Origin of the sequence: Bacillus sp. RK1064, assembly GCF_051488405.1 — a bacterium.
Taxonomy (GTDB): domain Bacteria; phylum Bacillota; class Bacilli; order Bacillales; family Bacillaceae; genus Bacillus.
The window spans coordinates 748621-863963 of sequence record NZ_JBPSCZ010000001.1 but is presented as its reverse complement, the minus strand read 5'-3'; the positions used below and the strand labels follow the sequence as shown (position 1 = coordinate 863963).

The window sequence follows — 115343 nt, the reverse complement described above, 5'->3', positions numbered from 1 at the left end:
GATATGCGATTGGATGATCATATCGCCTTATCAAAAGCGATCACATATGCAAAAAAACACGAGTACAAATTATTGGCTCTTTATCATCTAGATCCATTTTTTACTGAAATGGAACTGGATATAAACAACGAACATTTCTTTCAAAACTTGGCGCATTTCGTCAAGGAAGCGAGAGAATCTCAAATTTATGTTCACCTTCTCCATGATGATGTCCTGCGCGCCTTTCAGCAGGTCATGGATGTGTATGACATCAAAGCCGTCTTTTTTAATGAAGATGAAGTGGGTATCGGCCAAAGGCGTGACCAGCAAGTAACCGATTTTTTAGAAAAGAAGGCCATTCATGTGTCAACGTGGCAAGATACACATCTTCACGGGGCACGAGATATTTTAAAAGCAGATGGCTCACATTATCAAGTGTTTACCCCATACTATCAATCATGGCGGAAGCAAGAGAAGCAGCCTGTGATAAAAGTTGACAAATCATTTTTCAGCAGCGAGCATACGATTTGTGATGAGTCACTTTCGCAAAAAGGAAATGACAAACTGTGTGACATGATAAAGGGCTGCTCAAGGAAGTTTGAACAAATCGGCTCTGACAAAGCGATGAACACGCTGCATCACTTTATCCAAAAAAGATTAACGCGTTACCATGAGAAACGAGATATTCCGTCTCTTTTTGGAACGAGCAAGCTGTCGCGTTTCTTAAAAACAGGCACTATTTCCATCTGAACGATTTTTCATGCGATGTATGAAGAAGCGCTATTTGAAGACGAGGGCAGAGAGACCTTTATCAAAGAGCTGGCATGGCGCGATTTTTACCATATGATTTATGCGCATTATCCAGAGATGAAAGAAAAAGAAATCAATTCGGCGTTTCAAGGAATGAAATGGAATGAAGATGAGGCGCTGTTTGAAGCTTGGTGTAAAGGGGAAACAGGCTTTCCGCTCGTTGATGCAGGGATGAGACAGTTAAATGAGGAGGGCTGGATGCATAATCGCTTGCGAATGGTCACAGCCTCATTTTTAACAAAGGATTATTTGATTGATTGGAGAAAGGGCGAAGCGTATTTTGCAAAAAAACTTGTGGATTATGATGAGGCGTCAAATATCGGAGGATTTCAGTGGGCTGCCTCTGTCGGGACAGATGCCGTGCCGTACTTCCGTATTTTTAACCCAACGACCCAGTCGAAGCGATTTGATCCGAGCGGGGAATATATTAGAAGATATGTACCAGAGCTAGAGCATGTCGATGAAAAGTGGATACATGAACCAATTAAAATGCCATTAGATGAACAACTGAAATCGGAATGTGTGCTAGGTGATACATACCCGCTGCCGACAGTTGATCATCAGGAAAGACGCAAAAAAGCCATTTCGCTATTTGAAGAAGCAAAACAACAATAAAACAAATCCCCCATTCCGCATGAAAGGGGGATACAAATTCTTATTTGAATGGTTCTTTGCTTTCATATTTAAACCGGGCAATGAGTAAGCAGAAGTAACAAAGTATCCCAAACAAACCGGAAATAAAGAATGAATGAGCCAGCGCGTAACCAAGTGCAAGCTGAGAATAAACAGACATCACACCTGAAATGGCTTGAAGTGTAATCAGAATGGCTGAAATAATCCATCCATAATACAGCTGCTTCTGTTCTTTATAATATTTCATGGCATGGAACATCGCAACAAATATCCAGACGAATAAAAGAAGTGCTGCTGCTCGGTGAGACATTTGCACCCACTGATTAAAGTACGCTGGAAGTGCACCGTCTTTTGAACAAAACGGGAAGACAGAACAAGCAAGGCTTGACTTTGTATGCCTCACATAAGCACCCGTATACACCACGATATACGTATAGGTGATCAAACCATAAATATGGAACTGCATTTTTTTGCCGATATGAAGCGGCTTCACAAGCTTTGTTTCAGATCTGGTTGCTTCAAATACAAGAAGCGCAAGCAGTAACACTGAAGCAAAAGAAATGAGTGAAATACCGAAGTGCAGTGCCATCACAAGGGCGTTAGAACCAAATACGACGGCAAGAGCCCCTAACAGCGCTTGCAGCAGTAAGAATATAATCGACATGATGACCAAAAATTTGGTTTCACGGAATACTGGACTAATCTTTTTCCAGCATAAGACCGCCAGTGCCAGAACAAGAATGGTGGAAACCCCTGTTGACATGCGGTGACTCCATTCGATAATGGAAGCAGGGTTCATTTCAGGGAAGAAACGTCCGTGGCAAAGGGGCCACTGCCGGCCGCAGCCAAGACCCGAGCCGGTTTTCGTCACAAGCGCACCGCCAATCAAAACGATCAGCATCACAAACGTTGTGATCACGCTCAATAACCTTAAAGCAAATTTCATCAAATTATTTCACCTTCTCTAAAAAACTTCTGATCTAAATGAAAAACCTCATATGCTCTCAAGTTTAAGCCAAATGCGTGTTCTGTTGCAATTCATAATGACCAAAGTTCACAAAAAAATGATATGTTAGTTCACAAAGTTTACAGATTTAGAGTGCTTGATCTTTCTTTGACAGTCTGATAGAAATAGAGGAGAGAATATTTCATTTTGCACCGCCTTCTGAAACACACATAAATCCTTATAAATTCACGAAAAGTTCACAAATAACTTCAAGATTGTCGTTTATTATTTAATAGGATGTTTTTTTACAGCTGTTTATCTTGTATGATAGAGTTGTAACGAATTTACGTTTCATTTGTTCGTTTGAAGGTTTGGGCAAGGGAGGTTATACACATTGGCAAATTCCAAAACAGCCGCGGAAGCAGCTATTCATGGACAAATAGAAGAAACAACAGCTTGGAAAGATTTTCTTGCTCTGATTAAAATGGGCATCGTTAATTCCAACTTCATTACAACATTTACTGGAATGTGGCTTGCTTTTTATTTTACAGGTATGAGTTTCCTTGGGAATCTTGATATTGTGCTGTTAACAATGATTGGTTCTTCTCTTATTATTGCCGGTTCATGCGCCATTAATAATGCGTTTGACCGTGATATTGATATATTAATGGAAAGAACAAAAACAAGACCGACGGTTACAGGTAAGATTCAGCCGGGGCAAGCGTATGCATTTGGTATTTTGCTTGTTGTACTTGGACTCATCATGCTTCTGATGACAACCATAACATCAGCAGTGATTGGATTTATCGGAGTCTTTACTTATGCAGTTCTTTACACCATGTGGTCTAAACGTCATTACACCATCAATACCGTTATTGGAAGTGTATCTGGTGCGGTGCCGCCATTAATCGGCTGGACAGCTGTCACAGGTACAATTGACACAACGGCTTGGGTTTTGTTTATGATTATGTTCATTTGGCAAATCCCTCACTTCCTGTCACTTGCGATTAAGAAAACGGAAGATTACCGTAAGGCAGGTATTCCAATGCTGCCAGTCGTTTATGGCTTTGAAGTCACGAAACGCCAAATTATCATTTGGACAGCATGTCTTCTTCCACTTCCATTTTTCTTAGGTGGATTAGGATGGCCGATTGTCGCACTTGGCACATTGCTGAATATTGGATGGCTCGTCATTGGCCTTATGGGCTTTAAAATGAAAGACGTCATGAAGTGGTCAACGCTCATGTTCGTTTATTCATTAAACTACTTAACCATCTTTTTCGTCGCGATGATTATCATTACACTATTCTAGAGTAAAATACACTTTGATCACATCAAAACAATGGCTATATCTTATAACACAACATTTTCTAACAACTATGAAAGCCGCCTGATATTCAGTTCTATTTAGGCGGCTTTCTGTTTATACATAGATGGTATTTTGAGTAAAAACATCATTTTTTTATGAAAAGAGGAAATGTAAGTGCTTTTATAAGAGGCGGGGGTTATGAATGGGTGAAAAGTGATTTTATAAATAAGAGGTAAAAAGCGAAAGGCAAAGGAGATCAAGCAAAAGGGGTTGGGACAAATTATGATAAGAAAATGGCGTGTTTATTCACTGTTTCTCTTACTGACGCTCGTTTTGGCGGGCTGTGGTGAACCATACTTATCAACACTCAAACCAGTTGGGGAAGTAGCAGATAAACAGTTTTTCCTAACGGTACTGAGTACACTCATTATGGTTCTTGTCGTCATTGTTGTATCGATCATTTTCTTTTACGTCATCATTAAATTCAAACGTTCTAAAGTGGGAGAAGATACGATTCCAAAGCAGGTGGAAGGGAACCGTAACCTAGAAATTACGTGGACAGCGATTCCGATTCTTCTCCTCATTATTCTCGTTGTGCCTGTTGTGGCATACACGCTTGAGCTTGGGGATACAAGCGCTATGGATAAGAAAAAACGAGATCCTGAAAAGACACTTGTTGTCAATGTAAGAGCCAGTTTATATTGGTGGGAATTCGAATACCCTGATTATGGGATTGTCACAAGTCAGGAATTGATTGTACCGACAGATCAAAAGGTGTACTTTAAGCTGAAAGCATCCGATGTGAAACACTCTTTCTGGGTTCCATCGGCTGGCGGTAAAATTGATACAAACACAGAAAATGAAAACAAGTTTTATTTAACCTTTGATTCAAAACGAACGAAAGATGCAGGAGAATATTTCTACGGGAAATGTGCAGAGCTTTGCGGTCCCTCGCATGCTTTAATGGACTTTAAAGTTAAAACGCTTTCTCAAGATGAGTTTTTAGGATGGACGAAAAAAATGGCTGATTACAAGAAGCCTACATCCACAAAAGATCTCGCTCTTGAAGGTGAAAAATTATTTAAAGAGAAAAACTGCTTGAGCTGTCATGCAGTAGAGCCTGGTGACGAACGGCCGGAAGCAGCAAGGACGGCACCAAACCTTGCGACCTTCGGAGACCGAACGAAAGTAGCTGGAATCAAAGATATGAACAAAGAAAATGTGAAAGCATGGCTGAAAGATCCAGAGAGCTTTAAACCAGGGAATAAAATGACAGGGACGTACCCTAAATTAAATGACTCAGAAGCAGATGCACTTTATGAGTATTTAAAAGGACTTAAAATCGAGTAATTTCTAATGCGAATGTGCAAGAGGGTATGTGATCGATGTGAAGTTTTTGTTAAGAGCTCCCGAATATGTCTCTACAACCGAGAGTAGCCATCTGTCAGACACAGTCTGTGTAAAGTTAAGATAGACATCTATATGAAAAGGGGCAAATGGGAGATAAGAGGGGGATTTCATGGTGAGTACAATAGCTAAAAAGCGGGGGTTTGGCGCTGTCTTATGGGATTACTTGACGACGGTTGACCACAAAAAAATTGCCGTACTATATTTAGTGGCAGGGGGATTTTTCTTTTTAATTGGCGGCCTGGAAGCGATGATTATCCGTATTCAGCTAGCCATCCCTGAAAATGATTTTGTAAGTGCAGGGTTTTACAATGAAGTCATGACGATGCATGGAACAACGATGATTTTCCTTGCAGCAATGCCGCTTTTATTTGCATTAATGAATGCGGTTGTACCCATTCAAATTGGTGCACGTGACGTAGCGTTTCCGTTTGTGAATTCACTTGGTTTTTGGCTGTTCTTTTTCGGAGGAATTTTCTTAAACCTTGGATGGTTTATGGGTGGATCACCTGATGCAGGCTGGACTGCATACGCCTCGCTCACGCTTAATTCAGAAGGGCACGGCATGGATTTCTATATTTTAGGTTTGCAGATAGCGGGTATTGGTACGCTGATTGCCGGGATCAACTTTCTTGCAACGATTATTAATATGAGAACGCCTGGTATGACGTATATGAGAATGCCGCTCTTTACATGGACGACATTTGTCGCCTCAGCACTGATTTTATTCGCATTCCCGCCACTTACAGCAGGGCTTGCGATGCTGATGCTTGATAGAATGTTTGATACGAGCTTTTTCAATCCAGAGCTCGGCGGAAATACAATCATCTGGGAGCATTTGTTCTGGATTTTCGGACACCCAGAAGTATATATCTTAATCCTGCCAGCATTCGGAATATTCTCTGAAATCATTCCAGTGTTTGCAAGAAAAAGGTTGTTTGGCTATTCGTCCATGGTGTTCGCTACTGTATTGATTGGTTTCCTTGGATTCATGGTATGGGCGCATCACATGTTCACAACAGGACTTGGTCCGATTGCCAATGCGATCTTTGCTGTAGCCACAATGGCGATTGCGGTACCTACAGGAATTAAAGTATTCAACTGGCTGCTCACCATATGGGGCGGTAATGTGAAGTTTACAACGCCGATGCTGTATTCCGTTGCCTTTATACCGTCGTTTTTACTTGGCGGGGTAACCGGAGTCATGCTTGCAGCAGCTGCAGCAGATTATCAGTTCCATGATACGTACTTTGTCGTGGCGCATTTCCACTACGTCATTATTGGCGGGGTCGTATTCGGTATTTTAGCTGGTGTGCATTACTGGTGGCCGAAGATGTTTGGAAAAATACTGAATGAGAAGCTTGGGAAAATTGGCTTTGTGCTGTTTTTCATCGGTTTCCATTTAACCTTCTTTATCCAGCATTTTCTCGGGCTTTGGGGCATGCCGCGCCGAGTCTTTACATTCCTGCCAGGTCAGGGGCTAGACCTTGGGAACTTGATCAGTACGATTGGGGCACTGTTTATGTTTGTAGCTGTTGTCATCATGCTGATTAACATCATCTGGACTACAGCAAAAGGAGAGCGTGTATCGAGCGATCCTTGGGGAGACGGAAGAACGCTTGAATGGGCAGTGTCTTCACCTCCGCCAGAATACAACTTTAAACAGCTTCCGCTTGTCAGAGGACTAGATCCTTTATGGATTGAAAAAATGGATGGTAAAACAGGAATGACAGCATCTGAACCGCTTGATGATATTCACATGCCGAATAATTCCATCTTACCTGTCATTATCTCATTCGGTCTATTTGTTTCAGCGTTTGGCTTCATGTATCGTCAAGAGCACAGCTGGGGACTTCCAGTGATTTTCATTGGTCTTGGCATTACATTTGCTACCATGCTGGTTCGCTCTCTTAAAGATGATCATGGGTACCATATTCACAAAGAAGATTTGACCGATGACGATGATAAAGGGGTGAAAGCATAATGGAACCACAAAAAATGACAGCAGAAACCTTTCCGGCTTCTCCTGAGAAAGCCACGTTAGAAGGAAAGAATAAGTTCGTCGGGTTCTGGTTGTTTCTTGGGGGAGAAACCGTTCTGTTTGCATCGCTCTTTGCCACGTATTTGGCGCTGAAAAACTCTAATGCAGGCGGAGCAAAAACAACTGATATGTTTGATCTCACACTTGTCTTTATTGCCACGATGCTTCTGCTGACGAGCAGTTTAACGAGTGTGTATGCAATGTATCATATGAAAAACTTTGCCTTTAAAAAGATGCAGCTTTGGCTTGGCGTGACTGTGCTATTAGGTGCTTCATTTCTAGGGGTTGAAATTTATGAGTTCTATCATTATGTGCATGCGTATGAATTTACAATTACCAGCTCAGCTCTTGGTTCTTCCTTCTATACACTTGTCGGAACTCACGGGGCTCACGTCGCCTTCGGACTTTGCTGGATTACCGCTCTTATGATTCGAAATATGAGACGCGGACTCGATTTATACAATGCGCCGAAATATTATGTGGCAAGTCTGTATTGGCACTTCATTGATGTTGTGTGGGTCTTCATCTTTACCGTTGTATATTTAATGGGAATGGTGGGATAAGAATGGGAAATAAAAACACAAATCAGTCTAAAGTCGATCTTGTATACCGTAAAAAGAAAAATGCCGAAGAAATGAAGCATCAGCTCATTTCTTTCGGCTTGATGATTGGATTAACCTTTGTTGCCTTTTTAACAATCGCTTCTGAAGACGTTGGGAACTGGTTCGCAGTACCATTTATTTTATTGCTTGCAGTTATTCAGGTGGCTTTTCAGCTTTATTATTTTATGCACATGAACCAAAAAGGGCATGAAACACCCGCATTGTTTCTTTACTCAGGTGTGTTTGTCGCGTTTATTACCGTATTAGCCTTTTTGACCATTATTTGGTGGTAAGCCCGCTTTGCCCTTGAAGGAGGCGCAGCAATGGAGAACTTAGAAATATTCGGATTTCGGGCATTATGGAGCCCTTACTATTTGACTAGTATTGTCATAGCAGCTGCTCTTTATCTGCTTCTTGTGACAAAGGGAAAGCACCGTGCGACGGTGAAAGAGAAAACGTTGTTTCTGACGGGGCTTGTCCTGTTATACGCCGTGAAAGGGAGCCCAATTGATTTAATGGGGCATATTATGTTTAGTGCACATATGGCGCAAATGGCGGTGCTCTATTTAGTCATTCCGCCTCTCCTTATTACAGGATTACCTGCGGCCATTTGGGAGCGGATCATACAAACACCAGGCATTCAGCAAATTTTTCGTTTGTTTTCCAAGCCTTTAATTGCATTGCTTGGATTTAACGGCTTGTTTTCGATGTATCACATTCCGCTTGTGTTTGATTTTGTGAAAACAGATCCGTTTTATCATGCGTTGATGACGGTGGTCATTTTTATCGCTGCCTTTTTCATGTGGTGGCCGCTCGTTCATAAAGTCCAAAGTCAGCCGCAGATTACAGGCATTTTAAAGCTTGGTTATATCATGGCAGACGGAATATTGATGACTCCTGCGTGTGCTCTCATCATGTTTAGTGAGGCACCGATCTATGCAACCTATTCTGATGCTGGCGCTTGGATACAGGCACTGCACTTATGCGTGCCAAGTGATATGCTGGCAGGCCTTGCGCTCACAGGTCCTGAAATGTTCCATACCTTGCCGCTGCTAGAGGACCAGCAGCTAGGCGCGATTTTGATGAAAATTATTCAGGAGATTGTGTACGGCTCGATCCTTGCTGTTGTGTTCTTTGACTGGGCAAGAAAAGAAAGAGCGAAAGATGCCGTACCAGATGCGCTGATTCCGAAATATGAATGAAAAAAGCACAGCCGTATGGCTGTGCTCAGATTGTTGACAAAGGGCTAAAATGATCTTGATTTAGCCCTTTGTCTTCTTTTCATTTTCAGCGTGATAGAAAACCTTTGAAGTCTAGGAAGGACGAGCACTGGCGCGGAGCGAATTTGACATTCGTGAGCACCAGCGCACAGGACTGACAAAGAATGCAAGGGTTTGTCTACACGCTGAAGCACAGCCATATGGCTGTGCTTTCGTTTATGCTTCAGCAGTCATTGCTTCTAGTTTATCTTTCAGCTGTTCAAGCGTTTTCTTGCTTGATTGGATGAGAGATTTAGGGAAATCTTCGCCTTCGCCGTATTCAACACCGTGCGGATAATAATGTTTTCCAAGTAAAGGTGTTAGAAGCTGTATGTGTGCTCTTTTGGAACCAACATCTCCTTCGGTGGCGTAGCCGGAAATCCGTAAATAAAAGGTTCCCTCTACCATGTTATACTTTCTGTCGTACGTCACACGCTCATAATCCCATTGATCGGCTCGTACAAATCCTTCACTTTCCATGATGAAATCTAATTTATTTAAGTCAGCTGCCACCTTTTCAATCCCCGTACCTTCAAACTTCACCCAAAATCCCTCCTTATAAAAATTCCCTTTACTGACAATCATAGTATGAAAGCGTTAAACTTTCAACTGTGAAAGGTATGTTCTTTTATAACCTGGTTACAGTAATAAAGAAAATAACAGATGGAGGAATCGATGTGAAAACGAAAAAAATCAAAGATATTATGACAAAAAAAGTAGTGACATGCCAGCAAGACGACAATACGTATGAAGCGGCAGTCAAAATGAGAGACGCGGACATTGGGGCCATTCCGGTGGTTGACGGAGATCAGCTCGTTGGCATAGTGACAGACCGTGACCTTGTACTCAGAGGCATTGCAGAAAAAAAGCCAAACTCACAGGAAGTGGGCTCGCTGATGACGAAGGAAGTACTGACAGCTGAAGAAGATGCAACGCTTGAAGAAATTGTCCGGCTGATGTCAGAGCACCAGCTCCGCCGCATTCCTGTTGTGAAAAATGGCGCATTAACAGGGATTGTCGCTCTTGGAGATTTATCAGTCGAAGATTTATCAAATGATCGCGCGGGAGATGCACTGACAGAAATCTCTCAACAGGATCAAGATCACGGGCAAGGATTTCTTCATTAAGAGGGGCATATTTTAAATTCGTGTTAAATAGGCTGTATTGTCGTTGATAAATGAAGCGAGTTTTGTTTAAATGACAGTAGAAGGTACTTTTTGTACCTTGCCAATTTAACGGAGGTGTTTATTTGAAAACTGTGCTCAAAACACTCCTCATCCTCCTGATTATATCTGGAACGTACGTTCTGTTTATTCAATATGGATCTTCACCAGAAAAAGAAAACAGCAATGAACCGAAGGTGTCTAATGAAGAAACATCTAGCGATAAGCCGATCAACATCCCGAAAAAGGGGCTCATGTCCTTTATGGGGAAATCTTCAAACGAAGTGCTTAAACAGCTGGGAGAACCAGATCGCATTGATCCTTCCGCATATGATTATGACTGGTGGATATACAACCAATCGAAGAAGCACTATATTCAAGTAGGGGTAAAGGATAGTAAAGTGGTGACCCTGTTTGCAACAGGAGACGGGCTCAATGTCGAACCGTTTAAAATCGGTCAAGCCACAAGTGAAGTATTTAAAAAAACACAAATTGCACCTTACATTCATGTAGAGGATGAACAAAATTCATACCGCTTTGAATTCTCAGAGGATGATATGAATACAAGACCCACTGTGAAAGTGGGAGATGATGTGTATGTTCAGCTTTACATGGATAAGTTTGAAAGCACTCTTTCAAGTATCAGGGCGTTTAACGCAGATACATTTGTGAAACAAAAGCCATATGAGGTCGTCTATCGTGGTCAATTGATAGAACCTGAGGCAATATCAGGTGAAAAATGGAAAGAGATCGAAGCTTCCAGTCAAAAACAAATTTTTGATATGACCAATATTATCCGTCATAAGTACAAACTGCCGACCTTAAGGTGGGATGATGAAACCTCTGAAGTGGCATTCATGCATAGTGAGGACATGAAAGGGAATCATTATTTCTCCCATGAATCTAAAAAATACGGTACGCTGAAAGACCGGTTAGAAAGAGGAGAGGTGGCATTTCAGCTCGCAGGTGAAAACATTGCCTATAATTATGTAGATGGACCTGCAGCGGTAGAAGGCTGGCTCAATAGTGAAGGTCACAGGAAGGCGTTATTAAATAAAGATTACACACACCTTGGCGTAGGTGTGAAAGAAAAATACTACACTCAAAACTTCATCAAGAAAACATCTTAAACGAAAGCAGCTGCACAATCGCAGCTGTTTTTTTGATTGAAAAAGAGGCTCACCAAAATAGCTGCTGGTGTATATAGTATAGTAGGCATTTGTATGGGGGGTGAGGATTTGACAAACAAACAAAAACAAACATCCATTGATGAATTTAAACAATTCGTCAGACGCCATCCGAAGTTAATTCAAGAAGTGCAAACGCAAGAAAAAAGCTGGCAAAGTGTATACGAAAATTGGATCATGTTTGGTGAAGAAGACGAGATGTGGTCTCCTTACCGGCAAACGCAATCTGAAGGCGGTAAAGAAGAAAAAGCCTCTAAGCCAAGTGAATTGGGAAAAGCAGATTTTATGTCTAAAATGGTTTCTGCTGTGAAAAAAATGGACGCTGATCAAATGAATGAACAAATCAACAAAATGAGCCAGTCTATTTCCTCTTTACAAAGCTTACTCGGACAATTTTCATCAAATGGCTCAAAGAAAGGTTCATCTGGAGGCAGTCAGCACCCATTCTCCTTCAGGAAAGATTAATTGAAAGGGGATGCTTTTGGTGCGGAAAGAAGTACAGGAGTTTGTCATGGCCGAAGAGGATCGAATCAAATTCATCAGACAGCGTCCTCTCTGGTACAGACAGCTGACTCGACATCCTGAAAAGCTATCGTCCTTTGAATTAGATAAAATGAATTTTTACGAAAAAACCATTCCTCATCGTGTGAGTCAGTTGAGCAACAGTGTCCAAATGGCTGAAATGATGATTCAAATGTTCCAAGCAATGCGCAATCAAAATGGAGCCGGGTGAGGCTTTTTTGAGTTGATTAAGATGTCTATTTCCTGAGCATCCTATAAAAGTAGATGAAAGGAGAATCAGAAGATGAAATGGATGCTGTCAATATGCGCATTGCTTTTTCTTGTCACCGGGTGTCAAAGTCAACATGGAGAGAAGCAAGTCACGAAGCAAGATCCAGCTGTACCAGTGATGCAGCAAGCCGAAAGCGAAATGAAGCAGCAAGGCTTTTTAAAATACAAAGTGCAGGGGTCTTCTGTCTATATAGAAAGTACACTACAAGATTTTCATCTTGAACCTTCGCGTCTAAAAAAGAATGAGAAGACGGGATATTTTACAGTGTATGTAGACGGAAAACGTGCAGGCAATGAGTATACTGCTGCATTTGTGGTCAAGCATCTTTCAAAAGGAAAGCATAAAATGACCGTTGTGCTCAATTCCCGTCATCCAGAATATAAGCAGAAAAGAGAAACATGGGATGTATTTGTCACGTAAAAGCATTTTCTGATCCATAGGTTTCGTGGTAAACTATGAATTGGAGGTGCAACATTTATGTATGCGACAATCGAATCTGTGGAGCTCCAAGAGGAAGCGAATCAATTGGCTGCCATGATTCTTCAGTCGGAGGAGGCTGAACATTACCGCAACTGCTTTAAGCGTCTCCAGCAAGACGAAGAAGCCCAACAAATTATTGCCCATTTTACAAAAGTAAAAGAGCAATATGAGGATGTGCAGCGGTTCGGCAAATACCATCCGGACTATAGAACGATCTCAAAGGAAATGCGTGAGGTCAAAAGAAAGTTAGATCTTCACGATACAGTGGTTGATTTCAAAAAAGCAGAAACAGCGATTCAATCCATCTTAGATGAGATTAGTATTGAAATCGGTCAAGCTGTATCAGCATATATCAAAGTTCCAACAGGGAACCCATATTTTGATGGTCTATCATCATGCGGCGGTGGCTGTGGATCAGGTGGCAGCTGTGGCTGTAAAGTATCTTGACGAGACTTGAATGTCTCGTCTTTTACATAATGACTGAAAAGAATTGAAAAAGCGGCAGGTGAAAAGATGGAAACCAAACGTCAAGGGATGGTCGTTTGGCTGCATTCGTTAAAGCAGTCAAAGGCGCTAAGAAAATTTGGAAATGTTCACTATATTTCAAGGAAAATGAAGTATGCAGTGATCTATTGTGATATGAATGATCTCGAGCGTCATATGGCTAAGCTCAGCTCATTGCCATTTGTGAAGCGTGTTGAGCCTTCATATAAACCTTTTATTAAATTAGAGTACGAATCCAAATTGGACAAAGCAAAAGAGTATGATTATAAAGTGGGCTTTTAAAGACACAAAAAAATCCCCGCGGCATCACCCGCGGGGTCCTTCTATTCTTAATGATTCATTAAGGAGAAGGCAAAGGGAGAGGAGAAACCGGAGGAAGAACTTATGGGGAAACGTAAGTCTTCTCCGCGGTTGGCAACAGCACCACATCAGATGCTGTTATAAATAGTATGACCCCGCTTTCCTTGATCTATACATAGAAAATGAATGAAAATCCTTGCATTGTCCCCTGCGGAGTGTTGTGGTAAGATAATGTTGAATTTTTTGTCATAAACAATAACCAATAGAAGCAAGCAGAAAAAGTGGTGGGAAAATGAGAGTCATCTCTGGAACGAGAAAAGGCCGCACACTTAAAGCGGTACCAGGTCAATCAACAAGACCGACGACAGATAAAGTAAAAGAATCGATATTTAATATGATCGGCCCGTATTTTGATGGCGGATGGGCCCTTGATTTATTTGCGGGAAGCGGTGGTTTAGGAATTGAAGCGCTTTCCAGAGGATTCGATCATTGCATTTTCGTTGATCGAGATATGAAGGCAATTCAGACGATTAAAGGAAACCTCAATCAATTGTCGCTGCTCGATCAAAGTGAAGTGTTTCGAAACGAGGCAAAGCGTGCACTCACAGCCGTTGTGAAACGAGAGGAATCCTTTCAAGCGATCTTTCTTGATCCGCCTTATAAAGATCAACAGCTGAAAGCACTTCTTGAAATGATTGACGAGCATGCCTTATTAACAGATGACGGCGTGATCGTGTGTGAGCATGATAAGGACGTCACACTGCCAGAGGAAGCTGGACAGCTTTACATATCAAGACAGGAACTGTACGGGTTGACTGGTATTACGATCTATAGAAAGCGGGGAAATTAAAGTATGGGAAACATAGCCGTTTGTCCGGGCAGCTTTGATCCAGTCACATTGGGCCATTTGGATATCATCAAAAGAGGTGCAAAGATCTTTGATGAAGTGTATGTATGTGTACTAAATAACTCATCCAAACAACCGTTATTTACCGTTGAAGAACGGTGTGAGCTCATTCGCCAGGCGACGAAGGATCTGCCAAATATCAAAGTTGAATCTTTTCACGGTCTGCTTATTGATTATGCGAAACAAAAAGAAGCCAAAGTCATTTTACGCGGATTAAGAGCTGTGACGGACTTTGAATATGAAATGCAAGGCACATCAATGAATAAAGTGTTAAACGATGAAATTGAAACGTTTTTCATGATGACCAACAATCAATATTCCTTCTTAAGTTCCAGCATTGTCAAAGAAGTAGCGAAATATCATGGATCAGTCAAAGATCTTGTCCCAAAAGAGGTAGAAGCAGCGCTGAAAGAAAAATTTAAAGGATGAGTGCACCGTGCACTCATCCTTTTTTAAATTTCTGATAGTATAGCGCGATATACAAGATCAAGCTGCATAGCGTGATCAATGGGCCAGCTGTCACAAGCTGATTCCAAAGCACACTGCTGTACACGACGACCTGCTGGCTTGCTTCAAAGGCACCTGCTGGGAGAGCCATGTCAGATCGAGAGACATAAAGAGGCTTGAACAATAAAAAGGCAAAAACAGCTGCATAAATTCCGTGAAGCAAACGAGCGAAGAAAAACGGTTTAAAGCGTATATCTGTTGCCGCCAGAATGCCGGCGACCTGAGCTTGAACAGAAAACCCGCTGAATCCTAATATAAAGCTGACGACAATCGTTTTAGCAAGAAGGGTGACTTCCTGTGACCCTGTCAGCTGACTTCCTAATGTGATTTCAAATAAACCGGCAATCATCGCAAGATCTAATTCTGGCGGAAGATGCATCGTTTGCAGCATATATCCGATCCCTATGGATAAGAGGTCCGTCACATGAACAACTGACAGCATTTTACTAAATACAGAAAATAAGATAATAAAGCCGCCAATCATAAAGAGAGTTTGGACTGATGACATCACCGCATCACTTAAAATTTGGCCGAGCGGTCTTTTCTCTGCGAGTCTTGCTGTATGAAGAGCGCTGAATGCCTCTTGAAACGGTGGGAATAAAAATCGCTTACGGCTTCTCAGATGTGCATCATGCCGTGCTTTATATCCCCGCATCGTCACACCAACAGCGAGATTCCCTAAATAATGTGCGCATGCCAAAACAATCCCTAAAGCCGGGTGATGAAAAAAACCAACAGCCACCGCACCGAAAATAAACAATGGATTCGATGAATTTGTAAAAGAAACGAGGCGCTCTGCTTCGATTTGTGTCAGTTGTCCTTCCTGCCTGAGTCTTGTGGTTAATTTCGCACCAGAAGGGAAGCCTGATGCCATTCCCATTGCTAGGACAAATCCGCCTACACCAGGCACTCGAAAGATGGGGCGCATAAATGGCTCTAATAATACCCCGACAAATCTGACAATCCCGAAACTAATTAATAGCTCGGACAAAATAAAAAAAGGAAGCAATGATGGAAATACAACCTCCCACCACATTGCAAGTCCATTTTTAGACGCTTGCAAAGAGGCTTGTGGATGTGTAATCACAGTGGCTGTTAAAAAGATAAAAAAAGCAGCGATGAACAGAGTGTTCCATTTTTTCATGGAGATTTCGCCCCTTGCTGTTATGATCTATTGGCGAGCTCGTGATCAAAAAAGAAAGACACTAGCCGAGCCTGTCTTCTATTACTATACGAGCAGAAGGGGCATGTTTAGACCAATAGATTCGTATATATGCATAGAAAAGAGGAGGGTGGATTTTCATGAGGCGACCAGTCATTGGACTTGCGTTAGGCTCCGGGGGTGCGAGGGGAATGGCACATATCGGAGTTTTATCTAGTCTTGAGAAACAAGGAATTCAGGTAGATATGATCGCTGGCAGCAGTATTGGCGCACTTGTTGGGAGCTTTTATGCGGCAGGACAAGACGTAGAAAAAATGAAAAAACTTGCACTTGTCTTCAGAAGAAAGTATTATGCTGACTATACACTGCCAAAAATCGGTCTTTTAAAAGGGAATCGAATGTTGCAGCTGATTCACACGTTTACATATGGGAAGAAATTTGAAGAATTAAGAATGCCCCTTGCGGTGGTTGCCTGTGACCTCGAGACAGGGGAGAAGGTCGTGTTTAAAAAAGGGTCTGTTTCACAAGCAGTCAGAGCAAGCATCAGCATTCCGGGCGTGTTTGTTCCTCATGAAATGGGCGGCAGACAGCTAGTCGATGGAGCGGTTGTTGACCGCATTCCTGTGTCTGTTTTAAAAGAAATGGGCGCAGACCTCATTATCGCCTCTGATGTATCAAGGGTGAAAAAAACAGAAAAGGCGACGAGATTATCGGATGTGATTATGCAAAGTTTGGACATCCTTCAAAATGAATTGGTCCGTCATCAAACCATTCACGCTGATGTCATGATCCGGCCGAGGCTTGAAACATTTAGCTCGAGTGCATTTACACAGGTGCAGGAGATGATTGAAGCAGGTGAGCTCGCCGCAGATCAACTAACAGGTAAAATGAAAGATGTCATTGATAAATGGGAGTGTTAATCGAATGAAAAAATTGAATATTCGCTGGCTCAGCTTTTTTGTCGTTATCCTTGTATTATTTGGCTTAACCTTTGTCAAACTGCCATATTACGTGACAAAGCCGGGTGATGCAACCGAGATTGCTCCCCACATTCAAGTAGACGGCGGATATGGCGAGAAGGGCAGCTTCTCACTTATGACGATAAAAGTAGGTCCAGCCAATCCGTATACGTATTTGCTTGCGAAAATGAATAAATATGACGAGATCGTCCCGGAAGAAAATATTAAAGCGGACGGGGAGTCGGATGAAGATTATATGAAAAGACAGCTTCAGCTGATGAAAAGCTCTCAAGAAAATGCCATGATTGCAGCGTATACAAAAGCAGGCAAAAAAGTAGATTATACGTTTAACGGGGTATATGCAAGCTACGTGATGAAAGGAATGCCTGCTTACGGCAAAATTGAAGTGGGCGACCGAATCAAAAGCGTTGATGGCAAGACCTATGATTCTGCTGATAAAATGGTTTCGTATATCAGCAGCAAAAAAGCAGGTACATCTGTCCGTTTTGTCCTTGAACGAAATGGCAAAGACATCACGGAGAAAGTGACGTTAAAACCATTTAAAGAAGAGCCGAATCGAGTTGGAATCGGTGTATCATTATTTACAGATCGAAATGTGAAAGTCTCGCCTTCCATTAAGGTGGATATTGAAAATATCGGCGGCCCATCAGCAGGTCTCATGATGTCACTTGAAATTTATAACCAGCTGACAAAAGAAGACGAAACACATGGCTATGCGATTGCGGGAACGGGGACGATTGACGCCGATGGAACGGTCGGTCCAATTGGCGGAATCGATCAAAAGGTCGTGGCGGCAGATAAAGCCGGAAAAGATATATTCTTTGCACCAAACGATAAAGGTGATTCAAATTCAGACTACCGAAATGCTGTCAAAACAGCGAAAGATATTAAAAGTGATATGAAAATTGTGCCTGTAGATACGATGCAAGATGCCCTGAACTATTTAAACAAATTAAAAGAGAAAGCATCTTAATCAAAGAAGAGCAGCCTTCATCAAGGCTGCTCTTCTTGTTAAGACTGGAAGAGACCAGTCTCTTCATCATATCGGATCGGTGCGGTTTTAAACTCCGCTTCCGTTAAGTCCGTTTGCATTGGCTCACTAACGGGCAGACTGAAGACGCGGGACGCGCGAATATCAAGATCAAGTGCGGGATGTGAAAAGGCAGACAGCTTGCTTATGAGCGGCACGTCCAATTCTTTTTTCACAAGAGATAAGTATTGCTGCCCTTTCTTTGACATACCAAGTAAACGAATGTAAGGCGCTTCTCTCTCTTTCAGTAGCTCATGCATGGCACTCTTTTTCACCCTCATTAAGAGATGTGTATTCATCCGCTGCAGCCTTGTCCACGTATATCGTTTTGTTTTCACAAGAGATAGATATTCCTCATAGGAGGACGCATGTGAAATCGCCTTTTGCATGCGGTGTTCGATGCCTTCTTCGATTTCATAGATGCCTTCTAGTTCTGCTGTATCCATTGTGTGAAAGACTTGTTTTAAGAAGCTAAAGTAGGCTTCTTGCGTATGTAAAAGACCATAAGAAGAATGATAGTCATGTAATTGCTTGAGCGTAGCTTCTGGGAGATATGGGGCGACTGTTTCAAATGTGCCGTGATCTTTTAAGGCTTTTCGTATACTTGTTGCGCTTGCGATTTTCTGATTTTTAGGAAGTTCTTCATCATGATAACCAGATGAAATCCTTTGAGAGGTAAAGGGCTGCATGTGAGGGGATCTCTCCAAGATGGCTTTGACATAATGGAAACCTAAAATGTTATTTGGCTTGGACAGATCCAGTAAGTGCTTAGGATCAATCACCTCTTGAAACGCAGCTGCTGCAGCTGCTGGATAACTAAGGCCTTCTTTCACCTTTTCTTTTGTGAAAAGGTCAATTTCTCCTTTTTTCTCATGCCAAGCATGAGCCGTTCGCTCAAATGCTTTAATGTCACCATCCTCGCTGCCGAAAAAAAGGGAGCGGCATTTTAAAGCATCTAGAATCGCCACAGCACCGTTTGCAAAGGTTTCTGCCTTTTGCACTGCGTATATGTATGGAAGCTCACACACAATGTCTACACCGTTTTGCAGCGCCATTTTTGTCCGCGCCCATTTTGAGACGATGGCAGGCTCACCGCGCTGGAGGAAGGAACCGCTCATGACGGCAATGGCAACATCTGAGGAGGTATGTGTTTTCGCCTGACGAACATGATAGGCATGTCCATAATGAAATGGATTATACTCGACAACGACTCCTGTTGCTTTCAATAGATGTTCCGCCTTTCTTGCTATGGTTAAATGGTCTATGCTACAGTAGCATAAGGGAAAAATGAAGCCCATTTTTTTCAGTGTAGGCATTCCGCGAACTGATGTCAAACAACCCTCTGACATCACAAAGGACTGTAAAGAAAAAATATTGACAAATAACATGATGAAAGCTATAATCATGTTTGTTGCTCTTAGAGGTGATACAATTGAAATGGACAGTTTATCAGTTACATCAAAAAGCTAAAAACAGCTTCGATTTTCATGAGACGGTTGACTTAAATGAACTTACTAGCCTTCATTCAGATATACGTCGCATTTCACCGGTAGAGGTGAAAGGGACTGGAGTGATCGAATCAAAGCAAGTCGCATTTGATTTAACCATCACAGGTGAAATGACATTGCCTTGTTCAAGAACGCTTGTTGATGTAAATTATCCATTTGCGATTTCAACGAAAGAACTATTTGTACTTCATAAGACAGACGATATAGAAGATGAAGACGTTTCTATTGTAGAAGACGACATCATCGACTTAACGCCTATAGTCAAGGAAGAAATTCTTCTTGAAGTGCCGATGCAAATCTTTTGCGACCAAACGGATGTAAAAGGTGCTGCACCACAAGAAGGGAATGACTGGGCGGTCATTTCGGAAGATGCACATCAAAACCGAATTGATCCGCGTCTGGAAGGCTTGAAGAAGCTCTTAGAAGAAAATAATGAATCTTAACTCTTTAAGGAGGTGGGAATAATGGCTGTACCTTTTAGAAGAACTTCTAAAATGAAAAAAAGATTGCGTCGTACGCATTTCAAACTACAAGTACCTGGTATGGTAGCTTGCCCAGAATGCGGTGAAATGAAAATTTCTCATCGTGTCTGCAAATCTTGCGGAACATACAAAGGCAAAGACGTAAAAAGCAACTAATGCTTGATAAAAAAACGTGAGGGAATCTTCCCTTGCGTTTTTTTATTTGTCTATTTTTTAGGTTTCTCTCCTGCAAATAGTCTATCTACTCTAGTAGGCGCATATGATGTGGTATTCAGATTCAGGGGGGATGATCAATTGACGATTACAAGGCAGGACGCATGGACACAAGATGAAGATTTACTTTTAGCAGAAGTCGTCTTAAGGCACATTCGAGATGGAGGAACGCAGCTTTCCGCATTTGAGGAAGTCGGGAAAGCATTGTCAAGAACAGCTGCAGCATGTGGTTTCAGGTGGAACTCATACGTTAGAAAACAATATCAGGCAGGCATAGAGCTGGCGAAAAAACAGCGGAAAGAACTGCGTAAAAAAATCGGTATTCATTCCTCTGGTTTACCACAGCATGCGTTAACCATAGAAGAGAAGACATCTTCAATTCAGGCTGAATTGACCCTTCGAGAAGTGATTCAGTTTTTAGAGCAGCTTGAAAAAGAACCTGATGGACCTGCTCATTTACGCGAGAAACTGGCAGATGCACAGCATCAATTGAAGTCACTTACAGAAGAAAATGAACACTTGAAGCGGCAATTAAAAATGACAGAAGAAGATTACCGGGCACTCATTGGTATTGTTGAAAGAGTCAAACAGAATATCAGCTTAAAAGAATATGCTAAATAAAGAGACGCCCCTCACAGAGAAAGGAGGGGCGTTTTGTGATCAGTCTTTAAGCGGATTCACCTGTATTTTTTTGAATATGAGCGGGCTCCCAGATGAGTGGATTTTCACCCTTATCGCGCTCCATATCATATTTTACTGCTTCAAAGCCCATTTTATCCCAAAAACCGGCTGATTTGACGCGCGGATTGGTCCGAATTGGCAACCCGAACGATTTGGCGAATTCAACAAGTGCTTCGCCGTACCCTTTGCGCTGATACCCAGGAAGCACTTCCAGCTTCCACAGCTCTAAATAATCATGGTTGTGGTTAAAATACGTTGTCGTTGAGCCGTCCACTTGATAAAGGCTCATACGTGCCACTAGCTTATCTCCAAAATAAATCCCGTAAAATGGAGAGTTGCTGTCATTTTCAATCATATTGCTTTCAAGGTCTTCAAGCATGGATAGCTCTTGTATGCCGTATTCCTTAAATTGTTTAAATTCCTCTAAAGTTTTGTAATTAATTAGAAGTCGTTTTACTTGTGCCATATGATCTTCCCCCTTACACACATAATGTCGACAGTGATGTCATTGAAGGCGTTTTCATCCCACCCGCCTCGAAAAGTTTTTACACTTATTATTATAGTTTTTAAATTAAAAAAATTCAATCATAGCGCGCCATCTGCTTTTTGCATCACGACATGAACCTGTTACAATAATTGATATAATGAAGTAAACAGAAAAAGGGAAGTGCGGCAGTTGAAGATTGGAATCATTGGCGGCGGTGCGATTGGTCTGCTTTGTGCTAGTTATTTATCACAGCATCATGACATCACGGTCATTACAAGAAGAAAAGAGCAGGCAGAAGAGATTCGAGCATCAGGCATTCAGCGAACAGTAAAAGGAGAAACATGTCAGGCGGCTGTTCATGCACAGACAGGAATAACAGGAGTATTTGATTTGCTCATCGTGACGGTGAAATATCATCATTTGCAAGATGTGCTCGATGAACTAACGACATTACCTCGTCAGCGTATCTTATTTTTACAGAACGGAATGGCTCACTTATTAGATTTGGAGAATTGGAAAACGGCACATTCATTATATATAGGTGTGGTAGAGCACGGGGCTATGAAGATGTCAGATCATGCAGTGGACCATACAGGTATCGGTGTTATCAAGTGGGGGGCATTTCAGCATGAGGAAGCAGCTGATATAAAAAATGCATTGAACGAGACATCATCTCATTTTCAAATGAACTATACGGATGAATGGAAAAAGATGCTGGAAGAAAAACTGCTTGTCAATGTCTGTATTAACCCGCTGACAGCTTTGCTGCATGTGAGAAACGGGGAATTGATCGCAAACCCCTCATATGAATACATGATGAAATGTGCATTTGAAGAAGCGGTATCCATCTTGGGCTTGTCTGAAAAAGAGCGGCTCTGGCCTTATGTCATCTCTATTTGTGAGAAAACGGCTGCTAATCAGTCGTCTATGCTTCAAGATATAGTGAAAGGCCGCCAAACCGAAAGAAAAGCCATCGTTGGCTATCTTTTAAAAAAGGCTCAAGCTCAAGAGATTCTGGCGCCACATCTCACTTTCTTTTATCGAAGCTTGGAAGTATTGGAAAAAAAGCAAACAAAATCTTTTGAGTGAGATCATTTACATGCTATACTTTTTTCGGGAAACTAACTATTTATTGAAGAAAGGAAGTTCTAAACATGCAATTGACTGAACTTTCCATCCGAAGTCAGAATTTATTCATACGTGATTATATAGAAGAAAAAAAAGAGATGACGACTTTTTTTGATTATGATATACATTCTGAGCACACATGGAAAAAGAGATACGACGATCTCATGGAAATGAGCTTCCCGCGCGAGGCTTTAGCGGATTATATGAGCGCATACCATGCAAAGTTTGAATCGGAAGCGATGCGTCAGAACATTGAAAAGATCCGTGATGAACGGAGTGTCATGGTGGTTGGAGGACAGCAGGCTGGTCTATTAACAGGACCGCTTTATACCATACATAAAATCATATCCATCATTCAGTTTGCAAAAGAAAAAGAAACAGAGCTTGGGGTCCCTGTGATTCCGGTCTTTTGGGTAGCCGGTGAGGATCATGACGTAGATGAAATTAATTTTGTATACACGTCTGGCGAAAAAGGACCAGTGAAACAAAAGCTGCCATTACATAACGTCAAAAAAGCGGCTGCGAAAAGAATCCCGCTTGATCAAGAAAAAACCGAGAAATGGCTCCGTGATGTGTTTTCAACATATGAAGAATCTGCGTATACCAATGACTTGCTTGATCAGCTTCTTCGATGTTTACGCAAATCACAAACCTTTACTGATTTCTTTGAATGGATTGTAAGTGACCTCTTTGAAGAAGATGGGCTGCTTTTATTTAATTCAGGCGACTTAGGTGTCAAACCGCTTGAGCGTGCGTTATTCAAGCACATTGTCGAGACAAATGATGCAGTCACTGCTCGCTTAAAAGACACGCAGGCCGCCATGAAACGAGCAGGATATCAGCCGATCATTGAAGCTGGTGACAGTCAGGCAAACCTATTTTACGAATATGATGAGGAACGTTTCCTAATTGAGAAAGAGAACGGCCGGTTTTCTATATCAGAAGTGGGGCTTACATGGACAAAGGAAGAGCTTCTGCAGGAAGTTGAGGAGCACCCAGAACGGTTTAGCAACAATGTGGTGACGCGTCCCTTGATGCAGGAAACCCTTCTACCAACACTTGCTTTTATGGCAGGACACGGTGAGGTTAACTATTGGGGAGAACTGAAAGGAATCTTTGAGCATTTTAAATTGAAGATGGCGCCTGTTCTTCCGAGACTGCATGTGACCATTCTTGAAAGGCACATCAACAAGAAACTGCCGGTTAGAGAACTGTCGGTAGAAGAAGTGCTGACAAGCGGAGTGAATGAAAAGAAAGAAGCGCACTTTCAGCAAAGTCTTCCAGACAGCTTTGTTCAAGCAGTTCAACAGGCCAAACGTGAATTAGAGAATGCTCATGGCGTGATGAGACAAGAAGCACTGGAGATTGAACCAAACTTCGAGCAGCTGCTAGATAAAAATGCCAAATTTATCGAAGACCAGCTTCAATTTGTTTATCAAAAGGTGGCGCAGCGTGTGGAAGAGAAGGAAGGATATATCCTTCGGGACTTTGAACGGATTGAAAATAGTTTAAAACCACTGGACGCCCCGCAAGAAAGAATTTGGAATATCATGTATTTTTTAAACAAATATGGACCAGAATTCTTCAAAACGTTCAAAAATCTGCCATTTTCATTTCAAAACAAGCAACAAATTGTCAAACTTTGAAATAAAGTTTTAATGAACCCTGACTAGTTCAGGGTTTTTTTTTATGTAGAAACAGTGTAGAATAAGTTTTGTGGAGAGAAGTGGTGGATAGTGGAGAGTAAGGGTGAGAAAGTGGGGCTCTGATTATCATGTTCATGGGTGAATACCAGCATACGATTGATACAAAAGGGCGCATGATCATCCCTGCTAAATTTAGAGACGGTCTCGGAGAACAGTTTGTGCTGACGAGAGGGCTTGATCAATGTTTATTTGGCTACCCTATGAGTGAGTGGAAACTAATCGAAGAGAAACTCAAAGCACTACCGCTAACGAAAAAAGATGCACGTGCGTTTACCCGGTTCTTCTTCTCTGGCGCAGTCGAATGCGATCTGGACAAGCAGGGGCGTATAAACATCGCATCAAACCTACTCCAATATGCAAAACTCGAAAAAGAATGTGTGGTCATCGGCGTTTCAAATCGAATTGAGTTGTGGAGTAAGTCGATCTGGGAACAATATACAGAAGAGCAAGAAGATTCTTTTGCTGAAATTGCTGAAAACATGATTGGATTTGATATATAATAATCCCTTGTGCAGCAAGCTTTCTACACATTCATTTCTATTTGAAAAAGGTGGGACCATAACATCATGTTTCAACATGAGACAGTATTATTAAAAGAAACAGTTGACGGTTTAAACGTAAAAGAAGACGGTACATATGTGGACTGCACGCTGGGCGGAGCAGGTCATAGCTCATATTTACTATCTCAATTATCAGAAAAAGGAACATTGATTGGATTTGACCAAGACGATGCTGCACTGGATCATGCACGAGAGAAGCTCGCGGATGCTAAAGCGAACATTCTTTTCATAAAAAGCAACTTCCGATATTTAAAAGAACGTCTGAATGAACAAGGTATTACAAGCGTAGACGGTGTGATTTTTGACCTTGGGGTTTCATCTCCTCAGCTCGACACACCAGAGAGAGGCTTTAGTTATCACCATGATGCACCTCTTGACATGCGAATGGATCAATCAGCCGCATTGTCGGCAAAAAAAGTGGTGAATGAATGGCCATTTGAAGATCTAGTTCGGATTTTCTACAAATATGGGGAAGAAAAATTCAGCAAGCAAATCGCACGCAAAATTGAAGAAGCAAGAAAAAAAGCGCCAATTGAAACAACGGGTGAGCTTGTCGACATTATCAAAGAAGGAATTCCGGCACCTGCAAGACGAACTGGCGGACATCCAGCGAAAAGAGTGTTTCAAGCGATCCGAATTGCCGTAAATGATGAATTGAAAGTATTTGAAGAAGCACTAGAACAAGCAATAGAGTTACTCAATCCGAAGGGGAGAATTTCTGTCATTACATTCCATTCACTTGAAGACCGGATTTGTAAAAGTACATTTAGAGAAATGTCTTCTCTTCCAGAACTTCCGCACGGACTACCAGTGATTCCAGAAGGACTTGAACCAAAGCTGAAGCTGATCACGAGAAAACCGATCGTTGCATCAGAACAAGAGCTGGAACATAACAACCGTGCCCGTTCAGCGAAGCTCCGAATTGCAGAAAAAAAGTAAAACGACACCATAGATGATGATAAAAAGGAGGTTTCTTATGAGTAATTTGGCTTATCAAAGAGAAGTGAAGCAACATCAAACAGAGCAGCAAGGCCAATCGGTTGTCATTAAAAGAAGAGGTTCTATCACACTTGGTGAAAAAATCTTACTTGTCATGTTTGTCATGGCTCTTATGTGCAGCTCCATTCTCATCATTTCTAAAGCCTTTGCTGTCTATCACGCCAATATTGAAGTGCAGAAATTAGAACAGCAAGTATCTTTAGAATCGAAGAAGATCACTGAGCTTCAAAAGGAAAAAGACTTGCTGAGTGAACCAGAAAGAATCATCGAAGCCGCGAAAAAAGCAGGCTTGAGCATATCGAAAGATGTTAAGAAGGTCGATTAACATGGCGATGCCTAAAAAGAATAAAATGATGAACAGAGGCGCGGCAATTGCAAGTATTTGCTTCGCCCTGTTTTTCTTTATCATCCTATCACGTTTTATCTATATTCAGATTACAGGAACGGTTGATGGACAAGTGTTAGCCGCCAAGGCTAATGAACAATATCAATCGAAGAAAACACTTGAAGCCAAAAGAGGGTCTATTTTAGACCGGAATGGAAATGTGATTGCTGAGGATACATCTGTGTATAAGCTCATTGCGGTCATGAGCAAGAAAATGACAGTGGACCCTAAGCACCCAATGCATGTCGTCGATAATGAAAAGACGGCAAAAGAGCTCTCAAAAGTTATCGATATGAGTGAAAGCGAAATTTTAAAGCGTCTCAATACAAAAGATGCATTCCAAGTTGAGTTTGGTAAAGCGGGGAAAGATATTAGTTTTTCAACGAAGGAAAAAATTGAAAAGCTAAAGCTTCCAGGGGTCGCATTTGAAAAAGACACGAAGCGATATTATCCAAACGGCATGTTTGCTTCTAACCTGATCGGTTATGCCAGATTAGATGAGGCGACAAAGGACATGTCAGGTGCAATGGGACTTGAGAAGGCACTGAACAAATATTTAAAAGAAAAAGACGGCTATGTGACATATAACAGTGACAGAAGCGGATGGGCCTTGCCGAATAGTAAAGAAGACATTGTCGCCCCGAAAGACGGGAAAAATGTCACGCTGACCATCGATCAAAAAATTCAAGCGTTTCTTGAAGAAAGTATGACGCAGGTTGCCAAAAAGTATAAGCCGAAGAAAATCATTGCCACAGTCGTTGATCCGAAAACTGGAAAGGTTCTCGCGATGGGGCAGCGGCCAAGCTTTAATTTAAATGAACTAAACATTACGAATTATAACAATGATGTCATTTCATATGCGTTTGAACCAGGTTCGACGATGAAGATCTTTACCCTCGCTGCGGCGATCCAAGAAGGGGTCTATCAAGGCAGTGACAAATATCAATCTGGTACTTATAAAGTAGGCGGCGGCCTTGTGAGAGACCACAACAACGGAAATGGCTGGGGGAAAATTGACTTTCATCAAGGGGTTCTCCGCTCATCAAACGTGGCCTTTGCAAAGCTGGCGAAAGAAAAACTAGGCTTCACACGATACGAACAATATTTGCAGAAGTTCCATTTCTATGACAAAACGGGGATTGACTTGCCGAACGAAGCGTCTAGCAAAATCAATTATAGATACGAATATGACAAAGCATCGACGGCTTATGGTCAAGCGTCAGCCATCACACCGATTCAACAAATCGAAGCAGCCACAGCGATAGCAAACGGCGGAACAATGATGAAGCCATATGTCATTGACCATATTACAGACCCGAATACAAACAAAACGATTTTGCAGCACGAACCAACAGCAGCAGGAAAACCGATTTCATCTGATACAGCGAAGCAAGTTCGCGACATTTTAGGTGAGGTTGTTTCCTCAAAAATTGGAACAGGTCAGCCTTACCAAATCAAAGGATTCGACGTTGCTGGAAAAACAGGAACGGGGCAAATTGGGGGTGCCGGCGGTTACCTCCAAGGAAGAAACGATTACGTCTTTTCATTTATGGGAATGGCGCCAAAAGATGATCCGAAGCTGCTTGTTTATGTAGCTGTACAGCAGCCGCAGCTGTCTGAAACAGAAACAGGGTCTGCCCCGGTTTCTCAAATCTTTAACCCTGTGATGAAAAATAGTCTGCTATATTTAAATATTGCACCAACAAAAACAGACGATAAAAAATCAGGCGAACAAAAAGTGAAACAAGAAACGATGCCTTCATTCCTTGATTTAGAAGTGAAGCAGGCAGAAACAGAAGCCAAAAATAAACACTTAGCGCCTGTTGTCATCGGCGACGGCCTGTCTATTAAACGCCAGTGGCCGAGTGCGGGCTCTGAATTCTCTGAAAGCCAGAAAGTCTTCTTGAAAACAGCAGGGAAAACCATTAAGATGCCTGACATGACAGGCTGGTCCAGAAGGGAAGTCCTTCAATATGCTTCGATTTCCGGTGTGCATATAGAAACAAATGGACAAGGATATGCTGTAAAACAAAGTGTCAAAAGTGGAGCGGAGATTTCAGACAAAGTCGTCACTGTGACATTTAAAAGCCCAAATTAACTTTAAACCTAGCAAACCGCTTGCTAGGTTTTTTCTTTTGCTCCAGCAGAATATCACGTAGCGTTCTACAAAAGGACGGGCCTGCATATGATGAAAACAAGCCATATGTAAGGAGTGAACCGGGCGTGCGAGTGTCAAGTGTAACAGTGAGAAAACGATTGCTTTTCGTGCTGCTGTTTGGGGTGATCATTTTTTTCATCATAGATACTAGATTAGGATATGTACAGTTTATAATGGGCGAGAAGCTGACAAGCTTAGCAAAAGATTCATGGAGCCGAAACCTTCCATTCGAACCGGAAAGGGGAGATATTTTGGACCGGAATGGGGTAGAGCTTGCGACGAACAAAAGTGCCCCATCTATATTGGTCGTCCCTCGGCAAATTAAAGATCCCGCAGAAACAAGCAAGAAACTGGCAGCAGTACTGAATATGTCTGAAGAGAAAGCGTACAAGCATGTCACGAAGAAAACATCAATTGAACGAATTTCTCCTGAGGGCAGAAAGGTATCTCATGAAAAAGCAAAAGAAGTAAGAGAGCTTGATTTAGAAGGTGTGTATGTAGCAGAAGACAGCATCAGACATTATCCGTTTGGCAGCTTTCTTTCACATGTACTGGGCTTTGCTGGAATCGATAATCAAGGCTTACTTGGACTTGAAGCCTACTATGACGATGACCTAAAAGGCGAAAAAGGCTCTGTAAAGTTTTATTCCGATGCAAAAGGGCAGAAAATGCCAGATGAAGCAGACGATTATACACCGCCTAAAGATGGTCTTGATATGAAATTAACAGTCGATTCAAAAGTACAAACCATCATAGAACGAGAATTAGACAACGCGCAGGCAAAGTATAATCCAGATGGTATGATTGCGATTGCGATGAATCCGAAAAATGGTGAAGTGCTGGGAATGTCAAGCAGACCAGATTTTGATCCAGCTGACTATCAATCAGTTGACCCAAAAGTGTTTAACCGAAATCTTCCGGTGTGGAGCACATATGAGCCGGGTTCGACGTTTAAAATTATTACACTTGCAGCAGCATTAGAAGAAAAGAAAGTAAATTTAAAGCGCGATTCATTTTTTGACAGCGGATCTGTGACAGTTGATGGTGCAAGACTCAGGTGCTGGAAAAAAGGCGGGCACGGATCACAGTCATTCTTGGAAGTGGTTCAAAATTCCTGTAACCCCGGCTTTGTAGAGCTAGGAGACCGTCTTGGGAAAGATAAATTATTTTCCTATATTAAAAATTTCGGATTTGGCCAAAAAACAGGAATCGACCTTCAAGGGGAAGGGCGGGGGATTTTGTTCCCGCTTGATCGTGTAGGTCCTGTAGAGCAGGCGACAACGGCCTTTGGGCAAGGTGTATCTGTTACGCCGATTCAGCAAGTAGCTGCAGTAGCAGCTGCGGTAAATGGCGGGACACTTTACACGCCTTATATTGCAAAAGAATGGATAGATCCAATCACAAAAGAGGTCGTGAAAAAGCAATCACCGATTGCCAAAAAGAAAGTGATTTCAGCAGAGACATCTAAAGAAATCAGGTATGCACTTGAAAGTGTAGTCGCCCAAGGAACTGGCCGAAATGCATTTGTTGAAGGGTATCGGGTCGGCGGAAAAACAGGAACAGCACAGAAGGTAAAGGACGGAAAGTATATGGAGAATAACCATATTGTGTCGTTTATCGGATTTGCGCCTGCAGATGACCCAAGTATTGTAGTCTATGTGGCTGTGGATAACCCAAAAGGCACCATTCAATTTGGCGGTACCGTGGCCGCACCAATTGTTGGTCATATTATGCGGGACAGCCTGCCAGAGATGGGTGTGAAAAAAAGAAAAGGGCAAATTGAAAAGAAGTACCAGTGGCTGGACACAAAAACCATTGAAGTACCGAATCTTGTAGGAGGATCTGTTTCAGATCTTGAATCCCTCTTGATCAACCTAAAGATCGATGCCTCAGGAACTGGCAGTAAAGTAGTGAAGCAATCACCTGCTGCTGGGACAAAGATCAAAGAAGGCTCCACGATCAGATTATACTTAAACGATGAATAATAAAGAATGAACAGAGGGTAGCCGCACTCATTCGGCTGCCTCTTTTTGTTGAAAGAGAAGGACAGTTTGAAAAAAAGAGTCCAAAGTGTGTTTTTTCCAACAGAAACTTAAGGAATACGCTGGATGTATCCTTTTTTTTACGATAAAATATAGACTGTGTGTTTTTTTCACAAGACATGCACGTGAACGAATTTGAGAGGTTTGATATGAAAATGAAATTACAAGAACTGCTTACATACTTTAAAAGTGAAAACAACGAATTGATAAACGAAAATCCTGATATCACTTCCATTGAAATGGATTCAAGAGAGGTGAAAAAGGGAAGCCTTTTTGTCTGTATAAAAGGCTATACAGTAGATGGACACGATTATGCTGAAAAAGCGGTGAAAAGCGGGGCTGCAGCAATTGTAGCGGAACACCCTCTTAACATAACAGATGTACCAGTCATTATTGTGAAACACTCTCAAAGAGCACTTGCAAGAATAGCTGATGCGTTTTACGAACAGCCCACTCATAAGCTGAATCTCATCGGGATCACAGGCACAAACGGAAAAACCTCAACAACACACATGATCGAACAAATGATGAGAAAAGCCGAAAAGAAAACAGGCTTAATCGGTACGATGTATATGAAGGTGAATGATGACATTCTCAACGTGAAAAACACCACACCTGAAAGTGTCACACTTCAGAAAACGTTTAAACAGATGCTTGATCAAGATGTAGATACAGCCATTATGGAAGTATCATCACATGCACTCCATCTTGGCAGGGTGCATGGATGTGATTATGATATTGCTGTTTTCACAAACCTTACGCAGGATCATCTTGACTACCACAACACAATGGAAGAATATAAACATGCGAAAAGCTTGCTATTTTCTCAGCTCGGAAGCGCCTTTCATCATAATAAACCCAAGCATGCGATTTTAAATGCAGATGATGAGGCTTCGAGTTATTTTGAAAAAGTCACAGCTGCTGAAGTCATGACGTATGCCTTAGAGCAAAAAGCAGATGTCATGGCAAAGAATATTCAAATTATGCCAAAGGGAACTCAATTTGATTTGGTCACTCCAATCGGCACCAAGAATGTGACGGTTGCCCTCGTCGGAAAGTTCAATGTGTATAATATCCTGGCAGCTGTATCAGTCGGGATCGTATCTGGCTTAACGTTTGAGTCGATCGTTAGTGCGATTGAAGAGCTGGAGGGAGTCAAAGGCAGATTTGAACTTGTAAACTGCGATCAAGATTTCCCTGTCATCGTCGATTACGCGCATACACCTGACAGTTTAGAAAATGTCCTCACAACGTGTAGAGAATTAACAGAGGGCAAAATTTTCTGTGTGATTGGCTGCGGCGGCGACCGTGATAAAACAAAGCGCCCTCAAATGGCCCAAATCGCTGTGAAATATGCAGATGAACCTGTATTTACATCAGACAACCCAAGAAGCGAAGATCCTTCAGCCATTTTAAAAGATATGGAAAATGGGGTGCCAGACGCATATTATCATAGCTTTGTGAATCGGAAACAAGCCATCTTCTTTGCCATTGCCAATGCGAAAAAAGGCGATACAGTCTTAATAGCGGGTAAAGGCCATGAGACATATCAAATCATTGGCGATCAAGTCTATGACTTTGATGATGCAAAGGTTGCTGTTGACGCTATTTTAGATCTAAACAAATCTTAAAATGATGAAAAGAGTGTAATGAAATGAAGCATTTTGTACAAAAACAACATACGAAGAACGCGAATGAATACCATAATAATGAATGCAATTTTCTGATGGAAAACGGCTTTGGAAATTCGGAAGGAGTAAAGAACGATGCTTGAACAGGTGATATTGTTTACAATCATAATGGGATTTTTAATCAGTGTTCTTTTATCCCCGATTTTTATACCGTTTTTAAGAAGACTTAAATTTGGTCAAAGTATTAGAGAAGAAGGCCCGCAGTCTCACCAAAAGAAATCTGGTACTCCGACAATGGGCGGAATTATGATTATCTTTTCTATCACCATTACTACGATTGTGATGATCAACAAATTCTCTGAGATTAGTCCAGAAATGTTTTTACTGTTATTTGTCACACTTGGTTACGGCCTATTAGGATTTTTAGATGATTATATTAAAGTAGCGATGAAACGAAATCTTGGATTAACATCGAAACAGAAATTAATCGGTCAAATTGTGATCGCAGTGATCTTTTATGCAGTTTTCCATTATTATCAGTTTGCAACGACGATTCGCATTCCAGGAACAGACGTCAGCTTTGATTTAGGATGGGCTTACTTTATCCTTGTCGTTTTCATGCTTGTCGGAGGTTCTAATGCCGTGAACTTAACGGATGGACTGGATGGTCTCTTATCTGGAACCGCTGCTATTGCTTTCGGAGCTTTTGCCATACTGGCTTGGAATCAATCCCAGTATGATGTAGCGATCTTTTCAGTAGCTGTTGCAGGAGCCGTCCTTGGTTTCCTTGTGTTTAACGCACATCCTGCAAAAGTATTTATGGGTGATACAGGTTCTCTAGCATTAGGCGGAGCCATTGTAGCAATTGCGATTTTAACGAAGCTTGAAATTTTACTTGTCATTATTGGTGGAGTATTTGTTGTTGAGACGCTATCCGTTATTCTTCAAGTGATCTCCTTTAAAACAACCGGCAAAAGAATCTTTAAGATGAGTCCGCTTCACCACCACTATGAGTTAGTTGGCTGGTCAGAGTGGAGAGTAGTTGTCACCTTCTGGACAGCTGGTTTATTACTTGCTGTTTTAGGAATTTACATCGAGGTGTGGTTATAATTGAATAAGATGCAAATGTTAAAAAACGAACATGTACTAGTATTAGGTCTTGCAAAAAGCGGATATGCGGCAGCTTCAATTCTTCATGAACATGGAGTAAATGTGACGGTAAATGATCAAAAACCGTTTGAAGAAAACGAACCTGCTCAGCTACTTTCTGGAAAGGGGATTGATGTCGTTTGTGGCAGTCATCCTCTTCGTATATTCGAAGATAAAGAAATTACGATTTTAATTAAAAATCCAGGAATTCCATATGAAAATGTGATGGTTCAAGAAGCGCTTCGCCGCCAAATTCCAGTTTGGACGGAAATAGAATTAGCGTATCATTTAACCTCATCCCCTTTTATTGGGATTACTGGATCGAATGGAAAAACCACTACCACGACTTTGATTTATGAAATGCTGAAAAAAGACAGCCAAAAAACATTAGTGGCGGGTAATATTGGAACAGTTGCCAGCGAAGTCGCTGCAAATGCAGCTGGCGATGAGTGGATCGTAACGGAACTCTCTTCTTTTCAGTTAATGGGAACAGTTGAGTTTAGACCTAAAATCAGTTTAATATTAAATATTTTTGATGCACATTTAGACTATCACCACACTCGTGATGAGTATGAAAAAGCAAAGCAAAAAGTATTCGCACATCAACATGAAGATGATATCGCTGTAATTAACCTAGATGATCCATCGGTCGTAAAACTGGCAGAAGGTTCAAAAGCAAAAAAAGTGTTTTTCTCAGTGAAAGAGCCAGTAGAACATGGTGCGTTTATTCAACATGGTGCAATTTACTACATGAATGAACATATCATTGATGTAAAGGATGTTGTCCTTCCTGGTGAGCATAACCAAGAAAACATTCTGGCAGCTATTTGTGTTGTGAAAAATGCAGGCTGCTCAAATGAAGCAATCGTACATGTTCTCACGACATTTAGTGGAGTGAAACATCGTCTGCAGTTTGTAGATACAATTCAAAGTCGGAAATTTTATAACGATAGTAAAGCAACCAATATTTTGGCAACAAGTAAAGCATTGTCAGCCTTCGAACAACCGACCATTTTATTAGCAGGTGGACTTGATCGCGGCAATGAATTTGATGAATTGAAACCTTTCATGAAAAATGTAAAAGGAATTATCACATTTGGTGAGACTGCACCTAAGTTTGTGAAGCTTGGTGAAGAGCTTGGAATACATCATGTAAAACATGTCGATAATGTTGAACAAGCAGTACCTGCGGCGTTTAACATATCTGAAGAAGAAGATGTGATTTTATTATCTCCGGCCTGTGCAAGCTGGGATCAACATAAAACATTTGAAGAACGTGGAGACATGTTTGTAAACGCCGTGCATATGCTTAAATAAGGGCTTGTCTCTCATATGACTGACAGCCCAAATGAAATTATGCTTGGGGTGTCGATCTCTTGACGAATAAGAAAACTTCTCCGGATTTTTTGCTTGTTGTCATTACGTTACTTTTATTGACGATTGGGTTAATTATGGTGTACAGCGCTAGTGCTGTGTGGGCATCGTATAAATTTGATGATTCGTTTTATTTTGCAAAAAGACAGCTTTTGTTTGCCGGAATCGGAGTTATCGCAATGTTTTTCATTATGCGAGTCGATTATTGGACGTGGCGGACTTGGTCAAAGATATTGATTGCTGTTTGTTTTCTCCTTTTGCTGCTTGTACTCATTCCTGGTATCGGTATGGAGAGAAATGGATCAAGAAGCTGGATCGGTGTCGGTGCGTTTAGTATTCAGCCCTCTGAATTTATGAAGCTTGCGATGATTGCGTTTCTTGCAAAATTCTTATCTGAAAAACAAAAAAATATCACATCCTTTCGCAAAGGTTTTGCCCCAGCTTTAGGCATTGTATTTTCTGCATTTGCCATCATTATGCTTCAGCCGGATCTGGGAACAGGAACGGTGATGGTTGGAACCTGTATTATTATGATATTTGTTTCAGGTGCGAGAATTGCTCACTTTATATTTCTCGGTCTTATAGGACTCAGCGGGTTTGCTGCACTTGTCTTATCAGCACCCTACCGAATAAAACGAATTACATCGTACTTAAATCCTTGGGAAGATCCGCTAGGCAGTGGGTTTCAAATTATTCAATCCTTATACGCTGTTGGTCCAGGTGGTCTGTTCGGAATGGGACTTGGTCAAAGTAGACAAAAATTCTTCTATTTACCTGAGCCCCAAACGGACTTCATCTTTGCGATATTGTCTGAAGAGCTTGGCTTTATAGGGGGATCACTCATTTTACTCCTCTTTAGTGTTCTATTATGGAGAGGCATACGAATAGCACTTGGAGCCCCAGATTTATATGGAAGTTTCCTGGCAGTTGGTATTATTTCAATGGTTGCCATTCAAGTAATGATTAACATCGCAGTTGTCACTGGACTTATTCCTGTGACAGGTATCACGCTCCCATTCCTTAGTTATGGCGGCTCATCACTGACATTAATGCTGATGGCGATTGGCGTACTTTTGAATGTAAGCAGGTACGCAAGATATTAACGTGCTGAAGCTCATGAAACCATGTTGACGTTTATTTTGCAAAAGTACAAAAAAATGATTTGAAGAGTGAAAATGACAGTTTTTGTTTCGAAAACGTGTTTTTTGACTCTTCTTTACAGGTTTTAACGGAGCCCTGTTGTTTAAAACAGGGTTTATACTTTGTTCAGAGCAGAAAAAAATTGAGGGGAAATGGTATAATGCGTATAGTAATCAGTGGAGGCGGAACAGGCGGACATATTTATCCGGCCTTAGCCTTTATTAAAGAAGTGAAAAGACTGCATCCTGATGTGGAATTTTTATATATCGGTACTGAAAATGGACTTGAAAAGAAAATTGTAGAAAGAGAAAATATCCCTTTCAAGGCGATAGAAATTTCAGGTTTTAAACGAAAGCTTTCCTTTGATAACGTCAAAACGGTGATGAGATTTTTGAAAGGCGTTCAAAAAAGCAAATCTTACTTAAAAGAATTCAAACCTGATGCGGTCATTGGAACAGGCGGTTATGTGTGTGGGCCTGTGGTTTATGCGGCTTCTAAGCTGAAGATCCCGACTATTATACACGAACAAAACAGCCTGCCTGGTATTACAAATAAGTTCCTAGCGAGATATGTTAATAAAGTAGCCATCTGCTTTGACGAAGCAAAGGCACATTTTCCTTCTGAAAAGGTTGTATTTACGGGAAACCCTAGAGCCTCTGAAGTCGTCTCTATAAAAGAGGGGAAATCTCTTAAAGAATTTGGGCTCGATGAACAGAAAAAAACGGTTCTTATTTTCGGCGGGAGCCGAGGTGCTGCTCCTATCAATAGAGCAGTGATCGAAATGCAAGATGATTTAAAGGCTAAAAACTACCAGCTTTTATATATCACAGGTGAGGTTCATTATGAAAAAGTGTTGAATGAACTAAAGGAAAAAGGTGCAGCACCTAATATGATCACAAAACCTTTCTTGCATCAAATGCCGGAGTACCTGAAATCGATCGATGTGATTGTTGCAAGAGCGGGAGCTACAACAATTGCTGAAGTAACGGCTCTTGGAATCCCAACCATTTTTATTCCGAGCCCATACGTGACGGCAAATCATCAGGAAATCAATGCAAGATCACTTGAAAAACATGATGCTGCGATTGTTTTAAGAGAATCAGAGCTTTCAGGGGATCGTCTGCTGCATGCAATTGATGAAATTGCCGGTAATGAAGAAAAACTCAACCAAATGAGCCGTTTAACGAAAGAACTCGGAGTACCAGATGCGGCTGCACGTTTATATAATGTGTTAAAAGAAATTACGACTACATGATGGAATGATATTAGGTAAGGCGGAGGGTAATATGGAGAACTTGAAGAATGAATTATTAGAAGCGCAAGTTGGTAAAGTACTTGAAAATGAGCCGCTTGCTAATCATACAACAATGAAAATAGGCGGACCAGCAGATCTTTTGATCATCCCAAAAGATATCGATGCAGTTAAAACGATCATGGATCAGGTGAAAAAACACCATACGAATTGGACGGTCATTGGAAGAGGATCGAATTTACTTGTACTTGATAAGGGAATTCGTGGAGTTGTTCTCAAGCTAGGTGCTGGACTGGATCACCTAACTGTAAATGATGAAGAAATTACAGTTGGCGGCGGCTATTCTGTCGTAAGGCTCGCGACATCTCTTAGTAAGCAGGGTCTTTCAGGGTTGGAATTCGCAGCTGGTATTCCAGGGTCTATTGGAGGCGCTGTTTATATGAACGCAGGTGCACATGGATCTGACATCAGTAAGATTCTTGTGAAAGCTAGAATCTTATTTGAGGATGGAAGCATCGAGTGGCTCACAAATGAACAGATGAATTTCAGCTATCGAACATCAGTCCTTCAAAAGGAACGACCTGGCATTGTTCTCGAAGCCGTGTTTAAGCTCAAACAGGATGATCGCGAAAAAATCACTAAGAAAATGCAGCAAAATAAAGATTATCGTAAAGAAACCCAGCCTTATAACCGGCCATGTGCTGGCAGTATTTTTCGAAATCCGCTGCCTGAATATGCAGGACAGCTTGTAGAAAAAGCGAATTTAAAAGGATACCAAATCGGCGGAGCTAGAATTTCTGATATGCACGGCAACTTTATTGTCAACGCTGGTGGAGCTACTGCTCAAGACGTGCTGGACTTAATTCAGTACATCCAAAAGAAAATTAAAGAAGACTACAACGTAGATATGCATACAGAGGTAGAAATTATCGGTGAAGAAAATTAACAGCTAGTTTTTATGAATGATGGCATCACAGGAAAACAAACGGCATGAAAGAATGCCGTTTGTTTTCTCATCAAAATGATGACCCAAAGGTGTGGACAAGCAGCTTTGAATGAGGTGAAGAGTATATATGCGGCCTGATCATGAAAATGAAAAGATCGTCAATATAGAAGAGCGAATTCCTAAAATTAAAGAACAAAGGAAGCAAAAAGCGAATCGGAGACTGATCTCTTTTATACTACTGTTTTTTATCATGGTTTTAATTATTATTTATTTGCAGACACCTATCAGCAAAATTTCTTCTTTAACCATCACAGGTAACGAGCATGTCTCTACAAAACAGCTTGTTAAACTTTCACAAATTAAAGAAGGCGAAACAGAGTTTTGGAATTTAAATAAAGATATAACAGCAGATCATATTAAACAAAATAAACTGATTAAAAGCGTTAGGATCAAAAAACATTTCCCAAATAAGGTCAGTATTGCTGTCAAAGAATATGCAAATATTGCGTATCTTCAAAAGGGAAATCTATATTATGAGCTTCTTGAAAATGGGACCGCTTTACCAGAAGAAGTTACACCGAGTCATGCAGGACCTATTTTTGTCGATTGGGACAATAAGGAGAAGCTGAAGCAAACCGTTAGATCTTTAAATCAGCTGCCAGCCTCTATTCAGGAACTCATCTCAGAAGTATATTATGTGCCGACAAATTCAAACCAGTGGCTAGTTAAATTTTATATGAATGACGGAAACACTGTGATTGCATCAATTAAAACATTCGGTGATAAAATGAAAACCTATCCAGCCATTGTAAAAGAACTTTCGTCTTCTGAAAAAGGCACAATCCATATGGAAGTCGCTACGTATTTTGAAGCGTTTAAATCTAAGAAAAAGGAAGATGAGCGTTGAGAGGCAAAACAGTTATATTCTCAATTGTCATGCTTGTTCTTGGTTTTCTGATTTCTTTTTCATACCAATATACAAAGCAGCATCAGGCAGATGTCATTCGAACAGAGCAATGGAAAAAAGAATACTCTCTGAAAAGTCAGCTCACAAAGCAAGAAAAGGCGAATCAGAAACTCGAAAAAGAATTATATAGTCTTCAATCAAAGGTTCAAGCGACAGAGTCCAATTTGAAAAATGAAAAAGAGCAGTATTTTAATGTACTGGAAGATGTTGAGAAATACAGAATGTTTACAGGAGAGATTGGTGTAAAAGGAAAAGGGGTCAAAGTATCTCTTGAAGATGCATCTTATATCCCGAGTGGACAAAATGTCAATAATTACATTGTGCATGAGAGCCACATTTTTCATGTGATAAACGAACTATTTATATCAGGGGCTTCTGCAGTATCTATTAATGGGCAAAGAATCACACACCAATCATACATACATTGTAATGGTCCAGTTGTCACAGTTGATGGTGTTCAGCATCCAGCACCATTTGTCATTTCTGGTATTGGAGATCCGGCTGTGTTAATACCTGCTTTAAATATTGCAGGAGGAGTGGTCGATCAGCTGACAAGTGATCACATTTCAATGACGATTGAGAAAACGGATATTCGTATGAACCCTCTTTTAAGAAACAAAGATTAAAAGTGAAAAGGTGAGTGGTGTTGAGGAAAAAGAAGCCTTTACTTAGTTTAACAGCTTTAATGATCATATTTGGCATCATGGTCTCCATCCAGTTTAATTCTTTACAAAAGCCCAAAGTTCGTGATACTCGTGATGTTTGGGAACTGAGAGAGGATTTATCTGCATCTAAAAGTAAGGAATTGGATTTGCTCAAAGAAATTGATAAATACGACGAGATGCTAAAAAAATATGGTCATCAAGGAGATCAATCAAAAGAAGCACAATTAACAAAAACGTTAAAAGATTTAAAAGAAAAGGCTGGTTTTACAGAAGTGGAAGGGGAGGGGATTGAAATTGAAATTTCTCAGCTTTTTTCAAAGGACCTTACCGGAGAAGAAGTGAAAAATATCCCGCCTGATCTTCTGAAAAAGTTAATTAATGAAGCCAATATGTTTGGGGCAAAACATATTTCCATCAATGATCGCCGTGTAATTAATACAAGTGTGATTCGAGATATTAATGGCACGACAAAAATAGATGGTTACAGCTTAGATAGTGATGAAGTCAACATTAAAATGATTAGTGAGCAGGCCGACAAATTATACAGCCGTTTAAATGTATCAGATATTGGTGATTTGTTTGCTCAGGAAAACTTCAGCTTGAGTATGAGCCAGCCGAAGAAAAAAATCCATTTAAAAGCATATGACGGTGCAATTCAAGTAAATGAATTGAAGCCTCTTGAAGATGTAAAGGAGGGAAAATCTTAATGTGGCTTCCTGTACTTGGCTTAATCATAGGAGTTGCGATCGGTTTCTTAACAAATTTTACGATACCGAATGAGTATTCTAACTATCTTTCCCTCGCTGTACTTGCTGCGCTTGATACATTGATTGGTGGAATCCGAGCACATCTGCAAGGGGCATACGATGAACTAGTGTTTGTATCAGGCTTCTTCTTTAATATTATACTCGCAATAAGTTTAGCTTTTCTGGGCGTCCATCTTGGTGTAGACTTGTACTTAGTCGGAATGTTTGCATTCGGCGTTAGATTGTTTCAAAATATAGCAGTTATCAGAAGAATTTTACTAACAAAATGGACAATTTCAAGAGAAAAAAAGAAAAAAAGTGAGTCATAAAAAAGGATATACATATGATGTAACGAATATTTTCAGTAATCCTAATAAAAAATGTTGATTTTTTAAGTTTTGTTACACACTTGTAAAAACACATTCATTGTATTGTTGTTCAGCAAATAATAGAATAGAAAGTATTGATATGTGAGGAGGTGCCATAGAATGAACAACAATGAAATTTACGTCAGCCTTGACATCGGTACATCCAATATAAAAGTCATCGTCGGAGAAATGGCGGATGATTCGCTTAACATTATAGGTGTTGGAAATGTCCCTTCAGAGGGGTTAAAAAAAGGATCGATTGTTGATATAGATGAGACAGTTCATTCTATTAGACAAGCATTTGAACAGGCTGAGAGAATGGTAGGATTTCCTTTACAAAAGGCGATTGTCGGAATTAACGGAAACCACATTCATATTCAGAATACGAGCGGCGTGGTCGCAGTATCTAGTGAAAACAAAGAAATACATGCTGAAGATGTGAGACGTGTCTTAGATGCAGCACAAGTAGTATCTATTCCTCAAGAACATCTCGTCGTAGACGTGATTCCGAGACAATTTATCGTCGACGGAAGAGATGAGATCACAGATCCGAAAAAAATGCTTGGTGTTCGGCTAGAGGTGGAAGGATCGTTAATTACAGGTTCTAAAACGATTCTACATAACTGGCTCCGATGTGTAGAAAGAGCTGGAATTGAAATTATGGATATTTGCTTGCAGCCAATCGCATCGGGCTCAGCAGCATTATCGAAAGATGAAAAAAATCTCGGGGTAGCTCTTGTCGATATTGGCGGCGGATCTACAACGATTTCCGTATTTGAAAACGGGCATCTCTATTCTACTCACAGTATCCCTTTGGGCGGAGAGAACATTACAAAAGATTTGTCTATAGGACTTAGAACTTCCACTGAAGAAGCTGAACGAATCAAAAAACAATTTGGGCATGCGTTTTATGATGAGGCATCGACTGAGGAGACATTTGAAGTTTCTGTGATCGGTACCGATCAAAAACAAACGTATACACAACTTGATGCGGCTAACATTATTGAAGCGCGGCTGGAGGAAATCCTGCTCTTTGTGGCAGAGGAATTAAGAAATATGGGTGTCCATGATTTGCCTGGTGGATTCGTTCTAACAGGTGGACAGGCAGCCATACCAGGTATCCTTTCTCTTGCACAAACGGTCTTGCAAAACAATGTCAGGATTGCAAGTCCGAATTATATCGGGGTGAGAGAGCCTCAATATATGACAGGAGTGGGTCTGATCCACTTTGCTTATCGCAATGCAAAGATTCAGGGCAGACAGGTTGGATTCCAAATGCCAGATGAGGCGTTTCATGAAGTAGGCGCATCCATGGAGCCGGTTTCTTCTGCACCACAAGTGAAAGAAGCGCAGCCAAGACCGAAAGTAAAACAAAAAGCACAACAAGAGACAAATAAAAAACCGGGCAAAATGAAAAAACTATTTAATATGTTCTGGGAATAGAATTAGATTTTCGACGGATTAGGAGGATTCAGCATGTTGGAGTTTGAAACAAATATAGACGGCCTAGCATCAATTAAAGTAATCGGAGTAGGTGGCGGCGGGAATAACGCTGTCAACCGAATGATCGAAAATGACGTACAAGGTGTCGATTTTATTGCAGTCAATACAGATGCACAGGCGTTAAATCTATCAAAAGCAGAAACTAAAATGCAAATCGGTGCTAAGCTGACAAGAGGGCTTGGAGCAGGTGCGAATCCTGAGGTCGGTAAGAAGGCTGCTGAGGAAAGCAAAGAGCAGATTGAAGAAGTACTAAAAGGCGCAGACATGGTCTTCGTTACAGCTGGTATGGGCGGTGGAACTGGTACGGGTGCTGCACCTGTCATTGCAAAAATCGCAAAAGATTCTGGTGCATTGACAGTTGGAGTCGTGACTCGTCCTTTCACATTTGAAGGAAGAAAGCGTCAGCTTCAAGCAGTTGAAGGAATTGCTTCTATGAAAGAAGCAGTTGACACATTAATCGTGATTCCAAACGATCGCTTGCTTGAAATTGTTGATAAAAACACGCCAATGCTGGAAGCATTCCGCGCGGCAGATAACGTGCTTAGACAAGGTGTTCAAGGGATTTCCGATTTAATTGCAACACCAGGTCTGATTAACCTTGACTTTGCTGACGTGAAAACAATCATGTCCAATAAAGGTTCGGCTCTTATGGGTATTGGTGTCGCAACAGGTGAAAACCGTGCTGCTGAAGCAGCGAAGAAAGCCATTTCTTCACCACTTCTAGAAACAGCGATCGATGGTGCTCAAGGCGTCATCATGAACATTACGGGTGGCACAAACCTAAGTCTTTATGAAGTGCAAGAAGCAGCGGATATTGTGGCTTCTGCATCTGACGAAGATGTAAACATGATTTTCGGGTCTGTCATCAATGATAACTTGAAGGATGAAATTGTGGTGACTGTGATCGCAACTGGATTTATTGAGCAAGAGCCAGAAGTGACAAAACCACAAAGAAATCCACTAGGACAAGGATTAAAGCAAAATCAATCCATTCCTCAAAAACGTGAAGTAAAACGTGAGGAACATCAGCAGCCATCATCTCAGCCGAGACAAAATACACAATCAAGTGATGATACGCTGGACATTCCAACGTTCTTACGCAACCGCAATAAACGCTAATCGAGTATAGCTTAACCCCTTCCATTGGAAGGGGTTTTTTCATGTCTCAACGTATAAGGGGACTCTAATCAAAAAGTCTTAAATGTGTGAGAGCCACTTCATCTTTCATATGTAATTTGACTTAAGGTGCTTAAGAAAAAAGAATCATTTTTAATCCCTCTTACAAAAAACGACAAGATGATGAACTTTATTTGACTACATTAAAAAGAACACCATGAATCTTGTCATGAACAAATGAAGGAAAGGAGTGAGACATATACTCTGTTTGGCCATTTGAGGAGGAGGGATTTGATTGAAATTGAAGTTTCGCAAGACCGCCGGCTATCGTTTGATGAGTCTTATGGTGATTGGTACTTTAACGATGACAAGCTTTGGGATGGTTCAAGCAAAATCGACTTCTACCTCATATCAGGAGGAGGCTGTTTCCTCTAAGACAACAAAAGCAAAGATCTCATCAAGATTAATGAAGCAGTTTCAGCAGGATGACAAGGTGACCTTTTTAATCAAAATGAAGGAGCAAACAAATACGCAAAAAGTGGCGAAGGAAGCTGTGTCCAGAGCCAAAAAACAGAAATTAACAGCGGCTAGAACGCAGTACACAAAAAGATCAGCTGTCGTATCAGAATTAAGAGCAACGTCTGAGGAGACGCAGCAAGCGCTGCTTACGTATTTACAAAAGGAACAAAAGAAAAAGCAAGTGAAGGAGATTCATTCGTACTATATTGTGAATGGTCTAGCGGTGACGGGAACGAAAGAAGTCATGGAAAAGGTGGCTTCCTTCCCAGAAGTAGATCAAGTGCTGCCGAATGAAACCCGTCAAATTCATCGCCCCGTTGATTTGAAGACGTCTAAGCAGAAAAAACAAATGAAAGCAGTAGATGGAGTCGAGTGGAACATTTCTCAGGTTCATGCTCCAGAAGCGTGGGCTTTAGGCTATGACGGTACTGGTACTGTTGTGGCAAGTATTGATACAGGAGTGGAATGGGATCATCCTGCTTTAAAGGAAAAATACCGCGGATTTGATCCAGCACACCCGAATGATCCATCTCATGAATTCAATTGGTACGATGCTACAACAGGATCTGAAGCGCCATACGACGATTTAGAGCATGGTACACATGTGACGGGAACGATGGTTGGCTCTGAGCCAGATGGAAAGAATCAGATCGGAGCCGCACCAGGCGCAAAATGGATTGCGGTGAAAGCTTTCTCAGAAGATGGTGGTACAGATGCTGATCTGCTTGACGCAGGAGAGTGGATTTTAGCACCAAAAGATGAGGACGGAAACCCACATCCAGAAAAGGCACCAGATGTCGTCAATAATTCTTGGGGCGGTGGGCCTGGTCTTGATGATTGGTATAAAGATGTGGTCAATGCTTGGAGAGCGGCGGACATCTTCCCAGAGTTTTCAGCTGGCAATACCGATTTATTTAACCCTGGTGGTGAGGGATCAATTGCAAATCCTGCGAACTATCAGGAGGCCTTTGCAACGGGTGCAACGGATCAAGACAACAAATTGGGGTCTTTCTCGCTGCAAGGTCCGTCTCCATATGGCGTCATGAAACCAGATATTGCGGCCCCAGGGGTAAACATTCGTTCATCCATTCCAGGGAAAGGGTATGAAGATGGCTGGAATGGGACGTCGATGGCTGGTCCGCATGTTTCAGCTGTTGTGGCTCTTCTTCGCCAAGTACAGTCAGATCTTTCTGTTGAAGAGATTGAACAAATTCTCATTGATACAGCGAAGCCGTTGACTGATCAGCAATTCTCGGAATCCCCTAACAATGGCTATGGGGCAGGTTTAGTTGATGCAAAAGAGGCGATTACGGCATTAACAGATGGAATTGGCACGATTGAAGGACAGGTGACAAACGAAGATGTTAATTTAGGTGATATGAAAATAACAGATCAAGCCCTGCCTCAAAAAGAAAAGGCTGTACATCCACATAAGAAGCCTGCAAAAACAAAAGAATTGAAAAAGGAAAAAAATCTTGATGCTCCGTCCTTCAAAGCTCTTCCTATGAAAGCGGAAATTAGTGTTCTTGAAAGCGGAAAATCAACTTACACAGATGAAGCGACAGGGAGATATCAGCTTACTCACAGTGCAGGGGAATTCACAGTGAAAGCGGAAGCTTACGGGTTTGAATCACGCAAACAAACAGTCAATATTTCTTCAAATGAAACGGCTGAGGCAAATTTCGCCTTACAGCCACTTAAGAAACGAACGATATCCGGTACAATTGTCAATGAAGAAACGGGTGAAAAAGTAAAGGATGCCACGGTTTATCTTGTAGAGGATGCGAAAATTAAGCCGGTGAAAACAGATGAAGCTGGCGAATTTTCTCTAGAGGCATTGAGCGGTGTCTATACCGTCAAAGTATTTGCGAAAGGGTTTAAAGGTTATTCTTTTACAGCAGATGTGACAGAAAAGCCGGTTAAAAAAGCCATTCAGCTGGAGCCATTCATCGGCTTTGCTGGTGAAATTGGCTACGATGACGGAACAGCTGAAAATGCGCGAGCCTTCTATGATCCTGGCAATGGCTGGGCTGTGAAGTTTTCATTAGAAAAGGGGAAGAAACAAGCGCAACTCACAGGGGGGCTTTTCCGTTTCTGGTCATCAGAGTGGCCAGCTCCTGGCGGGAATGAATTTGCGGTTGAGGTGTATGATGCTTCTGGGAAGAATGGAGCTCCAGGGGAGAAAATTGCAGGACCTCTAAAAGCGAATGCGCTGCGTAATGGTGAATGGACAAAAGTAGATTTAGAAGATCAAGCCATTACGGTGGATGGAGATTTCTATCTTGTCTATATTCAAACGAAAAAGAATACGGAGTCTCCAGGACTTGCAACGGACGAAGATGGTCCAAATGCTGAAAGAAGCTGGCAGCTGACAAGCGGTGCTTTTTCTCCTTCTCCAAAAGAAGAAGGGAATTATATGATTCGGGCGCTTGTTGACTATGAAGCAGATGTGCCAGAGATTATATCTCCGAAGGCCGGAACCATTTCGAACAAAGGTGAACTGGAGATTGAAGGCAAAGCCTCCCCTGGGCTTGATGTAGCGATTTATCAAAACGATGAAGAGATTGCCAAAGTGAAAGCAGATCAGTCAGGCGCTTTCAAAGAAAAGGTCACAGTTTCAAGTGGAGAGCATGTATTCACAGCTGCGACTGTTACGGATAAAGGCGCAACGAAACGATCCAAACCAGTAAAGGTGATCATTGATCAAACAGCTCCAGCGCTCACCATAGATACACCTAAAAAAGGGGGAAAGTCTAATAAAGAATCACTCACTGTAGAAGGAAAGGTCACAGATGATCATCTTGATCAAGTCACTGTAAATGGAAAAAAGGCAACCGTAAAAGATGGAAAATATTCCGCAAGAATACTGCTTGAGAACGGGAAAAATACAATAAAAGTAACAGCGAAAGATGCAGCAGGAAACAAAACGACTAAAAAAGTCAATATCGATGTCCAATACGAGGCACCTGAAATTTCTAAGCTGACTCCAGCAGAGAATGTCCATCTATCATCAGGAGAGTCTGTTAAAATTTCATTTAACAGCAGGGAAAAGCTAGACGCAACGTTTGTTATTCACATGCCGCTGACAAACGCGAGATCAAAGCTTCAAAATACAACAGAGCTGCCGCTTCGCGAAGTATCTAGCGGAACATATGAAGGCTACTGGACAGCTACTTCTACCTCCAAAGCAAAAGGTGCGGTCATTGAAGTAATTGTGCGAGATGATTATGGAAATGTCACAAGACAAAAGGCTTCAGGCACATTAAACATCAATGAAAAGTAACTTAAACAAAAGACACGATTTCCAGGAGCGTGTCTTTTTTTCTTTCGAGCAATTGTTTGAAAGCTTGTCCAGAAGAACACTCTCTTGCTTCGCGCTCTCATTCCTCGACAAAAACAATAACAATCCACCAAAAGTTCTCTATCATCCCCAACAAGAATTGACAGACTTCCATCTCTTGACTGTTTTATACTGGTACAAACAAGTGCAAGTACTGCTTTTGATTCTTTGTTTCAGATGAAAGGAGCAGAAGGTGGTCATTTATTTAGATGTGATCTGGCTGTTAAACTTTTGTTTTGATCTATTGCTTCTCTTACTCACTGCATTTATTCTCAAACGACAAGTAAAAAAAAGGCGATATATGTTAGGAGCTCTCATTGGATCGAGCATTGTTCTCTTGCTCTTTACACCATTTGCAATGGTTGTGTCACACCCTTTAGGCAAACTATTTTTTTCTGTCTTCATCGTTCTTGCAACCTTTGGTTTTCAAAGATTTCGTTCCTTTTTTCAAAATCTGTTTGCTTTTTACTTTGTAACATTTTTGATGGGAGGAGGCATGATCGGGGTTCATTCGTTTTTGCAAACCAACACAGTGATCCAAGATGGCCTGCTCATTTCACAAAATGATGGCTTTGGTGATCCGATTAGCTGGCTTTTTGTTTTAACCGGCTTTCCTGCGATATGGCTGTTTTCAAAGAAAAGATTAGGAGAGGTTGGTGCGAAAAAAAGACAGTATGATGAACAAGTGCTTGTAGAGATACACATTCACGGGGAGACCATCCGCTTAAATGGACTCGTCGATTCTGGCAATCAGCTGTATGATCCTATGACAAAAACACCTGTCATGATCGTCCAGGCCGATCAGCTAACGGCCATTTGCGGAGAGCCATTTATAGAGCTGATGAAACAGTCTCATCCTGTTGAAGTGATGCAAAAGATCGATGATCAATTTCCCCTTCTTGATCGATTAAGACTTGTTCCATATCGAGCAGTCGGTCATGATCACGGTTTTCTACTATGCCTAAAACCAGATACTGTCGTCATTTATTCAAAGACGCATATGATTCAGCCGGCCAAGTGTTTTGTAGGGTTGAGTCTGAGCGGTTTATCAGCAGATCAGGAATTTCAATCCATCATTCATCCAGATATGTTAGACGGGAAAATCATCCAGGGGGTGTCGTAGTTTTTTGGTGATGTCTTTTATCTTACGAGGTCAACTTGACATTTAGAAGGGAGAAGAAGATGAAAAAATTAAAATTTAAACTCACTTACTACTGGTATAAACTCCTCATGAAGCTAGGTCTAAAGAGTGATGAAATTTATTATATTGGTGGAAGTGAAGCGCTGCCGCCTCCATTATCAAAGGATGAAGAGCAGGAACTGCTTGTCAAATTACCAAAAGGTGATCAAACCGCAAGGGCGATTCTGATCGAAAGAAATTTGCGTTTAGTCGTTTACATCGCAAGGAAATTTGAAAACACAGGTATTAATATCGAGGATTTAATTAGTATCGGAACCATTGGCCTGATCAAAGCAGTCAATACATTTAACCCTGAAAAAAAGATCAAGCTGGCAACATATGCTTCGAGATGTATTGAAAATGAGATTCTGATGTACTTGAGGCGAAATAATAAAATCCGTTCAGAAGTCTCGTTTGATGAACCGCTCAACATTGATTGGGACGGAAATGAACTGCTTTTATCAGACGTACTTGGAACAGATGATGATATTATCACGCGGGATATTGAAGCAAATGTAGATAAAAAACTGCTGAAAAAAGCGCTGGAGCAATTAAATGACCGCGAAAAGCAGATCATGGAACTGAGATTTGGCTTGGTCGGCGGTGAGGAAAAAACCCAAAAAGATGTCGCTGACATGCTTGGGATTTCCCAGTCGTATATTTCGAGGCTTGAAAAAAGAATCATTAAACGATTACAAAAAGAATTTAATAAAATGGTCTAAAAAAATTTTTTGAAAGCTCGATCCCTGTACTGCCAAAGGGATAACCATTTTTTCACATGATTCTCGTCATCGCTCATGCATATTTTTCCATCCCAAGGAGATACTGAACTTTGTACAACAGCTCCTGTAGGGAGGGAAAAAAGTGTCCAGAAATAAAGTGGAAATCTGCGGAGTCGACACCTCCAAACTGCCTGTTCTGAAAAACGACGAGATGAGAAAATTGTTCAGACAGCTGCAAGATGAGGGTGACGATACAGCAAGAGAAAAGCTAGTCAATGGCAATTTACGGTTGGTTTTAAGTGTGATTCAGCGTTTTAACAACAGAGGCGAGTATGTCGATGATCTCTTCCAAGTAGGCTGTATCGGATTAATGAAATCAATTGATAATTTTGATTTAAGCCACAATGTCAGATTTTCAACTTATGCGGTTCCTATGATCATAGGAGAAATCCGTCGATACTTGCGTGATAACAACCCGATTCGGGTGTCTCGTTCACTAAGAGATATTGCCTATAAGGCACTTCAGGTCCGTGAGAGGCTGATTAGTGAGACAAGCAAGGAGCCAACAGCAGAAGACATTGCCAAAGTGCTGGAAGTGCCTCATGAGGAAATTGTCTTTGCCCTAGATGCGATTCAAGATCCTGTATCTTTGTTTGAACCGATCTATAATGACGGAGGAGATCCGATTTATGTGATGGATCAAATTAGTGATGAACGGAACAAAGACACACAATGGGTGGAAGAATTGGCCTTAAAAGAGGGCATGCGCAGATTGAACGACAGGGAAAAAATGATTCTTCGTAAACGCTTTTTCCAGGGCAAAACGCAAATGGAAGTCGCTGAAGAGATCGGGATTTCTCAAGCACAAGTCTCAAGGCTTGAAAAAGCAGCCATCAAACAAATGAATAAAAACATCTTTTAAAGCCGCCGCTTGATGTGCGGCTTTTTTCATTCTTGTTAGAGAACACGCCTCTAGTATTGACTCGGTTATTTTTTTCATTTAATCTGTTTTTAACAAATGTTATTTTAGATATCATTTGTTAGGGAACACTTAAGCGGAAAGAAGGGTTATTATGACATTCCATGATGAAAGAAGGCTGCTCATTAAGGTTGCGCATATGTATTATGAAGAAGGCGCCACCCAATCTAACATTGCAGAAGCTGTTGGGGTTAGCCGTTCGCTCATATCGAAATATTTGGCAAAAGCACGTGAAGCAGGAATCGTGGAAATCATTATTCATGATGAAGTCAATCAACAGTATGGATCGTTAGAAAGAAAAATAGAACGCAAATATGGGCTGCGAGAAGTCGTCTGTGTGGAAACGCTTAGCAAAGACACAACCAAAAGCCGAATCGGTGCCGCGGCAGCAAGCTTTTTATTAAAAGTGATGAAAGATGGACAAGTCATCGGGTTTTCCTCAGGGACAACGCTGCATGAAATGGCGAAAGCGCTTACCTCTGTTCAGCACTATCCATCCGTGACATTTGTTCCGCTTGTCGGAGGTGTGGGAAATGAAGATGTCGATATCCACGCTAACTATATTATTGCGAGATGCACAGAGGCACTCAAATCTAAATGTGAGTTTTTACATGTACCCGTCATGCTTGATACGAAAGAAGCGAAAGATGTACTGATCCGGCAGCCGTCGATCAAAAAAGTGATTGAACTAGGAGAATCATCAAATATCGCGGTTGTCGGAATTGGCGGTGTTCCGCAGCATTCAACGATGGTGAAATCTTATATGACAAGCGGCGAGGAGGACATCCTTCAAGCGAAGGATGTAGCAGGTGACATTTGCTATAACTTTATTGATCATCAAGGGGAAGTATATCCCCACCCATGGAACGACCGGGTGATGGGCATAAGCCCGCAAAAGCTGAAAGAAATTCCGCTTGTCATAGGTGTCGCTGGTGGCGAAGAGAAAATTGAAGCGATCCGGGCGGCATTAGCAGGTGGATTAATTCATGTATTAATTACCGATGAACGAACAGGAGATGCCTTATTAAAGTAACTACCTAATATCATTAGGTAGTCAGCGTGTAGATAAACCCTCGCATTCGGTGTCAGTCCTGCGTGCCGGTGCTCACGAATATCAAATTCGCTCCGCTCCGGTACTCGTCCTTCCTAGACTGCAAAGGTTTTCTATCACGCTGAAAAGAAGACAAAGGGCTAAAATGAAGATCATTTTAGCCCTTTGTCAAGAATCTGTAACTACCTAATATCATTAGGTAGTTTTTTTTGAGTCTAAAGACTCAAAAAGATTGAAAATTTTATCGATTTTAGCTTGACACAAAGTTGACACATCATATAAACTAAGTTCATAACAAATGATAAATAAAATAACAAATGTTACAAGAAACAGATTTTTGTTAATTTTTATAACATTTGTTAAAAGTTTCAGATTATATTTCTAGCAATCTATTGAGAAGCAAGAAAACCTGAAAGGATGATTTAGATGTCAATCTATCAACAGTTGTTAGCTCGAGAACGCAGTGGAGACCCGATCAAAGTAGGGATTATTGGAGCAGGCCAAATGGGCTTTGGACTCATTTCACAAATTTCTAAAATTCCAGGCATGATTGTCGCTGGTGTTTGTGATATTCACCTTAGTGCAGCAGAAAAGGCAGCAAATTTCTACAAGCAGCATGCGAAGCCGCATCAAATGGTTGTCACAAATGATTACAGAGAAGTGATTCAATCAGATTTCGTGGAAGTTGTAGTAGATGCAACAGGTGTCCCAGAGGTCGGAGCAAACATTTCTTTGGAAGCGCTTAATTCGAAAAAACATCTCGTTCTTTTAAATGTAGAAGTTGATATTACTATCGGTTTGGTCATGCATAAGTTATTCACAAATGCAGGGCTTGTTTACTCAGGATCAGCTGGAGACGAACCAGCAGCAACACTAGAATTATATGAATTTGCGAAAACAATGGGTCTTGAGGTGCTCGTTGCCGGGAAAGGAAAGAACAACCCATTCTTCCCAGAAGCAAATCCAGATACGTGTAAAGCAGAAGCAGATAGTAAACATATGAGTGCACATATGCTGGCTGCATTCCAGGACGGCACAAAAACAATGGCCGAAATGAACTTATTAAGTAATGCGACAGGGCTTCTGCCTGATAAAGTCGGTATGCACGGAGTCGAAGCGAATTTAGAGAATGTAGCAGATAAATTGAATCAAAAACAGCAAGGCGGCGTGCTGGATAACTTCGGAGTCGTTGAATATGTAAATGGACTTGCACCAGGCGTATTTGTCATCGTCAAGAGTGATCTTGAGCCAGTGGATGAAGAACTGCGCTATTTAAAAGTTGGAAAAGGTCCGCACTACACACTTTACCGTCCTTTCCACTTAGCCAGTCTTGAAACACCTGTCACCATCGCAAAAGCGGTCTTACAGCATGATTCATCCATCCACCCATTTGGTGTACCAGTGTCAGAAACAGTAGCTGTTGCGAAAAGAGAGATTAAAGCAGGGGAATCACTTGACGGAATTGGCGGGTACTCCGTAAGAGGTGTACTTGAAACACATCAAGACATGAAAACGAACGGCCACATTCCAATTGGCTTAATCAGCGGAAAAGTCGTAGCGAAAAAAGACATCAAATTAGGACAATTCCTGACTCATGATGATGTAGAACTTGATTCAAACACAACGGTCTGGAAGCTGCGTTCATTACAAGATCATTTATTTCAATCATAAGGACGTGAAGCTATGGAAAAATTAGCAATCGTACTTTGTATCATTCTCATTGTGCAGTATGGGTTATCTTTTATTCAAATCAAGTACTACCGCAAGAGCATGGATTCACTTATTGATGACTACAAAGGGAAGCAAGGCTATCACTTGTTTTCGGGAATGGAACGGCGCAAAGTTGGCCCTGGAGCCATAGCGCTCATCATTGTGGATGAATCTTATATCATTCAAAAATGCCATGTGCTTGGCGGTGTGTCGATCTTATCTAAATTTAAAGAAGTTCCTTCATATGAAGGAAAGCATGTTGGTGCAGTGCTAGACGAGCACCATATGATGAAGCAGACATTGAAAAAACGCAAAAAGGGGCCAGCTGTCATGCACGCACTTTCCATGGCGGCTGAACAAGCACTTGTCTCGATTTCGAAAAAAAATATAACAAATGTGAACTAGAGAAAGGGGAGATGAAACATGGAATGGATTCAATGGTTTGGAGAGCACTTTATCGGAATGTTTGAAGCCGGCGGAAAGCAATTCATGGGTCTTGTTACAGGCATCGTTCCAACGCTTGTTGTGTTACTTACTTTCACTTATGCTGTCATGAAGTTTATTGGAGAAGAGCGAGTGAATAGAGCGATCCAGTTTGCAGCGAAATATACGATTTTGCGCTACACGTTAATGCCGATCTTATCTGTTCTTATTTTGACAAACCCAATGGCTTATACGTTTGGCCGCTTCTTACCTGAAAAACAAAAACCAGCATTCTATGATTCAGCTGTTTCATTTGTTCATCCGGTGACATCACTGTTCCCGTATGCCAATGCAGGAGAACTGTTTGTCTACTTAGGGATTGCAAACGGGATTAAAGAAGCAGGATATTCAATGTCAGAACTTGCTGTTCGTTACTTCTTAGTCGGGATCGTCGTCATTTTACTTCGCGGCATCATTACTGAATGGATTACAAAATACTTGGCAGGAAAAATGAAAGCGAATTCACAATAGGGGAGGGTTAGACATGACAAACCACAAAGTATTTGTTGCAAAAGGTGCTGGCGGATGGGGAAAAGGCTTGGAGCTTGAACCGACTGGTAAAAGAAGAAAGGTTGTTTCCATTACAGGGGGAGGCATTCACCCAGTTGCTCGTAAAATTGCAGAAATGACAGGGACAGAAGCATGTGACGGCTTTAAAAACTCGATACCAGAAGATGAAATGATGTGTGTTGTCATTGACTGCGGTGGAACTGCGCGAATCGGACTTTATCCAATGAAGCGCATTCCAACTGTAGACGTTTTGGCATCCTCTCCTTCTGGACCGCTTGCAAAACATATTACAGAGGATATCTTCGTATCAGGCGTAACAGAAAAGGATATTTCCTTTGCGGAAGCATCTGATGGTGAGGCGAAAGTAGAAGGTCAAGAAAACAGTGAGCCGATTGACAAAGAGAATTTCAAAGAAACCTATTCAAAACTGAAAGAGGAAAATATCGAGCGTCAGGAAAAAGGTAATTTCCTCATGAGATTCTCAAGAGGAATTGGGAAAGTCACCGGTACGTTCTATCAGGCTGGCCGTGATTCCGTTGATATGCTTTTGAAAAACATTATTCCATTCATGGCATTTGTCAGTATGTTAATTGGAATTATCAATTATACAAAAATCGGTGACTTGATTGCTCATTTTCTATCACCACTGGCAGGATCTATATGGGGGCTCTTACTGCTCGTCGTGGTCTGTACATTGCCGTTCCTATCGCCTGTCTTAGGACCTGGAGCAGTCATTGCACAAGTCATCGGTGTTCTCATTGGTAGTCAAATTGCACTAGGGAATATCCCGCCTCAATTTGCACTCCCTGCACTATTTGCCATCAACGGTCAAGTAGGGTGTGATTTCATTCCAGTTGGTCTGTCACTTGGTGAAGCGAAGCCGGAAACGGTACAATATGGGGTACCAGCTGTTTTGTATAGCCGTCTCATTACAGGGGTTCTATCTGTTGTGATCGCATACGTTGCCAGCTTCGGTATGTATTAAACGTATTAAAGGAGGAATCGAGATACATGGTAACACAATCTGTCGTAAAAGAAATTGGGATCTTAGTCCCGCAATTTAAAGAAGATAAGCTGATTGTTTTATTTGGACCCGCAGCGCCGCAGGAATTAAGAGATATGTCCGTCATTCATGAGTTCGAACATTTAGAAGAAGAGCCGCTGAAGCTGGGCGGTACCATTCAAGTGGGCGATCAAACGTACACGATCACAGCCCTCGGCAATAAAGCAAATGACAACTTTAAAGAGCTCGGCCATATTTCGATCTACTTCCAAGAGCCGTTTGATGATGTATTACCGGGAGCTGTCTTTGCATCTCCGCACAAGTTTCCTGATATAAAAGAAGGCGTACGAATTGAAATTTCGTAACGATAAAGAAAAGCTGTTCCGTAAAAGGAGCAGCTTTTCTTATGTGAGGTTTACCAGAAAGAGCAATTGCGATATGCTGTAAACATTCATTATTTGTTTATTCAGAATTTTTACTCAGGGGGAAATGATGGTGTCACTTGAATTGAAGGATGTTTCTTTAAAACGAAATGGGAAATGGCTGCTGCAATCTGTTGACTGGCAGGTGAACAAAGAGGAGCACTGGGTGCTTTACGGTTTAAATGGTGCGGGAAAAACCGCTTTATTAAATATGCTCTGCTCATATTACTTCCCCACGTCAGGTGAGATGACCGTGCTGGGACATGTCTTTGGCAAGGAGGCGCTTGGCGAAAAGCTCAGGAAGAAAATTGGCCTCATTTCTGCGGGACTTGAAAAGAAACTGCACAGAGACGACAATGCATTTGAAATAGTTCTCAGCGGAGCATTTGCTTCGATCGGGCTTTATGAAACCCCGACAGATGAGATAAGAGAGAAAGCCATTGATCTATTAAAAGCATTTGGTTCATTCAAATATGCGAACCGGACATATGAAACACTCTCACAAGGAGAAAAGCAAAAAGTCCTGATTGCGAGGGCTTTAATGAATGATCCCAAGCTCTTGATTTTAGATGAGCCTGTGACGGGTCTTGATTTTTTAGCAAGAGAACAGGTGCTGGAGACCATCTCATTCATTGCTTCAAAGCCTGATGCGCCTACTTTACTTTATACGACCCATCATGCAGAAGAGATTTTGCCTGTTTTTCAGCACACCTTATTATTAAAAGATGGGACTGTTTTTGATCAAGGAGAAACAAAAGAGATGATTACAAGCGATTTGCTTTCTTCCTTCTTTGAATGTCCGGTAGATGTGATGTGGAGAAATGGCCGTCCTCACTTAAGTAAATTGTAGATGAAAGAAACTATTGGTCTGTATCCCTGCTTTTCCATCATACATATTATAGTAGAAAACGAAAGGCGGGGAAGGACAGATGATCAGTATTTCTGAATTCCAAATCAAGGATGTCGTCGATGTGTCGAGCGGAAAAAAACTAGGCACCATTGGGGACATTGATATTAATGTCACGAGCGGTAAAATACAAGCGATCATTATCGGCGGCACAGGTAAAATGATGGGATTTTTCGGAAAAGAAGAGGAAATGATTGTGCCGTGGCGAAATATAGTAAAAATTGGCGAAGATGTGATACTTGTCCGATTGTCTTCTTAAAATTCGTATAACTCCTCAATGAATCATTCAATGATCCTTAAAATAAGCTCTCCATTCTTAGCAAACAATGTCTTTTTCGGGTAAAAAGATTACGTTTTCATATCAATTTGAAAAAAAACCTGTAGAAAGGGCACATTTGAGTGTAATATTTAATGAATCCCACTAACTGTCTACGCATGTCTTGTGGTAAAATAGGAGCGAAATAAAGAGAGATGAATGAAAGGTGGGAGGGCAGCTTTGACACACAAATATGACCCCTTTCAGCAGAAATCACCTTATGCAATGACCATTCATGATTGGACGAACATGACATGTTCTGGTAAAGAGGTATTGGCCGGATTTACGACAAAAAATGGCGGCTTCAGCCTTTCTCCATATCAATCATTGAACACTGGACTCCATGTAGGAGATGATGCTTCTAGTGTCCAAATGAATCGTCAAGTCATAGCAGATGCTACTGCTGTGCCGCTCTCTGATTGGGTGTTTGCAGACCAAACACACGATGACCGCATCAAGAAAGTCACCAAGGAGCAAAGAGGAAGAGGAAGTCTTCATTATCATGAGGCACTGTCTGGAACAGACGGCTTATATACGTCTGAACCGAACATGATGCTCGCTCTTTGTTTCGCCGATTGTGTTCCGCTTTATTTTCTAGCTCCGCAAAATGGACTCATCGGAACAGCCCATGCCGGATGGAAAGGAACCGTCAAGCAAATTGGTGCAAAGATGGTAGATCTATGGGTCAACCAAGAAGGTGCCAAGACCGATCAAATACAAGTCGTCATTGGACCATCCATTGGCAGCTGCTGCTACATAGTCGATGACGTGGTCATGGATCAAGTGAAACAGCTTCCCTTTTCCACAGAGGATGTGTATTCCGAGATTTCACAGGGACAATATAAATTAGACTTGAAAACATTAAACAAAAACGTATTGCTTCATGCAGGGATGAAAGAAGAAAACATACATGTCAGTTCGATGTGCACAAGCTGCTGTGATCAGCTTTTCTTCTCACACCGCCGTGATCAAGGGAAAACAGGACGTATGATGTCTTTTGTCGGGTTTAAGGAGGCATAAGTGCAATTGAATGTACGAGAGAATCTCAGACAAATAAATGAACAAATAAACGAAGCATGTAAAAGAGCCGGCCGGAACCCAGCGGATGTATCGGTCGTCGCTGTCACAAAGTATGTCTCGATTGAGCGAGCACAAGAAGCCAAGGAAGCAGGAATTTTGCACTTTGGAGAAAATCGTGACCAAGGGTTACTTGAAAAACAAGCGGCCATAACCGATGAAAGCATTAGCTGGCACTTCATCGGCAGTTTACAAACACGAAAAGTAAAATCTGTCATTCAAACAATTGACTACTTACATTCGCTCGACAGGATGTCTCTTGCGAATGAAATTGAAAAAAGAGCGGATCACACGGTTCGCTGTTTTGTACAGGTAAACACATCGCTGGAGGAGTCAAAACACGGCTTACAAAGTGAAGACGTGATTCCATTTGTGAAGCAGCTCGCTGATTTCAAAAAGATTGAAATTGCTGGACTGATGACGATGGCTCCATTTACAGATGATCACACTGTGATACGAAACTGCTTTCAAACATTAAAAAATCTTCAAGAAGAAGTAAAACATCTTAACCAAGTAAATGCACCTTGTCAGCATTTATCGATGGGCATGTCAAATGATTTTGAAATCGCAATTGAAGAAGGTGCGACATTCGTTCGGATTGGCTCTTCACTTGTTGGAAATGAAACAGGAGGTGCGTGACATGAGCATAAAAAATAAGTTTAAAAGCTTTTTCACTCTCGACGATGAAGAGTATGAGTACGAATATATTGATGAAGAAAGAGAACCAGTCCAAGAAGAAAAAGGAACGAAGGACAAAGCGGCATTTCAAGAGCGTCCGCAGACTGGAAAACAAAATGTCGTCAGCTTGCAAAGCTTGCAGAAATCCTCTAAAGTGGTGTTAAGTGAGCCGCGTGTTTATGCAGAAGCGCAAGAGATTGCAGACCATATTAAAAACAGACGTGCAGTCGTCGTGAATTTGCAGCGCATTCAGCACGATCAAGCAAAGCGAATCATTGACTTCTTAAGCGGAACTGTTTATGCAATCGGTGGAGACATCCAGCGCATTGGCTCGAATATATTCCTCTGCACACCTGATAATGTGGATGTATCTGGCACAATATCAGAACTTTTGACAGAGGAAGAACCTCAGAGGTGGTAAATCATAGTGATTTTATATTACATTTTCCAGCTTTTACAGACTGTATTAACGATTTACTCATTCGCGATTATTATTTACATCTTTATGTCATGGGTGCCATCTGCAAGAGAAACATCGATTGGGCGTTTTCTGACAAATATTTGCGAACCGTATTTAGAACCATTTCGTAAAATTATTCCGCCAATTGGCATGATTGACATCTCGCCAATTGTGGCATTGCTTGTGATTCGTTTTGCATCATCATATGGACTAACTGGTCTTTACAATATGATTGTACGCTTCATGTAGACAGGCTGCCGGGCTTGGCGCTGCCAGGCTCTTTTACATAAGAGGGGAACAAAATGAGCGATATTTATCAACATTTTAGAAAAGACGAACAGCCATTTGTCGACCAAGTGTTAGGCTGGAAAAAAATCGCACTCGACCAGTATCGAATGAAATTAACAGACTTTCTTGATCCGCGTGAGCAGTTTATTACCGAGTCCGTCATCCAGCATGCTGATGAGCTTGGGATCATGTTTTTTGGCGGGTATGAAGGAGCGGAGCGCAAAAGAGCTCTCATTTATCCTGAATATTTAGAACCGGCTACTCACGATGTTGAGCTGTCTTATTTTCAGGTGAACTATGCGAAAAAGTTTATTTCGTTAGAACACCCGAAGCTTCTCGGTTCACTGATTGGGACAGGCTTGAAGCGTCAAAAATTCGGAGATCTGTTATTTTCAGAGGAAGATGTGCAGTTTATTTGTACAAGTGATGTCGCCGATTTTGTTCGGGCGCAGCTGACACATGTCGGCAGAGCCTCCGTTTCATTAGAGGAAATCACGCAGGCAGATTTAAAGCCGGTTATGAGCAAGACTGACATCAAAGAAGATACCATTTCTTCACTGCGGCTTGATGCGGTATGTGCTGCAATCAGCCGTCAGTCTCGGCAAAAGGCACAGCTTTTGGTCAAAAATGGGCTTGTCAAAGTTAATTGGAAAGTCACTGAGGACCCTTCCTTTACAATCGGCGAAGGCGATCAGCTCTCTGTACGGGGATTTGGCCGATTTAGCTTGAAAACGATTGATGGGAAGACCAAAAAAGATAAATTTAAAGTAACATTTGAGCTTCTGACATAACGAACTTGAATCTGGAGGTGGCGAGGTTGCCATTAACACCTAATGATATTCATAATAAAACGTTCACAAAAAGCTTTCGCGGATATGACGAAGATGAAGTAAACGAGTTTTTAAGCCAAGTACGTAAAGATTACGAAATCGTGCTTCGCAAAAAGAACGAACTTGAAGAAAAAGTAAACGAGCTTGACGAAAGACTAGGTCATTTTGCGACAATTGAAGAGACATTAAACAAATCAATTCTTGTGGCGCAGGAAGCAGCAGAAGACGTCAAACGTCATTCTGATAAAGAAGCGAAATTGATTATTCGTGAAGCAGAGAAAAATGCAGATCGTATTATCAACGAAGCGCTATCAAAATCAAGAAAGATTGCGATGGAAATCGAAGAACTGAAGAAGCAGTCGAAGGTCTTTAGAACTCGCTTCCAAATGCTCATCGAAGCTCAGCTTGATCTTCTAAAAAATGACGATTGGGATCATTTACTGGAATATGAAGTTGACGCTGTCTTTGACGAAAAAGAATAAGCGCATCATCTTGACATGACGTGCAGATGTTGCATATAATACCATCATAAATTAACAAGAGATAAACGTTTGAAAGGGACACTCGCAGTTGTCATATGCGTAATAAAGCGAATCAGGGATGGTGGAAGCCTGACATTACGAGACGCTGCAATGAGATCACCCCTTTAGTTCCTTTTCTGAAATGAATGAGTAAGAAAAGGCGTCTGATCACGTTACGATTTTAGAGTGGATAAGCGGCTGTTTCATAGCGCTTGTCTAAAAGGGTGGTACCGCGAGACAAGCCTTCTCGTCCCTTATGGGATGAGAGGGCTTTTTTTATTGTTTTTTAATAAGTATTTGCATATGGAGGAATGGGTATGAACTACAAAGACACCTTATTAATGCCGAAAACAGAATTCCCAATGAGAGGGAACTTGCCGAACAAAGAGCCTGAAATCCAAGAGGAGTGGGCAGAAAAAGACATCTATCAAATGGTTTTAGAGCGGACAAAAGGACGCCCGACCTTTATTTTGCATGATGGACCTCCATATGCGAATGGTGACATTCATATGGGGCACGCACTCAATAAAATCCTAAAAGATTTTATTGTCCGTTTTAAATCAATGAATGGGTTCCACGCACCGTACGTACCGGGCTGGGATACACACGGCTTACCAATTGAAACGGCTCTTACTAAAAATAAAAAAGTCAAACGTAAAGAAATGTCGACAGCTGAATTCCGCAAACTATGTGAAGAGTATGCTTGGAAGCAAATCGAAGGTCAGCGCAATCAGTTTAAGCGATTAGGCGTAAGAGCAGACTGGGCCAATCCATATGTAACCTTAAAGCCTGAGTACGAAGCGCAGCAAATTCTTGTCTTTGGTGAAATGGCGAAGAGAGGCTATATTTACAAAGGACTAAAGCCTGTTAACTGGTCTCCTTCAAGTGAGTCAGCACTTGCTGAAGCGGAAATTGAATATAAAGACAAACGTTCACCATCCATTTACGTTTCATTTAAAGTGAAAGATGGCAAAGGTGTACTTGAAAACGGCGAACAATTCATCATCTGGACAACAACCCCTTGGACACTTCCTGCAAACCTTGGGATTTGTGTTCATCCAAACCTAGAGTACAGCGTTCTTCAAGTGGGTGCTGAGCGATATGTTGTCGCATCTGAGCTAGTTGAACAAGTGGCAAAAACACTTGGCTTTGAAGAGTATGAAGTCGTGAAAACATTAAAAGGAAAAGAATTAGATACCATCGTTGCAGAGCATCCGATCTACGGCAGAGATTCTCTTGTCATGCTTGGCGACCACGTGACAACGGATGCAGGAACAGGCTGTGTTCACACAGCTCCAGGTCACGGGGAAGATGACTTTATTGTCAGTATGAAATACGGTCTTGATGTGCTATGTCCAGTAGACGAAAAAGGTGTGATGACAGAAGAAGCGCCTGGTTTTGAAGGATTATTCTACGAGGATGCCAATAAAGCGATCACAGAACAGCTTGAAGCAAAAGGCGCACTGAAAAAGCTCGACTTTATCACGCACTCTTACCCGCATGACTGGAGAACGAAAAAACCAACCATTTATCGTGCGACAGCTCAGTGGTTTGCATCGATTAAGGACTTCAGAGAAGCGCTATTAGACAATATTAAAGAAACGAAATGGGTTCCAGCATGGGGCGAAACACGCCTATTCAACATGGTGCGAGACAGAGGCGACTGGTGCATTTCAAGACAGCGTGTATGGGGCGTTCCAATTCCGGTCTTTTATGCGGAAAATGGCGAGCCGATCATCACAGATGAAACGATTCAGCATGTCTCTCAATTATTTAGAGAACATGGCTCTAATATTTGGTTTGAAAAAGAAGCGAAAGAACTATTGCCAGAAGGCTTTACACATCCAGGAAGCCCGAACGGTGAATTCACAAAAGAGCAGGACATCATGGATGTATGGTTTGATTCCGGTTCTTCTCACCAGGCCGTTTTAGAAGAAAGAGATGACCTTGTCCGTCCGGCAGACCTTTACCTTGAAGGCTCTGACCAATATCGCGGCTGGTTTAACTCTTCCTTATCAACAGCAGTTGCTGTCACTGGAAAAGCACCGTATAAAGGTGTTCTAAGCCACGGCTTTACGCTTGATAAAGAAGGACGCAAGATGAGTAAATCATTAGGCAATACGATTGACCCAACAAAGGTAGCGAAGCAGCTTGGGGCGGAGATTCTTAGACTTTGGGTATCTTCTGTCAACTATCAAGCCGATCACCCAGTGTCTGATGATATCTTGAAACAAGTAGCAGAGGTCTATCGTAAAATCCGTAACACGTTCCGATTCCTGCATGGAAACCTATTTGACTTTAACCCAGCAGTCAATGCGGTGCCGGTAGAAGAGCTTCGCGAAGTGGATCAATATATCTTGATCAAATTAAACAAATTGATTGATAAAGTGAAAAAGGCCTATGATGATTACGAATTTGCGGTCGTATATCATGCGATTCACAATTTCTGTACGATTGAGCTAAGCTCTTTCTATCTCGATTTTGCAAAGGATGTCGTGTACATTGAGCATGCAGATCATCCAGACCGCCGCAGCATGCAAACGGTCTTCTACGAAACATTAATGGCATTAGTGAAGCTGACTGCACCAATTCTTCCGCATACAGCAGATGAATTATGGAGCCACTTAAGCTTTGTTGAAGAGCCAAGTGTTCAGTTAACAGATATGCCAGAAGGTGTGACTGTTCCTCAAGCGGAAGCGACAGAAGTGAAGTTTGACCGCTTTATGGAAGTGCGTGACGATGTTCTAAAAGCGCTCGAAATTGCGCGTAATGAGAAAGTCATCGGACGTTCACTTGAAGCAAGTGTGACCCTTTATGCGACAGATGAAGTGAAAAATCTTCTTGAATCTATCAAAGAAGATGTGAAGCAGCTCTTTATCATCTCAGAATTAACGGTAGAAGATGAGCAAAATGCTGACGCTTCAGCGCCTGAATACACATCAGGACGGATTCTGGTTCAAAAAGCAGAAGGAGAACTGTGCGAACGTTCCCGCATTATTTCAAAAGATGTTGGTGCAAATCCGAAATACCCAACATTGTCACTGAAAAATGCTGAAATCGTGGAAAAATATTACCAGAATTAACAGTGTGATATGACCAACTAGCGCCCCGCCATATGCGGGGCGTTTTCTTTTTTGCGAAAATGACAGCGTTTAGAACGAAAGGAAAAATCTTATGGCTTTAAAGTGGACAGCCGGGGCAACAATATGATTATCACGACAGGGCAGGAGTTGAAATAGCGACATGAATGGCGATCTAGAGACGATTTACACGGAACTCCTTCAAATGAAAGAAGAGCTGCAATCTAAACTGTTTGAATACGCATCATTTCGTTCACCCGCTGAGCATGTCTCAATGAACGAGGTCCAAACGGCCACGCTTCTTTATCACATCAAAGAAGAGCTGCAAGATGTGTCTCTCGCTATTGCAAAAATTGAGCAGGGAACCTATGGTATATGTGAGGCGACAGGTGATGCCATTCCGCTTGAACAAATGAGTATTCTTCCTACCGCCCGCACGGCTGACGACTTTCTATATCATAAGCAATACGAGAAAAAAGCATTCACTCCTTATCCTCATGAATCAGATGATTCTCATTTTGAAGCCTTCCACATGTAGGGAGGTTTTTGTCTGTCAACTAAAGTTTCTTTACTCCTTCCTGTTTTCTTGATAAAATGCTTAAAGACCAAAGTATGAAGATGGAGGAACGTGTGTGTTCTATTACATAATCGCATTCGTGATGATTTGTTTAGATCAATTAACAAAATGGCTCATTGTCAAAAATATGATGCTCGGAGATTCTTATCCAGTGATTGATGGCTTCTTTTATATCACGTCTCACCGAAATTCAGGAGCCGCATGGGGAATTCTCCAAGGACAAATGTGGTTTTTCTATGTGATCACACTCGTTGTTATTGCGGGAATTGTTTATTATTTGCAAAAGCATGGGCAAAAGGACAAGCTGCTTGGAGTAGCACTGGCCTTAATGCTTGGCGGAGCAATTGGAAACTTTATCGACCGCGTTTTCCGTCAGGAAGTGGTAGATTTTGCTCATTTCGTCTTTGGGAATTATCACTACCCAATCTTTAATATTGCAGATTCTTCTCTATGTGTAGGGGTTATTCTGCTCTTCATTCAAATGCTGTTAGATGGAAAGAAAACGAAGGAGTCAACTACATGAATCAAGTAAATATTGCCGTTTCAGAAGAACAAACGAGTGAACGGCTTGATAAATTTCTAAGCACGACAGAACCAGAATGGTCAAGAACCCAAGTCCAGCAGTGGGTAAAGGATGGGCTGATCGAAGTAAACGGGAAACAAGTGAAAGCCAATTACAAAGTACAAGCTGGAGATCAGATTAAAGTCGAGATTCCAGACCCAGAAGTACTAGATGTAGAAGCAGAACCAATGGATCTTGATATTTATTATGAGGATGCAGATGTGCTAGTGGTGAATAAACCACGAGGAATGGTTGTTCATCCAGCGCCAGGTCACGTCTCTGGAACACTTGTAAATGGCCTGATGGCACATTGCACGGACTTATCAGGCATTAATGGTGTGATGCGTCCTGGAATTGTCCACCGAATTGATAAAGACACGTCTGGACTGTTAATGGTCGCGAAAAACGATATGGCGCATGAATCACTCGTCAATCAGCTCGTGGCTAAGACCGTCACAAGAAAATATACGGCCGTTGTCCATGGCATTATCCAGCATGATACAGGCACAATTGATGCCCCAATTGGCAGAGACAAAAAAGACCGCCAAAGCATGACGGTTACAAAAGAAAGTGCAAAACAAGCAGTCACTCACTTTGATGTGATTGAACGCTTTCAGGACTTCACGGTTGTGGAGTGCCGTCTTGAAACAGGAAGAACACACCAAATTCGTGTTCATATGAAATATATCGGCTATCCGCTTGCAGGAGATCCGAAATATGGACCGAGAAAGACAGTCGATTTTAATGGACAGCTGCTTCATGCAGGTGTTCTAGGATTTGATCATCCTAGAACAGGAGAATATATCGAGTTCACAGCACCGATTCCTGCTGATATGCAAGCTTTTATCGATTCATTAAGAAATAACGATTGACAGGCAGTTCTTTTTTTGAAATAATAAACGAAGAAATGAAGATTCTTTAAAACAGTCCAGAGAGGCTGAGAAGGATAACGGATCAATTTGTGCACGTGTATGCACAAATGAACGCCCCTCTCTGCCCTTTGCAGAAGGGGCTTTTTATTTGTCAAAAAGAGGTGTAAAAGATGGAACAAAAAGCAGTCATTCTTGATGAACAAGCGATCAGACGAGCGCTTACCCGAATTGCACATGAAATGATTGAGCGCAATAAAGGGATGAAAGATGTCATCCTTGCGGGGATCAAGACAAGAGGCATTCATCTTGCAAAGCGCCTTGCAGAGCGCATCGAGCAAATTGAAGGAAATCCAGTCACAGTGGGTGAACTTGATATTACGCTGTACCGTGATGACCTGACAAAAAAGACAGACAACCAAGACCCGCTTGTAAAGGGTGCAGACATCCCAGCTGACATTAATGACAAAACACTGATCGTCGTTGACGATGTCCTGTTTACAGGCAGAACCGTCAGAGCGGCCATGGATGCCCTTGTGGATGTAGGAAGACCATCTTCCATTCAGCTTGCTGTTCTCGTTGACCGGGGACACCGGGAGCTTCCGATTCGAGCGGATTATATCGGGAAGAACATTCCGACATCAAAAGCAGAGACCGTCATGGTTCAGCTGAATGAAGTAGATCAAAACGACCTTGTCGCTATATATGAAAAATAACCTTTTTAAATGCATTCCAGAGAGTTTGCAAAGAGGGCAATAACAGAGACACCGAGCACACGGCTTAAGTGACGTGTACGGTTTTTCTAGGCCTCTTTGCGCATACTCGCAAAGAGGCTTTTTTAATGAAAAAGGACACATCTAGGAGGAAAATCATGAGTCAGCAAAAAGCCAATTTAGGCATTCGAGATATCCCAAAACCGTTCACATGGCTGTCACTTAGCCTTCAGCATTTGTTTGCCATGTTTGGCGCGACCATTCTTGTACCAAAAATCATTGATATGAGTCCGGCCGTCGCGCTCATCTCAAGTGGTGTTGGAACCATTGTTTACTTAATCATCACAAGAGGACAAATTCCCGCGTATCTTGGATCGTCCTTTGCCTTTATCGCCCCCATACTGAATGTCAAAGCAACAGGCGGCCCTGGAGCCGCAATGGTTGGTGCCTTCATGGCGGGTGTCGCTTATGCACTCATTGCACTATTTATTAAATGGCTCGGCACAGGCTGGCTGATGAAACTTCTGCCGCCGGTCGTCGTAGGGCCAGTCATTATGGTCATCGGACTCGGACTCGCTGGAACAGCTGTCAACATGGCGATGTATGTTGATCCGAATGCAACCGAGCTTGTTTACAGCCTTAAGCACCTAATGGTCGCCGGCTTCACACTGGCTGTCACGATTATCAGCATGATCTTCCTAAGAGGATTCCTAAGCTTGATCCCAGTATTAATCGGAATTATCAGCGGCTATCTCTTTGCTTTAACACAAGGCATTGTGAACTTCCAGCCGGTCATTGACGCGAAATGGTTTGCTGTACCAGACTTCGTCGTACCATTTGTCGACTACACACCTGCTGTGACTTTAAGCATTCTCACAGTGATGGTGCCGGTTGCCTTTGTGACAATGTCTGAGCACATCGGCCACCAAGTGGTGTTAAGTAAAGTTGTAGGGCAAGATTTTATTAAAAAACCTGGTCTTCACCGCTCCATTTTAGGAGACAGTGCAGCGACGATCTTCGCTTCACTCATTGGCGGACCGCCAACAACAACGTATGGAGAGAACATCGGGGTCCTTGCCATCACAAGAGTGTTCAGTATCTTCGTCATCGGCGGAGCAGCAGTCTTTGCGATCTGCTTCGGCTTTGTCGGAAAAATTTCAGCATTAATCAGTACAGTGCCGTCCGCGGTCATGGGAGGCGTTTCGTTCCTGCTCTTTGGGATCATTGCCTCAAGCGGTCTGAGAATCCTGATTGATCATAAAGTGAATTTTGAAGAAAAGCGTAATCTCATTATCGCATCAGTCATCTTAGTCATCGGAATTGGCGGGGCATTCATTGAGGTGAAACAAATCAACCTCACTCTATCTGGAATGGCACTTGCTGCCATCACGGGTGTCCTGTTAAACCTGATCCTGCCACAGCAAAAAGCGGAGGATGACGAGTCAAATGAATCGAATACAGAAAACCTTTTAAAAGAAGTCCAGTGAGGCTGACAAGGGTTCTAAAATGAGCAGAATGCACGAAAGTGCCGCTGCTTCTTTTGGAGAACCCTAAGCTGCCGAGGCTTAGGGTTTTTTTGAACCTGAAAGTGATGAAAAACTAGAGGGGGAAGAAAAAATGAATGATCTATCGACAATGAGCAGCTTGTCTAAAGAAGAGATTTTACAGCTGATTGAAGAAGCAGCGGCTCTCAAAAAGGGGAAGCAAGAACTTGGCTTAGCGGGAGAATTTGTAGCAAACCTCTTCTTTGAACCAAGCACAAGAACACGATTTAGCTTCGAAGTTGCCGAAAAGAAACTGGGGATGAATGTACTGAGCTTAGATGCAGCAAGCACCTCCGTTCAAAAGGGCGAAACACTTTACGATACGGTAAAAACGCTCGAATCCATCGGCGTGAAAGCATGTGTGATTAGAGACAGCACCGATGAATATTACAATGAGCTGATCGGGAAGGTTGGGATTCCCATCATCAATGCTGGAGATGGCTGCGGGCAGCACCCGACCCAATCACTGCTTGACCTAATGACCATCTATGAAGAGTTTGGCGGCTTTGAGGGCTTAACGATTTCGATTCATGGAGACATCAAACACAGCAGGGTGGCAAGGTCAAATGCTGAGGTTCTCTCAAGGCTGGGAGCAACAGTCCTTTTTTCAGGGCCTGCTTCCTTCCAAGATGAGCAAAACCCTCACGGAACGTATGTCCAGGTAGATGAAGCCATCACACAATCTGATGTGGTGATGCTGCTCAGAATTCAGCATGAACGACATGCTGAAAAAATGGGCAGTGAAGATTACTTATCGACTTATGGATTAACAGTAGACAGGGCAAACAACATGAAAGAACGAGCCATTATTATGCATCCAGCACCAGTAAACAGAGGTGTGGAGATAGATGATTCTTTAGTGGAATCAAAGCAGTCACGAATTTTCAAGCAAATGGAAAATGGCGTTTATGTCCGAATGGCCGTATTAAAAAGAGCTTTTCAAAATAGCAGACTACATCAAAAAGGGAGAGATTCTGTCTATGTCGTATCTCATTAAAAACGGTTTTATCTTAACAAGCACAGGTGAAAAAGTGCAGCAGGATATTAGGGTAGAAGGAGAAGTGATTCAAGCGATTGGTCACTTAGAAAGAGAAGATGGAGAAGAGGTCATTGATGCTAAAGGGCTATTTGTTTCACCAGGCTTAATTGATCTGCATGTACATTTAAGAGAGCCAGGTGGAGAGAAAAAGGAAACGATTGAAACAGGCTCTAAAGCAGCAGCAAGAGGCGGCTATACAACGATTGCAGCGATGCCGAATACACGCCCAGTTCCGGATACAAAAGAGCAAATGGAATGGCTCATGAATCGGATCGAAGAGACCTCTTCTGTCAGAGTACTGCCATACGCCTCCATTACAACTAGGCAAATTGGGGAAGAGATGACAGACTTTGCAGCACTAAAAGAAGCAGGCGCCTTCGCTTTCACAGATGACGGGATTGGCATCCAAACAGCAGGCATGATGTACGAAGCGATGAAAAAGGCAGCAAGTCTTGATCAAGCGATTGTGGCACACTGTGAAGATAACTCGCTCATTTACGGAGGATGCGTTCATGAAGGAGAATTTTCAAAAGCAAATGAATTAAACGGTATACCGTCCATTTGTGAATCGGTGCATATTGCAAGAGATGTTCTTTTAGCAGAAGCAGCGAACTGCCATTATCATGTATGTCATATCAGTACGAAAGAATCTGTGCGAGTCGTTCGCGATGCAAAAAAAGCAGGCATCCGTGTGACAGCTGAGGTGTCACCGCATCACCTGCTGTTATGTGATGCGGACATCCCTGGTCTTGATACAAACTATAAAATGAACCCGCCGCTCAGAGGAAAAGAGGATCGCGAGGCACTGATCGAGGGACTTTTAGATGGAACGATTGATTTCATCGCAACAGACCATGCGCCGCATACTGAAGAAGAAAAGAACGAAACGATGCAGCGTGCACCTTTTGGAATTGTCGGGCTTGAAACAGCGTTCCCGCTTCTGTATACACGATTTGTCAAAACAGGCGAATGGACATTAAAAGAACTCGTTGATTATATGACAATCAAGCCAGCAGAAGCCTTCTCTCTTCCATATGGAAAGCTGGAAGAAGGACAAACAGCTGATATCACACTCATTGATTTAAACAAAGAAATGGCAATCGATAAAAAAAGCTTCTTATCAAAAGGGCAAAATACACCGTTTGACAAATTGACTGTATCAGGATGGCCGGTCATGACACTTGCATCTGGGAAAGTCGTGTATGAAGAGGGGAGACTAGTAAAATGAAGAGACGCTTAGTGCTAGAAAACGGAACAGTATTCGAAGGAACAGGCTTTGGCAGCTTAGAATCGTCAGTCGGAGAAGTCGTCTTTAATACAGGGATGACGGGCTATCAAGAAATTTTGTCTGATCCATCATACTGCGGACAAATTGTCACACTCACTTATCCGCTCATCGGCAACTATGGCATTAACCGTGATGATTTTGAATCGATCACACCGTTTGTAAAAGGGCTGATTGTGAAGGAGCTTTGTGAAAAGCCCTCAAACTGGCGCTCTTCATATTCACTAGATGAATACTTAAAAATGAAAAACATTCCAGGTCTTAGCGGAATCGATACACGGAAGCTGACGAGAATGATTCGAAGTGCAGGGACTTTAAGAGGGGCGTTTGCAGGACCGGAAGAACAAGTGGAAGACGTAGTCCGCCGCCTTCAAACAATGCAGCTGCCGACTGATCAAGTGAGTCAAGTATCTGTGAAAAATGCGTATCCAAGCCCGGGAAGAGGAAAAAGAATTGTCCTTGTCGATTTCGGCATGAAGCATGGCATTTTGCGCGAGCTCAATAAACGTGACTGTGATGTCATCGTGGTGCCGTACAATATCACGGCAGATGAAGTGCTGCAGTTAAAGCCTGATGGAATCATGCTTTCAAACGGCCCTGGGGATCCTGTTGATGTACCGGAAGCAGTCGAGATGATTCAGCAATTGATTGGAAAGGTTCCGCTCTTTGGCATTTGTCTTGGACATCAATTATTCGCTCTTGCGTGCGGCGCAAGTACTGAAAAAATGAAATTCGGTCACAGAGGCTCGAATCACCCAGTCAAAGAACTAGCCACCGGCAAGGTGACACTGACATCTCAAAATCACGGCTACACAGTTAGTGCAATTAACGAGGACGTGCTCGAAGTCACACATATCGCCCTAAACGACAATACGATTGAAGGGTTAAAACATAAAGAAGCACAAGCATTCACTGTCCAGTATCACCCAGAAGCGTCACCAGGTCCAGAAGATGCGAACTACTTATTCGACCAGTTCATGGACATGATTCATACAACTGAGAAAGAAGGGGAAGAAGTATGCCAAAACGCGTAGACATCAAAAAGATTTTAGTCATCGGTTCAGGTCCAATCATCATCGGACAGGCAGCGGAGTTTGACTATGCAGGCACACAGGCTTGCTTAGCACTGAAAGAAGAGGGCTATGAAGTCGTTCTTGTGAATTCCAATCCAGCGACCATCATGACAGATACAGAAATGGCCGATAAGGTATACATCGAACCACTGACACCAGAATTCTTAACACGAATCATTCGAAAAGAACGTCCTGATGCGATCTTGCCAACACTTGGCGGACAAACTGGACTTAACCTTGCTGTTGAATTATCAGACCTTGGCGTATTAGCTGAATGCGGTGTTGAAGTATTAGGAACAAAGCTGTCAGCTATTCAAAAAGCAGAGGACAGAGATTTATTCCGTAATCTGATGAATGAACTAAATGAGCCTGTACCAGAAAGTGAAATCATCCATAACCTTGAAGAAGCGATAGCGTTTACGAATCAAATCGGTTTCCCTGTCATTGTGAGACCAGCTTATACATTAGGCGGAACAGGCGGCGGAATTTGTACAAACGAGCAAGAGCTGAAGGAAATCGTCGAAAACGGCCTGAAGTTAAGCCCAGTCACACAATGCTTACTTGAAAAAAGCATTGCAGGTTTTAAAGAAATTGAATATGAAGTCATGCGTGATAGCGGTGATCATGCGATCGTTGTTTGTAACATGGAAAACTTTGATCCTGTCGGTATCCACACAGGTGACAGTATCGTTGTGGCGCCAAGCCAAACATTAAGTGACCGTGAATATCAGCTGCTTCGCAATGTGTCGCTCAAGCTGATCCGGGCACTTGGCATTGAAGGCGGCTGTAACGTACAGCTGGCGATTGACCCAGACAGCTTTCAATACTATATCATCGAAGTAAACCCGCGCGTCAGTCGTTCTTCTGCACTTGCGTCGAAAGCAACTGGTTATCCAATTGCCAAACTTGCAGCGAAAATTGCTGTCGGATTAACGCTTGATGAAATGATGAATCCAGTCACAGGGAAAACCTATGCTGCCTTCGAACCAGCACTTGACTATATTGTGTCTAAAATCCCGCGCTGGCCGTTTGATAAATTCGAATCTGCCAACAGACGTCTTGGGACGCAAATGAAAGCAACGGGTGAAGTGATGGCGATCGGCCGTACATTAGAAGAGTCTCTTCTAAAGGCTGTCCGTTCACTTGAAGCTGATGTGCATCACATTGAATTAAAAGATGAAGCAGATATCACAAACGAAGTGCTTGAAAAGCGGATTATCAAGGCGGGAGACGAACGATTATTCTATATCGCCGAGGCGCTTAGAAGAGGCTATACGGTTGAACAAATACATGAATTCTCAAAAATTGATTACTTCTTCCTTCATAAGCTGGAAGGCATCATCGCATTTGAAAAGACATTAAAAGAAAACAAAGGCAATACAGACGTATTAAAAGAAGCGAAAGATAAAGGCTTCTCAGACATCTATATTAGCCGTGAGTGGAATATGAATGAAGCGGATGTCTACAAGCTAAGACAAGAAGCAGGCATCGTACCTGTCTACAAAATGGTAGATACTTGTGCGGCTGAATTTGAATCCGAGACGCCATATTTCTATAGCACGTATGAAGATGAAAATGAATCAGAACGCACAGACAAGAAAAGCGTCATCGTATTAGGCTCAGGTCCTATCAGAATCGGTCAAGGAGTTGAATTTGATTATGCGACGGTTCATTCTGTGTGGGCAATTAAACAAGCAGGCTATGAAGCAATCATTATTAACAACAACCCTGAAACGGTCTCAACAGACTTTAGTATTTCAGATAAGCTCTACTTTGAACCACTCACTGTAGAAGATGTGATGCACATCATTGATCTTGAGCAGCCTGAAGGAGTCGTCGTCCAGTTCGGCGGACAAACGGCGATCAACCTAGCAGATGAATTATCAAATAGAGGGGTGAAGATTCTCGGCACTTCTCTTGAAGACCTAGACCGCGCCGAAAACCGAGACAAGTTTGAACAAACATTAGAAGCACTCGGCGTGCCGCAGCCTAAAGGGAAAACAGCTACGTCTGTGCCTGAAGCTGTAGCGATTGCCAATCAGATCGGCTACCCAGTCCTTGTCCGTCCTTCCTATGTATTAGGCGGTCGTGCGATGGAAATCGTTTATCAAGAAGAAGAGCTTCTTCACTACATGGAGAATGCGGTGAGAATCAATCCGCAGCACCCAGTGTTAATTGACAAATATTTGACGGGAAAAGAAATTGAAGTAGATGCCGTATCTGATGGGGAAACTGTCGTGATCCCAGGCATTATGGAACATATTGAAAGAGCCGGGGTTCACTCTGGTGACTCGATTGCGGTTTACCCGCCGCAAACATTGTCTGTTGAGATCAAAGCGAAGATCGCAGAATACACGATCAAGCTTGCAAAAGGCCTCAATATTATTGGGCTGCTAAACATTCAATTTGTTCTCTCGAAAGGTGAAGTGTACGTACTTGAAGTGAATCCTCGTTCAAGCCGGACAGTTCCTTTCTTAAGTAAAATTACAGGCATCCCGATGGCAAATCTAGCGACAAAAGTCATTTTAGGTGACAAGCTTAAAAACTATGGCTACGAAGAAGGACTTCACACAGAGCAAGAAGGGGTGTACGTCAAAGTTCCAGTCTTCTCTTTTGCAAAACTAAGAAGAGTGGATATTACACTCGGGCCTGAAATGAAATCTACAGGTGAGGTCATGGGGAAAGATGTCACAATTGAAAAAGCCCTCTACAAAGGATTAATTGCATCAGGCATTCAAATTCCTAAAGACGGGACAGTTCTTCTAACAGTTGCTGATAAGGATAAAGAAGAAGGACTTGAGATTGCAAGAAGATTCCACTCGATCGGCTATCATATTTTAGCAACAGAAGGAACGGCGAATTACTTAAAACAAGCCTCCATCCCATCAAGTGTTGTCGGCAAAATAGGAGAAGAAGGCAAAAACCTTCTCGATGTCATTCGAAACGGGGAAGCTCAATTTGTCATCAACACTCTGACAAAAGGAAAACAGCCGGCAAGAGACGGCTTTAGAATCAGACGTGAAGCTGTTGAAAATGGCGTAGCTTGCTTAACATCGCTAGATACAGCAGAAGCTATTTTAAGAGTGCTGGAAAGCATGACATTTAGAGCGGATGAAATGCCAGAAGTGAAAACGAATGCTGAGGTGACAGTAACGATATGAAAAAAGCATACTTGACGGTCGTCTCAAACCGAGAGATCGCTGATCATATTTACGAAATGACATTAAAAGGTGACCTTGTGGACTCCTTTCAAACGGCTGGACAATTTCTTCATATCAAGGTCAGCGAGTCCATGACACCGCTGCTGAGAAGACCGATCAGTATTGCCAATATTCATGCCGAGAAACAAGAAGCAACCATCATCTACCGCGCAGAGGGGGAGGGCACAAAGCTCCTTTCCCAAAAGCGGGAGGGGGAATCCATCGATGTATTAGGACCGCTTGGCAATGGGTACGATCCTTCAGTTGTTCAGCCAGGTCAGACAGCCTTACTAGTCGGCGGTGGAATTGGTGTACCGCCTTTATATGAACTGTCCAAGCGTTTAACGAAAAAAGGTGTCATCGTCAAGCATGTCCTTGGCTTTCAATCGAAAAAGGATGTATTTTACGAGGAGAAATTCCAAGCACTCGGAGATACGTTTATCGCGACAGTTGATGGGACATATGGTTCAAAGGGCTTCGTGACAGGTGTCATTGAAGAGAATGATTTGAGCTTTGATGTCATGCTTTCCTGCGGACCGACACCTATGTTAAAAGCACTAAAAGACTCTTATCCCGATAAGCCTGTCTACATTTCAATGGAAGAACGAATGGGCTGCGGGATTGGTGCTTGCTTTGCATGTGTGTGTCATACCGACCAGCACGAAAAATCTTACGTCAAAGTCTGTCTGGATGGACCTGTATTTAAAGCAGAGGAGGTGGCATTGTCATGCTAAACGTTGAGTTACCCGGCTTATCTTTAAAGAATCCGATTATCCCTGCATCAGGCTGCTTTGGATTCGGAAGGGAATTTGCTTCATTATATGACTTATCCTTGCTTGGCGGTATCATGATCAAGGCCACAACCCTTGAACCGAGATTTGGCAATCCGACACCAAGGGTAGCGGAGACAGGTGCCGGTATGCTCAATGCCATCGGTCTTCAAAATCCAGGCCTAAAAGTCGTTCTGGAAAATGAATTGCCTTGGCTTGAGCAGTTTGATACGCCGATCATTGCAAACGTCGCTGGCTCACAGGTCGATGATTATGTCGAAGTAGCCAAGCAAATCAGCCAAGCAAAAAATGTCCATGCCCTTGAACTGAATATTTCATGTCCGAATGTCAAAACAGGCGGAATTGCCTTTGGTACAGATCCTCATATGGCAGCAGCATTGACAAAAGCGGTGAAGGAAGTCTCTTCGGTACCTGTCTATGTCAAGCTGTCTCCTAACGTAGCCAATATTGTGGAGATTGCTCAAGCGATTGAATCTGCTGGAGCGGATGGACTCACGATGATTAACACGTTAATCGGTATGCGTTTAGATTTAAAAACGGGGAAACCGATTCTTGCCAATAAAACAGGCGGATTATCAGGCCCTGCTGTCAAACCTGTCGCTGTGCGCATGGTACATGAGGTCAGTCAAGCAGTGTCTATCCCGATTATCGGAATGGGCGGGGTGCAAAATGCTGAAGACGTACTTGAATTTTTACTAGCAGGAGCGAGTGCAGTAGCTGTTGGCACAGCTAATTTTGTGAACCCATTTATTTGTCCAGAAATCATTGAAGAACTGCCAAAAGTATTAGCAGCCTATGGGTATTCATCTGTAGAGGAATGTATCGGAAGGAGCTGGAAACATGAAGCACTTGCCCATCATCGCGCTTGATTTTCCATCAGGGCAGGAGGCGCTCGCCTTTTTAGAACCCTTTGAAGGGACACCATTATTTGTGAAGGTCGGCATGGAGCTGTTTTACCAAGAAGGACCTGCCATCCTTGAGGCACTTAAAGAAAAAAATTGCCGCATTTTCCTCGATCTCAAATTACATGACATTCCAACAACGGTGCAAAAAGCAATGAACCGGCTTGCCGCACTTGGTGTTGATTTGGTCAATGTGCATGCTGCTGGCGGGAAACATATGATGCAAGCTGCGTTAGAAGGGCTTGAAAGCGGGACGCCTGCTGGACAAAAACGTCCAGGCATTATTGCAGTGACACAGCTGACGAGTACGTCAGAAGACATGATGAGAAGCGAATTACTCATAGACCGTCCGCTGCAAGAGACTGTCATCCGGTACGGTCAATTGGCATATGAAAGTGGACTAGACGGTGTTGTTTGCTCTGTTCATGAATCCAAAGCCCTTCATGAGCACATCTCACCTGCCTTTCTCACTGTAACGCCGGGGATTCGCTTACAAAATGATCAAACCGATGACCAAAAGCGTGTGGCGACTCCTGCTTATGCAAAAGAGCAAGGTGTTTCACAAATTGTTGTCGGAAGGTCAATCACGAAAGCTGAAAAACCATTGGAAGCCTATCATCAAATTTTAAAAGAGTGGGAGTGACTGCCAGATGAAAACAAAAATCGCTAAACACCTATTACAAATCAAAGCGGTCTCATTAAAACCAGACGAACCGTTTACATGGGCAAGCGGTATCAAATCACCGATCTATTGTGACAACCGTCTTACCTTGTCCTACCCAGAAGTAAGACACGACATTGCTGAAGGTCTTAAAGAGTTGATTCTCACCCATTTTGAAGGAGCGGAGGTTGTTGCTGGTACTGCAACAGCAGGCATCCCGCATGCGGCATTAGCGGCAGACCGTCTGAACGTGCCGATGTGTTATGTGAGAAGTAAGCCAAAAGCACATGGAAAAGGGAATCAAATTGAAGGAGCCGTATCAAAAGGTCAAAAGGTGGTCGTCGTAGAAGACTTGATTTCAACAGGAGGCAGTGTGCTTGAAGTGGTCGCTGCTCTTCAAGAAGCGGGCTGTGACGTACTAGGAGTTGCCGCGATCTTCACATACGGACTGCCAAAAGCTGCGGCAGCATTTCAAGAGAAAAACATTCCATATGTCACCCTAACAGACTATGACACACTGACAGACGTGGCACTTGAGCTGAAAGCGATCGAGCCTTCTGCTATGAATAAACTAAAACGCTGGAGACAAGATCCTTCCTCTGAATCTTGGATGAAAGAAACCGTCTAAAAAGCTGCGCGTACCCGCACAGCTTTCAGCGCGCGGACAAACCCTCGCATTCTTTGTCAGGACTGCGTGCCGGTGCTCACGAATGTTCAATTCGCTCCGCTCCGGTACTCGTCTTTCCTAGACTGCAAAGGTTTTCTATCACGCTGAATACAATCTGAAGCTGCGCCTCCCCGCACAGCTTTTTTATTTGGTTAAAAATAGTAAAATAGACTCAAATTTAAATAAAAACTAATCCTATCAATAAAGTCGGGTTGACTTTTGTTTGAATTGTGTTAATATTTAAGACAAATTAAAACACTTATCCAGAGAGGTGGAGGGACTGGCCCGATGAAGCCCGGCAACCTGCGATTTGCAAGGTGCTACTTCCTGCAAAATGATTCTATTTTGAAAGATAAGGAAATCGTGAGCTTCCTCATCTTTCTTTCGGACTGAAAGGAAGTTTTTTTATTTTAACGGTGAGGGGGAAGTGAAGCAAAAGCAGGATGAAGACTTAATTGAAGCCTATGCAGAAACTGATTGGGGATATGAATTCAGTTTAGTTACACTGATTGTTCAGGACGGTCAAGTGATTCAAGTGGCAGAAGACAGAAAAAAATTCAGTTGACGTAGTGCGGAGAGTAGTGATACTCCGGAAGGGGAGAAACAATGTTAACTTATGAAAATTGGCAAGAGCCGTCCATTACATTTCAAGAAGATGATTTGTATAAAGGGGCCTTATCTGTGCTGAAATGGGCATACGGTCATTATGGTGATCAGCTCGTTTATGCATGCAGTTTTGGTATTGAAGGCATCGTCCTCATTGATCTGATTGCGAAAGTAAAAAAGGATGCAAGAATTGTCTTTTTAGATACAGGTCTGCATTTTAAGGAAACGTACGACACAATTGATGCGGTAAAGGAAAGATACCCGGGTTTAGATATTGTGCTGAAAACCCCTGTGCTGACGGTTGAGGAGCAAAACGAGCAGCATGGTGATCAGCTATGGAAAACAGATCCTCAAAGCTGCTGCCATATGCGTAAGGTCATTCCTTTGCAAGAAGCGCTATCTGGCTATCCGGCATGGCTATCTGGCTTAAGGAGAGAGCAGTCACCTAAGCGAGCAGGGACGAACTTTTTAAATAAGGATGAAAAATTCAAATCAGTGAAAGTATGTCCGCTTATCCACTGGACGTGGAAGGACATATGGAGATATGCATCTAGAGAGGAACTTACTTATAATCCGCTGCATGATCAGGGATATCCAAGTATCGGGTGTGCCCCGTGTACACAGCCAGCATTTACTGCCGAAGATCTGCGGTCTGGCAGATGGTCAGGCACAGCTAAGACTGAGTGCGGATTACATGAGTAAGGGAGCATAGTGTATGGAAATTGCCGCAATTTTATTTAGTTTATTTTTCGCTCTAAACATTGGCGCGAGTGGTGCAGCAGCTTCGATGGGAATCGCGTACGGATCAGGTGCGATTCGAAAGCCGATCTATGCACTCAGTGTATGCGCAGTTGGGATTTTAGCAGGTTCAGTTATTGGCGGTGGTGAGGTTGTCAAAACGATTAGCTCTGGGATTATGCCTGAATCCGTCATTACACTTGAAATTGTTTGTATTATTATTGGTTCTGCTGCATTATCTCTCTTTATAGCGAATCTGATGGCCATTCCTTTGTCAACGAGTGAGGTGACAGTAGGAGCTGTAGTTGGTGTCGCGGTCGCATATAAAGTATTGTATGTGAAATCCATTTTAGTCATTGTGGCATTTTGGGTCATCATTCCGCTTGTCGCCTTTCTTTTTACCTTTGTTGTAGTCAAAATCATCAGAATGTTCCCTAAACGTAAGTTGTCTAAAAAAGGAACAATTATTTTATCCATTGTTTTAATCCTTAGTGGATTTTTAGAAGCATTTTCAGCAGGCATGAACAATGTGGCAAATGCAGTCGGTCCACTTGTTGCCGCGGGCGTTTTGTCAGTTGGGCAAGGAACGCTTTACGGCGGAATCTTTGTCGCCATTGGAGCCCTCTTGCTTGGTAGAAGAGTACTAGAAACAAATGGAAAGAAAATTACCCGCTATCAAACGGGCGAAGGGATATTGCTTTCGAGTACCGGTGCTGGACTTGTCATCGTCAGCTCTATTTTTGGGCTGCCAGTTCCACTTACCCAAATCACCTCCTCGTCTATCATTGGGCTTGGAATGGCAAAAGGCGGACCAAATATTTTTCATAAACATGTGGTGAAAAAAATGCTGAAAGTGTGGGTAGTGTCACCCTTTTTATCACTCAGCCTATCGTATTTGCTGGTGAGCCTTTTCTTAAAAGGAGACTATTATTCTATCTTTATTATGATGAGTGTACTGCTTGCCTCACTTGGTGCGCTGAGTCTGATGAAGGCAGTCAAAAATGAAAGCAGCTCGATTCATGAACAGGGCGGCGGGATTTAACGACAAATCCGACTATTTACATCTAATAAATATGAACATTGAGAGGAAGATGAACAAATGAGTTTAACACCACATGGTGGCGTATTAATTAATCGAGTAAATGAAGAGTATGATCTCAGCACGGCTGCAAAGGAAATTGAACTAGATGCTATCTCATTTGCAGACCTTGAACTCATAGCAATTGGCGGGTATAGTCCAATTGAAGGGTTTTTAACAAAAGCTGATTATGAAGCCGTTGTGAGCAGTATGCGGTTAGCAAGTGGTGTCGTTTGGTCTCTTCCTATTACACTGCCAGTGACAAAGGAAAAGGCAGCGGAAATCCATCAAGGCGATATTGTGCGTCTATCGTATAATGGAACTGTATATGGGGTGATTGAAGTAGAGGATCAATACACACCAGATAAGGAAAAAGAAGCGGTGAATGTATATAAAACTGATGACCGCAATCATCCAGGCGTGAAAAAATTATTTGAACGCGGTGACATATACATTGGTGGTAAAATTACACTGACGAAACGCAGTGAAAAACCATTCCCTCAATTTACGTATGAGCCAGAAGAAACAAGACGGCATTTCAAAGAAAACGGCTGGAAAACCATTGTTGGTTTCCAAACGAGAAACCCTGTTCACCGTGCCCATGAATATATTCAAAAGACAGCACTTGAAACAGTAGATGGTTTGTTTTTAAATCCACTTGTCGGTGAAACAAAATCAGACGATATTCCGGCAGACGTGAGAATGAAAAGCTATCAAGTGTTATTGAACGGTTATTATCCAAAGGATCGCGTCTTTTTAGGTGTTTTTCCTGCGGCAATGCGTTATGCTGGACCAAAGGAAGCAATCTTTCACGCGCTTGTTCGTAAAAATTACGGCTGCACTCATTTTATTGTGGGAAGAGATCATGCGGGTGTTGGTGATTATTACGGCACATACGAGGCGCAGGAGTTATTTGAACAATTTACAAGTGAAGAAATTGGCATTACCCCGTTAAAATTTGAACATAGCTTCTACTGTAATACATGTGAAGCAATGGCAACACCAAAAACATGTCCTCACGATAAAAGCGAGCATGTCATTCTTTCAGGTACAAAGGTTCGAACGATGCTGAGAAACGGTGAATTACCGCCAAGCACGTTCAGCCGAAAAGAAGTTATTGAAACATTAATCGAAGGATTAAAAACGACGGTATCTTAATGGGAGGGTATGACATGAGCAATGAACATATCGTGTGGCATGATTCATCTATTACAAAAAAAGAATATCAACAGAAAAACAATCATACGAGCGGCATTATTTGGCTCACGGGTCTAAGTGGGTCAGGTAAATCAACAATCGCAAATGCAGCGGCTAGAGAGCTGTTTGAACAAGGCTATCAAGTCACCGTTCTTGATGGCGATAATGTAAGGCATGGACTGAATAAAGATTTAGGATTTTCAGATGATGACAGAAAAGAGAACATCCGCCGCATCGGAGAAGTGGCAAAGTTATTTGTTGAACAAGGAACGATTGTCATCACGGCTTTTATTTCTCCATTTCAAGAAGACCGCCGCATTGTCAGACAGTTAGTTGAAGCGGGAGAATTTCACGAAGTGTTTGTGAAATGTGATCTGAACGTATGCGAAGAGCGTGATCCAAAGGGCTTATATAAAAAAGCTAGAAATGGCGAAATTCCATTTTTCACCGGAATTGATTCGCCGTATGAAGAACCAGCAGCACCTGAGCTCGTTCTAGATACAGGTGAATTATCTCGTGAAGAGTCCAAACAGCGTCTTGTTGATTATGTAAAGGGAAGAGCGAAATAATCGCCTGATGGCAGGGGGAGAAAAGCACGATGGGGAAAGTATACATTGTGGGGGCTGGACCTGGAGATCCAGACTTAATTACATTAAAAGCCCATAAGGCAATACAGCAGGCAGATGTCATTTTATATGATCGCCTTGTCAATCAAGAAATACTCGCCCACGCCAAACCCGAGGCGGAATTAATCTATTGCGGCAAGCTGCCGAATCATCATACGATGAGACAGGAAGCCATCAATGAAGCCCTTGTGGCCCATGCAAAGGAAGGGAACGTTGTCGTTCGGCTGAAAGGCGGCGACCCCTTTGTATTCGGCCGAGGCGGTGAAGAAATCGAATGCTTAGCTGAGCACGGAATTCCGTATGAAGTCGTCCCTGGAATTACCTCTGGTATTGCAGCGGCCGCTTATGCAGGCATTCCCGTGACGCATCGTGAATTCAGCTCAAATGTCGCTTTTGTCACGGGTCACTATCAAAAGGATGAGCATTTTGAAGAAAAGTGGGAAGCGCTGGCTACAGGGATTGATACCCTTGTGATTTACATGGGCGTCAAAAATGTGAAAAGAGTGCAGCAGCTTCTTTTAAAAAATGGACGCGATCCTGAAACGCCAGCAGCGTTTATACACTGGGGAACTACGACGAGGCAAAAGACGACTTGCTGCACTGTGGCGACACTGTCTGAAACAGTTGAAAAAGAAGGCATCGAGCATCCAAGTTTAATTGTAGTTGGAGATGTCGTTCATTTTCACCAAAAACTGAGCTGGTTTGAACCCGCCTTAATCGAGAAATGAGAATGATAAAGAAAAGACACGTACATCGATCGTGTCTTTTCGTCTGATCAAAACAAGTAGAGGGAGGAGCCACATGAAACAAGCTGTACTTTATGTCGGGCATGGAAGCAGAGTAAAAGAAGCACAAGATAAAGCCATTTCTTTTATGAAAAGCTGTATGCCGTTAGTAGAAGCAGATATACAAGAAATTTGTTTTTTAGAACTGACAGCCCCTTCTATAGAAGAAGGATTTGAAGCCTGTGTGAAAAAAGGAGCTACACACATTGCGATCGTCCCGCTCCTCCTTTTAACTGCCATGCATGCCAAATCAGATATTCCAGTCGAGATTGAGAAAGTACAAAAGCGATATCCGCAAGTGAAGGTCACATACGGAAAACCAATCGGGGTCAATCAAGAAGTGACAAAAGCGGTTGCTGCAAGAATTGAAGAGGCAGGATATCAAGGCGGGAAAGCACAGATTCTTTTAATTGGCCGCGGAAGCTCTGACCCCGATGTGAAGCGGGATGTGTTTGGCATTGCGGACGATGTCCGGCGCCTGCTCCCTTTCGCAGAGGTCTTGCCATGTTTTATTACGGCATGTGAGCCAAATTACCGAGATGTTCTTGCGCAATTAACAGCAGATGATGATGCGCCTGTTTATCTCGTTCCTTACTTGTTGTTTACGGGTATTTTAATGAAAGAGATTGAAAATGAAGCGGCTCAGGCGAGAAAGAGGCTGAAAGATGTCCGGGTATGCCGGTATATTGGCTTTCATCCGCATGTAAAAGCGGCTTATATTGAACGCGTGCAAGAAACCATTTTAAACAAAGACGATGCGTTTCATTTCCAAGGAGAAAGCCATGCTTCCAGTCCATCTTGATTTAACCGATCAACAAGTGCTCATCGCCGGCGGTGGACGAATAGCCGCAAGAAGGGCAGAGGCGCTATGCATAGAGCCTTGCCATATAACCGTCGTGAGTCCTGATATTTCTAAAGAGATGGCACGTCTCATTGATACATACAACCTGAATTGGAAGGAAAAGAAAGTGGACGTGGAAGATTTAGAGGGTGCATTTTTCATTGTAGCTGCTACAAACGATCCAGCGGTAAATGAATGGATTGCACAAACAGCCCGGCCTCACCAGCTTGTGAATTGTGTGAGCCAATCAGAGCTTGGCAATGTGATCGTGCCAAAGGTGGTCAAAGCAGGGAAAGTGACGATTTCAGTCTCTACAAGCGGTGCGAGCCCAGCTCGGACAAAACAACTGGCTTCGGAAATTGAGGCGTTGCTTGAACAAGAGGATGTAGATGCACTTGACGCTCTCTATATCGAAAGAAAAAAACAACAAAGAAAAAGCCGATAAAATCTCTTTAAGGGATTTTATCGGCTTTTATTATTTTCGCAGCTTTAGGACCACATCTTCGTCAGGCGTGACAAATAATGTTTGCTGCTGATCATACGTCACAAATCCTGGCTTTGCTCCATTTGGTTTTTTCACATGCCGGATTTTCGTATAATCGACAGGAACGGAGCTCGACTCTTTTGCTTTCGAGAAGTAGGCAGCGATTTGAGCCGCTTCAAGCAGCGTCTCTTCATCAGGCGCTTGATGACGGATGACGACATGTGATCCAGGAATATCCTTCGTATGCAGCCAAATGTCGTCACGGGCAGCAGCCTTTGTGGTTAAATACTCGTTTTGTTTGTTGTTTTTTCCGACTAAAATCGGAATACCTTGAGACGATTCATACGTTTCAAGCTGAATGGCCGCCTGTTTTTTCTTTTTGGCGTTGCGCTTTTGTTTGGCGCGTAAATATTTTCCTTCAACAAGTTCTTCTCTCATTTCCTCTAAATCCTTCGGTGAGGCAGAGGATAGCTGCTGAATCAACTCTTCAAAATAAGCAATCTCTTCATGCGTCCGCTCAATTTGTTCATTGACCGCTTCTACTGCATTTTTTGCCTTTTGATATTTTGTGAAATATGCCTGTGCATTTTCAGAAGGGGTTTTGTTTGTTTTAAGCGGGATCGTGATCTCTCCGCCATCTTCATCGTAATAATTGATGACAGTCGCTTCTTTATCCCCTTTTTTGATGGCATATAAATTGGCTGTTAACAATTCGCCATAGAGCTGATATTTATGTGCATGTTGAGATTCTTCAAGAGTTCTTTTCAGTTTTTTGAGCTTGTTTTCATTTTTCTTTTTTTCATTTACGACAAACCGTTCAAGGTCAGACGCCTGCTGTTTAACTCTGTCTCTCTCAGCTTTTCCGAAATAAAAGCGGTCAAGCAGCTGGCTGAGAGAGTCGAATGTCTTCATCTCGCCATGGACATGCTGAAGTTCTAATAAATAGAAATATTCTTTCCCGTCTTTTCTTGTGAGCTGCGGGGTAAAGGAGTGCATGCGAATAAGCTGGAACATGTCGAGCAGTGTATTTGGAATCGTTTCCTTATTGGCAAGACCGGCCCTGTGTACAGCTTCCTTTGCAAACAGCGGAGAAACCCCAGAGAATGTATCGACAATTTGATTTGCGATCTTTCCTTCTTGAAAGCGTAAATGCTTTAAAATATCATCCTTCGTCACTTCAAACGGATTCAATTTTTGCTGTGCAGGCGGCAGAAGGTATTCGTGACCAGGAAGTACCGTTCGATAGCTGTTCACAGATGGAGAAAGATGCTTTAGGCCATCGATGATCTGCTGCGTGTCATCTTCGACAAGAATCAAATTACTATGCCTTCCCATGATTTCAATGTAGAGCTTTCGAGTCTGTTCGTCGCCAATTTCATTGCGGCTTCGTACATGAAGTACGATTACCCGGTCAAATCCAATCTGTTCAAAACGTTCAATGAATCCGCCCTCAAGATGCTTTCTGAGGAGCATACAAAACATTGGAGGTTCGCTTGGATTGTCATATTGATGCTCTGTGAGCTGAATTCTAGCGTAGCTCGGATGAGCGGATAAAAGGAGCTTGTGATTTTTTCCGTTTGCCCGGATATGAAAAATCAGCTCGTGCTTATATGGCTGATGAATTTTTGAAATTCTTCCGCCAGTTAATGTCTCTTGCAATTCATTTGTCATACCATATGTAAAAATGCCGTCAAATGACATGTTGGATACACCCTCTTCTTTCACACAAATCTACTGAAAGAACCTTCCGTTTCTCGTTCTTTAGGCAGTCTTATTATTATAGCATGATTTAGGACGAGTCTGAATAAACTGGCTTATAGAACACTGCATATGAGAGAGAACAAAAGAGGAGTGGACGAGGTCAAATGAATTGGCATGAACTGAACCAAACCGATTTATTAAAAACAATGAATACATCGATAGGTGACGGACTGTCAGAAAAAGATGTACAAAAACGGCTTGAAAAACACGGGCCAAATGAATTGCAGGAAGGGAAAAAGGCGTCGGCTCTGATCATTTTTTTAGCGCAATTTAAAGATTTTATGGTGTTAATTTTGCTTGCGGCAACGATCATTTCTGCTTTTTTAGGCGAATACATTGATGCTGTAGCAATTGTAGCGATTGTTCTGATTAATGGAGTGCTCGGCTTTTATCAAGAACGCCGCGCGGAAAAATCTCTTCAAGCGCTAAAGGAATTATCAACCCCGCATGTGTATGCAAGGAGAAATAATGAATGGGTCAAGATCCCGTCTAAACATCTCGTGCCAGGGGATATTGTGAAATTTTCGAGTGGAGACCGGATTGGGGCAGACATTAGATTACTAGAAACCAAAAGTTTAGAAATTGAAGAGTCCGCTCTCACTGGCGAGTCCATCCCTGCGGTCAAACACGCAAGTCCGCTTTCACGAGACCATGTCTCGCTTGGAGATTTGACGAACATGGCCTTTATGGGGACGCTTGTTACTAGAGGAAGCGGCGTGGGCGTTGTGATTGGTACAGGAATGAATACAGCGATGGGACAAATTGCCGGCATGCTGGATGCAGCAGGGAATATGGAAACACCGCTGCAAAGACGTCTCGAACAGCTGGGGAAAATCCTGATTGTTGCTGCTTTATTTTTAACGGTGCTCGTTGTGGTTCTTGGCGTTGTGCAAGGACATGATTTGTATCATATGTTCCTGGCGGGAGTATCTCTTGCAGTTGCTGCCATTCCTGAAGGACTGCCGGCGATTGTTACCGTCGCACTTTCCTTAGGAGTGCAGCGGATGATCAAACAAAAATCGATTGTCAGAAAGCTTCCGGCGGTGGAAACACTTGGCTGCGCGTCGATCATTTGCTCAGATAAAACAGGAACAATGACGCAAAATAAAATGACTGTGACACATGTATGGGCAGAGGGCAAAACGTGGAATATTTCTGGTACGGGCTATGAGCCATCTGGTGATTTCACCTTAAACGGAGAACTTGTCCATGTAGACAAACATCCAAGTCTGCAAAAGGTGTTATTATACGGGGCGCTTTGTAATACATCGACCATCATTGAAAAAGATGGGGAGATGAGGCTTGATGGAGATCCGACAGAGGGGGCACTTCTCACCGCAGCACGTAAAGCAGGGTTTACAGAGCAATTCATCGAAGCCGGATTTCACGTTGTAGAGGAGTTTCCTTTTGATTCAGAAAGAAAGATGATGTCAATCGTCGTCGAAACGAATCAAAAAGAGCGGTATGTCATTGCAAAAGGTGCGCCGGATGTCCTGATGAACCGTTCAAGTCATATCATGCACGGCGGCCGCACAGCTTCTTTTTCAACCACTCACAGGCAAGAAACAGAGGCTGCGATTCAAGGCTTAGCAAGACAAGCGCTGAGAACGATTGCCATTGCGTATAAAAAAGTCGGTCTGACAGAAAAAATCAACTCTGTCCAGCAGGCTGAAACCGATTTGACATTTATCGGGTTAGAGGGCATGATCGATCCACCTCGTCCTGAAGTCAGACGAGCGATTAAAGAGTGCAGGGATGCTGGCATAAAAACAGTCATGATTACAGGGGATCACGTGGAAACAGCCAAAGCGATTGCCAAAGACTTGAGCCTTTTACCAAAGCAAGGAAAGGTGCTCGACGGAAAAGCGCTGGATCAGATGAGTGACAAAGAGCTTGAGCAAACGGCTGAAAATGTATACGTCTTTGCACGGGTATCACCTGAGCATAAGCTGAGAATTGTGAAGGCCTATCAAAAAAATGGACATATTGTGGCGATGACAGGTGACGGGGTCAATGATGCGCCTGCGATTAAGCAAGCAGATATCGGCATCTCCATGGGCATCACTGGAACAGACGTAGCCAAAGAAGCATCTTCTCTTATTTTACTTGATGACAACTTTGCGACCATTAAATCCGCCATTAAAGAAGGCCGGAATATTTATGAAAACATTCGGAAGTTTGTCCGGTATTTGCTGGCATCCAATGTTGGAGAAATTTTGGTTATGCTGTTCGCGATGCTCCTAGCGCTTCCGCTTCCTCTCGTTCCTATTCAAATTTTATGGGTCAACCTTGTCACAGATGGTCTTCCAGCGATGGCACTTGGCATGGATAAGCCAGAAGGCGATGTCATGAAGCGAAAGCCGAGGAACATGAAAGAGGGCATTTTTGCTAGAGGGCTCGGCTGGAAGGTTGTATCTAGAGGATTCCTCATCGGGCTTGCGACCCTTTTAGCATTTATGTTTGTGTATCACCGCGATCCAAACAACCTGCAATATGCACAGACTGTTGCATTTAGTACGCTTGTTTTGGCGCAGCTCATTCATGTATTTGACTGCCGCAGTGAACGGTCCATCTTTGAACGCAATCCATTCGGGAATCTTTACTTGATCGGTGCGGTTTTGTCATCACTTTTACTTATGTTTGTGGTCATTTATTATCCGCCGCTTCAGCCGATTTTCAAAACGGTGGCCATTGCACCAATTGATTGGCTGCTGATCATCGGTATGTCTGCACTGCCAACTTTTTTACTGGCAGGATCACTTTTGACAAGAAAAAAATAATTCGTTATGGTATAATTTTGAGGTAATAGTGTCTGCTATTACCTTTTTCATTTTATTAATATGAAAGAATTGGGTGTTTTGACATGATACGCAGTATGACGGGATTCGGCCAAGCGAGTAAAACGGATGGAGAACTGACAGTGTCAGTTGAGCTAAAATCGGTCAATCACCGTTTTAAAGAGGTTCATGCCCGTTTGCCGAGGCCGCTTTTATATTTCGAAGACACATTAAAAAAAATCATTCTTCGTTACGTGCAGCGCGGTAGAATTGAGCTGTTTGTCACGATTGAAGGCGGTAAACTAGCAAGCCGGTCCTTGCAGATCGACTGGCCGTTGCTTGATGAATACATGAAAGCCGCAAAAGACCTCGAGAAGCGCTATCACATTTCAGGAATTCAGCATGCACATGACTTACTGGGGCTGGAGCATGCCGTTCAAGTAGAAGAGTCGGCCAGCCGAAATGAGCAGTTAGAGCAATTGCTGATGGATGCTTGTGAAACAGCTGTCAAGGAGCTTTGCTTCATGAGAGAGCAGGAGGGGACATCACTTCAAAAAGACTGTGAGCTGAGGCTTTCTGAATTAGAGGCCTATACAGAAGAAATCAAAGTCTTTGCACCAGAGGTTGTGACTCAGTATAAAGAGAGGCTCAATCAGCGATTGCAAGAATGGATCGGAGAGGCGCTTGACGAAAGCAGATTGACAACAGAGGCTGCCATCTTTGCTGACCGCTGTGACATTACAGAAGAGATTACGAGATTGAAAAGTCACTTTCAACAGTTCCAGCAAATCTTGATGCAAGGCGGTGCTGCCGGCAGAAAACTTGATTTTCTTGTACAGGAGCTCAACCGTGAAGTGAACACCATTGGCTCAAAAGCGAACCATCATCATTTAACAAAGCTGGTGGTTGAAATGAAAAGTGCTATTGAAAAAATAAAAGAACAAGTGCAAAATATAGAATAGTCATTGTGTATGCTGTTTACAGTACGTCTCTTTCGGCGAGACTAGAGACGTTTATATTACAGGGGGACGTTAGAAGATGACCATAAAGTTGATCAATATCGGATTTGGAAACATCATTTCAGCGAATCGGATGATTTCGATCGTCAGTCCAGAATCAGCACCGATTAAACGAATGATACAAGACGCAAGAGATCGAGGCATGCTCATAGATGCTACATACGGAAGAAGAACCCGTGCTGTTGTCATTATGGACAGTGACCATGTCATCTTATCTGCCGTTCAGCCTGAGACTGTCGCGCAAAGACTTTCTGTAAAAGAAGAAATCATAGATGAAGGGCAGGGGTAATACGCCATTATGAAAGAAAGAGGACTTTTAATCGTTCTCTCTGGACCTTCGGGAGTTGGAAAAGGAACGGTCAGACAAGCCATTTTCTCCCAGGAAGATACGAAATTTGAATACTCTATTTCTGTGACGACACGTAAACCGCGTGAAGGTGAAAGAAATGGTGTCGATTATTTCTTTAAATCCAGGGAAGAATTTGAACATATGATTGAAAACAAAAAGCTGTTAGAATGGGCAGAGTATGTCGGGAATTACTACGGCACGCCTGTTGACTATGTAGAACAGACATTAAGCGAAGGAAAAGATGTTTTCCTTGAAATCGAAGTGCAAGGTGCACTTCAAGTAAGAGAAGCATTCCCAGAAGGTCTTTTTATTTTCCTTGCACCGCCTAGTCTTTCAGAACTTCAAAACCGCATCATTACACGTGGTACAGAGTCTGAGGAACTCATTCGCAATCGAATGGCTGCTGCAAAAGAAGAGATTGAAATGATGGATGCTTACGACTATGTCGTGGAAAACGATGATGTCGAGCTTGCTTGTGAAAGAATCAAAGCGATCGTCCTTGCAGAACACCTGCGCAGAGACAGAGTCGCACCAAGATATAAAAAAATGCTGGGGGTAGAATAAACTATGTTAGATCCTTCAATTGACTCATTGATGAACAAACTTGATTCAAAATATACACTTGTGACAGTGTCTGCACGCCGTGCACGTGAAATGCAGATCCACCAAGATCAGCAAATTGAAAATACAAAGTCTTACAAATTCGTAGGCAAAGCACTGGAAGAAATCGATGCCGGGCTTTTGACATTTGAAAAAGAGGATCAAGAATAACACATCGCTTCTGCTATGCAGATACGATACGTTCAAAAAAGTCAAAACTATGATTGGTTTTGACTTTTTTGAATTGTAGACGAATTTGTGAAAAAGGCCGTTAAGGGGGACAAACAAATGTTACAGTCAAAAAATATTTTGCTCGGCGTCAGCGGAGGAATCGCCGTATATAAAGCAGCTGCTCTTACTAGTAAACTCGTACAGGCGGGCGCAAATGTAAGAGTGATTATGACGGAATCTGCCCGTGAATTTGTGTCTCCGCTTACCTTCCAAGCTCTGTCTCGACATGAGGTGTATGTGGATACATTTAAAGAAAACAATCCAAAAGTCATTGCGCATATTGACGTAGCTGACTGGGCCGATCTCATTCTTGTTGCCCCTGCAACAGCACATACGATTGGTAAAATGGCGGCAGGGCTTGCAGATGATATGCTCACGACGACCTTACTTGCTTCAACCGCTCCTGTATGGATCGCACCAGCAATGAATGTGCATATGTATGATCACCCGGCTGTAAAGCGGAACATTCGCACATTATATGAGGACGGCTACCGGTTTATTGAGCCGAGTGAAGGTTATTTAGCCTGCGGCTACATTGGAAAAGGGCGGTTAGAGGAGCCTGAAAAAATTGTTGAGCACATCCGTGCATTTTTTGAAAAGCCAAAAAGCTTACCGCTTTCAGGTAAAAAAGTCGTGGTGACAGCAGGTCCTACACGAGAAGTCATCGATCCTGTGCGTTTCTTTACAAATCGATCGTCAGGAAAAATGGGCTATGCGATTGCAGAGGCTGCGCAGCAAATGGGGGCTGATGTCACGCTCATTTCAGGACCTGTTTCTTTAACGGCACCTGACCATGTACATGTGGTGCACGTTGAATCGGCAGAGGACATGTATCAAGCCGTATTAGATGTGTACGAGGAAGCGGACCTTGTCATTAAATCAGCAGCTGTCGCCGACTATACCCCTGTGACATCATATCCTCATAAAATGAAAAAACAGGACGGCGCCTTAGAGATTGAATTCACCCGGACAAAAGATATTTTAAAAGAGCTGGGGAAAAGAAAAGAGCATCAAGTGCTTGTCGGTTTTGCAGCTGAAACGCAGGATGTAGAATATTACGCGAAAAAGAAAATCGAATCCAAGCATTTAGATATGATTGTGGCCAACAACGTCACAAAAGAAGGTGCAGGCTTTGGCACAGACACAAATGTAGCAGCCGTCATCAAAGCAGATGGTACAACAAAAGAGCTGCCGATGATGAGCAAAAAAGACCTCGCTTTTGAAATCTTAAAGGAGGCAAAACAGCTGTTGCCAAAAGAGCGTGATCGAGCATGATTGCTGAAGTCATCGTGGATGTCACAACGAAAGCCATTGACCGGCCATTCGATTACCGTGTACCAGATCGATTCAAAGATCTCGTCAAAGCGGGAATGAGGGTGGTCGTTCCCTTTGGCCCAAGGAAGATTCAAGGGTTTGTGACAAAAGTCAAAGACGAAACAGACATAAAGACAGGAAACATCAAGGACATTGTCGATTTATTTGATTTATCACCTGTTCTGACAGATGAGCTATTGGAGCTTTCCCACTGGCTGACGGAAAAAACATTGTCCTATCACATTACGGCACTTCAATCGATGCTGCCTGCAGCCATGAAGGCGAAGTATGAAAAAGAAATTCAGGTGCTGTCAGATGAAGAACTTCCGCAGTCATTGAAAGAGCTTTTCGGTCAGCGAGATAGCATTCTTTACGCTGACATCCCGGCCGAACAACTAAAACAGATTCAAAAGCATGTCCAAAAAGGTCATCTAGAGGTAAGGTATCACGTCTCGCAAAAATCTGGAAAGAAAAAGGTACGCATGCTCCATCTAGCTGTATCGAAAGATAAGCTTGAAGAAAAACAACAGCAGCTTAAGAAAAATGCGGTGAAACAAAAGGCACTGCTCTCCTTTTTGCTTCAAGCGAGTGAGACGGCCTTTTTAGCGAAAGACTTGCAGCAGCAAACAGGCGCGAGTTCTCAAACGCTTAAAACCTTTATTCAAGAAGGGCTGCTAACAGAAAGCTATGAAGAGGTCTACCGTGATCCTTATCGTGACCGGGCGTTTACACCATCTGCTTCACTTGATCTCATGCCAGAACAAGCAGAAGCGGCAAAACATATTCATCAAGCAGTCAGTGATGACCGGCATGAAACCTTTCTGCTGCACGGGGTGACAGGAAGCGGTAAAACGGAAATATACTTGCAGACGATTGATCATGCCCTTCAAAAAGGAAAAGAAGCGATCGTCCTCGTTCCTGAAATCTCGTTAACCCCTCAAATGGTTCAGCGGTTTAAAGAACGATTCGGCTCAAATGTGGCTGTACTTCACAGCGGCTTATCGACAGGGGAAAAATATGATGAATGGCGGAAAATCCACCGCAAGGAAGTCAAGCTTGTCGTGGGCGCGAGATCTGCTGTTTTCGCTCCATTTGAAAATCTAGGCATGATTATCATAGATGAAGAGCATGAATCTTCTTATAAACAAGAAGAAATGCCTCGTTATCATGCCAAGGATGTCGCCATTGAACGAGCCAGAAGGCATCGATGCCCAGTCGTATTAGGCAGTGCAACCCCTTCACTTGAAACCTATGCGCGTGCGAAAAAAGGCGTGTTTACATTGCTGGCGCTCAAAAACCGCGTCAACCAGCAGCAGCTGCCGCACGTTTCGTTAATTGATATGAGAGAAGAATTGAGAAATGGCAACAGGTCCATGTTTTCAGAAGAATTAATGCTCAGATTAAAGGAAGTGCTTGAAAGAAAAGAACAAGCCGTCTTATTTCTGAATAAAAGGGGCTATTCATCCTTTGTGATGTGCCGTGATTGCGGATATGTGGAGCAATGTCCTCATTGCGAAATTTCTCTCACCTATCACCGCTATCAAAAACGGCTGAAATGCCATTATTGCGGGCACGAAGCACCGGTGCCTGCTGAATGTCCAGAATGCCATAGTGAGCATATTCGCTATTTTGGGACGGGTACGCAGCGTGTAGAAGAAGAGCTTACAAAAGTACTGCCTGAGGCAAGAGTGATCCGAATGGATGTGGATACAACGTCTCGTAAAGGTGCTCACGAAAAGCTCCTCACGTCTTTTGGCAATAAAGAAGCGGACATTTTGCTCGGGACGCAGATGATAGCAAAAGGGCTAGATTTCCCAGATGTCACACTTGTTGGTGTTCTCAGTGCGGATACGTCTCTTCATATTCCTGATTTTCGTTCAAGTGAAAAAACATTTCAGCTTCTCACGCAGGTCAGCGGCAGGGCAGGACGTCATGAAAAAGCGGGTTCTGTGATCATTCAATCGTATACGCCTTCTCACTATAGTATTGAATTAACGAAGCAGCATGACTATGAAGCCTTTTATGAACAGGAGATGCTGCATCGCCGCCACCAGTCCTATCCGCCGTATTACTATTTGGCAATGGTGACGGTATCACACGAGGAAGTGACGAAGGCAGCGCATGTCACTGATCAAATTGTCCAGTTCCTAAAAATGAACTGTGCACCGAATACAAGAATCCTTGGTCCGGCTGCATCACCAATCGCTAAGATCAAAGATAGATATCGATATCAATGCGTGATAAAATACAAAAGGGAAAATGAACTGGCAAGTTTACTACGGAAAATACAAGATCATTATCAAAAGGAAATGGAACAAAAACAATTGATGATTTCAATAGATATGAATCCATATATGATGATGTAAAACGGAGGGCTTTAAGTGGCAGTAAAACCAATAGTCATACATCCGGCAGAAGTACTTGAACAAAAGGCAGAGCCTGTTGATACGTTCGATAAAAAGCTCAAAAAACTGCTTGATGATATGTATGATACAATGCTTGAGCTAGATGGAGTCGGACTAGCAGCACCACAAATCGGCATTTCACAAAGAATGGCTGTTGTCGATATCGGAGAAGAACCTGGCAGAATTGATTTAGTGAATCCCGAGGTTCTTGAAGTGAAAGGAAGTCAAACAGATATTGAAGGCTGCCTGAGCTTTCCATCTTTATACGGCACAGTAGAAAGACCAAGCTATGTGAAGGTAAAAGCCTTTGATAAGAAAGGCAAACCATTTACAATAGAAGCAGAAGGATTTTTAGCAAGAGCCTTATTGCACGAAATTGATCATTTAGACGGCATATTATTCACGTCGAAAATCATTCAAACCTATACAGAAAAAGAACTTGCGGAAATGGAAGGGTGAAGAAAATGGCACGTATTGTATTTATGGGAACCCCTGATTTCTCAGTACCTGTGCTGCAAACACTCATAACAGAAGGATATGAAGTTGTCGGGGTCGTCACGCAGCCAGATCGCCCAAAAGGCAGAAAACGAGTACTCACACCGCCTCCTGTGAAAGTAGAAGCCTTAAAGCACGGCATTCCTGTACTGCAGCCTGAAAAGGTGCGTCTTGATGAAGAAATTGATAAAGTGCTTTCATTCAAGCCCGATTTAATTGTAACGGCGGCATTTGGACAAATTCTACCAAAACGATTACTGGATGAACCTCAGTTTGGCTGTATCAATGTTCATGCCTCACTGCTGCCAGAACTAAGAGGCGGCGCGCCGATCCATTATGCGATCCTTCAAGGTAAAAAGAAAACAGGCGTCACCATCATGTACATGGTGGAACGACTCGATGCAGGGGACATGATCAGTAAAGTAGAAGTAGAAATCGACGAATTAGACAATGTCGGTACATTACATGACAAATTAAGTGTAGCAGGCGCCGCATTGCTGAAAGATACTGTGCCAAATGTTCTGAGCGGATCTATTTCTCCAATTCCGCAAAATGAAGAAGCGGCAACGTACGCACCTAATATAAAGCGAGAGCAAGAAAGGTTAGACTGGACAAAGACCGGAGAAGAGCTTTACAACCAAGTTCGCGGCTTAAATCCATGGCCAGTTGCCTATACTGAATGGAACGGGGCTCATCTAAAAGTATGGGAAGCGAAAAAAGTTCCACTTCAAGTGCAAGAAGAACCTGGGAAAGTGATTGAGCTTCAAAAAGAAGGTCCGGTCATTGGAACTGGGAATAAGCAAGGCCTTTTATTAACAGGTGTGCAGCCAGCTGGTAAGAAAAAAATGAGCGGCGAAGACTTCTTAAGAGGCGCAAATATCGAAATTGGACAGAAATTAGGGTTAATGAATGAAGAAAAGTAATGTGAGAGAAGTAGCGCTGGACGCTTTAATCAAACTCGAACAAAACCAAGCTTACAGTAATTTGCTTTTGCAGTCAGTCATGAAAGACAAAGACTTGACAGATCAGGACAAACCGCTCTTAACAGAGCTTGTGTACGGTACACTGCAAAATAAGCTGGCATTAGATTATATGCTGGCACCATTTGTGAAAAAACCGCAAAAGGTGGCTCCATGGGTCATGCAGCTTTTGCGGATGTCTCTTTATCAAATGGTCTACCTTGAAAAGATTCCAGACCGTGCAGCCATCCATGAAGCAGTTGAGCTAACGAAAAAGAGAGGGCACAAGGGCATTTCTTCACTTGTGAACGGCGTTCTTCGTTCCGTGCAAAGAGAAGGTGTTCCGGCTTTTGATGACATCAAAGATCCGGTCAAGCGGCTTTCAATTGAGACAAGCCACCCATTATGGCTCGTGCAGGAATGGGTTCAGTCGTACGGATTTGAAGCGGCAGAAAGCATGTGCCGCATTCATTTAGTACCGCCAAAGCAAACCCTCCGTGTCAATCGAATGAAAACCGGCCGCGCGGCACTGCAGCAAGAACTGCTGGATGCCGGAATCGAAACGGAGCTCGGCGACTTATCTGAAGATGCACTCAAGCTGATGAAAGGGTCCATCGTTTCAACCCCTTCTTTTCAAGAAGGCTATGTGACCATTCAAGATGAAAGCTCAATGCTTGTCGCAAGAGCACTAGACCCTCAGCCGGGAGAAACAGTGCTTGACGCCTGTGCGGCTCCAGGCGGAAAATCAACACATATCGCAGAGCGTATGAACGACGAAGGACAAATTGTTTCACTTGATTTACATGAACACAAAGTGAAACTCATCAAACAAGCAGCAAAACGCCTGAACCTTACTCAGATTGAGGCAAAAGCGCTTGATGCGAGGAAAGCGAAAGACTATTACAGCGAAGCTTCATTTGACCGTATTCTGATTGATGCGCCGTGTTCTGGTTTTGGCGTCATCAGACGAAAACCGGATATGAAATATACTAAGTCTCCAGAAGACTCAGCAAGGCTTGCTGCTATTCAGCAGGCAATCTTAAAAGAAGCAGCTCCGCTTTTAAAGCCTGGCGGAACCCTTGTATATAGTACATGTACAATGGACCCAACAGAAAATCAACAAGTGATTCATGCGTTTTTACAAGAACACCAAGACTTCGAACCCGATCTATCTCTTAATGAACGGCTGCCTGAGCAGGTTGCTCCGTTTGTTCAAAACGGAAGTGTACAAATTCTTCCTCATTATTTCGGAACAGATGGTTTCTTTATTTGCAGCATGAGAAAGAAGGGATAAAAAATGACAGAACAAAAAGTAAGAAAAGAACTGAAAACAGATATGCCGTCGATTTATTCATTTGAGCTTCACGAAATGAAAGAATGGTTAAAAGAACAAGACGAAAAGCCTTTCCGCGCAGCTCAAATTTTTGAGTGGCTTTATGAGAAACGTGTGACATCCTTTGATGAAATGTCTAACCTCTCCAAAGATTTAAGAGAAAAATTAAAAGATCAATTTACAATCACAACTTTAAAAACCGTGATCAAACAAACGTCTCAGGACGGAACGATCAAGTTTTTATTTGAACTGCATGATGGCTATACAATTGAAACAGTGCTTATGCGTCACGAATATGGAAACTCTGTCTGTGTCACGACTCAGGTTGGCTGTAGAATTGGCTGTACATTCTGTGCATCTACACTTGGCGGTTTAAAACGAAACCTTGAAGCGGGAGAAATCGTTGCACAAGTATTAAAAGTACAGCAGGCACTTGACGAAACAGATGAGAGAGTCAGCTCTGTTGTCATCATGGGAATTGGCGAACCGTTTGATAACTTTGAAGAAATGCTTGCCTTCCTTAAAATCATCAACCATGACAACGGCTTAAATATTGGTGCACGTCATATTACGGTTTCGACAAGCGGAATCATTCCAAAGATCTATCAATTCGCTGATGAGCAAATGCAAATCAACTTTGCTGTATCCCTGCACGCACCGAACACAGAGATCAGAAGCCGCCTGATGCCGATCAATAAGGCATATAAGCTGCCAAAATTAATGGAAGCCATCGAATACTACATTCAAAAGACGGGTAGACGTGTCAGCTTTGAATACGGCCTGTTTGGCGGAGTAAATGATCAAGTTCACCATGCGGAAGAACTTGCAGACCTATTAAAAGGAATCAAGTGCCACGTAAACCTCATTCCGGTGAACTATGTACCAGAGAGAGATTATGTGAGAACACCTAGAGAACAAATCTTCCTATTTGAAAAAACGCTGAAAGAACGCGGCGTAAACGTAACGATTAGACGAGAGCAAGGCCATGACATTGATGCTGCTTGCGGTCAGCTAAGAGCGAAGGAGCGTCAGGAAGAGACGAGGTGACGAATGTTGATAAGGGCAGCCTTTCTTACCGATACAGGAAAAGTCCGTCAGCATAATGAAGATGATGCAGGTATTTTTGAAGCAAAAGAAGACTCACTTCTCGCTGTTGTAGCAGACGGCATGGGAGGTCATCTTGCTGGTGATGTCGCCAGCAAGATGGCAGTCTCTTCTTTGAAAGAATACTGGGAAAAAACATCTTCAATTCCAGAAAAGCCAGCCGATCAAGAAAGCTGGTTAATCTCAAAAATCAGTGACATTAATGACCAAGTATATGAACATGCAAAAAACAATGAAGAGTGCCAAGGAATGGGGACGACCATTGTGTGTGCGCTCGTTCATTTGCAAACGGTCACAATTGCGCATATTGGAGACAGCCGCTGCTACCTGCTAAGAGAAGGAGCGCTGACCCAATTAACGGATGATCATTCACTTGTGAATGAACTTGTGAAAACAGGTGAAATTTCAAAAGCGGATGCAGAATATCATCCAAGAAAAAATGTGCTCACGAAAGCATTAGGAACAGATAAACGTGTTCAAATTGATGCACGCACCTTTGAAGTGGACCCAGGAGATCAAATCCTGCTTTGCTCAGATGGTCTATCGAATAAAGTAGAAGAAGAGAATTTGATTCATATTTTAACGCAAACGAACGCACCAGAGGAAAAAGTAACAGAGTTAATTCAAACAGCGAATGACAACGGCGGTGAAGATAACATTACAGCAGTACTGTTAGAAATCTCCTCCCGGCCAGAGGAGGGTGACAGCAAGTGTTGATCGGAAAAAGGATCAGCGGCCGTTATCAGATTCTTCGCGTCATAGGCGGAGGCGGAATGGCAAACGTCTATTTGGCGGAGGATATGATTTTAGATCGCGAAGTAGCGATTAAAATTTTGCGGTTTGACTTTGCGAGCGATGAAGATTTTATTAGACGATTCCGGCGGGAAGCGCAATCAGCTGCAAGCTTAGATCATTCGAATATTGTCAGCATCTACGATGTAGGGGAAGAAGATGACATTTATTATATTGTCATGGAATATGTCGAGGGGATGACGCTGAAAGAATACATACACGCCAATGGCCCGCTTCATCCGAAAGAAGCCGTTCGCATAATGGAGCAAGTCGTTGCGGCGATGGAAGAAGCCCATGCGAAACAGCTCGTCCACCGTGACATTAAGCCTCACAATATATTAATAGACAATATGGGGAATATCAAAGTCACTGATTTTGGGATTGCCATGGCACTCAGCTCAGCGACCATTACCCATACAAATTCTGTCCTAGGCTCCGTGCACTATTTGTCTCCAGAACAAGCACGCGGAGGTCTTGCAACGAAAAAGTCAGACATCTATTCGCTTGGGATTGTGCTTTATGAACTCATCTCAGGACGCATGCCATTTGAAGGGGAATCGGCTGTCAGTGTCGCACTGAAGCATTTGCAATCAGAGCCTCCATCTGTGAGGAGATGGAATCCTTCTGTTCCACAAAGCGTGGAAAACATCATTTTAAAGGCGATGGCCAAAGATCCATTTTATCGATATGAAGATGCATCTGAAATGCAAAAAGACTTAAAAACCGCTTTCGATCCAGCCAGATTAAAAGAAAAACGCTTTGTCATTGAAGAAGACCATGAAGCAACGAAAGCGATCCCAATCATTCAAGATCATCTAATCGATCAAGACAATGAAAAAACAGCTGTCCACCCGGCTCAAAAACCGAAGAAAAAAGAGAAACAAAAGCCGAAAAAGAAACGAAAAAAATGGCCATGGATTGTGGTATCCATCTTATTTATATTGACTGCTGCGACAATTTTAGCCATCACTGTGTTTCCAGGGCTGCTTTTTCCAAAAGATGTGGAAGTCACAGATGTATCTGGCATGACGGTTGAAAAAGCAGAAGATGCCTTGAAGAAAGCTGGGTTTTCCGTCGCTTCGGAGTCAATAGAGATCGCTGATGAGAAAATTGAAAAAGGTCTCGTCGTCAAAACAGATCCGAAAATCGGCACAAAGGTCAAAGAAGGAACAGAGATTCAGCTTTACGAAAGTACTGGCAAGGAAAAGACCGAATTACCTGATGTTACAGGCGAAAAGGTCGATAAAGCAAAAGAAATATTAGAGAAAAAAGGGTTTAAACAGGTCGTTGTGGAGGAAGTGAATGATAATGACACCGAATCTGGGATTGTCATGGAACAGAATCCATCAGCGAATACAGAGCTTGTAGCAGCAGATGAGGAAGTCACGTTGACTGTCAGCATAGGTCCTGCCGATATTACATTACGTGATTTAACGACGTATAGTAAGCAGGCGGCATCGAATTATTTAGAGGATAACGGATTAAAGCTTGATGAAAAAGAAGCGCATTCTGACGATGTGCCAAAAGGCGAGGTCATGAAGCAGGAACCAGGAGCAGGAACTGCTGTTAAACCAGGTGATACGGTTAAGATTACATTCTCTCTTGGACCGAAGGAAAAACCAGCCAAAACGGTGACTGAAAAGATTGCGATCCCTTATGAACCAGAAACGGAAGGGCAGGAGATGAATGTCCAAATTTCCATTGATGATGCGGAGCATAGCATCTCTGATTCATATGAAAGCTTTACAATCACTGCGCCGACTGAGCGGACCATTAAGTTTAAGATTGAACCAGGTCAAAAAGGATATTATCAAGTGACGGTTGATGATAAAGTCGTAAGCTCTAAAACGATCGAATACCCTGATGATGAATAAAGGAGGGACTTTATGCCTGAGGGCAAAATTATAAAAGCATTAAGCGGATTCTACTATGTGCTGGATGAATCGCAAGAGAGTGGAAAAGTGGTTCAGTGCAGAGCGAGAGGCATCTTTCGAAAAAACAAAATTACACCTCTTGTTGGCGATTACGTCGTGTATCAAGCAGACAACGATAAAGAAGGCTACTTATTAGAAGTAAAAGAACGGACAAACGAACTTGTTCGTCCGCCTATTAGTAATGTTGATCAAGCGGTACTTGTTTTCTCAGCAGCAGAACCAACTTTTAGTACATCACTTTTAGACAGATTTTTAGTGCTTGTTGAAGCCAATCATATTGAGCCGATTATCTGCATCACTAAAATGGACTTATTGAAAACAGACGAAGAGCGTGAAACGATCATGGCATATGCAGACGACTATCGGCAAATTGGCTATGAGGTTCATTTAACCTCTACGATTGAAGGAGATGGCATTGAGAAGCTGACTCCGGACTTTCACAATAAAATTACGGTATTTGCCGGTCAGTCTGGTGTAGGCAAGTCCTCTCTTTTAAATGCGATGAGTCCTGAATTGGCGCTGAAAACAGATGATATCTCATCCCATCTCGGACGAGGAAAGCATACGACAAGACATGTCGAACTCATTCGAACAGCAGACGGGCTCATTGCAGATACTCCGGGCTTTAGCTCGCTCGAATTTACTGGCATCGAAGCAGAAGATCTAGGTCTATACTTTTTAGATATTAGAGACCGAAGTGCAGATTGTAAATTTCGAGGCTGCCTGCACGTGAAAGAGCCTGGGTGTGCGATAAAAGATGCGGTCGAGCATGATCAAATCAAAGAGTATCGTTATCAGCATTATTTAGAGTTTTTAACTGAAATCAAAGACAGAAAGCCGAGGTACTAAATCATGGTTTATATTGCCCCTTCCATTTTATCAGCAGATTTTGCCAATTTGGAGAAAGATATCCGTGATGTGGAACAAGGCGGTGCGGATTACATTCATATCGATGTCATGGACGGTCATTTTGTACCGAATATGACATTTGGGCCAAATGTCGTCGAAGCGATTAGACCGCATACGCGTCTTCCGCTTGATGTTCACTTAATGATTGAGCAGCCAGACCGGTATATTCCTGCATTCGCAAAAGCAGGCGCTGACATTATTTCTGTTCATGTGGAAGCTTGTCCGCACTTACACCGAACAATACAGCACATTAAAGAACAAGGTGTAAAAGCAGGGGTCGTCTTGAATCCTCACACACCTGTTTCTCACATTGAGCATGTATTAGAGGATGTGGACCTTGTGTTATTCATGACGGTGAATCCTGGTTTTGGGGGACAGGCATTTATTCCATCTGTCCTCACGAAGGTAAAAGAAGTAAAAGCACTGAGTGAACAAAAGGGCTTAACCGATTTACTGATAGAAATAGACGGCGGTGTCAATGTAGAGACTGCAAAGAGCTGCAGGGAAGCAGGCGCTAATTTACTTGTAGCGGGCTCTGCGGTATACGGTAAAGACAACCGCGCAGCAGCTATCCAGGCAATTCGAGAAGCGTAAAGAAAGGAACCAAAGTCATTGTGATCTTTGGTTCTTTTTATATAGAGAGGAGCGTATATCATGCACATACATATCGTAGCCGGCGGTCCTTTTGAATACATTCCGCCACTTGAACATGAAGCATCACAGAAGGATATTCTCTGGATTGGCGTAGACCGTGGAACCCTCTTCTTACTAGAGCAAGGCATCATCCCTGCCAAAGCCTTTGGTGATTTTGACAGTGTGACAGAAGAAGAGCTTCGGGAGCTGAAAGAAAAATTGCCTGCCCTGAATGTATTTCAAGCTGAAAAGGATGAAACCGATTTAGAGCTTGCACTGAACTGGGCACTGAGTCAGCATCCAGCACATATTTACATCTACGGTATTACGGGAGGAAGGGCTGATCATTTTCTAGGAAATATCCATCTTCTTTACAAAGGGATTCAGCACAAGCAGAATATCACCCTTGTAGACAAACAAAATATCATTCAAATGTTTGAACCTGGTACATACGAAATAAAAGAAGATCAGGATAAAAAATATGTGTCGTTTCTACCCTTTGGAACACCGGTTGAAAAGCTGACATTAAAAGGTTTCAAATATCCTCTGAAAAATTGTCATATTGAGCCTGGTTCCACACTATGTATTAGTAACGAACTCATCCACTCAAATGGTACTTTTTCTTTTCATGAAGGCATATTAATAATGGTAAGAAGCAAAGATTGACCAACCTATCAATGTGGATGGCTGATTAAGCTCAATTGTGCTGCAAGCGGTACTTTTAGGAGGGGGACAAAATGAAATTTTATACAATCAAACTGCCTAGATTTCTTGGCGGCATTGTCCGTGCGATGCTTGGTTCATTTAAGAAAGATTAATGAGTAATCTCCTTTATTTCCACATAAAAACGCCTGCTACAATTAATTGTAGCAGGCGTTTACTCTTGCTTATACACGCTCAACTTTACCAGATTTCAAAGCTCGAGCTGATACATATACTCTTTTAGGCTTACCGTCCACTAGAATACGAACTTTTTGAAGATTCGCGCCCCATGTACGTTTTGTAGAGTTCATTGCGTGAGAACGGTTGTTCCCAGCTTTTGTTTTTCTGCCTGTAATAACGCATTTACGTGCCATTTGTTTCCCTCCTAACTGCGAAAACATCATCATATTCTTCATATACGTACTTAGAGATGCCTCAAGATACTTTAATAATTTACCACAGCTTCAAGGGGTTTGCAAGGATTGTTTACTCCTCTTTCAAGAAAAATACCTTGACATCTTGATAAAAAATCAAGGCTATAGTATAAGTAGGATTGGGTCGGATTGAATGATTTCTTTTAAAAAGAAGGGTCTTATAGTAAAATAGTGATAACTCAGGGCAATTTCTCAAAAAGGGGGAACCAATGTGTCCATTGAACTTAGAACGAAATACGGACAAATTGATATATCAAATGAAGTCATTGCAATGGTGGCAGGAGGCGCTGCGATCGATTGCTATGGTATTGTTGGGATGGCGTCCAAAAATCAAATCAAGGACGGCTTGACGGATATTCTCCGCAAAGAGAACTTCAGCCGGGGTGTTCTTGTGCGTCAAAAAGAAGACCGCATTCATATTGATATGTACATCATCGTCAGCTACGGTACAAAAATATCAGAAGTCGCACATAATGTTCAAACGAAAGTCAAATATACGATTTCTCACACAGTTGGACTTTCTGTTGATTCGGTCAACATTTATGTACAAGGAGTAAGAGTTACGAACCCGTAGTAAGGAGGAAATATATTGTCTATTAGAAATCTTGATGGCCGCTCATTTGCAAAAATGATTCTTGCAGGTGCTCACCATCTTTCTCAAAACGCACAAATTGTTGATGCGTTAAATGTTTTTCCAGTGCCAGACGGAGACACGGGGACAAATATGAATTTGTCGATGACTTCAGGGGCAAAAGCAGTTGAAGAAACAAATACCGATCATATTGGGAAGGTCGGCGTGGCCCTGTCAAAAGGGCTATTGATGGGCGCAAGAGGAAACTCAGGCGTGATCCTTTCACAGCTCTTTAGAGGTTTCAGTAAACATATCGAACAAAAAGAAACGATTGATGCAAAAGAATTTGCCCTTGCCTTACAGGCAGGTGTTGATACAGCATATAAAGCCGTGATGAAACCGATTGAAGGGACCATCTTAACGGTTGCAAAGGATGCAGCAAAGAAAGCGGTTGCTGTTTCAGCGGCAGAAAATGACATTGACCGCGTTCTTGAGTTAACGATTGAGGAAGCGAGAGCATCACTTGATCGAACGCCGGATCTGCTTCCTGTTTTAAAAGAAGTGGGCGTTGTCGATAGTGGGGGTAAAGGACTTCTATGCGTATATGAAGGTTTCCTTGCTTCATTAAGAGGAGAGGACCTCCATCTGAAAGCGGCCTCTTTGCCAACGTTAAAAGAACTTGTCAGTGCAGAGCATCATAAAAGTGCACAAAGCCATATGAACACTGAAGATATCGAATTTGGTTATTGTACTGAATTTATGGTGAAATTTGAAGAAGACAAACAGTCCTTTGATGAGAATGCCTTCAGAGAAGACTTAAGCGAATTCGGAGATTCACTTCTTGTGGTGTCTGATGAAACGCTGGCGAAAGTTCATATTCATGCAGAGCAGCCTGGAGATGTCTTATCCTATGCACAGCGCTACGGCAGCCTGATCAATATGAAAATTGAAAATATGAGAGAGCAGCATAGCTCGATTGTGAACGAAGAAAGAGAACACGCGCCCGCTGCACCAAAGGCACCTGCTGCTGAAAAACAGCGCTTTGGAGTCGTCAGTGTCGCAATGGGAGAAGGAATTGCTGACTTGTTTAAAAGTATCGGAGCTTCCGTCGTCATTGAAGGCGGACAGACGATGAACCCGAGCACAGAAGACATTGTCACAGCAATTGAAAGCGTACATGCCGAAACCGTCTTTATCTTACCTAATAATTCTAATATTGTCATGGCAGCGAAACAGGCGGCAACTGTCTCAAGTCGTGAGGTCGTTGTCATTCCGACGAAGACCGTTCCCCAAGGAATGTCGGCACTTCTTTCTCTAAATGAAGCAGCTTCAAATGAAGACAACGAAGCAGCAATGCTAGAAGCGATTGACCACGTGAAAAGCGGCCAAATTACCTTTGCAGTGAGAGATACCCAAATTGATGGAATCGACATTGCCAAAGGCGATTATATGGGTCTCTTTAACGGGAAAATTACCTTAACCGCGAAAAATCAATTAGATGCAGCAAAAGAGCTTTTGACCAAAATGGTGACAGAAGATGATGAGATTGTCACGATCATTAAAGGGGAAGATGCATCATCTGAAGAGATGGATGCGTTAGAAGCCTTTATTGAAGAAACATTTGAAGATGTAGAAGTTGAAGTCCACGATGGAAAACAGCCGCTTTATTCATATATTTTGGCTGTTGAATAACGAAAGAAGGGCAAATAAAGCCCTTCTTCTTCTTTTGCAATTTTTTACTAGTGATTCAACGGTGAAATGAGTTGCGGGAAACGAATGAATCCATTAGTCTAAAGAAAGAACCAAACCAATTTGTGAGTGGTTATGAGAGGGGAAGACCTATGAAATTTAGAAGTGTGTTTGATATTATTGGACCCGTCATGATTGGTCCATCAAGTTCGCACACAGCGGGTGCGGCTCGTATAGGGAGAGTGGCTCGCAGCTTATTTGGAAGAGAACCGAAACAAATTGTCGTTTCATTTTATGGCTCTTTTAAAGATACGTATAAAGGACACGGTACAGATGTCGCCATTATCGGCGGTGTTCTTGATTTTGATACATTTGATGAACGCATCAAAACAGCGATTGATATTGCAAAAAGCAAAGAGATCGACATTGAATTTAAAGAAGAAGATGCGGTGCCAGCGCATCCGAATACAGCAAAAGTAGAGATATCAGATGCAAATGGAAAGCTTGAATTAATCGGGATTTCCATCGGCGGTGGTAAAATTGAAATCACTGAACTGAATGGCTTTGAGCTCAGGCTTTCAGGAAATCATCCTGCCATTCTTGTGGTTCATAACGATCGCTACGGCACGATTGCAGCAGTGGCCAATGTGTTAGCGAAATTCGCCATCAACATCGGTCATATGGAAGTGGCACGTAAAGATGTCGGGCAAGAGGCTCTGATGACCATCGAAGTGGATCAAAATATTGACCCAGCTGTCCTATCAGAGCTTGAAACGCTGCCAAACATTATTCAAGTCACACAAATTGCAGAGTAACAACAAGGAGGTTATGAATGATGTTTAAAAACGTCAAAGAACTCGTGCAGCTAACAGAAGAACGGAATACCTCCATTTCAGAAATAATGATCGCGCAAGAAATGGAAGTGACAGGGAAGTCACGTGAAGATATTTTCTCCCAGATGTACCGCAACCTAGAAGTGATGGAACAGGCCGTAGAAAACGGGCTGAAAGGTGTGAAATCATTATCAGGTTTAACAGGCGGAGATGCGGTCAAACTTCAAGCATATATCGCATCAGGCAAAACGCTGTCTGGACATACAATATTAGATGCTGTCAGTAAGGCAGTGGCAACGAATGAAGTCAATGCCGCAATGGGGACGATTTGTGCAACGCCTACAGCAGGCTCAGCAGGTGTTGTGCCGGGTACGTTATTTGCAGTAAAAGAAACATTAAAGCCAACTAAGGAACAAATGGTCAGATTCCTATTCACCTCTGGTGCATTTGGCTTTGTTGTGGCCAATAATGCGAGCATCTCTGGTGCAGCAGGCGGCTGTCAGGCAGAGGTAGGTTCAGCATCAGGTATGGCGGCAGCAGCCATTGTCGAAATGGCAGGCGGTACACCTCAGCAATCTGCTGAAGCGATGGCGATTACACTGAAAAATATGCTTGGACTTGTTTGTGACCCAGTAGCTGGACTTGTCGAGGTACCGTGCGTAAAACGAAACGCAATGGGTGCATCAAATGCGATGATCGCAGCAGATATGGCACTTGCCGGCATCACAAGCCGTATTCCATGTGATGAAGTCATTGATGCGATGTATAAAATCGGTCAAACCATGCCAACGGCACTTCGTGAAACAGCACAAGGCGGACTTGCTGCAACACCGACAGCAAGAGAGCTTGAAAAGAAGATTTTCGGAGGTGTGACCTCATCTCGTGATACAGAAACTGCAAGATAACGTCTCTGTCCTCAAAGGGATTGGAGAAGAAACCGAAAAAACACTCAATGAACTTGGAATCTATACAGTAGCCGATTTGCTTGGCTACTTTCCTTATCGATATGACGACTATGAGCTTCGTAATTTAGAAGAAGTTAAGCATGATGAACGTGTCACAGTTGAAGGGAAAGTGCACAGTGAGCCCGTCCTCACCTATTATGGAAAAAAACGAAGCAGGCTGACATTCAGGCTGCTTGTCGGGCATTTTCTCATCACAGCGATTTGCTTCAATCGCCCTTATTTAAAACGAAGCCTTGTTTTAGGTGATACAGTATCCGTCACTGGGAAATGGGATAAAAACCGTCAATCCATCATGGTGCAGGAATTTAAAAAAGGGACGCACGAGCAAGATGGCAGTATAGAGCCTGTTTATTCAGTAAAAGAAAATGTAACCGTGAAGATGATGAGACGCTTTGTGAAACAGGCCCTGTCACTTTATGTAGACAAAGCCGAAGATCCACTGCCAAAGCAGCTTGCCTTTGCCTATAAACTCATGTCCTATCAGGAAGCGTTAAAAACCATTCACCTGCCAGAAACAAGAGACTCGCTCAAGCAAGCAAGACGCCGCTTTGTGTACGAAGAATTTCTCATCTTTCAATTGAAGATGCAGGCAATCAGAAAGAAAGAGCGAGAAAAAACATCAGGCATCCAGCATCCGTTTTCCAAAGAGGCTGTTTTTGAGTTTGTTCACAGCCTGCCATTTCCGCTGACGAAGGCACAATCAAGAGTGCTTGATGAAATTATGTCTGATATGGCATCCCCGTACCGGATGAACCGTCTGCTCCAAGGAGATGTTGGCTCAGGGAAAACAGCTGTTGCAGCCATTGCACTTTATGCCGCTCATTTATCCGGCTATCAAGGGGCATTGATGGTCCCAACAGAGATTTTGGCAGAACAGCATGCAGATTCACTTTACCAGCTGTTTGAAAAATGGGGACTGAATATCGCCCTTCTGACAAGCTCTGTGAAAGGAAAGCGCCGCAGAGAATTGCTGGAACGTCTAAAAGAGGGCGAGATTGATATATTAGTCGGTACGCATGCGCTCATTCAAGACGAAGTCGAATTTCAGCAGCTCGGTCTTGTTATCACAGATGAGCAGCACCGGTTTGGCGTAGAACAGCGAAAAAAACTAAGAAGTAAAGGACAGGATCCAGATGTCTTGTTTATGACTGCCACACCTATTCCGCGAACACTTGCGATCACTGTTTTTGGAGAAATGGACGTATCCGTCATTGATGAATTACCAGCCGGCAGAAAACAGATCGAAACGTATTGGGTCAAGCATGACATGCTTGAGAGGATTCTTGCATTTGTGGATAAAGAGCTGAGAAAAGGAAGACAGGCGTATATTATTTGTCCGCTCATAGAAGAATCAGACAAGCTGGATGTGCAAAATGCGATCGATGTCCACAGTATGCTGACAGAGGCTTACCGCGGTAAGTGGTCGATCGGCTTAATGCACGGGAAACTGGCGAGTGATGAAAAAGATCAGGTGATGAGAGACTTTACAGCAAATGAAGTTCAAATTCTCGTTTCAACCACAGTCGTTGAAGTCGGGGTCAACGTACCGAATGCGACTATCATGGTCATTTATGATGCAGACCGCTTCGGACTGTCTCAGCTTCATCAGCTCAGAGGCCGGGTTGGACGCGGAGAGCATCAATCATTTTGTGTTTTAATGGCGGATCCAAAATCAGAAACGGGGAAAGAGCGGATGCGGATCATGTCCGAAACAACCGACGGTTTTGAGCTGTCAGAAAAGGACTTAGAACTAAGAGGACCCGGCGATTTCTTCGGTAAAAAACAAAGCGGAATGCCTGAATTTAAAGTAGCAGATATGGTTCATGACTACAGAGCGCTGGAAACCGCTAGAAAAGATGCGGCAGAACTTGTGCAATCAGACGCATTTTGGACAGATCCCGAATACAAAGAACTTCGGCAAACGCTGGTAGACAGCGGGGTGCTGGGCGGAGATAAATTAAGCTGATCAAGCGCTGGAGGAATTTTCTTGTCTTTTTGAAACAAGGATTGATTTATCATCTATGAGATTATATACTACTATTAGTACCTAGTCATAAATGTACGGATGGTGTCTGCATATGAAACTAAATAAAAAAGAACGTCAAAAGCTTCTCCAGCAAACGATCAGCTCGACTCCGTTCATTACTGATGAAGAATTGGCAAGTAAATTCGGTGTAAGCATTCAAACGGTTCGTCTTGATCGTTTGGAACTGTCGATTCCTGAATTACGCGAAAGAATTAAGCATGTGGCCGAAAAGACATTAGAGGATGAAGTGAAGTCACTTCCGCTGGATGAAGTGATTGGAGAAATGATTGATGTAGAGCTTGATGACCAAGCCATTTCCATTTTAGAAGTGAGAAAAGAGCATGTATTTAGCCGAAATCAAATTGCCAGGGGACATCATCTCTTCGCCCAGGCAAATTCGCTGGCAGTAGCCGTCATTGACGATGAACTGGCGCTGACAGCAAAAGCGAATATTAGATTTACAAGGCAGGTTAAACAAGGCGAACGAGTCGTCTCGAAAGCTAAAGTAGCCTCACATGATAAAGAAAAAGGCAGAACTGTAGTTGAAGTAAACAGCTATGTCGGTGAGGAAGTTGTCTTCTCAGGTGACTTCGTCATGTATCGCTCAAAACAAAAGTAAAAGGTGGCACGTAATATGAGAATTGCAGTCGATGCAATGGGGGGAGACCATGCCCCTAAAGCCATTATTGACGGTGTGCAAAAAAGCTTAACGGCATTTTCAGATATCGAGATTACACTTGTCGGCGATGAAAACAAAATCAAACCATACATAACAAATAACGAGCGCATCACGATTTTAGATGCAAAAGAAGTCATTGAACCGACAGATGAACCAGTGCGTGCAGTTAGACGTAAAAAGGATTCATCTATGGTGAAAATGGCGCAGGAAGTATCCGAGGGACGTGCAGATGCCTGCATCTCAGCAGGAAATACTGGAGCTCTCATGACAGCAGGACTGTTTATTGTAGGAAGAATTGATGGCATAGACAGACCGGCACTTGCTCCAACACTGCCAACACTTGATGGCAGCGGGTTTTTATTACTGGATGTCGGCGCAAACGTTGATGCGAAACCAGAACACCTAATGCAATATGCCATGATGGGATCAATCTACGCAGAGCGTGTCTTTCCAAAGAGCAATCCGCGCGTTGGATTGTTAAATGTAGGAACAGAAGATAAAAAAGGCAACGATCTCACGAAAAAAACCTTTGAATTATTAAAAGCATCAGACTTGAATTTCGTAGGGAATGTGGAGTCTCGTGATTTACTAGAAGGTGTTGCTGATGTTGTTGTCACAGATGGTTTCACAGGAAATATCGCCCTGAAAACGATTGAAGGCACAGCCCTTTCTGTATTTAAAATGCTGAAAGAAACATTAACATCCAGCTTCACAGCAAAAATAGCAGCTGGCATGATGAAGCCGAAATTGATGCAGATGAAGTCTAAAATGGATTACTCCGAATATGGCGGTGCCGCTTTATTTGGTTTAAAGGCACCTGTCATTAAAGCACACGGCTCCTCTGATGAAAACGCCATTTTTCATGCAATTCGTCAGGCACGTGATATCGTAGAAAAAGACGTTTCAGCCATCATTCATCAAGAAGTCCAAAAAGAAACCACGAACGAGTCTTAATGGAGGTAAAGCAGCATGACTAAAATTGCATTTTTATTCCCTGGCCAAGGCTCTCAAAAAATTGGCATGGGAAAAGATTTATTTGACCAAGAAGCAGTATCTAAAGCTGTATTTGAAGAAGCAGACAAGACCCTCGGTTTTGACTTATCTTCGATGATTTTTGAAGGAGATGCAGAAGAATTGACGCTCACTTATAATGCGCAGCCAGCTCTTTTAACGACAAGTATCGCCATCTTAAAGAAATTTGAAGAGAGCGGAATCAAAGCAGATTACGCAGCAGGACATAGCCTTGGTGAATATACGGCCCTCGTTGCAGCAGGCGCACTTTCGTTTCAAGATGCTGTCTATGCAGTAAGAAAGCGCGGCGAATTAATGAACGAAGCTGTTCCAGCAGGAGAAGGCGCCATGGCAGCGATTCTTGGCTTAGATCAAGCAGCGCTTCTAGAATTGACAAAAGAAGTGACAGAGAGCGGTCACCTTGTAGAACTCGCTAACCTAAACTGTCCTGGTCAAATCGTCATCTCTGGTACAGCAAAAGGTGTAGAACTAGCTTCAGAGAAAGCGAAAGAAAAAGGCGCAAAACGTGCGATTGCCCTTGAAGTGAGCGGACCTTTCCATTCTGCCTTAATGAAACCAGCCGCTGAAAAATTCACAGATGTTCTGTCAAAGCTAAACATTTCGGATGCCAAAACACCAGTGATCTCAAATGTAACAGCAGACATCGTCACATCTCGTGATGCTATTGAGACAAAGCTCATTGAACAATTGTATTCTCCTGTTCGATTTGAAGAAAGTGTGGAACGCCTCATTGATTTAGGCGTGACAACGTTTATTGAAATTGGTCCGGGCAAAGTACTTTCAGGCCTTGTGAAAAAGGTCAATCGCCGCCTGACAACCATTTCTGTTTCAGATCAGGAAACAATTGAAGCAGCTATTCAAACATTGAAGGAGGATTCTTGATGCTTACAAATAAAACAGCCGTTGTAACAGGTGCATCACGCGGGATTGGCCGTTCCATCGCGATCGATTTAGCGAAGAATGGTGCAAATGTTGTCGTCAACTATTCTGGAAACGAAGCAAAAGCAAATGAAGTCGTAGACGAAATCAAAGCACTTGGCCAGCAGGCATTTGCCGTTAAAGCTGATGTTTCAAATGCTGAAGAAGTACAAGCGCTCATGAAACAAGCGATTGACACATTTGGTTCAATTGACATTCTTGTCAATAATGCAGGGATCACAAAGGACAACCTGCTCATGAGAATGAAAGAAAATGAATGGGATGACGTCATTAACATAAACTTAAAAGGGGTCTTTAACTGTACAAAAGCCGTGACACGTCAAATGATGAAACAGCGCAGCGGAAGAATCATCAACTTGGCTTCAGTAGTTGGCGTATGTGGAAACCCTGGACAAGCAAACTACGTTGCAGCAAAAGCTGGTGTCATCGGATTAACGAAAACAACAGCAAAAGAGCTGGCAACTCGTCATATTACAGTCAATGCAGTAGCACCAGGCTTTATTTCGACAGATATGACAGACAAGCTTGATGAGAATGTGCAGTCTGAAATGCTCAAACAAATCCCGCTTGCACGCTTTGGTGCACCTGAAGATATTAGCAACGTCGTTGTCTTTTTAGCTTCAGAAGGAGCAGGTTATATTACAGGCCAAACCATCCAAGTAGATGGCGGAATGGTTATGTCCTAAGAAATATCAAAATTTCATTAGGTTTTCTCTAGTTTTTTAAAAACGAATCAACTATAATACTTTGAGGGGAGGTGAAAGGCAATGGCAGACGTATTAGAGCGTGTATCAAAAATTATTGTAGACCGCCTTGGCGTTGATGAGGCTGACGTGAAAATGGAAGCTTCATTTAAAGAAGATTTAGGCGCTGATTCCCTTGATGTAGTTGAGCTAGTTATGGAACTTGAAGATGAGTTCGATATGGAAATTTCTGACGAAGATGCTGAAAAAATTGCAACAGTCGGTGACGCTGTGAACTACATAAATAGCCAGCAATAAGCGTAACAAAGTCCCGTCTATTTTCATGACGGGACTTTGAAAATTTATGTTAGTTTCAACACATTCAGCTGATCAATTGTCAGCCTTTTTCAGATGCTAAGGAGCAATGTTTCCTTGCATGTAGAAAGAGAGACTCCATATAATCAGTATCCTTAAAGGCGATTAAGCCTACCTGGAGGTTGCTATGCCAAAACACTATAAAGACAAACAGAAACAGAGCAAAAAACTAGAGCAATTTAGGGAATTCCAGCAGCGCATTTCTGTACACTTTCAAAATGAAAAGCTTCTATATCAAGCCTTTACGCATTCCTCTTATGTGAATGAACACCGGAAAAAGCCATACGAGGATAATGAAAGACTTGAATTTCTAGGAGATGCTGTTTTAGAATTGACGATCTCTCAATTCTTATTTGCGAAATATCCCGCGATGAGCGAGGGAGATTTAACGAAACTAAGAGCGGCAATCGTATGTGAACCGTCACTTGTGTCTCTGGCACATGAGCTGTCCTTCGGTGACCTTGTTCTTTTAGGAAAAGGCGAAGAAATGACAGGCGGGAGAAAACGACCAGCACTCTTAGCGGACGTATTCGAGGCGTTTATCGGCGCACTTTATTTAGATCAGGGGCTGGAGCCAGTGGAACGATTCCTAGAAGCCTATGTCTATCCGAAAATTAACGATGGAGCGTTCTCGCATGTCATGGACTTTAAAAGCCAGCTGCAAGAATTCGTTCAGCGCGATGGAAAAGGTGTACTGGAATACCACATCCTGCATGAAAAAGGACCAGCACATAACCGGGAATTTGAAGCAAATGTATCCCTGCGCGGAGAAGTGCTCGGAATTGGAAATGGCCGCTCTAAAAAAGAAGCAGAACAGCATGCTGCACAGGAAGCACTTGCTAAATTGCAGAAACATCATATGAACCAATAAAATCCCCCTCGTCATTCAGGGGGATTTCACTCTGTTTTCCATCATCTTTTTTCACTTCATATGGTAAGATGATAGTACTTTAAATACATAAGGAGGATCACTCTCATGTTCCTCAAACGTTTAGACGTGATAGGATTCAAATCTTTTGCACAGCGAGTGACCGTGGACTTTGTCAAAGGGGTCACAGCTGTTGTTGGACCAAACGGAAGCGGCAAAAGTAATATTACCGATGCCATCCGCTGGGTACTTGGAGAACAATCAGCGAAAAGCCTCCGCGGAGGAAAAATGGAAGACATCATTTTTGCAGGAAGCGACTCAAGAAAAAGAGTCAATCTAGCAGAGGTGACTTTAACATTAGATAACGAAGATCACTTTTTACCGATCGATTTTCACGAAGTCAGTGTGACAAGAAGAGTCTATCGTTCAGGAGAAAGTGAATTTCTCATAAACAATCAATCTGTCCGCTTGAAGGATATTATTGACCTTTTCATGGATTCAGGTCTTGGAAAGGAAGCTTTTTCAATCATCAGCCAAGGAAAGGTAGAGGAAATTCTATCAAGCAAGGCAGAAGAGAGGAGAAGCATCTTTGAAGAAGCGGCTGGTGTTTTGAAATATAAAACAAGAAAGAAAAAAGCCGAGAATAAACTGTTTGAAACGCAGGACAACTTAAACCGAGTAGAAGATATTCTGCATGAACTAGAAGATCAAGTAGAACCATTAAGAATGCAGGCATCTATTGCAAAGGACTATTTGCAAAAAAAAGAAGAGCTTGAAAATGTCGAAATTGCCTTAACTGTCCATGACATCGAAGCACTTCATGAAAAATGGACAACACTTGGTGAAGCTGTCGAGCGCTTCAAACAAGATGAAATGAAGCAGTCCACAGATATTCAAGCAAAAGAAGCCAAAATTGAAGAGTCAAGAGACCGCATTCAAGCGCTTGACGAATCAATTAATGACCTGCAAGAAGTTCTTCTTTTCACAAGTGAGGAATTAGAAAAGCTTGAAGGAAAAAAAGAAGTATTAAAAGAACGGAAAAAAAATGCAGCTGCAAACCAAGGACAGCTAGAAGAAACGCTCATTCGCTTAACTGAAAAGCAGACGCAGTTAACCGAAAAGATTCAGCAGCAGAAAATCACGCGGGACAGCCTTCAAAAAGAAGTGCAGCAGCTAAAAGATGAAGTGAAAACAAAGCAGCATCAACTGTCGCTCCATAGTGAAGATGTGGAAGGTCAAATTGAACAGCTAAAAAGCGATTATTTTGATCTGCTTAATGAACAGGCTACCATCCGCAATGAACGTAAATTACTAGAAGAACAGCAGCGCCAAGCGGCCATGCAGCTGGAGCGGCTCACGCAAAACAACCAAAAACACATCGAAGAACGTGTGTCTGTCAAAGAAAAGAAAATA

Annotated in this window: 115 protein-coding genes, 1 pseudogene, 1 riboswitch and 1 other annotated feature (2 of these 118 only partly in view); of the genes and pseudogenes, 109 read left to right on the top strand and 7 right to left on the bottom strand. The window is 42.5% G+C overall.

All coding sequences use genetic code 11. The annotated features are described in order from the left end of the window. Positions 1-1404 (top strand): annotated as a pseudogene (locus tag ACSSTM_RS04525) (cryptochrome/photolyase family protein) (it extends 30 nt beyond the left edge of the window). Between the two features lie 40 nt (positions 1405-1444). Here the strand turns inward: ACSSTM_RS04525 and ACSSTM_RS04520 are convergent. After that, positions 1445-2368 (bottom strand): COX15/CtaA family protein, encoded by a 924-nt coding sequence (locus tag ACSSTM_RS04520; RefSeq protein ID WP_034663864.1) that lies wholly within the window; start codon positions 2366-2368, stop codon positions 1445-1447. Positions 2369-2762: 394 nt separating this feature from the next. Here ACSSTM_RS04520 and cyoE point away from each other — a divergent pair, with 394 nt between their 5' ends. The 6 genes from cyoE (at position 2763) to ctaG (ending at position 8929) form a co-directional block, all read left to right on the top strand. Continuing rightward, positions 2763-3680 carry a heme o synthase gene (gene cyoE / locus ACSSTM_RS04515; protein WP_003211774.1) on the top strand — a complete coding sequence of 306 codons (918 nt, stop codon included), beginning with the start codon at positions 2763-2765 and terminating at the stop codon, positions 3678-3680. A gap of 279 nt (positions 3681-3959) precedes the next feature. After that, positions 3960-5027 (top strand): cytochrome c oxidase subunit II, encoded by a 1068-nt coding sequence (gene coxB, locus ACSSTM_RS04510; protein WP_034662616.1) that lies wholly within the window; start codon positions 3960-3962, stop codon positions 5025-5027. A 169-nt stretch (positions 5028-5196) separates the two neighbouring features. After that, positions 5197-7068: a cytochrome c oxidase subunit I gene (gene ctaD / locus ACSSTM_RS04505; RefSeq protein ID WP_034662613.1), complete on the top strand. Its 1872-nt coding sequence runs from the start codon at positions 5197-5199 to the stop codon at positions 7066-7068. Next, positions 7068-7688, top strand: coding sequence for a cytochrome c oxidase subunit III (gene ctaE, locus ACSSTM_RS04500; RefSeq protein ID WP_034662610.1), 621 nt, complete (start codon positions 7068-7070; stop codon positions 7686-7688). Before ctaD ends, ctaE begins: the two co-directional genes overlap by 1 nt. 2 nt (positions 7689-7690) lie before the next feature. Continuing rightward, entirely contained in the window at positions 7691-8020 is a 330-nt protein-coding gene (gene ctaF / locus ACSSTM_RS04495) for a cytochrome c oxidase subunit IVB (RefSeq protein WP_003211520.1), read from the top strand. 30 nt (positions 8021-8050) lie between these two features. Further along, positions 8051-8929, top strand: a complete 879-nt coding sequence (ctaG, locus tag ACSSTM_RS04490; RefSeq protein ID WP_060596178.1) for a cytochrome c oxidase assembly factor CtaG — start codon at positions 8051-8053, stop codon at positions 8927-8929. 234 nt (positions 8930-9163) lie between these two features. On the opposite strand, the gene ACSSTM_RS04485 is transcribed toward ctaG, so the two are convergent. After that, on the bottom strand, positions 9164-9529 hold the full coding sequence (locus ACSSTM_RS04485) for a YugN family protein (RefSeq protein ID WP_060596179.1): 366 nt from the start codon (positions 9527-9529) through the stop codon (positions 9164-9166). Positions 9530-9690: 161 nt separating this feature from the next. Between ACSSTM_RS04485 and ACSSTM_RS04480 the strand changes: the two genes are divergently transcribed. The 9 genes from ACSSTM_RS04480 to coaD all read left to right on the top strand — a co-directional run bounded on the left by ACSSTM_RS04480 (position 9691) and on the right by coaD (position 14749). Then, positions 9691-10113 carry a CBS domain-containing protein gene (locus tag ACSSTM_RS04480; protein ID WP_034663862.1) on the top strand — a complete coding sequence of 141 codons (423 nt, stop codon included), beginning with the start codon at positions 9691-9693 and terminating at the stop codon, positions 10111-10113. Between the two features lie 122 nt (positions 10114-10235). Further along, positions 10236-11279: a CAP domain-containing protein gene (locus tag ACSSTM_RS04475; protein WP_034662603.1), complete on the top strand. Its 1044-nt coding sequence runs from the start codon at positions 10236-10238 to the stop codon at positions 11277-11279. A 108-nt stretch (positions 11280-11387) separates the two neighbouring features. Beyond that, positions 11388-11801 (top strand): YlbD family protein, encoded by a 414-nt coding sequence (locus tag ACSSTM_RS04470; protein WP_034662600.1) that lies wholly within the window; start codon positions 11388-11390, stop codon positions 11799-11801. Positions 11802-11820: 19 nt separating this feature from the next. After that, positions 11821-12069, top strand: coding sequence for a YlbE-like family protein (locus tag ACSSTM_RS04465; protein ID WP_034318044.1), 249 nt, complete (start codon positions 11821-11823; stop codon positions 12067-12069). Positions 12070-12141: 72 nt separating this feature from the next. Beyond that, on the top strand, positions 12142-12549 hold the full coding sequence (locus ACSSTM_RS04460) for a hypothetical protein (RefSeq protein ID WP_034662597.1): 408 nt from the start codon (positions 12142-12144) through the stop codon (positions 12547-12549). Positions 12550-12606: 57 nt separating this feature from the next. Beyond that, positions 12607-13056, top strand: a complete 450-nt coding sequence (locus tag ACSSTM_RS04455; RefSeq protein WP_007499807.1) for a YlbF family regulator — start codon at positions 12607-12609, stop codon at positions 13054-13056. 66 nt (positions 13057-13122) lie between these two features. Further along, positions 13123-13395: a YlbG family protein gene (locus ACSSTM_RS04450; RefSeq protein WP_003212137.1), complete on the top strand. Its 273-nt coding sequence runs from the start codon at positions 13123-13125 to the stop codon at positions 13393-13395. 280 nt (positions 13396-13675) lie between these two features. Beyond that, on the top strand, positions 13676-14263 hold the full coding sequence (gene rsmD, locus ACSSTM_RS04445) for a 16S rRNA (guanine(966)-N(2))-methyltransferase RsmD (protein ID WP_262417225.1): 588 nt from the start codon (positions 13676-13678) through the stop codon (positions 14261-14263). A gap of 3 nt (positions 14264-14266) precedes the next feature. Continuing rightward, positions 14267-14749 (top strand): pantetheine-phosphate adenylyltransferase, encoded by a 483-nt coding sequence (gene coaD / locus ACSSTM_RS04440; protein ID WP_034662590.1) that lies wholly within the window; start codon positions 14267-14269, stop codon positions 14747-14749. Between the two features lie 13 nt (positions 14750-14762). Here the strand turns inward: coaD and ylbJ are convergent, their stop codons facing one another. Further along, positions 14763-15971 (bottom strand): sporulation integral membrane protein YlbJ, encoded by a 1209-nt coding sequence (gene ylbJ / locus ACSSTM_RS04435; RefSeq protein WP_034662586.1) that lies wholly within the window; start codon positions 15969-15971, stop codon positions 14763-14765. A gap of 158 nt (positions 15972-16129) precedes the next feature. Between ylbJ and ACSSTM_RS04430 the strand changes: the two genes are divergently transcribed. Together ACSSTM_RS04430 and ACSSTM_RS04425 are read left to right on the top strand one after the other, a co-directional pair. Then, entirely contained in the window at positions 16130-16909 is a 780-nt protein-coding gene (locus tag ACSSTM_RS04430) for a patatin-like phospholipase family protein (RefSeq protein WP_106037792.1), read from the top strand. A gap of 4 nt (positions 16910-16913) precedes the next feature. Continuing rightward, positions 16914-17942, top strand: a complete 1029-nt coding sequence (locus tag ACSSTM_RS04425) for a SepM family pheromone-processing serine protease (protein WP_034662581.1) — start codon at positions 16914-16916, stop codon at positions 17940-17942. Positions 17943-17980: 38 nt separating this feature from the next. Here the strand turns inward: ACSSTM_RS04425 and ACSSTM_RS04420 are convergent, their stop codons facing one another. Further along, entirely contained in the window at positions 17981-19225 is a 1245-nt protein-coding gene (locus ACSSTM_RS04420) for a nucleotidyltransferase (RefSeq protein WP_189318681.1), read from the bottom strand. Between the two features lie 206 nt (positions 19226-19431). On the opposite strand from ACSSTM_RS04420, the gene ACSSTM_RS04415 reads away from it, so the two are divergent. The 3 genes from ACSSTM_RS04415 (at position 19432) to gerR (ending at position 20823) form a co-directional block, all read left to right on the top strand. Next, complete coding sequence (locus ACSSTM_RS04415; RefSeq protein WP_034662575.1) at positions 19432-19950, top strand: YceD family protein; 519 nt, start codon at positions 19432-19434, stop codon at positions 19948-19950. Positions 19951-19971: 21 nt separating this feature from the next. Beyond that, complete coding sequence (gene rpmF / locus ACSSTM_RS04410) at positions 19972-20145, top strand: 50S ribosomal protein L32 (RefSeq protein ID WP_008354700.1); 174 nt, start codon at positions 19972-19974, stop codon at positions 20143-20145. A 138-nt stretch (positions 20146-20283) separates the two neighbouring features. Continuing rightward, the gene (gene gerR / locus ACSSTM_RS04405) at positions 20284-20823 is read left to right on the top strand and encodes a sporulation-specific transcriptional regulator GerR (RefSeq protein WP_034662572.1); all 540 of its coding nucleotides are present in this window, start codon (positions 20284-20286) and stop codon (positions 20821-20823) included. 46 nt (positions 20824-20869) lie between these two features. Here gerR and ACSSTM_RS04400 read toward each other — a convergent pair whose 3' ends face one another. Further along, positions 20870-21349, bottom strand: coding sequence for an N-acetyltransferase (locus ACSSTM_RS04400; protein WP_003211702.1), 480 nt, complete (start codon positions 21347-21349; stop codon positions 20870-20872). A 210-nt stretch (positions 21350-21559) separates the two neighbouring features. Between ACSSTM_RS04400 and ACSSTM_RS04395 the strand changes: the two genes are divergently transcribed. The 59 genes from ACSSTM_RS04395 to ACSSTM_RS04105 all read left to right on the top strand — a co-directional run bounded on the left by ACSSTM_RS04395 (position 21560) and on the right by ACSSTM_RS04105 (position 83480). Beyond that, positions 21560-22459 (top strand): 2-dehydropantoate 2-reductase, encoded by a 900-nt coding sequence (locus ACSSTM_RS04395; RefSeq protein ID WP_420734938.1) that lies wholly within the window; start codon positions 21560-21562, stop codon positions 22457-22459. A gap of 65 nt (positions 22460-22524) precedes the next feature. Next, positions 22525-24144: a bacillithiol biosynthesis cysteine-adding enzyme BshC gene (gene bshC, locus ACSSTM_RS04390; RefSeq protein ID WP_420734937.1), complete on the top strand. Its 1620-nt coding sequence runs from the start codon at positions 22525-22527 to the stop codon at positions 24142-24144. 128 nt (positions 24145-24272) lie between these two features. Beyond that, positions 24273-24704, top strand: coding sequence for a division/cell wall cluster transcriptional repressor MraZ (mraZ, locus tag ACSSTM_RS04385; protein ID WP_003211163.1), 432 nt, complete (start codon positions 24273-24275; stop codon positions 24702-24704). A 66-nt stretch (positions 24705-24770) separates the two neighbouring features. After that, complete coding sequence (gene rsmH, locus ACSSTM_RS04380; RefSeq protein ID WP_034662564.1) at positions 24771-25703, top strand: 16S rRNA (cytosine(1402)-N(4))-methyltransferase RsmH; 933 nt, start codon at positions 24771-24773, stop codon at positions 25701-25703. 37 nt (positions 25704-25740) lie between these two features. Continuing rightward, on the top strand, positions 25741-26088 hold the full coding sequence (gene ftsL / locus ACSSTM_RS04375; protein WP_012009864.1) for a cell division protein FtsL: 348 nt from the start codon (positions 25741-25743) through the stop codon (positions 26086-26088). 7 nt (positions 26089-26095) lie between these two features. Then, positions 26096-28246: a penicillin-binding protein gene (locus ACSSTM_RS04370; protein ID WP_420734952.1), complete on the top strand. Its 2151-nt coding sequence runs from the start codon at positions 26096-26098 to the stop codon at positions 28244-28246. Positions 28247-28371: 125 nt separating this feature from the next. Then, positions 28372-30291 (top strand): stage V sporulation protein D, encoded by a 1920-nt coding sequence (locus tag ACSSTM_RS04365; RefSeq protein ID WP_034662561.1) that lies wholly within the window; start codon positions 28372-28374, stop codon positions 30289-30291. A gap of 212 nt (positions 30292-30503) precedes the next feature. Next, the gene (locus ACSSTM_RS04360; protein WP_034663857.1) at positions 30504-31979 is read left to right on the top strand and encodes a UDP-N-acetylmuramoyl-L-alanyl-D-glutamate--2,6-diaminopimelate ligase; all 1476 of its coding nucleotides are present in this window, start codon (positions 30504-30506) and stop codon (positions 31977-31979) included. 135 nt (positions 31980-32114) lie between these two features. Continuing rightward, complete coding sequence (gene mraY / locus ACSSTM_RS04355) at positions 32115-33089, top strand: phospho-N-acetylmuramoyl-pentapeptide-transferase (protein WP_003211854.1); 975 nt, start codon at positions 32115-32117, stop codon at positions 33087-33089. Positions 33090-33098: 9 nt separating this feature from the next. Beyond that, positions 33099-34445 (top strand): UDP-N-acetylmuramoyl-L-alanine--D-glutamate ligase, encoded by a 1347-nt coding sequence (murD, locus tag ACSSTM_RS04350; protein WP_375567678.1) that lies wholly within the window; start codon positions 33099-33101, stop codon positions 34443-34445. Positions 34446-34504: 59 nt separating this feature from the next. Beyond that, the gene (gene spoVE, locus ACSSTM_RS04345; RefSeq protein WP_003212197.1) at positions 34505-35605 is read left to right on the top strand and encodes a stage V sporulation protein E; all 1101 of its coding nucleotides are present in this window, start codon (positions 34505-34507) and stop codon (positions 35603-35605) included. A 197-nt stretch (positions 35606-35802) separates the two neighbouring features. Next, positions 35803-36897: an undecaprenyldiphospho-muramoylpentapeptide beta-N-acetylglucosaminyltransferase gene (gene murG / locus ACSSTM_RS04340; RefSeq protein WP_095285129.1), complete on the top strand. Its 1095-nt coding sequence runs from the start codon at positions 35803-35805 to the stop codon at positions 36895-36897. 31 nt (positions 36898-36928) lie between these two features. Beyond that, positions 36929-37840, top strand: a complete 912-nt coding sequence (gene murB / locus ACSSTM_RS04335) for a UDP-N-acetylmuramate dehydrogenase (RefSeq protein WP_034662552.1) — start codon at positions 36929-36931, stop codon at positions 37838-37840. A gap of 127 nt (positions 37841-37967) precedes the next feature. After that, positions 37968-38747, top strand: coding sequence for a cell division protein FtsQ/DivIB (locus tag ACSSTM_RS04330; protein ID WP_060596191.1), 780 nt, complete (start codon positions 37968-37970; stop codon positions 38745-38747). Further along, positions 38744-39433, top strand: coding sequence for a DUF881 domain-containing protein (locus ACSSTM_RS04325; RefSeq protein WP_060596192.1), 690 nt, complete (start codon positions 38744-38746; stop codon positions 39431-39433). The genes ACSSTM_RS04330 and ACSSTM_RS04325 overlap by 4 nt, the downstream gene beginning before the upstream one ends. 20 nt (positions 39434-39453) lie before the next feature. Further along, entirely contained in the window at positions 39454-40179 is a 726-nt protein-coding gene (locus tag ACSSTM_RS04320) for a DUF881 domain-containing protein (RefSeq protein WP_066030945.1), read from the top strand. Beyond that, positions 40179-40547 carry a small basic family protein gene (locus tag ACSSTM_RS04315; RefSeq protein WP_003210988.1) on the top strand — a complete coding sequence of 123 codons (369 nt, stop codon included), beginning with the start codon at positions 40179-40181 and terminating at the stop codon, positions 40545-40547. Before ACSSTM_RS04320 ends, ACSSTM_RS04315 begins: the two co-directional genes overlap by 1 nt. A 159-nt stretch (positions 40548-40706) precedes the next feature. Further along, on the top strand, positions 40707-42029 hold the full coding sequence (gene ftsA / locus ACSSTM_RS04310) for a cell division protein FtsA (protein ID WP_034662541.1): 1323 nt from the start codon (positions 40707-40709) through the stop codon (positions 42027-42029). Between the two features lie 33 nt (positions 42030-42062). Further along, positions 42063-43208 (top strand): cell division protein FtsZ, encoded by a 1146-nt coding sequence (ftsZ, locus tag ACSSTM_RS04305; RefSeq protein WP_024424252.1) that lies wholly within the window; start codon positions 42063-42065, stop codon positions 43206-43208. Positions 43209-43500: 292 nt separating this feature from the next. After that, positions 43501-47007, top strand: a complete 3507-nt coding sequence (locus tag ACSSTM_RS04300; RefSeq protein ID WP_437404004.1) for a S8 family serine peptidase — start codon at positions 43501-43503, stop codon at positions 47005-47007. Between the two features lie 250 nt (positions 47008-47257). Continuing rightward, complete coding sequence (gene spoIIGA, locus ACSSTM_RS04295) at positions 47258-48187, top strand: sigma-E processing peptidase SpoIIGA (protein ID WP_034662538.1); 930 nt, start codon at positions 47258-47260, stop codon at positions 48185-48187. A 59-nt stretch (positions 48188-48246) separates the two neighbouring features. After that, positions 48247-48966, top strand: coding sequence for an RNA polymerase sporulation sigma factor SigE (gene sigE / locus ACSSTM_RS04290; RefSeq protein WP_007499746.1), 720 nt, complete (start codon positions 48247-48249; stop codon positions 48964-48966). Between the two features lie 142 nt (positions 48967-49108). Then, positions 49109-49888, top strand: coding sequence for an RNA polymerase sporulation sigma factor SigG (gene sigG / locus ACSSTM_RS04285; RefSeq protein WP_003211879.1), 780 nt, complete (start codon positions 49109-49111; stop codon positions 49886-49888). Between the two features lie 151 nt (positions 49889-50039). After that, the gene (locus ACSSTM_RS04280; protein WP_034662535.1) at positions 50040-50978 is read left to right on the top strand and encodes a sugar-binding transcriptional regulator; all 939 of its coding nucleotides are present in this window, start codon (positions 50040-50042) and stop codon (positions 50976-50978) included. Positions 50979-51422: 444 nt separating this feature from the next. After that, positions 51423-52667, top strand: a complete 1245-nt coding sequence (locus ACSSTM_RS04275) for an NAD(P)H-dependent oxidoreductase (RefSeq protein ID WP_437404003.1) — start codon at positions 51423-51425, stop codon at positions 52665-52667. 12 nt (positions 52668-52679) lie between these two features. After that, positions 52680-53111 carry a transcriptional regulator GutM gene (locus ACSSTM_RS04270; RefSeq protein ID WP_034662530.1) on the top strand — a complete coding sequence of 144 codons (432 nt, stop codon included), beginning with the start codon at positions 52680-52682 and terminating at the stop codon, positions 53109-53111. 18 nt (positions 53112-53129) lie between these two features. Beyond that, complete coding sequence (gene srlA, locus ACSSTM_RS04265; protein WP_003210918.1) at positions 53130-53660, top strand: PTS glucitol/sorbitol transporter subunit IIC; 531 nt, start codon at positions 53130-53132, stop codon at positions 53658-53660. A gap of 13 nt (positions 53661-53673) precedes the next feature. Then, positions 53674-54684, top strand: a complete 1011-nt coding sequence (gene srlE / locus ACSSTM_RS04260) for a PTS glucitol/sorbitol transporter subunit IIB (RefSeq protein ID WP_034662527.1) — start codon at positions 53674-53676, stop codon at positions 54682-54684. A gap of 26 nt (positions 54685-54710) precedes the next feature. Then, the gene (locus ACSSTM_RS04255) at positions 54711-55067 is read left to right on the top strand and encodes a PTS glucitol/sorbitol transporter subunit IIA (protein ID WP_106037784.1); all 357 of its coding nucleotides are present in this window, start codon (positions 54711-54713) and stop codon (positions 55065-55067) included. Between the two features lie 127 nt (positions 55068-55194). Further along, entirely contained in the window at positions 55195-55974 is a 780-nt protein-coding gene (locus ACSSTM_RS04250) for an ABC transporter ATP-binding protein (protein WP_437404002.1), read from the top strand. A gap of 79 nt (positions 55975-56053) precedes the next feature. Continuing rightward, on the top strand, positions 56054-56290 hold the full coding sequence (locus tag ACSSTM_RS04245; RefSeq protein WP_008344958.1) for a YlmC/YmxH family sporulation protein: 237 nt from the start codon (positions 56054-56056) through the stop codon (positions 56288-56290). Between the two features lie 237 nt (positions 56291-56527). Next, positions 56528-57367, top strand: a complete 840-nt coding sequence (gene pgeF / locus ACSSTM_RS04240; protein ID WP_437404001.1) for a peptidoglycan editing factor PgeF — start codon at positions 56528-56530, stop codon at positions 57365-57367. 6 nt (positions 57368-57373) lie between these two features. After that, positions 57374-58063 (top strand): YggS family pyridoxal phosphate-dependent enzyme, encoded by a 690-nt coding sequence (locus tag ACSSTM_RS04235; protein WP_066031761.1) that lies wholly within the window; start codon positions 57374-57376, stop codon positions 58061-58063. Position 58064: 1 nt separating this feature from the next. Further along, on the top strand, positions 58065-58523 hold the full coding sequence (locus tag ACSSTM_RS04230) for a cell division protein SepF (protein WP_034662521.1): 459 nt from the start codon (positions 58065-58067) through the stop codon (positions 58521-58523). Between the two features lie 6 nt (positions 58524-58529). Continuing rightward, positions 58530-58811, top strand: a complete 282-nt coding sequence (locus ACSSTM_RS04225; protein ID WP_095285147.1) for a YggT family protein — start codon at positions 58530-58532, stop codon at positions 58809-58811. A gap of 53 nt (positions 58812-58864) precedes the next feature. Then, entirely contained in the window at positions 58865-59641 is a 777-nt protein-coding gene (locus tag ACSSTM_RS04220; protein WP_420734935.1) for an RNA-binding protein, read from the top strand. Between the two features lie 26 nt (positions 59642-59667). After that, positions 59668-60162 (top strand): DivIVA domain-containing protein, encoded by a 495-nt coding sequence (locus ACSSTM_RS04215; protein WP_003211323.1) that lies wholly within the window; start codon positions 59668-59670, stop codon positions 60160-60162. A 59-nt stretch (positions 60163-60221) separates the two neighbouring features. Continuing rightward, positions 60222-60459: a binding site (T-box leader), on the top strand. Positions 60460-60518: 59 nt separating this feature from the next. Next, positions 60519-63284 carry an isoleucine--tRNA ligase gene (gene ileS / locus ACSSTM_RS04210; protein WP_420734934.1) on the top strand — a complete coding sequence of 922 codons (2766 nt, stop codon included), beginning with the start codon at positions 60519-60521 and terminating at the stop codon, positions 63282-63284. 160 nt (positions 63285-63444) lie between these two features. Next, positions 63445-63819: a TraR/DksA family transcriptional regulator gene (locus tag ACSSTM_RS04205; protein ID WP_420734933.1), complete on the top strand. Its 375-nt coding sequence runs from the start codon at positions 63445-63447 to the stop codon at positions 63817-63819. Positions 63820-63913: 94 nt separating this feature from the next. Further along, on the top strand, positions 63914-64381 hold the full coding sequence (lspA, locus tag ACSSTM_RS04200) for a signal peptidase II (protein WP_012009890.1): 468 nt from the start codon (positions 63914-63916) through the stop codon (positions 64379-64381). After that, positions 64378-65292, top strand: coding sequence for an RluA family pseudouridine synthase (locus tag ACSSTM_RS04195; RefSeq protein WP_034662506.1), 915 nt, complete (start codon positions 64378-64380; stop codon positions 65290-65292). Before lspA ends, ACSSTM_RS04195 begins: the two co-directional genes overlap by 4 nt. Before the next feature lie 170 nt (positions 65293-65462). Further along, a complete protein-coding gene (gene pyrR / locus ACSSTM_RS04190; protein WP_024424234.1) occupies positions 65463-66005 on the top strand; it encodes a bifunctional pyr operon transcriptional regulator/uracil phosphoribosyltransferase PyrR in 543 nt (180 codons plus the stop codon). 155 nt (positions 66006-66160) lie between these two features. Further along, positions 66161-67489, top strand: a complete 1329-nt coding sequence (locus ACSSTM_RS04185) for a solute carrier family 23 protein (RefSeq protein ID WP_060596204.1) — start codon at positions 66161-66163, stop codon at positions 67487-67489. 130 nt (positions 67490-67619) lie between these two features. Next, positions 67620-68543: an aspartate carbamoyltransferase catalytic subunit gene (locus tag ACSSTM_RS04180; RefSeq protein WP_034662498.1), complete on the top strand. Its 924-nt coding sequence runs from the start codon at positions 67620-67622 to the stop codon at positions 68541-68543. After that, positions 68527-69813 (top strand): dihydroorotase, encoded by a 1287-nt coding sequence (locus ACSSTM_RS04175; protein ID WP_420734932.1) that lies wholly within the window; start codon positions 68527-68529, stop codon positions 69811-69813. The genes ACSSTM_RS04180 and ACSSTM_RS04175 overlap by 17 nt, the downstream gene beginning before the upstream one ends. Next, positions 69810-70904, top strand: coding sequence for a carbamoyl phosphate synthase small subunit (locus ACSSTM_RS04170; protein WP_106037781.1), 1095 nt, complete (start codon positions 69810-69812; stop codon positions 70902-70904). Before ACSSTM_RS04175 ends, ACSSTM_RS04170 begins: the two co-directional genes overlap by 4 nt. Next, complete coding sequence (gene carB / locus ACSSTM_RS04165; RefSeq protein ID WP_034662492.1) at positions 70889-74104, top strand: carbamoyl-phosphate synthase (glutamine-hydrolyzing) large subunit; 3216 nt, start codon at positions 70889-70891, stop codon at positions 74102-74104. The genes ACSSTM_RS04170 and carB overlap by 16 nt, the downstream gene beginning before the upstream one ends. Then, a complete protein-coding gene (locus ACSSTM_RS04160; protein ID WP_034662490.1) occupies positions 74101-74877 on the top strand; it encodes a dihydroorotate dehydrogenase electron transfer subunit in 777 nt (258 codons plus the stop codon). The genes carB and ACSSTM_RS04160 overlap by 4 nt, the downstream gene beginning before the upstream one ends. Then, the gene (locus ACSSTM_RS04155; protein WP_268495224.1) at positions 74871-75803 is read left to right on the top strand and encodes a dihydroorotate dehydrogenase; all 933 of its coding nucleotides are present in this window, start codon (positions 74871-74873) and stop codon (positions 75801-75803) included. Before ACSSTM_RS04160 ends, ACSSTM_RS04155 begins: the two co-directional genes overlap by 7 nt. Continuing rightward, positions 75775-76479, top strand: coding sequence for an orotidine-5'-phosphate decarboxylase (gene pyrF, locus ACSSTM_RS04150; protein ID WP_106041838.1), 705 nt, complete (start codon positions 75775-75777; stop codon positions 76477-76479). Before ACSSTM_RS04155 ends, pyrF begins: the two co-directional genes overlap by 29 nt. Before the next feature lie 7 nt (positions 76480-76486). After that, complete coding sequence (gene pyrE / locus ACSSTM_RS04145) at positions 76487-77125, top strand: orotate phosphoribosyltransferase (RefSeq protein WP_034662482.1); 639 nt, start codon at positions 76487-76489, stop codon at positions 77123-77125. A 295-nt stretch (positions 77126-77420) separates the two neighbouring features. Beyond that, positions 77421-77523, top strand: a riboswitch (SAM riboswitch). A 68-nt stretch (positions 77524-77591) separates the two neighbouring features. Continuing rightward, positions 77592-77729, top strand: a complete 138-nt coding sequence (locus tag ACSSTM_RS04140) for a DUF2292 domain-containing protein (RefSeq protein ID WP_113754944.1) — start codon at positions 77592-77594, stop codon at positions 77727-77729. A gap of 41 nt (positions 77730-77770) precedes the next feature. Next, complete coding sequence (locus ACSSTM_RS04135; RefSeq protein ID WP_309415522.1) at positions 77771-78472, top strand: phosphoadenylyl-sulfate reductase; 702 nt, start codon at positions 77771-77773, stop codon at positions 78470-78472. Positions 78473-78485: 13 nt separating this feature from the next. Then, positions 78486-79550 (top strand): inorganic phosphate transporter, encoded by a 1065-nt coding sequence (locus tag ACSSTM_RS04130; RefSeq protein ID WP_065097246.1) that lies wholly within the window; start codon positions 78486-78488, stop codon positions 79548-79550. 57 nt (positions 79551-79607) lie between these two features. After that, the gene (gene sat, locus ACSSTM_RS04125) at positions 79608-80744 is read left to right on the top strand and encodes a sulfate adenylyltransferase (protein ID WP_034662474.1); all 1137 of its coding nucleotides are present in this window, start codon (positions 79608-79610) and stop codon (positions 80742-80744) included. A gap of 14 nt (positions 80745-80758) precedes the next feature. Then, complete coding sequence (cysC, locus tag ACSSTM_RS04120; protein ID WP_034662471.1) at positions 80759-81352, top strand: adenylyl-sulfate kinase; 594 nt, start codon at positions 80759-80761, stop codon at positions 81350-81352. 29 nt (positions 81353-81381) lie between these two features. Then, entirely contained in the window at positions 81382-82137 is a 756-nt protein-coding gene (gene cobA, locus ACSSTM_RS04115) for a uroporphyrinogen-III C-methyltransferase (protein ID WP_034662468.1), read from the top strand. Between the two features lie 73 nt (positions 82138-82210). After that, complete coding sequence (locus tag ACSSTM_RS04110) at positions 82211-82996, top strand: sirohydrochlorin chelatase (RefSeq protein ID WP_034662465.1); 786 nt, start codon at positions 82211-82213, stop codon at positions 82994-82996. Then, positions 82977-83480, top strand: a complete 504-nt coding sequence (locus ACSSTM_RS04105; RefSeq protein WP_095285155.1) for a precorrin-2 dehydrogenase/sirohydrochlorin ferrochelatase family protein — start codon at positions 82977-82979, stop codon at positions 83478-83480. Before ACSSTM_RS04110 ends, ACSSTM_RS04105 begins: the two co-directional genes overlap by 20 nt. Before the next feature lie 30 nt (positions 83481-83510). On the opposite strand, the gene ACSSTM_RS04100 is transcribed toward ACSSTM_RS04105, so the two are convergent. Next, positions 83511-85220: an Rqc2 family fibronectin-binding protein gene (locus ACSSTM_RS04100; protein ID WP_034662460.1), complete on the bottom strand. Its 1710-nt coding sequence runs from the start codon at positions 85218-85220 to the stop codon at positions 83511-83513. A gap of 164 nt (positions 85221-85384) precedes the next feature. On the opposite strand from ACSSTM_RS04100, the gene ACSSTM_RS04095 reads away from it, so the two are divergent. The 17 genes from ACSSTM_RS04095 (at position 85385) to spoVM (ending at position 102952) form a co-directional block, all read left to right on the top strand. Further along, entirely contained in the window at positions 85385-88060 is a 2676-nt protein-coding gene (locus tag ACSSTM_RS04095; RefSeq protein WP_095285156.1) for a calcium-translocating P-type ATPase, SERCA-type, read from the top strand. 83 nt (positions 88061-88143) lie between these two features. Next, positions 88144-89019, top strand: coding sequence for a YicC/YloC family endoribonuclease (locus tag ACSSTM_RS04090; protein WP_095285157.1), 876 nt, complete (start codon positions 88144-88146; stop codon positions 89017-89019). 76 nt (positions 89020-89095) lie between these two features. Next, positions 89096-89365, top strand: coding sequence for an extracellular matrix/biofilm regulator RemA (remA, locus tag ACSSTM_RS04085; RefSeq protein ID WP_008344898.1), 270 nt, complete (start codon positions 89096-89098; stop codon positions 89363-89365). A gap of 9 nt (positions 89366-89374) precedes the next feature. Further along, the gene (gene gmk, locus ACSSTM_RS04080) at positions 89375-89989 is read left to right on the top strand and encodes a guanylate kinase (protein WP_003212381.1); all 615 of its coding nucleotides are present in this window, start codon (positions 89375-89377) and stop codon (positions 89987-89989) included. A gap of 3 nt (positions 89990-89992) precedes the next feature. Continuing rightward, complete coding sequence (gene rpoZ, locus ACSSTM_RS04075; protein WP_003211647.1) at positions 89993-90196, top strand: DNA-directed RNA polymerase subunit omega; 204 nt, start codon at positions 89993-89995, stop codon at positions 90194-90196. A 117-nt stretch (positions 90197-90313) separates the two neighbouring features. Next, positions 90314-91531 (top strand): bifunctional phosphopantothenoylcysteine decarboxylase/phosphopantothenate--cysteine ligase CoaBC, encoded by a 1218-nt coding sequence (gene coaBC / locus ACSSTM_RS04070; RefSeq protein WP_034662453.1) that lies wholly within the window; start codon positions 90314-90316, stop codon positions 91529-91531. Next, positions 91528-93936: a primosomal protein N' gene (gene priA / locus ACSSTM_RS04065; RefSeq protein WP_034662451.1), complete on the top strand. Its 2409-nt coding sequence runs from the start codon at positions 91528-91530 to the stop codon at positions 93934-93936. The genes coaBC and priA overlap by 4 nt, the downstream gene beginning before the upstream one ends. A 15-nt stretch (positions 93937-93951) precedes the next feature. Further along, the gene (gene def, locus ACSSTM_RS04060; protein ID WP_034662448.1) at positions 93952-94434 is read left to right on the top strand and encodes a peptide deformylase; all 483 of its coding nucleotides are present in this window, start codon (positions 93952-93954) and stop codon (positions 94432-94434) included. A gap of 5 nt (positions 94435-94439) precedes the next feature. Next, positions 94440-95393 (top strand): methionyl-tRNA formyltransferase, encoded by a 954-nt coding sequence (fmt, locus tag ACSSTM_RS04055; RefSeq protein WP_106037772.1) that lies wholly within the window; start codon positions 94440-94442, stop codon positions 95391-95393. Further along, complete coding sequence (rsmB, locus tag ACSSTM_RS04050; protein ID WP_095285159.1) at positions 95380-96723, top strand: 16S rRNA (cytosine(967)-C(5))-methyltransferase RsmB; 1344 nt, start codon at positions 95380-95382, stop codon at positions 96721-96723. Before fmt ends, rsmB begins: the two co-directional genes overlap by 14 nt. A 3-nt stretch (positions 96724-96726) precedes the next feature. Next, positions 96727-97809, top strand: coding sequence for a 23S rRNA (adenine(2503)-C(2))-methyltransferase RlmN (gene rlmN, locus ACSSTM_RS04045; RefSeq protein WP_034662441.1), 1083 nt, complete (start codon positions 96727-96729; stop codon positions 97807-97809). 3 nt (positions 97810-97812) lie between these two features. Then, complete coding sequence (locus ACSSTM_RS04040) at positions 97813-98583, top strand: Stp1/IreP family PP2C-type Ser/Thr phosphatase (protein WP_437404000.1); 771 nt, start codon at positions 97813-97815, stop codon at positions 98581-98583. Further along, on the top strand, positions 98577-100532 hold the full coding sequence (gene pknB / locus ACSSTM_RS04035; protein ID WP_437403999.1) for a Stk1 family PASTA domain-containing Ser/Thr kinase: 1956 nt from the start codon (positions 98577-98579) through the stop codon (positions 100530-100532). The genes ACSSTM_RS04040 and pknB overlap by 7 nt, the downstream gene beginning before the upstream one ends. A gap of 12 nt (positions 100533-100544) precedes the next feature. After that, positions 100545-101441 (top strand): ribosome small subunit-dependent GTPase A, encoded by an 897-nt coding sequence (gene rsgA / locus ACSSTM_RS04030; protein WP_095285160.1) that lies wholly within the window; start codon positions 100545-100547, stop codon positions 101439-101441. A gap of 3 nt (positions 101442-101444) precedes the next feature. Next, positions 101445-102095 (top strand): ribulose-phosphate 3-epimerase, encoded by a 651-nt coding sequence (gene rpe / locus ACSSTM_RS04025; protein WP_034662431.1) that lies wholly within the window; start codon positions 101445-101447, stop codon positions 102093-102095. 60 nt (positions 102096-102155) lie between these two features. Then, positions 102156-102800, top strand: a complete 645-nt coding sequence (locus ACSSTM_RS04020; protein ID WP_060596226.1) for a thiamine diphosphokinase — start codon at positions 102156-102158, stop codon at positions 102798-102800. 71 nt (positions 102801-102871) lie between these two features. Then, positions 102872-102952: a stage V sporulation protein SpoVM gene (gene spoVM / locus ACSSTM_RS04015; protein ID WP_008354550.1), complete on the top strand. Its 81-nt coding sequence runs from the start codon at positions 102872-102874 to the stop codon at positions 102950-102952. A 69-nt stretch (positions 102953-103021) separates the two neighbouring features. On the opposite strand, the gene rpmB is transcribed toward spoVM, so the two are convergent. Next, entirely contained in the window at positions 103022-103210 is a 189-nt protein-coding gene (gene rpmB, locus ACSSTM_RS04010) for a 50S ribosomal protein L28 (RefSeq protein ID WP_003212514.1), read from the bottom strand. Between the two features lie 271 nt (positions 103211-103481). On the opposite strand from rpmB, the gene ACSSTM_RS04005 reads away from it, so the two are divergent. The 12 genes from ACSSTM_RS04005 to smc all read left to right on the top strand — a co-directional run. Further along, entirely contained in the window at positions 103482-103844 is a 363-nt protein-coding gene (locus tag ACSSTM_RS04005) for an Asp23/Gls24 family envelope stress response protein (RefSeq protein ID WP_003211680.1), read from the top strand. A 15-nt stretch (positions 103845-103859) separates the two neighbouring features. Continuing rightward, positions 103860-105533 carry a DAK2 domain-containing protein gene (locus tag ACSSTM_RS04000; protein WP_034662426.1) on the top strand — a complete coding sequence of 558 codons (1674 nt, stop codon included), beginning with the start codon at positions 103860-103862 and terminating at the stop codon, positions 105531-105533. A 149-nt stretch (positions 105534-105682) separates the two neighbouring features. Further along, complete coding sequence (gene sdaAB / locus ACSSTM_RS03995; RefSeq protein WP_034662425.1) at positions 105683-106345, top strand: L-serine ammonia-lyase, iron-sulfur-dependent subunit beta; 663 nt, start codon at positions 105683-105685, stop codon at positions 106343-106345. Between the two features lie 20 nt (positions 106346-106365). Further along, positions 106366-107268 carry an L-serine ammonia-lyase, iron-sulfur-dependent, subunit alpha gene (gene sdaAA, locus ACSSTM_RS03990; RefSeq protein ID WP_034663849.1) on the top strand — a complete coding sequence of 301 codons (903 nt, stop codon included), beginning with the start codon at positions 106366-106368 and terminating at the stop codon, positions 107266-107268. Further along, positions 107246-109294, top strand: a complete 2049-nt coding sequence (recG, locus tag ACSSTM_RS03985; protein WP_095285162.1) for an ATP-dependent DNA helicase RecG — start codon at positions 107246-107248, stop codon at positions 109292-109294. The genes sdaAA and recG overlap by 23 nt, the downstream gene beginning before the upstream one ends. Before the next feature lie 112 nt (positions 109295-109406). Continuing rightward, a complete protein-coding gene (fapR, locus tag ACSSTM_RS03980) occupies positions 109407-109973 on the top strand; it encodes a transcription factor FapR (RefSeq protein ID WP_024424199.1) in 567 nt (188 codons plus the stop codon). A gap of 15 nt (positions 109974-109988) precedes the next feature. Beyond that, a complete protein-coding gene (plsX, locus tag ACSSTM_RS03975) occupies positions 109989-110987 on the top strand; it encodes a phosphate acyltransferase PlsX (RefSeq protein WP_034662420.1) in 999 nt (332 codons plus the stop codon). Positions 110988-111002: 15 nt separating this feature from the next. After that, the gene (fabD, locus tag ACSSTM_RS03970) at positions 111003-111947 is read left to right on the top strand and encodes an ACP S-malonyltransferase (RefSeq protein ID WP_034662418.1); all 945 of its coding nucleotides are present in this window, start codon (positions 111003-111005) and stop codon (positions 111945-111947) included. After that, positions 111947-112690: a 3-oxoacyl-[acyl-carrier-protein] reductase gene (gene fabG / locus ACSSTM_RS03965; protein WP_060596235.1), complete on the top strand. Its 744-nt coding sequence runs from the start codon at positions 111947-111949 to the stop codon at positions 112688-112690. The genes fabD and fabG overlap by 1 nt, the downstream gene beginning before the upstream one ends. Before the next feature lie 81 nt (positions 112691-112771). After that, the gene (gene acpP, locus ACSSTM_RS03960) at positions 112772-113005 is read left to right on the top strand and encodes an acyl carrier protein (RefSeq protein WP_003212028.1); all 234 of its coding nucleotides are present in this window, start codon (positions 112772-112774) and stop codon (positions 113003-113005) included. A 184-nt stretch (positions 113006-113189) separates the two neighbouring features. Next, positions 113190-113933 (top strand): ribonuclease III, encoded by a 744-nt coding sequence (gene rnc, locus ACSSTM_RS03955; RefSeq protein WP_034662415.1) that lies wholly within the window; start codon positions 113190-113192, stop codon positions 113931-113933. 105 nt (positions 113934-114038) lie between these two features. Further along, on the top strand, positions 114039-115343 hold the 5' portion of the coding sequence (smc, locus tag ACSSTM_RS03950) for a chromosome segregation protein SMC (RefSeq protein ID WP_034662414.1). It continues 2256 nt past the right edge of the window; 1305 of the gene's 3561 nt are visible here — the first part of the coding sequence; its start codon is at positions 114039-114041; its stop codon lies beyond the right edge, outside the window.

Excerpts from the sequence above, each read along its gene's own strand:
- ACSSTM_RS04520 (WP_034663864.1), bottom strand. The coding sequence starts at position 2,368 with ATGAAATTTGCTTTAAGGTTATTGAGCGTGATCACAACGTTTGTGATG.
- coxB (WP_034662616.1), top strand. The coding sequence starts at position 3,960 with ATGATAAGAAAATGGCGTGTTTATTCACTGTTTCTCTTACTGACGCTC.
- ctaD (WP_034662613.1), top strand. The coding sequence starts at position 5,197 with ATGGTGAGTACAATAGCTAAAAAGCGGGGGTTTGGCGCTGTCTTATGG.
- ctaE (WP_034662610.1), top strand. The coding sequence starts at position 7,068 with ATGGAACCACAAAAAATGACAGCAGAAACCTTTCCGGCTTCTCCTGAG.
- ctaF (WP_003211520.1), top strand. The coding sequence starts at position 7,691 with ATGGGAAATAAAAACACAAATCAGTCTAAAGTCGATCTTGTATACCGT.
- ctaG (WP_060596178.1), top strand. The coding sequence starts at position 8,051 with ATGGAGAACTTAGAAATATTCGGATTTCGGGCATTATGGAGCCCTTAC.
- ACSSTM_RS04480 (WP_034663862.1), top strand. The coding sequence starts at position 9,691 with ATGACAAAAAAAGTAGTGACATGCCAGCAAGACGACAATACGTATGAA.
- ACSSTM_RS04460 (WP_034662597.1), top strand. The coding sequence starts at position 12,142 with ATGAAATGGATGCTGTCAATATGCGCATTGCTTTTTCTTGTCACCGGG.
- ACSSTM_RS04455 (WP_007499807.1), top strand. The coding sequence starts at position 12,607 with ATGTATGCGACAATCGAATCTGTGGAGCTCCAAGAGGAAGCGAATCAA.
- ACSSTM_RS04450 (WP_003212137.1), top strand. The coding sequence starts at position 13,123 with ATGGAAACCAAACGTCAAGGGATGGTCGTTTGGCTGCATTCGTTAAAG.
- coaD (WP_034662590.1), top strand. The coding sequence starts at position 14,267 with ATGGGAAACATAGCCGTTTGTCCGGGCAGCTTTGATCCAGTCACATTG.
- ylbJ (WP_034662586.1), bottom strand. The coding sequence starts at position 15,971 with ATGAAAAAATGGAACACTCTGTTCATCGCTGCTTTTTTTATCTTTTTA.
- ACSSTM_RS04430 (WP_106037792.1), top strand. The coding sequence starts at position 16,130 with ATGAGGCGACCAGTCATTGGACTTGCGTTAGGCTCCGGGGGTGCGAGG.
- ACSSTM_RS04425 (WP_034662581.1), top strand. The coding sequence starts at position 16,914 with ATGAAAAAATTGAATATTCGCTGGCTCAGCTTTTTTGTCGTTATCCTT.
- rpmF (WP_008354700.1), top strand. The coding sequence starts at position 19,972 with ATGGCTGTACCTTTTAGAAGAACTTCTAAAATGAAAAAAAGATTGCGT.
- ACSSTM_RS04400 (WP_003211702.1), bottom strand. The coding sequence starts at position 21,349 with ATGGCACAAGTAAAACGACTTCTAATTAATTACAAAACTTTAGAGGAA.
- bshC (WP_420734937.1), top strand. The coding sequence starts at position 22,525 with ATGCAATTGACTGAACTTTCCATCCGAAGTCAGAATTTATTCATACGT.
- mraZ (WP_003211163.1), top strand. The coding sequence starts at position 24,273 with ATGTTCATGGGTGAATACCAGCATACGATTGATACAAAAGGGCGCATG.
- rsmH (WP_034662564.1), top strand. The coding sequence starts at position 24,771 with ATGTTTCAACATGAGACAGTATTATTAAAAGAAACAGTTGACGGTTTA.
- ftsL (WP_012009864.1), top strand. The coding sequence starts at position 25,741 with ATGAGTAATTTGGCTTATCAAAGAGAAGTGAAGCAACATCAAACAGAG.
- ACSSTM_RS04370 (WP_420734952.1), top strand. The coding sequence starts at position 26,096 with ATGCCTAAAAAGAATAAAATGATGAACAGAGGCGCGGCAATTGCAAGT.
- ACSSTM_RS04360 (WP_034663857.1), top strand. The coding sequence starts at position 30,504 with ATGAAATTACAAGAACTGCTTACATACTTTAAAAGTGAAAACAACGAA.
- mraY (WP_003211854.1), top strand. The coding sequence starts at position 32,115 with ATGCTTGAACAGGTGATATTGTTTACAATCATAATGGGATTTTTAATC.
- murD (WP_375567678.1), top strand. The coding sequence starts at position 33,099 with ATGCAAATGTTAAAAAACGAACATGTACTAGTATTAGGTCTTGCAAAA.
- murG (WP_095285129.1), top strand. The coding sequence starts at position 35,803 with ATGCGTATAGTAATCAGTGGAGGCGGAACAGGCGGACATATTTATCCG.
- murB (WP_034662552.1), top strand. The coding sequence starts at position 36,929 with ATGGAGAACTTGAAGAATGAATTATTAGAAGCGCAAGTTGGTAAAGTA.
- ACSSTM_RS04330 (WP_060596191.1), top strand. The coding sequence starts at position 37,968 with ATGCGGCCTGATCATGAAAATGAAAAGATCGTCAATATAGAAGAGCGA.
- ACSSTM_RS04315 (WP_003210988.1), top strand. The coding sequence starts at position 40,179 with ATGTGGCTTCCTGTACTTGGCTTAATCATAGGAGTTGCGATCGGTTTC.
- ftsA (WP_034662541.1), top strand. The coding sequence starts at position 40,707 with ATGAACAACAATGAAATTTACGTCAGCCTTGACATCGGTACATCCAAT.
- ftsZ (WP_024424252.1), top strand. The coding sequence starts at position 42,063 with ATGTTGGAGTTTGAAACAAATATAGACGGCCTAGCATCAATTAAAGTA.
- sigE (WP_007499746.1), top strand. The coding sequence starts at position 48,247 with ATGAAAAAATTAAAATTTAAACTCACTTACTACTGGTATAAACTCCTC.
- ACSSTM_RS04280 (WP_034662535.1), top strand. The coding sequence starts at position 50,040 with ATGACATTCCATGATGAAAGAAGGCTGCTCATTAAGGTTGCGCATATG.
- ACSSTM_RS04275 (WP_437404003.1), top strand. The coding sequence starts at position 51,423 with ATGTCAATCTATCAACAGTTGTTAGCTCGAGAACGCAGTGGAGACCCG.
- ACSSTM_RS04270 (WP_034662530.1), top strand. The coding sequence starts at position 52,680 with ATGGAAAAATTAGCAATCGTACTTTGTATCATTCTCATTGTGCAGTAT.
- srlA (WP_003210918.1), top strand. The coding sequence starts at position 53,130 with ATGGAATGGATTCAATGGTTTGGAGAGCACTTTATCGGAATGTTTGAA.
- srlE (WP_034662527.1), top strand. The coding sequence starts at position 53,674 with ATGACAAACCACAAAGTATTTGTTGCAAAAGGTGCTGGCGGATGGGGA.
- ACSSTM_RS04255 (WP_106037784.1), top strand. The coding sequence starts at position 54,711 with ATGGTAACACAATCTGTCGTAAAAGAAATTGGGATCTTAGTCCCGCAA.
- ACSSTM_RS04250 (WP_437404002.1), top strand. The coding sequence starts at position 55,195 with ATGGTGTCACTTGAATTGAAGGATGTTTCTTTAAAACGAAATGGGAAA.
- ACSSTM_RS04245 (WP_008344958.1), top strand. The coding sequence starts at position 56,054 with ATGATCAGTATTTCTGAATTCCAAATCAAGGATGTCGTCGATGTGTCG.
- ACSSTM_RS04230 (WP_034662521.1), top strand. The coding sequence starts at position 58,065 with ATGAGCATAAAAAATAAGTTTAAAAGCTTTTTCACTCTCGACGATGAA.
- ACSSTM_RS04220 (WP_420734935.1), top strand. The coding sequence starts at position 58,865 with ATGAGCGATATTTATCAACATTTTAGAAAAGACGAACAGCCATTTGTC.
- ileS (WP_420734934.1), top strand. The coding sequence starts at position 60,519 with ATGAACTACAAAGACACCTTATTAATGCCGAAAACAGAATTCCCAATG.
- ACSSTM_RS04205 (WP_420734933.1), top strand. The coding sequence starts at position 63,445 with ATGAATGGCGATCTAGAGACGATTTACACGGAACTCCTTCAAATGAAA.
- ACSSTM_RS04195 (WP_034662506.1), top strand. The coding sequence starts at position 64,378 with ATGAATCAAGTAAATATTGCCGTTTCAGAAGAACAAACGAGTGAACGG.
- pyrR (WP_024424234.1), top strand. The coding sequence starts at position 65,463 with ATGGAACAAAAAGCAGTCATTCTTGATGAACAAGCGATCAGACGAGCG.
- ACSSTM_RS04185 (WP_060596204.1), top strand. The coding sequence starts at position 66,161 with ATGAGTCAGCAAAAAGCCAATTTAGGCATTCGAGATATCCCAAAACCG.
- ACSSTM_RS04180 (WP_034662498.1), top strand. The coding sequence starts at position 67,620 with ATGAATGATCTATCGACAATGAGCAGCTTGTCTAAAGAAGAGATTTTA.
- ACSSTM_RS04175 (WP_420734932.1), top strand. The coding sequence starts at position 68,527 with ATGTCGTATCTCATTAAAAACGGTTTTATCTTAACAAGCACAGGTGAA.
- ACSSTM_RS04170 (WP_106037781.1), top strand. The coding sequence starts at position 69,810 with ATGAAGAGACGCTTAGTGCTAGAAAACGGAACAGTATTCGAAGGAACA.
- carB (WP_034662492.1), top strand. The coding sequence starts at position 70,889 with ATGCCAAAACGCGTAGACATCAAAAAGATTTTAGTCATCGGTTCAGGT.
- ACSSTM_RS04160 (WP_034662490.1), top strand. The coding sequence starts at position 74,101 with ATGAAAAAAGCATACTTGACGGTCGTCTCAAACCGAGAGATCGCTGAT.
- ACSSTM_RS04155 (WP_268495224.1), top strand. The coding sequence starts at position 74,871 with ATGCTAAACGTTGAGTTACCCGGCTTATCTTTAAAGAATCCGATTATC.
- pyrF (WP_106041838.1), top strand. The coding sequence starts at position 75,775 with ATGAAGCACTTGCCCATCATCGCGCTTGATTTTCCATCAGGGCAGGAG.
- pyrE (WP_034662482.1), top strand. The coding sequence starts at position 76,487 with ATGAAAACAAAAATCGCTAAACACCTATTACAAATCAAAGCGGTCTCA.
- ACSSTM_RS04135 (WP_309415522.1), top strand. The coding sequence starts at position 77,771 with ATGTTAACTTATGAAAATTGGCAAGAGCCGTCCATTACATTTCAAGAA.
- ACSSTM_RS04130 (WP_065097246.1), top strand. The coding sequence starts at position 78,486 with ATGGAAATTGCCGCAATTTTATTTAGTTTATTTTTCGCTCTAAACATT.
- sat (WP_034662474.1), top strand. The coding sequence starts at position 79,608 with ATGAGTTTAACACCACATGGTGGCGTATTAATTAATCGAGTAAATGAA.
- cysC (WP_034662471.1), top strand. The coding sequence starts at position 80,759 with ATGAGCAATGAACATATCGTGTGGCATGATTCATCTATTACAAAAAAA.
- cobA (WP_034662468.1), top strand. The coding sequence starts at position 81,382 with ATGGGGAAAGTATACATTGTGGGGGCTGGACCTGGAGATCCAGACTTA.
- ACSSTM_RS04110 (WP_034662465.1), top strand. The coding sequence starts at position 82,211 with ATGAAACAAGCTGTACTTTATGTCGGGCATGGAAGCAGAGTAAAAGAA.
- ACSSTM_RS04105 (WP_095285155.1), top strand. The coding sequence starts at position 82,977 with ATGCTTCCAGTCCATCTTGATTTAACCGATCAACAAGTGCTCATCGCC.
- ACSSTM_RS04100 (WP_034662460.1), bottom strand. The coding sequence starts at position 85,220 with ATGTCATTTGACGGCATTTTTACATATGGTATGACAAATGAATTGCAA.
- ACSSTM_RS04095 (WP_095285156.1), top strand. The coding sequence starts at position 85,385 with ATGAATTGGCATGAACTGAACCAAACCGATTTATTAAAAACAATGAAT.
- ACSSTM_RS04090 (WP_095285157.1), top strand. The coding sequence starts at position 88,144 with ATGATACGCAGTATGACGGGATTCGGCCAAGCGAGTAAAACGGATGGA.
- remA (WP_008344898.1), top strand. The coding sequence starts at position 89,096 with ATGACCATAAAGTTGATCAATATCGGATTTGGAAACATCATTTCAGCG.
- gmk (WP_003212381.1), top strand. The coding sequence starts at position 89,375 with ATGAAAGAAAGAGGACTTTTAATCGTTCTCTCTGGACCTTCGGGAGTT.
- rpoZ (WP_003211647.1), top strand. The coding sequence starts at position 89,993 with ATGTTAGATCCTTCAATTGACTCATTGATGAACAAACTTGATTCAAAA.
- coaBC (WP_034662453.1), top strand. The coding sequence starts at position 90,314 with ATGTTACAGTCAAAAAATATTTTGCTCGGCGTCAGCGGAGGAATCGCC.
- priA (WP_034662451.1), top strand. The coding sequence starts at position 91,528 with ATGATTGCTGAAGTCATCGTGGATGTCACAACGAAAGCCATTGACCGG.
- fmt (WP_106037772.1), top strand. The coding sequence starts at position 94,440 with ATGGCACGTATTGTATTTATGGGAACCCCTGATTTCTCAGTACCTGTG.
- rsmB (WP_095285159.1), top strand. The coding sequence starts at position 95,380 with ATGAAGAAAAGTAATGTGAGAGAAGTAGCGCTGGACGCTTTAATCAAA.
- rlmN (WP_034662441.1), top strand. The coding sequence starts at position 96,727 with ATGACAGAACAAAAAGTAAGAAAAGAACTGAAAACAGATATGCCGTCG.
- ACSSTM_RS04040 (WP_437404000.1), top strand. The coding sequence starts at position 97,813 with ATGTTGATAAGGGCAGCCTTTCTTACCGATACAGGAAAAGTCCGTCAG.
- rsgA (WP_095285160.1), top strand. The coding sequence starts at position 100,545 with ATGCCTGAGGGCAAAATTATAAAAGCATTAAGCGGATTCTACTATGTG.
- rpe (WP_034662431.1), top strand. The coding sequence starts at position 101,445 with ATGGTTTATATTGCCCCTTCCATTTTATCAGCAGATTTTGCCAATTTG.
- ACSSTM_RS04020 (WP_060596226.1), top strand. The coding sequence starts at position 102,156 with ATGCACATACATATCGTAGCCGGCGGTCCTTTTGAATACATTCCGCCA.
- spoVM (WP_008354550.1), top strand. The coding sequence starts at position 102,872 with ATGAAATTTTATACAATCAAACTGCCTAGATTTCTTGGCGGCATTGTC.
- rpmB (WP_003212514.1), bottom strand. The coding sequence starts at position 103,210 with ATGGCACGTAAATGCGTTATTACAGGCAGAAAAACAAAAGCTGGGAAC.
- sdaAB (WP_034662425.1), top strand. The coding sequence starts at position 105,683 with ATGAAATTTAGAAGTGTGTTTGATATTATTGGACCCGTCATGATTGGT.
- sdaAA (WP_034663849.1), top strand. The coding sequence starts at position 106,366 with ATGTTTAAAAACGTCAAAGAACTCGTGCAGCTAACAGAAGAACGGAAT.
- fapR (WP_024424199.1), top strand. The coding sequence starts at position 109,407 with ATGAAACTAAATAAAAAAGAACGTCAAAAGCTTCTCCAGCAAACGATC.
- plsX (WP_034662420.1), top strand. The coding sequence starts at position 109,989 with ATGAGAATTGCAGTCGATGCAATGGGGGGAGACCATGCCCCTAAAGCC.
- fabD (WP_034662418.1), top strand. The coding sequence starts at position 111,003 with ATGACTAAAATTGCATTTTTATTCCCTGGCCAAGGCTCTCAAAAAATT.
- fabG (WP_060596235.1), top strand. The coding sequence starts at position 111,947 with ATGCTTACAAATAAAACAGCCGTTGTAACAGGTGCATCACGCGGGATT.
- acpP (WP_003212028.1), top strand. The coding sequence starts at position 112,772 with ATGGCAGACGTATTAGAGCGTGTATCAAAAATTATTGTAGACCGCCTT.
- rnc (WP_034662415.1), top strand. The coding sequence starts at position 113,190 with ATGCCAAAACACTATAAAGACAAACAGAAACAGAGCAAAAAACTAGAG.